Genomic DNA, 115,343 nt, shown 5'->3' with positions numbered 1-115,343 from the left:
TGTTGAAGATATTCTCGAAGAAATTGTCGGGGAAATTCAAGATGAGTTTGACGAAGAACGGCCTTTAATTGAAGAGCTTCCGGAGCAAAGTTATTCGGTCGATGGACGTTTGCTGTTAGCAGAGGCGAGTGAAATGCTGCAAATTGTTTTTGAAACGGAAGAAGTTGACACAATCGGCGGTTGGCTTTATTCTCAGCTAAGAGATCGAATTGCTGTCGGCGCCCGATTTATTTATCAAGGCTATGAATTTGTCATTGAGGCAGGCGATCCTGTACGGATTTATCGCGTACAAATTTCACCTGTAAATGAATTGTAAATAGAAGCCGCATCACTGTAAGAAAGTGAGCAATAAGTAGCCACTGTGCAAAAAAATGCACAGTGGCTACTTGGCTTATTAGGAGAATCTCTCAAGCTATAAGGAGAAAAGAACCTGTAATTACAGTGATTTAATGAATTTTACAATAATTCGAATTTTTGGCAAGAATTTTGCATAATTAATAGGCAAGTTAAAAAATTCACGTAGGGAGGCATTGAAGGAGTTTGTGAAATTTTTCATTTAAGTCTAATTGTAAAGGAGCTATTTTATGATTACGAGAATTTCACGGTTTTTAACGCTGATTGTGCACAAATTTTTACCTGATCCGCTCGTCTTTGCCATTATCTTGACTTTAATTGTTTTTGTTCTGGGAATTTCCATGACGCCCCATAATCCGATCCAAATGGTTCAACTCTGGGGCAAGGGTTTTTGGAATCTGCTAGCTTTCTCGATGCAGATGGCCATGGTTCTTGTTACAGGCCATGCTTTAGCAAGTTCACCTTTGCTGCGTAAAGGAATGAGTAATTTAGCTTCTATTGCTAAAACTCCGGTACAAGGCGTTATGCTTGTTGCCTTTATGTCGGCGTTTTGTAGTGCGATTAACTGGGGTTTTGGCCTTGTTGTTGGCGCTTTATTTGCGAAAGAAGTAGCTCGACGTATCGCAGGCTCCGACTATCGCCTACTCATTGCCAGTGCTTATATTGGCTTTTTAACTTGGCATGGCGGTTTGTCCGGTTCGGTACCACTCGTTGCCGCGACGAAGGGAAATCCCATGGAAGCGACAATCGGCCTAGTGCCAATTACGCAGACGCTCTTTACTCCTTATAATATTTTCATTACCGTTGCTTTGATCGTTTCAGTACCTTTCCTGTGCCGTTTAATGCAACCTAAACCTCATGAAATTGTAGCGGTTGATCCTGCTCTATTAGCAGAAGATCCGCCTACATCGCGGCAGCTAGGACCGAATGCAACTTGGGCGGAAAAAGCCGAAGAAAGCACACTACTAGCCATGTTAATTGGTGCTTTTGGCGTGGTTTACCTCGGTATGTATTTTATGAAAAACGGCTTCAATATCAATGTAGATACTGTAAATTTGATATTCTTTACGGCTGGTATTGTTCTTCATAAGACGCCAATGTCATATATGCGGGCTGTGCAAAATGCTGCACGGGGAACGGCAGGCATTATGGTACAGTTTCCTCTCTATGCCGGGATCCAGGTAATGATGGAACAATCTGGTCTTGGCGGGATTATTACGAACTGGTTTATCCATATTTCCACGAAAGACACTTTCCCGATTTTGGCTTTCTTTAGTTCTGGTGTCATCAATTTCGCTGTTCCGTCCGGTGGCGGTCACTGGGTTGTACAGGGACCCTTTATTATGCCAGCAGCGAAGGCTTTAGGGGCTGATATGGGCAAGGCCGCTATGGCTATTGCCTACGGCGAAGCTTGGATGAATATGGCTCAGCCATTCTGGGCTTTGCCAGCCTTGGCAATTGCCGGTCTTGGCGTACGGGACATCATGGGATATTGTGTAACAGCTTTGATTTGGAGTCTACCGATCTTTTTGATTGGCCTTGCCTTCTTCTAAGCTTTCGCGGTAGCGCCGCTTGTTTTAACCGAGTCAGCATAGGGAGGCAAATATGCATCTCCTTAAGCTGACTCTTTCTTTATTCAAGCAAATAGGGCAGGACTTAGATTCGTTTTTGCCGAAAAAGAAAGATATTATGAGTTTCGGTGAGGACTTAGGAGGCGCTTTATGTTGCCGCAGAGCTTAAGGGGAAAATTGCTGCTGTTGATGACGATTGTTGCAGTGGTTCCTCTCGTGTGTGCCGGCTATCTAATTACAGTCAGTGCGGAAAAGGCCCTAGTTACGGAAAAACAGCATAAGCTGTATGGAGCCGCTCGCATTCTTGATGAACAATTTACCGGTACGTATGAGGATATATTAAGAAGTAGAGGCGCTCTCGGTGCTGATAAGCAAACACAGCTTACTGTCTTAAATGAGGCGCTGCGCAGTAGAACTGACAAAGTAGCGGCTGCTTATCCGGGGATCGGCGTGGGGTATTATTCGAAAGAGCTTGATGCCATCGTGACCTATGGGCCTAGTAACATATATGAAGACCGCGTGGGAATGCCCATCAGCGAAAGTCACGAGGGGCGTCTCGTTATGGCTACAGGGGTTCCGCGTATCCAAGAAGGTCTTTTAGTTCGTGGTTCTATAATGAATGCTATGGAGCCCATTCGCCGTGATGGACAGATTATTGGCTATATTTGGGCCAACGAGTTAACTGCGGATATTATGAATCAGATTGCTGATATGAAACGGCAGATTTATTTATTAATTTTAATTAGTTTATTATTGGCGCTAACAGCGATCTTTTTTTTGGTTCACCGTTTTAGTAAAGATATTGAAACGGTGGTGGCTGGCGTCGGTGATTTGTCGCATGATCTATCACAGCCTCTGCCGACATTACCGGGGGAAGTGGGAGTCATTGCTGCTGCTGTAAATAGCATGGCCGGAGAGTTGGCTGAGAAAAAACAGCGTGAAGTTCAGGTACAGGCAGCGGAAAGAATGGCTGCTGTCGGCGAAGTCGCTGCGGGGCTGGCTCATGAAATTCGCAATCCTCTTATGGCGATTAAAGGTTTTGCTCAACTGATTCATGAAGGCATTACCGAGACCGAGCAAGAAGAATATGCTGCGATTATTGTTAGAGAAACAGATAGACTAAATCGTTTAGTGGAAGAATTACTTTGTCTCTCCCGTCCATCGGCAGCGTCGGTTGAACCAGTTCTAGTTCGGGAGGCTTTGGAAGACACACTGAGTTTGATTGCGGCGAAAGCCAGCAAGCGGCAAATTGTAATCTCTGATCAGATTCCAACAGATCTACCGCTTGTGCTTGTGGAACCAGAACGACTAAAACAAGTCTTTTTAAATTTACTCCTTAATGCGGTACAGGCAATTGGACAGCAGGGGACTATCGAAATTACGGCAGGTCTTGGCCAAAACAGCAGCGAAGTGGCTGTTTGCATAAAAGATACCGGACGGGGGATTGCCTCAGAGGATTTTACCAAAATCTTTGATCCTTTTTTTACGACAAAGCCGAATGGTACGGGACTAGGGCTTTCTGTAGCTAGGCGCCTTGTCGAAAACTGGGGCGGACAAGTTGACGTTGAATCAATCGATGGTGAGGGGAGCAGCTTTACTTTGACTTTACCTGTAGCGGGAGACGAGCGGAATGAATAAAAAGAGTCGCGTATTAATTGTCGATGATGAACAGAGCGTACGTAAACTGCTTTATGAAATTGTAAAACGGTTAGACTGTGAAATTCAGCTAGCTGAAAATGGCCAAGAGGCTTTAGAAAAGTATCGCGCGTTTCAGCCGCAGGTAGTGCTTATGGACATCAAAATGCCTATCTTAGATGGTTTAAGCGCTTTTCGACAGATGCAGCAAGAAGAAACGCAGGCTTCGGTGATTTTAATGACGGCTTTTGGAACCGTCGATACAGCTGTTGAGGCCATGCGGCAGGGCGCTTTCGATTATTTAGTAAAGCCTTCTAACTTGACGGAAGTACGGTCTGTACTGATGCGAGCTTTAGCAGTTCATCAAGTAGCAGCGGAACAACCGCTGTTAGGACCGGCTGAACCTTGTTTGACTGGCGTAATCGGCAATAGTTCAATTATGCAGCAAGTTTACAAAATCGTAGGACGTGTGGCTCCTACGAATGCCACTGTACTTATTTCTGGCGAAAGCGGCAGCGGGAAAGAGTTGATTGCAAAAACTATTCATTATAATAGTAAACGGCGGTTAGGCCCTTTCATTAAAGTCAATTGCGGCGCCTTGCCGGACGGTCTCATGGAAAGTGAGATGTTTGGCTATGAAAAAGGTGCTTTTACCGGAGCTGTGGCTAGAAAATTGGGTCGCTTTGAACTGGCTCATCAAGGGACGTTGTTTCTTGATGAAGTGGGGGAATTACCACAGGCGCTTCAAGTAAAATTGCTTAGGGTTTTGCAGGAACGAGAGTTTGAGCGCGTTGGCGGCACGGAAACGATTCAAGTTGATATTCGTCTAATTGCCGCTACAAACTGTGATCTGACTTCTATGGTGAAAAAAGGCTCATTTCGTGAGGATTTATTTTATCGACTGAATGTAGTGCCCATAGAAGTACCAGCTCTACGTTATCGTTCTGAGGATATTCCTCTTTTAGTAGACGCATTTGTACGACGTTTCACCGAAGAGGCTGGTAAATCATTGCCTTATGTTACGCCTGGGGCGATGGCCGCGCTCTTAGCCTATTCTTGGCCTGGCAATGTGCGTGAATTGGCTAATTTAATGGAACGAGCTGTAATTATGACTAATGGCGTGATTGATGTAGAAGATTTCCCACTGCCACTAGCGGAACAAGAACAGGAACGAATCACTTCTTATAGTAAAAGCGCTTTAGGAAAAGGAACTTTAAAGGAAGTAATGCAGCAGGTAGAAAAAGAAGTGATTGCCAGGGCCTTGGTTGAGCATGGCGGGAATCGTGTTCGTACTGCTCAGGCTTTGCAAATCAGTCGCCGTACATTACTTTATAAGATAGAAGAATATCAGCTATAAATGAAGCTTTATGCGACTAGAAAAATAAAAGCTTTTTAAGGCTTGCGGGACAAAATTGTCTCTATAGCCTTTTTTTCTGCTTTTTTTCCTTGAATCGCCAAAAAAACAAATTGGCGAAATAGTCGGAAAAGTGATAGTATTTAATTAAAAGATAAGCATAGGGGAGGCGGCAAAATGAAAAACACGCTTGGATTTTTGTTCGTACTGACTATCTTATACTGTTTAGCGTCACTACCGGCTTTTTTGCTTTATGTTTTTGTCGGAGAATATTTCTTTCCAATTATTGGTGGTCCCGAACATAACACTTTTCTTATTTTTAGAATCATTTTTACGGTGATTGCTTGTGTCATTGCTTTTTGGGGCTATAAAAAAGATTTGTCACATTGGCTTTCTTGGCCTAGCAGTTTCTTTAAACATCATGGACCAGTTATGAAATAAGAAGGAGATGGGGATCCTGTTGTCAGATAATTCTTGGTAAGTCCAGTCATCCATTCGGGAGAGACTGGGCTTTTTTATTTGTGTGAGAAGATATTTGCATACTGGCGAGGATCCATGTATGATAATTAAGGTATAGAATAAATCGTAAAATTAGAGTGGCGTTTTAATGAGTTAGAATTTGCAAGCGATTGGAGAGATGATCAGGTTGAAACTATTACAGTTACTGCCGCTCAGAGGGGGATCTTACGGCTTTCGCCTCAGTTCATCGCAAATCTTAGTTGGCGGCTTTGCGGCCTTTATTTTTTTCGGTGCAGTATTACTGTCTCTGCCGATGGCGTCGCAGTCTGGTGCGGGCGTTCCGTTTATTGATGCTCTGTTTACGGCAACTTCAGCTGTGTGTGTTACAGGTCTTGCTGTCGTCGATACAGGCACCACCTATTCTTTGTTTGGACAAATTGTACTTATTTTATTGATTCAAATCGGTGGTCTCGGGATTATGACGGTAGCCACGCTGTTTGCCATTCTCAGTGGGAAGCGAATTCGTCTGCGTGAACGAATGTTAATTCAGGAAGCAACAAATCAGCTTGATTTGGCTGGAGTTGTTCGTTTAGCTGTATATATTATAAAAACGACGCTATTGGTCGAGTGTATCGGCGGTACGATTTTAGCAATTCGTTTTTATCAGGATTTTGGCTTGCAAGGAATTTATTTTGGCTATTGGCATGCTGTTTCATCGTTTTGTAATGCAGGCTTTGATTTGATGGGGAATTTTACAAGTTTAACGAACTATGTTGATGACTGGACGATTAATCTGACTGTGGCTATGCTCATTATCATTGGTGGTATTGGTTTTCCTGTTATCGCCGATCTCTGGCGCTATCGTCAACAACGGCGGTTGACACTTCATACAAAAGTAGTTCTTCTGACGACGTTGATTCTAATTTTCCTAGGATCCTTTTTGATTTTTGTATCTGAGTTCTCTAATGGCGAAACGTTGGGGCCTTTAACTTTATCAGGCAAGATACAGGCGAGCTTTTTTCAATCTGTATCGACGCGAACAGCAGGCTATAATACAATTGATATTGGTTCGATGCGGGAAGGCACTTTGCTAATCATGATCTTGCTCATGTTTATTGGCGCATCTCCTTCTTCTATGGGAGGCGGCATTAAAACAACTACTTTTGCTGTACTTGTTGCGTCTTTATTTGGTGAGATTACAGGCCGCGGCGAAGCGCAGCTTTTTCAGCGGGTTGTGCCGAAAAATATGGTATATAAGGCTTTTATGGCCGTTATGCTAGCGTTACTTTTAGTGTTAACAGTGACAATTGCGATGAGTTTTACCGAGGAATTCCCCATTTTTAAACTTTTATTTGATGTTGTGTCAGGCTTTGGTACAGTTGGACTGACTATGGGAATTACTCCTTTGTTGACGCCTGTCGGTAAAGGCTGGCTTATTTTAACTATGTTTGCAGGTCGTGTTGGTACATTGACGTTACTGATGGCTTTGGCTGTAAGACATAAAAAGTGTTCCCTAAAATATCCCGAAGGGCGTTTGTTGATCGGATAAGGAGGAAAATCATGAAGAAGAAACATTATGCTGTCATCGGTCTCGGTCGTTTTGGTATCGGCGTTGCGACAACTTTAGCTGCAGCTGGTTACGAAGTACTTGTTATTGACAGCGAAGAAGAACGGATTCAGAAAATATCAGAGCTATTTACTCATGCCGTAGTTGCTGATACGACCGATGAGGCTGCATTAAAATCACTTGGTATTCGCAACTTTGATATTGTGATTGTAGCCATTGGCCATAATATTGAGGCAAGTGTTATGACGGTGCTATTACTAAAGGAATTAGGCGCGCCCTATATTGTAGCGAAGGCCGACAGCGCTATTCATGGAAAAATGCTAGAGAAAGTCGGGGCCGATCGTGTGGTTTTTCCTGAACGGGATATGGGGCAGCGTATTGCTCATAACCTTGTGTCAACGAATGTAATCGATTATTTCGAGGTTGCGCCTGATTTAGGAATTATTGAAGTCGCTGTACCGGAAAATCTAATCAACAGTAACTTAATAGAAGCGGATCTGCGTTCACGTTATAAAATTACGATTATTGCGATTCGTCGCGGCGCTGAGATGCTATTGTCACCGGATCCCAACGAGGCTTTTTTACAGGGAGATGGACTGATTCTTGTTGGCGATAGTAGTGGTATTCAACGCTTTGAATCAGAGTATTTTTGATACTTTTGAAACGAGCGTAAGCTTTACTTATGATTTATTTTAAAATGATTATCGCTTACAATCGTTTCCTTTTTATTAAAATTTTATAAGAATTTACAAGAATTTTGGAAAATTGGCAGGTTTCTTGATCCAATTTGTATAATTATATCTATTGATCGTAAATTCCCAAAGAAAGTAGGTCCTGCTTGTGCAGATAAGAAGTGTTCGCGCTAAATTTCTTCTTACTTTAGTACCTTTATTTATGATATCCTTTGCAATTTTAGCTGGCGCAAGCTATTATTTGGCAAATCAGCACTTAACAAAGAATGTCAAAGATACGGCAGTCGCAATTGGCGAAAAGTTTTCTACGCAGATTTCAGGTGATATGCATGAACGAATGGTCCGTCTTGACGATTTAGCATCAGATCCGGAAATGCAAGCTGGTACGCGTGAACAAAAGGTAGCCATTTTGGCTGCGGCGAAAGCGCGACTTGGTTCCAATTTTGATAGCATCTTTTTTATTAATCTTGACGGAAGCGCGGTAGCTTTTGATGGTAAGGATTATAATTATAGTGATCGCGAATATTTTACAAAGGTTAAGGCTACACAAATGCCTTATAGTTCCAAACCCCTCATTTCCAGATCCACAGGAAAATTGGCGCTTGCGCTGATAACACCAGTGAAACATAATGGACAGATGATTGGTATGATTGGCGGTACAATTTCATTAGAAAAATTGTCACTGCTATTAAAAGACCTACAGTTTAAAGATACTGGCTATGGCTATTTAGCAGATAGTTCTGGCGTGGTCATTGGCCATTATAAGGTACCGGAAACGATTAACAAGTTGAACTTACTAGAGAAGAAGATTCCCCAGGAACTCAATTTTCCTGTAAAAGAAATTGATGATCGTCTGACGCAGTTATTTAAAACAGCGGTTGACTCAGGAAAAACCGTAGAGGGATCTTACCTTAGTGTGTTTGGCGATTCCAGTGTAGCTGTGTTTACGCCAATTACTTTAGACGGCGGCAATAAATGGATTATGATTGTAACGGCGCCAGAAGCGGAAGTAACGCGAGAAGCTCGTTCGCTACTTTGGTCAACCGTGATTTTATCTTGTGTATTTTTACTTATCGCAGTGATTGCAATTTTGTTTATAGTAAAACGCTTTACTAAACCATTGCAGTTTATATTGCAAGAGGCGTTGCAATTAGCGGAAGGGGATCTTAGAGAACGGTCTGCCGTAGTGCAATCGCAAGATGAAATCGGCCGTTTGGCTCAAGGTTTCTGTGAAATGCGGACAAAATTACGTCAACTTATGCAGCATGTGAAGGGGCAATCTGAAAAGGTAGCTGGTGCTAGTGAGCAACTGACGGAAAGCGCCCATCAATCTGCTTCGGCGGCAAACCAGGTAGCAGAAGCTGTGACTACCATTGCAGCAGGTACGGATAAACAGGCTGATGCGGCTGCGACTATGGCTGAAACAACTCGCTCTATTGCCGAGAGTACCGGAAATATTGTTACTTCTACTCGCTCCTTTGCCCAAATGGCCCATGAAACATCGGTGCAAGCTGAGCAAGGACGAGAAAGCCTGAATGAGGCTGTGGCAAAAATGGAAGATATTCGACTTGGTTCTGAGGCGGTGCAGACAGCGATTGGTGAGTTGGCAAAAGGATCTAATGAAATCAATGAAATTGTCAATTTGATTTCAGCGATCTCTGGACAAACGAATCTACTCGCTTTAAATGCGGCGATTGAAGCGGCTCGCGCTGGGGAGCAAGGACGCGGTTTTGCCGTCGTCGCCGAGGAAGTACGCAAATTAGCGGAAGAATCTAATCAGGCGGCTGGTAAAATCAGCGAACTGATCCGCCAAAATGATATGAATATGAAGCAAGCTATCCTCAAAACTGAGGTCAGTGTAGAAAGTATTCAAGGTGGGATTGAATCAGTCAACGGTGCTGATTTGACCTTTAGAAAAATTGTTGAGGCCGTTGTATATCTCTCACAGGAAATTCAAAAGACAGCACATGCTTTAGAAGAAACGGCAACAAAAAATGATTTACTCGTAACGGCTTCTAAACGAATTGAAGACATCAGTAAGGAAAATTCCGGGGAAACTCAGACGATTTCAGCTGCTACAGAAGAGCAATCTGCTTCGATGGAAGAAGTAGCGGCGGCTAGCCGGAGTCTGTCTGATTTGGCGAAAGCCTTAGAACAGGAAATTCAACGGTTTAAATTGTAAAGCAAATTTTAATAAATGATTAGAGCAAAGAAGCTCTCGGAGAAATCCGGGAGCTTTTTGTTCTTTTTTAAACAGACTGAGTAAAGGAGGCGTCTAAACATGGGAACGCTAACAGATATTGAATCGTTTTTGCAGGATACAGTCATTATGGTCGCAGATATTCTTAGCCTTGAAGCTGTTGTCGTAGATTGCAACTTGAAAGTGATTGTTGGAACAGGAATTTATCGTGAGGAAAGAGGAATGTATGTAGGGGAGGGGACTTTATCAGCTTACTGCATGAAGCTGCGAGAGCCTCTCTTAGTAGTCAATCCTAGACTGCATGATTTGTGCCGTTCGTGTGCGCGGCGGGGACGTTGTCCCGATGCTGCTGAAATTTGTATTCCCATTCAAGTAGAAAACCGAGTTTATGGTACGCTTATTTTACTTGCTGTCAACCAGGAGCAGCGGAGTCTACTTTTAGGGCAAGAAGTTAAATTAATACGCTTTGGCCAGTGGCTTGCCGAGATATTTAGTCAGAAGCTGATTGCTTTACAATTTGGGTCTAATCGGGAACCGGATAGAGAAAAGGCAAAACCGATCGTGTCTTTTGCTGAACTAGAACATCAAGCGCTGTTAGCAGCTTTGGCGCGTTTTGGCGTTTCTACAGCGGGAAAACTTGCTATATGTCAAGCCCTAGGCATTAGCATTGCAACCTTCTATCGTAAAGTCAAAGAGTATGGGATTAATATTCGCGATAAACAATATGAGAGGAAATGAATTTTTTAGAATTATCTTGACATTTTTTTTCTTTCAGTACAGAATAGAATTCGACAGTTTTGTTTGTTTTTATAATGCCTTATGGCGTTAATTATTGTAAAATAGAAATATATAGCAAACTTGTCGAAAGACAAGGACGCAAAGCTATTGGGTCTAAGGAAAGTATATATTCTAAGACAGCCAGGTTGCTTGATTTTTGCGGGAATTCGCCGGGGCGCCGAAAAGCACTGCGTCGAATTTTTTGCTATGTTTGCAATACTTAACAAATGAGGTAGTTGATGAACGGTAAAGATAGCAGCGAAAAAGCTGCACGCCGCAGGAAGGGAGGTTAGTTGTTAGTTTTGATTTGAGGGTCTAGCGGGACTTATCAAGCACAAAGGCGGGACGATTATGCGTGTAACAATTGGTAAACAAATTATCTTGGTATGTGTTCTTATTGTGTTGGCTTTTACGGGTCTAAATATTTATACCTATTTCCAAATTCAAAAGGTGCAGGAAGATTATGAAGGCTTATTAAAACGCAGTGTTCCTTTAGTCGTTGATATTAAAGAATTAAGTCGCGAACTGAGTACTCAGTCGGCTGAAGTCAGAGGCTTTATTTTGTCAGCGGATCCACAGTATGTTGATCGTTATGAAGCATCAAAGAAGAAAACAGCAACTGTTTTGTCGGACTTAGAGGGAAAGTTGATTACGCCTGAAGGCAAACAGAAAGTGGCCGAATTGAAAGCCTCTTTAGCTGATTACGATAAAATTGCCGAGCAAGGACTTACCCTTCGAAAGACCCAAGGCCAGGCGGAAGCGGTGAAAGCGGTTGCGGCTTCTGGCGCCAAGATTATTGCCGCCGATAAGAATATGGAAGACACTGTTAAGTTTTTAGAAGATCGTATGGAGCTGAGAAGACAGGAAACTCAAGCCGATGTAACAAAGATTCAGTCTCTCTTATTTATTCTTGACGGAATTATTCTTGTGATCGGCGCCTTACTAGCCTGGTATTTGGCTAGACGAATCTCTCGGCCGCTCAATGATGTGTCGCAGGCGGCGCAGCGCATTGCCGATGGGGATTTGGGCGTACATAATATTTCTTATCAAGCCAATGATGAAATCGCTGATATGATCCGCTCTTTTTCGCATATGCGCGAAAATCTGCGGAAGTTAGTTGGAAGTGTAGCTAAGTCAGCGCAACAAGTGGCTGCTGCTAGTGAAGAGCTGACAGCGAGCTCGAATCAGTCAGCTCAGGCCGCGACACAAGTGGCCGAAACTGTTACCTGTGTGGCTGGTGGCGCTACCAATCAATCGACAGAAATTGATAAAGCAGCCAGTGTAGTGGAAGCTATGTCGCAGGAGATTCATCAGATTACATCACATGCCCAGGAAGTGACCAAAAAATCCGAAGAAACAGCACAAGCTGCTAGCGTGGGCGGCGAAGCCGTAACACAAGCTACGCAACAAATGAATTTGATTCAAGATTCTGTGGTATCATCAGCAAAAGTAGTACGCCGTCTTGGTGAACGTTCTCAGCAGATTGGTGAATTTGTTACGATGATCAGCGGGATTGCCAGTCAGACGAATTTACTGGCGCTCAATGCGGCTATTGAGGCGGCGCGGGCTGGTGAGCAAGGACGCGGCTTTGCCGTTGTAGCGGAAGAAGTTCGTAAGCTGGCTGAACAGTCCCATGAAGCAGCAGAGAAAATTACGGGAATTATTCATGATATTCAATCCGAAACAGCTGAAGCCGTTACCGTTATGGATCGGGAAACTGATGAAGTATCTAGAGGGGCTCAAGTTATTGCTACAACAGGTGAGCGTTTTCAGTTTATTGAACGCATGGTTCTTGACTTGACGGGACAAATTGGTTCGATTAATTCGGCTGCGCAAAATCTGATGACTGCCAGTGATGACGTTGTCAATTCTGTAGAAGCCATCAGAGGCGTTGCATCGTCGACGGCTTGTGATACTCAGTCAATTTCAGCAGCGACGCAAGAACAGTCGGCTTCGATGGAAGAGATTGCTTCAGCCAGCCAAACTTTGGCGCAAATGGCTATGGAATTGCAAGATGTTGTTGCTAAATTTCATCTTTAATATAATAGTTTAGAAAGATTATAAGAGAGACTTGTCGATTTGACAGGTCTCTTTTTGCATCCATTGAATATTTTGAGGGGCAAGTGTACAATAAATACAGAAATGGATTTGACCTTTAAAGGTGGACAGAATATGAGTGGATGTTCTCAGTGGGAAGATTGTTTCAGCGAGTTAGTACAAGCAGGCTTATTACGCAGCAAAGCGACAGGGAGACCTGTTTTAGTGAGCCATAGCGAAGAATCGCCTTGGAACCTTTTGGACTTTTTTGCAAAAACCGCGGCAATACGTTCCCAGGGATTTTACTGGATGAGCGCCAGTCGGGAAGAAATGTTTGCTGGTGTGGATGCGGCTTATACGATAGAAGTGAAGGCGGAGGAAAAAAATCCCCTGACAGCAGCAGAAGCAAGGTGGCAGTCCCTTCGTGGGGATCTACTGCTATCGCCAAAAATGCAAGAATTAGATCTCAGTCCTTTATGGATTGGCGGCAGTCGCTTTGACCCGTTACGGTCCAGAGAGTTGAAGTGGGGCAAGTTTCCCGCTGCTCGGTTTCAAGTCCCGAGTTGGCTGCTGCAGGAAAAAGGCGGCAGGCGGTATCTAACAACGACTCTGCTTGTTTCTCCCGAAGATCAGGTCGATCTGTTAGTTCAGCAGAATTTGACCGTGTTCGATCGGTTAAGAAAAGCGATGAATCAAGAATCTAGCGAAATAACGGCTGAACAGTGGGATGCTTTTCCGGGAGATTATGAAGACTATATCAAAAAAGTGACCTTTTTACGCGACCAAGTCCGACAGGGTACTTTAGAAAAAGTGGTGTTTGCCCGAGAGCTGATCTTGCAGGGCGATAAAGATTTTTCCATTGCCGCGGTGTTACGGCAATTAGAGCTGAAACAAAACAACAGTTATGTTTTTGCCTTTGATTGTGGGGGCGATGTTTTTCTGGGGGCTACGCCAGAGCGTCTCACGAAACGTCGGCAAGGCATTTATTACTCAACCTGCTTAGCGGGATCAGCGCCAAGAGGTAACGATGACGCTAGCGATGAAGTTTTAGGCAGTGAGCTTCTGCACGATGCGAAGAATCGGCAAGAGCACTTTTTGGTTGTGAAACGGATTCGGCAAATTCTTGATAAGCATTGTGAAGCTCTAGATATTCCGAATGAGCCTGTTTTGATGAAATTAGCTCAAATTCAGCATCTCTATACGCCTGTTCGTGGTAAAGCTAGATCGAAGTCGTCCCTATTATCGCTCTTGGCAGATCTTCATCCGACGCCTGCTTTAGGTGGTTTGCCTGTTGCAGCAGCTGTAACTGCGATTCGCGAAAGTGAAACTTTTGATCGTGGTTGGTACGGTGGTCCGATCGGCTGGATAAATTTTGACGGCGATGGGGAGTTTGCTGTAGCACTACGCTGCGCTTTGTTGCAAGGTCGAACCGCTTCATTATTTGCTGGTGGGGGCATTGTGGCTGATTCTGATCCAGCCAGCGAATATGAAGAGACAGAAGTGAAACTTCGACCAATGATAGTTGCTTTGGGGGGCGAGTAAATGAAGCAGGAACAAGTATTAGCGACTTATCTTGGGCCCATTGTGGGAGCTTTAGCAACTGCTGGCGTAAAACATGTTGTAGTCAGTCCGGGATCGCGCTCTACTCCTTTGGCGCTGCTTTTAGCGCATCATAAACAGATCAAAGTGTGGTTGCACGTCGACGAGCGTTCTGCTGCTTTTCTGGCTTTAGGAATGGCTAAGGCGAGCCAAGAACCAGTTGCTCTCTTATGCTCTTCTGGTACAGCCGTAGCCAACTATTTACCGGCTGTAGCTGAAGCGAAACATTCACGGACGCCGCTGATTATTCTTACAGCTGACAGACCTCATGAATTGCGCGATGTAGGAGCGCCGCAAACGATGGAACAAAATCATATTTTTAGCTCTTTTGTAAAATGGTTCTGTGAACTGGCGGAACCAGCGCCGCTTCAAGAGCTTACTGCCTATGGGATTGTTGCCGCTGCGCGAGCTGTTGCTACGGCTGTAAGTAGTCCTGCTGGCCCGGTTCATTTAAATTTTCCCTTAAGAGAACCGCTGTTGCCTGATCTGGCCTTAGCTGAGTCGCTATGGAATGAAAATAACCGCAATATCGGGGTAAAGAGCGGTAAGCAATGCATTGCTGCGGCTGAGGCGGCGAAGCTTATGGAAGAACTTATGAAGCAGCCGCAAGGGATTATTGTTTGCGGACCAAGCGAGACAGAGGATGCGACCTTTGCTAAGGCGGTTACAACATTGGCGGAAACGCTCGGCTATCCGCTGCTAGTAGATCCGTTGTCGCAGCTTCGCAGTGGTTCGCACAATAAAATGATGCTTATTGAGACCTATGACGCCTTTTTGCGTGACATAGCAGTGGCTGAGACGCTGCGTCCAGAGGTCATTCTCCGTTTTGGTGCGTTGCCTGTATCAAAAAGTTTATTTCAGTTTTTGAAAAAACATAGCAGCGTCCGCCAAATTCTTGTTGATGCAACAGAGACTTGGCGTGATCCGGCGCTTACGGCAACAGAAATATTTTATAGTGATTCGAGTGAGTTTTGCCGCAGTCTTCTTAGTCATCAGGTAGAGTTGCAGTCAAAGCAAGTTACATTGCAGGCTTCGCTAGATAGAGCTAGTGCAGCTAGGACTAGGAGTGCTACTTTGTGGCAAAAAAAATGGCTTTCGATGAACAAGGCTGTACGAGCGGTTATAACAGAGGCCACAGAGCCAGGCGCGATGGCAGAAGCAATCATGACAAAAGGCGATCCAGTCGGATCTTCCTATCGTGCGCTGCTGAGCGCTCTGCCTGATGCCGCGACGATTGTAGTTGGAAATAGCATGCCGATTCGCGATTTAGATACATTTTTTCTAACTCAAGAGCCTAAGCTCTGTGTGATCGGCAATCGCGGCGTTAATGGAATTGATGGTCTTACTTCGACGGCACTAGGAGCGGCTGTTTTTTCTCAGCCTTGCGTGCTTGTTGTGGGCGACTTATCCTTTTTTCATGACTTAAACGGTCTGTTAGCGGCCAAGCTTCATGAAATTTCCTTAACGGTTATTCTTATTAATAATGATGGCGGCGGAATCTTTTCTTTTTTGCCTCAGGCTAATTTGCCAGAGCATTTTGAAGAATTATTCGGCACGCCCCTTGGACTTGATTTTTCTGCAGTTGTAGCGATGTATGGCGGGTCGTTTATTCGTTTAAAAGAGGAAAAATCTTTGCAAGATTGTTTGGCAAGAGTTTTGCCTTTGCCAGGACTTAAGGTGATTGAAGTCGAAAGTGATCGAAGTGACAATGTAGTTTGGCACAAGCAACTGTGGCAAAAAACAGCAGCTGCAGCGCGGCTTGTTTTAGAAGAGGTGTAGCGGATGCGCCAAGTTTCTGTTCGCAATGTACCTTTTGCTGTTGCTGAGGCCGGGACGGGAGAAGCAGTGGTTTTGCTGCACGGCTTTACAGGGACAAGTTTTGACTGGCAGTTGCTTATGCAGAAACTGTCAGCTCACTATCACGTGATTGCACCTGACTTAATTGGCCATGGCGCCTCTGCTGTACCTGATGATTGGTGGCGCTACTCACAGGAAGAGGCTCTTTTGGATCTAAAAGCTCTGCTGAGTCAGCTCGGTGTTCGCAAGTTTCATCTCCTCGGCTATTCGATGGGCGGACGTTTGGCATTGCGCTTTGCCGTGGAACACCCTGAACTGCTTTATTCGCTGATTTTAGAGAGTGCTTCGCCGGGATTAAAACTTCAGAAAGAACGGGAGGAACGGCAAAATAGCGATAAGGCCTTGGCTGACTGGCTGGAGCGAGAAGGCATAGAAGCCTTTGTGACGCGTTGGACGAATCTTCCACTCTTTGCTAGTCAGGCGAAATTGCCGCTCGTAACGCAACAAGCGCTCAGAGAGCGGCGGCTGAAGAATGCGCCGCAGGGGTTGGCTAATAGTTTGCGCGGCATGGGAACAGGCACACAGCCCTCGTTGTGGCCTACCCTAAAAGCTTTGCGAATTCCTACCTTACTAGTGGCTGGCGAGCTTGATCAAAAGTTTACTTGTTTGGCGAAAGCGATGGCGCAAGAATTGCCGCAAAGCTCACTGAGCCTTGTGGCGCAAGCAGGTCATACGATTCACTTGGAGCAGCCAGATATTTTTGGTGAGATCGTAACAGACTTTTTAACGAAACATCAATTTAACAAAACTGCAATTTCATAAGGAGGATTTGTAAATGAGTGAATTTGCTTGGCAATCCCAGGGAAACTATGAAGATATTTTATACGAAACCTTTGAAAACATAGCAAAGATTACGATCAATCGCCCTGAGGTCCGCAATGCTTTTCGGCCGAAAACGGTATTTGAATTGATTGACGCTTTTGCCAGAGCGCGTGATGACAGCAGTGTTGGTGTAATTATTTTGACTGGCGCCGGCGATATGGCTTTTTGTTCTGGCGGTGACCAGAAAGTACGCGGTCATGGCGGCTATGTAGGAGACGATCAGATTCCCCGCTTAAATGTACTTGATTTACAGCATTTAATTCGCATTATTCCTAAGCCTGTTATTGCAATGGTAGCTGGTTATGCTATTGGCGGCGGTCATGTACTTCACATTGTCTGCGACCTGACCATTGCCGCGGATAATGCAATTTTTGGCCAGACGGGACCGAAAGTAGGCAGCTTTGACGGTGGCTATGGCGCTGGTTATCTAGCGAGATTAGTGGGTCATAAAAAAGCGCGGGAAATTTGGTATCTATGCCGTCAGTACACGGCGCAAGAAGCATTGGATATGGGACTTGTCAATACGGTAGTACCGTTGGCCGAGCTCGAACGAGAAACGGTCCAGTGGGCCAAAGAAATTTTAGCCAATAGCCCGATGGCGCTGCGGTTCTTAAAAGCGGCTTTTAATGCAGATACAGATGGATTAGCTGGATTACAGCAGTTTGCTGGTGATGCTACGCTGCTGTATTATACAACTGACGAGGCGAAAGAAGGCCGTGACGCCTTCAAAGAAAAGCGGAAACCCGATTTTGATAAATTTACTCGGTTTCCTTAAGCGTTAGTTTTTAAAAATTTTGGAAAAAGCAACCGCTTGGTGATCGATGCCAAGCGGTTGCTTTCTCAGGAGTCGAATAAAATGACACAGGAAATCATGCAAAACTGGCTGGCAAAACGCGCCCAACTGTCGCCAGAACGGTTGGCGATTGTCGATGGTGAACTACGCTGGACTTTTCAGGAACTCTATGAAATAGTGCATAAAACGGCAAAGCGGTTACATACAGCGGGAATCCAGCAAGGTGATTTTGTCGCGCTATTGTTAACAAATTCTTTTCGCGCGCCGCAACTGATTCATAGTGTGGCTCAGGCTGGCGCGGTAACAGTTTTGCTGAATAGCCGTTTGACAGCACAAGAAATTGCCTGGCAGTTAGCTGACAGTCCGACCAAGTTGCTAATTTACGATGAGGAATTTGCGGCAGTGGCGCAGCAAGCCGTAGTTTTGACCCGGAAGATACTTAATGAAACGAACGAAGCTGAGCGAGCGTCGCAGTTTTCTTTGCTGTCATATCAGGAGCTATCAGATTTACCGGAGACAGACGTTTCTTTTGCGGCACATGTTGCCCTGTCTGATGTGCATACCCTGCTATATACTTCCGGCACGACAGGAACGCCAAAGGGCGTTTTACTCACCTATGGCAATCATTGGTGGAGCGCTGTCGGTTCGGCGTTGAATCTTGGTCTTAGTGCTTCGGATCGCTGGCTTGTTTGCGTTCCCCTCTTTCATATGAGCGGGTTATCAATTTTACTGCGGAGTGTGATATATGGAATTCCTGCTATTATCCATCGTAAGTTTTTACCATCAGCAGTGAATCAAGCGATTTTATCAGAAGGGATTACGTTAGTTTCTGTTGTAAGCGCTATGCTACTGCGACTTGTTGACGGCTTAGGCGAGAGAAGCTATCCCGCCTCGTTTCGCTGTATGCTTGTGGGCGGCGGGCCAGTGCCGCCAGAACTGTTAACACGGTGCCGCAACCAGGAAATCCCTGTATTTCAAACCTATGGCTTGACAGAAACGGCTTCACAGTTGGCTACGCTAGCACCGGAATATATGGATCAAAAGCTAGGATCGGCTGGTAAGGCTCTTTTTCCGGCTGAAATTAAAATTGTTACCGAAAGCGGCGAAGCAATGGCAGGCGAGGCGGGGGAAATTCTTGTGCGCGGACCAAGTGTTACGTCAGGCTATTTAAAAGACCGCGGCAGTGACAGCTTCTTACCTGGTAGTTGGCTCAAAACCGGTGATCTTGGCTATTTCGATGCGGCAGGCTTTCTCTATGTACTTGACCGACGGAGTGATCTAATTATTTCCGGTGGAGAAAATGTCTATCCCGCCGAAATAGAAGCAGTTCTTGTGAGACATGCCGCTGTATTAGAAGCAGGCGTAACGGCAATGGCTGATCTTATATGGGGCCAAGTTCCCGCAGCGTTTGTCGTTCTGCGCCAGGGGGCGGCGGTAACAGAATTAGAACTGCAAAGTTTTTGCCGTAGTCATTTAGCAGGCTATAAATGTCCTAAGCGAATTTATGTTATCTCGCAGCTGCCGCGCAATGGTGCCAATAAACTAGTTCGGCGTCGCTTACAGGAGCTTGTGCCAGTGATTGAAACAGGCCAACGCGGGTAAGGAGGAAAGATCATGCCAAGAGGTGTAAATATTCCACTAAAAATTCAATCCGTGACGCTGTATCATGTTCAGATGCGCTTAAAGGACTCTGTTACGACGAGTTTTGGCGCTATAAAGAAGAAAGATGCTATCCTTGTGGCTGTGTGTGATCATGATGGAATAGTTGGTTGGGGTGAAACGCCAGTTTTTGCGATTCCCTGGTATCAAGAAGAAACGATTGACACAGCCTGGCACGTACTTCGTGATTTTTTGATTCCCCGTGTTTTACAGCAACCCTTTGTTACAGTCCCAGGAATTGTCGCACTGTTTGCACCAGTGCAGCGTAATTATATGGCTAAAGCTGGTTTAGAAGGCGCCTTATGGGATTTAGCTGCTAAACGGCAGGGCTGTTCCTTAGCTGCTTTACTTGGCGGCAAGCGGCGGCAGGTTCCGGTTGGTGTCGTAGTCGGATTAAAGACGACTGAGACCGAGTTATTACATAAGATAGCGGCGTACCAACAAGCCGGTTATCAAAAAATCAAGCTGAAGATTAAGCCAGGCCAGGATCACAGCGTGATTGCCGCTGTGCGCAAAGTATTCCCGCTACTTTCTTTAGCAGTTGATGCCAATGGCGCTTATAAAGCTACCGACGCTTTTTTTGATGAAGTGGATCAATGGCAGCTAACGATGATTGAACAGCCCCTTGTCCCAGGCGATCTATTAGGTCACAGCAACCTTCAAGCTAGGCTAAAAACCCCGCTTTGCCTTGATGAAAGTATTGCTTCTTTTCATGATATCGAACTAGCCCTTGCTTTAAAAAGCTGTCAAATTATCAATATTAAATTGAGTCGCCTTGGCGGACTCAGTGCGGCAAAAGCGGCTCATGATTTATGTGCGAGTCAGAGAATTCCTGTATGGTGCGGCGGGATGTTTGAAACAGGTGTTGGTCGGGCTCATAATATTGCACTCGCTTCTTTGGACGGTTTTACGCTTCCTGGCGATTTATCGGCTTCAGAGCGGTACTGGAACTTTGATATTATCGAACCGGAAGTGACTGTTCATCAAGGTGAGGTAGTTGTACCAACAGAACCTGGCATTGGTTTTGGTGTGTCAGAAGAAAAACTCAAAAAGGTTACTTTAGCTAAAGCTGTATACTCTTAGCCACGAATGGTTTGTTTGACGCTTTTTTGTATTTTTTAGCGGAAAAAATCAAAGGAAAAAAGTAGTTTGGCGCTTTTTTTTGTATTATAATTAGAGAACGGTATCAACAAATTTTAGTCCCGAGAAAAGCGAATAAACGACGACTGCCAACAATATATGACGTCGGTTGCTAGCGGTAAGATGAAAGAAAGACGGGGTGTCTATTTTGCTTCCTAGCCAAACATGCAGCATTAGACAAGCGCAACCGGGAATGAAGTTAGCCAAAGCGGTTCTGACGGAAACTGGAGTCGTTTTATTGAATGCCAGGGCAATTTTGACAGATTCATTGATTCAAACATTAAGCAAACGCGGTATTTCTGAAGTTGTTGTCGAACAAGAGAAGCCAAGTACGGTCGAGGATGCTTTGACCGCAGAGCGGCAACGGTTTATCGATGTGCGAAATCAGATGATTACAGCTGTTGCTGAAGTTTTTCAGGATATAAGTCGGTTGCAGCCGCTTCCTGTGACCAAACTAGAAAATTTGGCAGATTCATTGCTACTGCCTCTGTTGGAGCGATCTAATATTATTTTCCCTTATTTACATATCATGGATAATAGGGGGGAGTATTTATTTCGCCATAGTGTCAATGTGGCGGTACTATCAGGGATTTTGGGCGCATGGCTTAAGTGGCCGCAGGAAGATTTGCGTGATCTGGTGTTAGCAGGTCTGTTACATGATGTGGGAAAGGTGTCGATTCCTAGTCCGATTTTGGATAAGCCCGGAAAATTACTTTCCTATGAGATGGAAATTATGAAATTTCATGCTCAACTAGGTTTTGATTTAGTCAAAGATTGCAATCAGCTTTCTCCGGCTGTTAAAGAAGGCGTTTGGCAGCATCATGAGCGGATTGACGGTACTGGTTATCCGCAAAAACTGGTGGCGGAGGCGATTAGTCCGATTGGTAAAGTCATAGCTGTGGCCGATGTTTATGATGCGATGGTTTCCCGCCGTGTTTATCGGGAGCCCTTGTCTCCCCTTGTAGTTATGAAGGAAATCTATCAAGCCATGTTTAGTTCGCTTGATGCAAAAATTTGCTTAACTTTTCTGGAACAAGCGGCCAAAAGCCTGATTGGGTCTTGCGTAAGATTGAGTAATGGTTTGCTCGGCAAATTGGTTTATATGAATTATGGCAGCTTAAATCCACTGATCGTACAACTGGATTCCGGGGAATGTCTTTGTTTGGAACAATGTAATTTAAAAATTGCTGAGATAGTAGTCTAGCGCTTGTCGTAGTGCCAGGCCAGAACAAACTGTTCTGGCTTTTTCTTTTTGACTGCCCTTGTCGCTATTTAGTGCTATACTGAAAGCGTTAAGTCTGTTGTTGAAGGGGTTTAAACTATGTTGTCTAAATATCATTTGTTGTTGCTTTTGACCAGCTTTTTATGGTCAGGCAGTTTTATTGTTGGAAAAGTTTTAGTAAATCATGCGTCACCTATCACGTTAACGATTTTGCGTTGGGGGCTTTCCCTGTTGTTTCTGCTTCCTCCGTTGTTATATGGTCAAAAGAAAATGGTTCCGCCACGAGGGGCTTTGTGGCCGCTCTTTGGTATGGGAGTTACGGGAGTTCTGTTGTTTAATGTACTTCAATTTTGGGCTTTGGCTAAGACCACAGCTATGAATGTTGGACTTATTTCGACGTTAAACCCCTTATCAATTGCTTTATTCGCCTCCTTGTTTCGCTATGATAAGCTACGACCATCGCAAATTGCGGCCATGCTGCTTTCTTTGGCCGGTGTAATTCTTGTTATTTCTAAAGGAAATTTACAGCAACTTTGTCACCTGCAATTTAATGAAGGTGATTTATGGATGGTTGCTGCTGTGAGCGTATGGGGGCTTTATTCCATATTTACCAAAGCAGCAATGCAGTATGTAACACCGCTTGCTGCTACGTTTTATTCCGGTCTGTTCGGTTTTTTGCTGCTTCTGCCTTTAGCCGGACCTGATTTTGCGATTGATCAAGCTGATGGCGCTTTTTGGGGCGCCATGCTTTATATGAGCTTTCTTTCTACTGTTTTATGTATGTTTTTCTGGAATTTGGGAGTCCAGAAAGTGGGCGCCACAACGGCGGGGGTTTTTTTGAATTTTAATCCGATTTTTACGGCAATTATTGCTTTTTTATTATTGGGAGAATCTTTAACACTGTTACAATCTGCCGGGACGGTTATTGTAGTAGGCGGCTGCTATCTTTTTTCACGGTTTAGCGGGAAAAAATAAGACGATCTTTTGTAGAGAGTTACTAGAATTTATTTGATTTTTTGGTGAATCGGCACATAGAGATTCCCGATTATCTTTGTTATAATAAAATTAAGTTGATGAGCAATGACGCTACAGCGCAAAGGGCGCTTAGCGTCTTTTTATTAACTGACCGAAAAAGGGAGGCTTTAGACTATGGTTGTCAAGCTGGCTGATTTATTGCGGCTTCCGGCCCTAAAAGAATGTAAGCTTGTAGCTGGCAACAGCGGTCTTGAGCGAGTGCTTCATTGGGCTCATGTTTTGGATTTGCCTGATGTCATGGAATGGGTACAAGGCGGCGAGCTATTATTTACGACCGGGATTGGCATGCGGGGTAATCTTGCTGATTTACCTGATATTGTTCGTGCCTGCTACGATAAAGAAGTAGCGGGCCTGGTGATCAATGTAGGTCCTTATATTCAAACAACACCGCCAGAGGCGTTAGCAGCAGCCGATGAGTTGGGATTTCCGATTTTTGAGCTGCCCTGGGAAGTGAAACTCGCTGAAGTGACGCGGTCGATTTATAATTTTATCGCTGCCAAACAAATTGAAGAAAAGTCGGTTCAAGACATTTTGGAAAATATTCTTTATGGCAGCGGGGAAAATCATGAACATCTCGTGGCGCGGGCGGCTTCTTGTGATTACGATTTGACCCAGACGTATCAGATTATGATTGTAAAATTCGAGCACTTTTCAGCCTATTTATCAGAAATTAGGGCCCTTACGGAGCATCATATTTTAGTTATTAAACTGCAAATGCAAAAGCTCATTCAAACCGTATTCGAAAAGAGAGGGAAAAAGGCGTTATGCCTGATTCGCCTTGATACAGCCCTCATTATGCTACCGACGACGCGTAGTTTTGAGGAGCAGGAGATTACTCGAAGTTTAGCGGAGGAGATCTCTCAGGAATTTCAGCTTCAATTTGCCGGGCTGAAATTACGACTTGGCTGGGGGCATCCCTTTGAGGACATCCGTCAAGCGAGAAAAGGTTTGGCTCAAGCGGAACAGGCTATGCGGGTTGCACAAACGATTTCAGGGACGCATAAATCAATGGGCTTTGATGAAATCGGCTTTTATAAAGTCTTATTTAATGTACAGGATCGTAGTGAACTAGAGGGATTTCGCAGCGAAGTTCTTGCTTTGCTGCTAGCTTATGATGAAAAGCATGGCGCTGAGCTTGTCAATACGCTCACGGTATTTCTTGAGGAAAATGGAAACTTTGTTCGTGTTTCAGAGCGACTCTTTATTCACCGCAATACACTCAAATATCGTCTGCAAAAGATTGTGGAGATTACCGGACGAAATTTAAGCGATCCTAAGGATCGCATGCTGTTATATTTTGCAACAATCGTGCATCAATTTTTATATTTGTAAGGCCTAGTAGGGAAGTTCAAATCATTTTTATAGATCAAAGGAGTGGCTGGATATGAGTAAAGTGTATAGCAAAGACGAAATGCAGGAGCTTGTAGAATTGCACAAAGAACATTTATGGCTTCATATTACGAACCATAGCGCTTTTGAAAATCAGGATCCGCCGATTATGGTCGCCGGCAAGGGGGCGATGATTCAGGATATCCAAGGTCGAGAATATCTTGACGGTTTGTCTGGTGGGGTTTGGTGTGTAAATGTCGGCTATGGCCAGGAAGCAATTATCACTGCTATTACGGAACAGCTGAGAGAGTTGCCTTATTATGCTGGTTCTATGGGCAATCCTCCTTATATTCGTTTGGCTAAAAAATTAGCGGAGTTGTCACCTGCTACGCCACGAGCCTATATTGCCAACAGCGGCTCTGAAGCCAATGAAAAAACCTTTAAAATTGCCAGACAGTATTTTAAATTGAAGTATCCAGAAAAAAATAAACATAAAATCATTTACCGTCATCGCGACTATCATGGCAGTTCCATTGCCGTCCTAGCTGCTACTGGTCAAGAAGAACGCAAGAGCGGCTACGGTCCTTTCCCAGCAGGTTTTGCTGAAATGCCTCACGCTCTTTGTTATCGCTGCCAATTTGGCAAGACTTATCCTAGCTGTAATGTGGAATGTGCTCACGCTCTCGAGAAGGTCATTCAGAGCGAAGGACCTGATGAAGTGGCAGCTGTCATTTTAGAACCGATTACGGCCGGGGGCGGTATTATTGTTCCTGTACCAGAATATTATCCGATTATCCGTGAAATCTGTGATAAGTATGAAGTTTTGTTAGTTATGGATGAAGTCGTAAATGGCTTTGGTCGTACCGGCAAGATGTTTGGTTATCAGAATTATGATTTTGAGCCTGACATGATTACCATGGCCAAAGGCTTAGCAAGCTCCTATATGCCGATTTCGGCAGCTCTTACGAAACAGTTTATCTTTGAACAATTTAAAGTAGATGCAGCCGATACGCTTGGCTATTTCCGGGATATCAGTACCTTTGGCGGCTGCGCTGCCGGCTGTGCTGCGGCGCTTGCCAATATTAAAATTATGGAAGAAGAGAAGCTTGTGGCCAATAGTGCGGCGATGGGAGACTATCTACTAGAAAGCCTGAAGGAGTTAGAAGCATTACCGCATGTAGGCGAAGTTCGCGGCAAGGGACTTTTCCTGGGGATTGAATTAGTGGAAGATAAGAAAACTAAGGCGCCTTTGCCGGAAAAATATTTAGCTCAGATGGTTGCTGAAGCTAAGGCTGACGGAGTTATGATTGGTCGTATGTCCCGCAGCGTACCGCAGTCTAATAATGTTTTGACCGCTGCGCCGCCGCTTATTATCACGAAGGAAGAAACAAAACGACTCGCCGATACTTTCCGTAAGGTTGTTACGAATTTTCATAAATAAACGAAGATAGTATAAGGAAATAGCGATAAAAAAGAGGTATCCGTCATGGCGACTAGGATTGATTCACCATGATTTGGATACCTCTTTTTGCAAGTTGCTTTAAGCACATTCAGAAGCTGTAATTGGCGCTGGATCAAGGAGATAAGTCAGTAAGAAAACACCGACGCAGGTAACCCATTCGAGATAGATTACATGAGGGAAGATTCTCACAGCTGGTACGAACTGCCAGAGAACTAACACGATAACTCCTGCCAAAATGGTATTGAAGGCAGAGTTTTTTCGGCAGAATCCAGGGGCGAATAGTGTAAAGAGGACAATGACGCTAAAGGCTGCTGTCAAGCTAAGACCAACCATTAAGGTACTGATAATGCCGCTGATTGTCATAGCGAGCAGTAAGGTGAGAATTCCTAGACTTAGTACGGAAAGTTTCGTGATGGCTAAGAAGTTCTTTTCGCTCACGTCAGGATTAATGAATTTTTTATAAATATCTTGTGAGAAGAGGGTGGCTGAGCTTAATAACAAGTTGCAGGCTGTCGATACATCAGCCGCCCAAAGTGCGGCAAGGGTCAAACCCGCCAAAACGGGATTCAGCGACATAATCGTCATCGGCAGGGCTAAAGCGGGGCTGGCGTCAGGAAACATAGTTTTCGCAATGACGCCGAGCATAGCGCTGACAAAACCAATCGGCAGCATCATGAGACCGCCAATAATAAAACCGCGCTGAGCTGTTTGCACGTTTTTGGCCCCGAGGGAAATCTGGATGATACTTTGGAGCGAAAGATTGACTGTAACGAGCACGAGAATCCAGCTTAAAATACCGATGGGACCGACACCGTCAAAAAAGCTCATGTAAGGAATATTAGACGGCAGTTTTAGCTGAATCATATCAAAGCCGCCGGAATAGTTGATACTGACAATTGTCGCTAAGATAATGCCGATATATTTGAGACTTACGTTTAAAACATTAGATAAGCTGGCTGACCACATGCCGCCGATGGAGGTAATGCCGATAAATACGACGGCGCTTGTGAGCATGCCGGTGGTGAGAGTGAACATTTCAGGCATGAGAGCGCAGAGAATGCTGCCGCCAGCAATATATTGGAGCGACATGACTACAAGCTGAATGAGAATTTGACAGGCAATACCTGCAATCATGCCTTTAGTATCATAATAACGGCCAAGCAGTTCAGGAATCGTGGTAATGTTTAACTGGCGATATTTCTTGGCAACGACAAGACCCATCACAATCGCGCCGATGCCCCATGCTGTGGTATACCAGCCTGCTGACAAACCGACTTTATACGCTTGTTCGGCTACCCCGATAGTAGATGCGCCGCCGACGGCAAGACCGACGATGGATACGGTAATTAACGGTGTCGTAAGCTGGCGACCTGCCAGCACGTAGTTTGTAGCACTACCAGCGGAGCGCCGCTGAGCAAAATAACTGATGAGGAATAATACGCCTATATAGATACACACAATGAGGAAGGGAATACTCATGGGAAAAGCCTCCTTTGAATTTGTTTTTTCTTTTATGCCGGCCATAAAAGAAAATCGCCCCTCTGCCGAGGGACGATAAATTACCGTGGTACCACCCAAATGAAATCTTATAGATAAAATAAAAAGCGGTACCGAATAAGGGGCGAAATGCCGCGGTACCACCCTGAATTTATCATAAAGATCACTCTAAAGTCTTATAACGCAGACAAAACGGCCAGACCTACTTTCATTTCAGTCCGCAGTTCAAAAAGGAACTTCACCGCCAAGCTTCAACTGGTTTGCACCAACCACCAGTTCTCTGAATGAAACAATGGGAGCTACTTTCTTTTATCATTACTGATCTCATATGAGTTTGTGATTTAGATTATAACCATGGAGAGAACGAATGTCAATAGGTGAAGAACATATTTTTCTATTTTGTTACGAAGAAAGTTGTTTTTTGAGTTTCAATCGAAAAATTGTGCCAGAGCTGCCTGTTTCTACTTCAATTTTTGCTTCATGGCGCTCGGCAATGCGGTAGCAAATCGGAATGCCGAGACCGGTTCCGTTGTTTTTTGTCGTCATAAAGGGAGTACCAAATTTGGTGAGGACTTCCGGGGGAATTCCCGTGCCATTATCTTTAATTTCCAGGATTACCTGGTCTAGATCAAGGTAGGTTTTGATGATGATGTTTCCTTTATAGGAAATTGCGTCAAGACCGTTGCGAACAATATTTAAGATGTATTGTCTGATTTCATTTTCATCAAGCTGAATTTCAGGAATATCATTTAGCTCTAAGGTAATTGTTTTTCCGGCGCCAAGAGCATCCGCCTGAAGCAAGGGATAAATCTTGGAGATGATCGTATTTAAATCATGACGAGCCAGATCAATCTTTTTATTTTTGGCGAGGGATAGAAATTCAGTGATAATCGAATTGGCTCGGTCTAATTCTTCAATCATTAGATCAAAATATTCGCGCTGCGAGGTGAATTCTCGTTTGGCTTGGAACATTTGCAAAAAACCACGCACTGTCGTAAGGGGATTACGAACTTCATGCCCCAGACTAGCCGCCATTTCACCAATTAAATTCAGATGATCTAGGCGGGTAACTTCTTTTTCTAATCGGATATGCTCCGTAATGTCATTGATTACGCAAAGTAAGCAAGGTTCTTCATTGATTTCTAAAAGTTCTACAGAGAAAAGGCCGATTTTTTCCGCACCACTCTTAGTCAGAAAAGGAAGTTGTAGATTGTAGACTGCCTTTTTTTCTTCCATTACGCGAAACAGACAGGCCTCTAGTTTTAGGCTTAAGTGAAGTTCAAGCAGGGTTTGGCCGAGAATTTCATTCGATTCATATTCAAAAGTATTTAAAAAGCTTGTGTTTACATCAAGAAACAAGTGGTTTTTCCAAGAAAAAATGCACATCGGTACAGGGCTTTCTTTGAAAGATTTCATGAATCGTTCTTCGGAAAGACGCAGCGTTTGTTCAATTTGCCGACGTTCTTCAATTTCCTGTTGCAATTTTTCATTGATGGCCTGGATATTTTTTTGTAATTTCATTTCCATTTTCTGCTCGACCAATTGGGTGGCAAAGGAGCGAGAACGATCATATTCCTTGATATAGTACGTAATCAGCACGGCAATAAAGGCGATATTAGCCCAAAGTATCAGGGCTAGACTGATCGCAATATCGCCAAAACGGCTAAAAGCATCGGCATAGGGAACGATGACTTCTGGATAGTTATATTCAAGTACAATCATGGTTAGCGTCATTCCCACCAGTGCTAAAAAGGCGAAACAACGTTGTTTGCCCCGTAATAGGGCTGTTATAATGGAAGAAAAAAATAAGATAAAATAAGCTGCTACACCGGAGCTGCCACCGTTATAAATCCATAAGATGGGTGTAAATAAAAAAATACAAATGATAGTGAGAATAAGCATAGCCGCAGAATATTTCCGTTTGATAAAAGAAAGGTAATAAATAAAAAGGCTTAAGAGACCGCATCCAAAGCTGATACTGATCAGCACAGGGCCTAGCGCAAGGACAATATTGCCGATTCCACTTAAAACAGAAAGAATTACCGAGAAAATCAGCACCACATTCAGTAGACGGTGCTGGATCGAAAAAGATTCGTCTTCACCAACTAGTTTATTAAAGAAATGATTCATAGATTTACACCATCACTATTATTAAAATAATAAAAATAATCATATTTAAATGTAAACAATTCATGACAAGAGTCTGCTTTTCCTGCACGAAATCGACGAAAAATAAAAGAATATAACAAAATAGTAGGAGGGAAAAATGCAGCAAAAAGAGCTGTTGAAATCGATTCAGCCTGTTATTTTAGCTGGCGGTAAGAGCAGTCGCATGGGGGAGAATAAAGCGTTGCTTCGTTTGAATGGCCGGAGCCTGATTGAAATTATTAGCGGAAAATTACAGCAAATTTTTACCGAAAAGCCGCTGATTGTTACAAATACACCCAGTGAATATGCCTTTCTTGCTTTACCTATGGTTAGCGATACTTATCAGGAGCGCGGTCCGCTTGGCGGTTTAGAGGCGGCGCTCTGCTGGTCTAAACAATCGACTTTATTTGTTGCAGCTTGCGATATGCCATGTGTAGATGTCACCTTAGTTAGGCAAATGGCAACGTTTTGCAGCGCCTACGACGCGGTGGTTCCTTGCAGTGGCCACGGGATGCTGGAACCGCTGCAGGCTTTTTATACAAAAGCCTGCTTGCCGGCAGTAACTCGCTTGCTCCAGATGGAGCAGGGGCGGATGGTGCTGTTATTGCAACAGGTAAATACGTATTACTTTCCAACTCAAGCGGGACAGAATCGGGAGCCGGCGTTTAATTTTGTGAATGTCAATACGAAAGACGATTGGCTGCAACTGAAGCAAAAGTGGTGAAAATAGCGAAAACGGTCAAATTTGTTTAAATTTGCCGAAATGGGGAAAAAAGAACAGGAATCTGCTTATATTTATGGAACTAATTAAGAAAGTTATCGCTTGCTTTTTCGGTCATAGCTAGAATGGAAAGCAGGGAGAGAAAAAGATGATCAAAGCAGCCATGAGAAATATTTGGGGATTGATGCCGCCGCTGCTACGCAGTATTAGCGGCGGAATTGCGCTACTAGGCCTCTTTCTGATCACTCTGTTGTGGCTTATTGTTTTTGGAAAGCTTGGCCAGGAAAAAGAACATGCTATTCAATCTGGCAAGGAAAATGCCGCGAATTTTGCTCAGATATATGAAGAAAATGCCTTGCGGACGATCAAATCGGCCGATCAATTTGCTTTGTTTTTAAAGTATCAATATGAGCGTGATGGCCGTCAGGTAGATATGTCGCCGTATTACAGCAATGGTCCTTTTCAAGTAGAACCTTATATTTTGCTGAGTCTGGCTGATGAACGCGGCAATTTGATTGCAAGCAATCAGCGTCCCTTTGTGTTTTCGAATATTGACGATAGAGAGCATTTTCTGATTCATAAAAATCCTGATGCGCCACAACCGTTTGTAAGTCAGCCTGTGCTAGGCCGTTCTTCCGGTAAATGGTCCATTCAGGTGACACGGCGATTAAATAAATCAAGTGGCGACTTTGCCGGCGCTGTAATCGTTTCTTTAGACCCCTTTTATTTTACGAATTATTATAATCGCGTTCATCTCGGCGAGGGGGCATCTGTTGCTTTAATTGGCATGGACGGAATTATTCGCGCTTGGCAGAGCAACCATCAGGCGTTGATTGGCATGAATGTAAAAAACTCCAAAGTTATGGAGTTGGCTGCCCGTTCGCCTGAGGGGCAATATATTGCCACTAGCACTGTTGACGGTGTAAAACGAATTTATGCTTATCGGACGTTGCCTGACTATAGCTTATTGTTGATTGTGGGTTTGTCAGAGCAAGAAGTGTTGGCCGAATTTTATGAACAGCAGCGAACTTATTTTCTTATGGCTTCCCTGTTAAGTTTTTTGATTTTTCTTTTTTGCAGCCTGCTTATTGCTATGCAGTCTGTACGGCAGCGGGGCGATAAAGTGCGGCTCGCCTTATATAAGATTTCTGATTTAGGCAATCGTTCGGAAAATTTGATTGATTTTTATGCTGAGTTAGATCAGATTATGGTAGATCTTATGGGAACTAAATATTTTTATATTGCCTTGTATAACGAAAAAAGTCAAGTGATTACCCATTTAGGCAAGGTTGGCGCTGCAATTGATAAAACCTTGAAGGGGCGCGATCAAGGGTTGGTGCGTTTTGTCTTAGAACAAGGGGAATCTTTATCTTTAGGCGCTGAACAGTGTCGTCAGTTCTTACAAGCCCGGTCAGGTCGAGAGGCCGTTCCAACGCAGTGGTTTGGTTCTCCCTTAAAGGCCGGAGATCAATCGGTATTTGGTATTATGGCTGTTTATTCGTTTAAGAAGACTTTTACTTTTTGGCAGGAACGGCGCAACGAAGCGATCTTTGATTTATTAGCCAATCAAGTGGCTATTACCATTGAAAAGCAGCGCGCGGCAGCCGCTTTGCGCAAATTATCGAGTGTTGTGGAGCAAAGCCCGGTCGCTGTTGTCATTACCGATACGAAAGGCGCGATTGAATACGTAAATCCTGATTTTTCTTTGCTTACAGGTTATGAAGCAGATGAAGTTCTGGGGGAAAATCCGCGGTTGTTAAAATCAGCCGTAAGTGATAAAGAAATGTTTATGGCTCTATGGGAATCTTTACAGCAAGGCCGCATTTGGCAGGGGGAAATTTGTAATAAGAAGAAAGATGGTTCCCTTTATTGGGCGAGAATGGTCATTTCACCTGTACGGAATGCGGCAGGAACGATTACGCATTTTGTTGGTATTCAAGATGATATTACGCGGCAAAAAGAGCTTGAAACTGTGTTGTTGCAGGCGAAAGAGGCAGCAGAAGCGGCAAGTAAAGCAAAGAGTACCTTTCTTGCCAGCATGTCCCATGAAATTCGTACGCCCATGAATGCAATTCTTGGCTTCGTACAGCTACTGGAACATGATGAAACGTTGTCAAACCAACAACGGCAGTATTTAGCAACGATCAGTCGTTCTGGTCGGCATTTATTGGCAATTATTAATGATGTATTGGAAATGTCTAAGATCGAATCAGGCCGGATTATGCTTAAACCGGAAATTTTCAATTTAGCTGAGCTGATTCGCGCTGCCGAAGAGGTACTGCGCCTAAAAGCAGAAAGTAAGGGGCTTTCTTTTGTAGTTACTTATCCTGAAACAGCGGAAACCGCTTTTGTTGCTGCCGATGTGGGCAAGTTGCGGCAGGTTTTGATTAATTTACTGGATAATGCTATCAAATTTACGAAAGTTGGCGAAGTGAAACTTTCCGTCAAACTAGAAACGGCAGCCCAAGATTTTTTAAGGGTATTCTTTGCCGTAGCTGACAGCGGTCCAGGCATTACACCGCTAGAGCAAGAACAGCTCTTTCAATCTTTTGAGCAGACGCAAGCTGGGCGTGAAGCTGGCGGTACGGGGCTTGGATTAGCTATTAGCCGTGAATATGTCCGAAAAATGGGCGGCGATATTACCATTGACAGTGAAGTTGGTCGCGGTAGTACTTTTTCTTTTAATCTACTCCTGAAATTGGAGGCTGCTGATATAAAGGTGCAGTCGGAAAATAAGGGGATTGTTATCGCTTTAGCACCCGGTCAGCCTAAGTATCGTATTTTAATTGTTGATGATGTAGATTCGAATCGGTTGCTATTAAAGCAGATGCTAGAAGGCGTTGGCTTTGTTACAAAAGCCGCTGGCGATGGCGAGGAAGCTGTACTGTTATTTAGCCAGTGGACGCCTGATTTGATTTTGATGGATATCGTCATGCCTCGCATGGACGGTTATGAGGCAATCAGGCAGATTCGCAGTCAAAAGGACGGTAAAACAATACCGATTCTTGCTGTTACCGCCAGTGTATTTGAAGAAGAACGACAAAAAATGATAGCTGCCGATGCGAGTGATTGTTTACGCAAACCAATTCATCGCGGTGAACTTTTTGATAAAATTGCGAAGCTTTTGCCAGTACACTATCTGTATCAAGACGAAAGTATTGCGGCAGAAAAACACGAAGAATCATTAGCAGAGGCAGCGATTTACGAATCGCTGGCCGGACTCGATTCTTCCCTGCGGCAAAAACTAGAAAGAGCTACGATTGAGGGCGACTATTATTTGCTATTAGAACTCATCGACGAAATACAAACAAGTGAGGCTGCTTTGTCTAAAAGCCTAAAAAGTCTGGTACAGCAGTTTGAGTTTCAACGGCTTCTCGATATTTTGACAGGGAAAGGAGCTTGATTATGGAGGAAACGCAGAAAATGACACAAGGAACCATTCTAATTGTCGATGATATGCCAGCTAATTTAGAACTTTTAGCAAGTATGTTAAAAGACAGAGGCTATCAAGTCAGGGTTGCGCCTAGCGGCGCTTTGGCGCTAAGGGCCATGGCCAGTCATCAGCCTGATTTGCTGCTGATTGATATTAATATGCCGGAAATGAATGGCTACGAATTGTGTCGGCAGATTAAAGCGAAAGAAAAATGGCGTTCAATACCCGTTATTTTTATTAGTGCTTTAAACGAAACGCTCGATAAAATCGAGGCTTTTCAGGTTGGCGGCGTCGATTATGTGACAAAACCCTTTCAGTTTGCAGAAGTAGAAGCACGGGTAGCCACGCAACTTCAACTGCATCGCTATCAACAGGGGCTGGAGCGGCTCGTCGCAGAAAAAGTACAAGAAGTTGTGGAAGCGCAGATGGCTACGATTTTTGCTTTAGTAAAACTGGCTGAATCACGCGACGACGATACTGGCTGTCATCTTGAACGGGTGCGCCATTTATGCAAACTCTTAGCCGAGACTCTTTATGAAAATGGCGCCTATCAACCAGAATTGAGTCAGAACTTTATTAACAATATTTATCAAGCCAGTGTACTTCACGATATTGGCAAGGTAGGGATTTTAGATTATATCCTGCTGAAACCAGCGCCGCTTTCGGCAGAGGAGTTTGAAGTAATGAAAACCCATACTACCCTTGGCGCTACTACGCTGCGGGCGGTTCATGACCAATATCCGCAAAACGAATTTATTAAAATGGGCATTCTCGTTGCGGCAGGTCATCATGAGAAATGGGATGGCAGCGGTTACCCCTGCGGTTTGGCTGGCGAAGCAATTCCGCTTGCTTCTCGAATTATGGCGCTTGTCGATGTTTATGACGCCTTGCGGTCGAAACGCTGTTATAAAGAAGCTTTTTCGGCGGAAAAAAGTCGCAATATTATTTTAGCAGGAAAGGGAACTCATTTTGATCCAAAGCTTGTTGACACTTTTTTGGCGATTGAAGACCAGATTCTGCTACATTATCAAGAGTAGGTGAAGGAATGACTTATAGCTATAGAAAAGGCTGCCAAGTTAGTTGGGCGGCGCTTATTTTATTATGTTTTCTAGTTGCAATGACTAGTTTAGCTCATGCCAGTGCTGCGAATCAGCCGCGCCATATTGTTTTATCATGGTCAGAGCACCCGGAAACGACGCAGACGATTACTTGGCAGACGCAAGCGGAGTCGTTTGATACAACGGTGCAGTTTCGGGAGGCCGCTAAAGCCGGAGATGGTTGGCAAGAGGAGGCAAGGGAAAGTGTTTCCACGGTTTTCTTTGCCAATAATGTCGATAACCGCTACGTACATCGCACGGTGTTACAGAACTTAAAGCCTGACTGTACTTATCTATACCGTGTTGGAAGTTCCGATCAGTGGAGTGAAACCTCATCTTTTACAACAGCGCCAGCCATAAAAAAACCTTTTTCTTTTTTGCTCTTTGGCGATTCCCAAAGCTTTGATTACAGTATTTGGCGTAAAACGCTGTTAACAGCATGGGCGCACCAGCCACAAGCTGCTTTTTTTATCAATGTAGGTGATCTTGTCGATACCGGTCAGGATATTCGCGAATGGGACGCTTGGTTTGACGGTGCGAAAGGCGTTATTGATCGTATCCCGGCTATGCCAGTAACAGGCAATCACGAAATGTATACTGTGGAGCGCCGATTTTCCCGGCCTATTTATTTTACGACTCAGTTGTCGTTGCCACAAAACGGTCCGGAGGAAATGAAGGGGCAAGTCTATTCTTTTGATTACAGTAATGTACATTTTATCATGCTTGACAGCCAATTTGGCGAAGAAAGATCCTTGATTCCGGCTATGTCTGAATTGGAAAAGCAGTGGCTGGAACAAGATTTGGCCGCTAGTAAGCAGCCGTGGAAAGTTGTGGTACTCCATAAGCCGCCTTATAACAATAAAAGCAGCGAGAGCACGGAGGCTTTGCGCCGCGCTTTTGTTCCGCTCTTTGAAAAATATCAAGTGGATGTAGTGTTTAGCGGTCATGATCATGTTTATGCTCGGACCTATCCCCTAGTTGGCGGTGAATTTGTTTCTGAAACACAGCAGGGAACGATTTTTGTAGCTTCCGGCCGTAGTGGCACAAAAACGTACCATACGACAGTTGCTAAGGAATGGAATACCTTTTTTCATAATCCTGTAGACGAACCGAATTATCTTACGATTCACGTAGATGGATCGCATTTGACGATACAAGCGATGGCAGTAAGCGGAGTGCTTCTTGACAGCTTTTCAATTACTAAGGCGGTCCCTTAGCGAATAGGCCGTTTTTCTTCGTAAAGTTTTGTTTAAAAATTGGCGAAGAATGCGAAAAGAAGCGCATTTCACCTTGTTATTTTCTGTAAATGATGATAAGATGACCAAATGAAAATACCGTAAAAGGAGGTAAGACTATGGCGTTTTTTTCTGTAAACGTACCGAAAAGTCGGTTTCGTTTGACTGATGCAGCTGTCTTAGTAGTTACCTTTATGATTTTTTATTTTACAATTCGTCTCGGTGCGGGAATGAACGCCCCCTTTATACCGGAAACAGCGGGAACGATTTCGCTTGATCCAGCCATGCTGCCTTACTATGCCGGGCGATCTTTGTTGCGGATGTTTATTGCTTTTGGCGCATCCCTTATTTTTGCTCTCGTTTATGGTTATGTTGCTGCCAAAAATAGTTTGGCTGAAAAGATATTGATTCCCCTCTTAGATATTTTGCAATCGATTCCTGTTTTGGGCTTTTTATCAGCGACAATTACCGCGTTTATTGCGCTATTTCCTGGTAGTCTTCTCGGTGTAGAGTTAGCTTCGATTTTGGCTATCTTTACGGGACAGGCCTGGAATATGACTTTTAGCTTTTATAATTCGCTTGTAACGATTCCGAAGGATTTACAAGAGGCATCGCGCATTTTTCACTTAAATTGGTGGCAACGTTTTGTCAAGTTAGAAGTGCCTTTTGCTATGATCGGCTTAGTTTGGAACAGTATGATGTCCTTTGGCGGCGGCTGGTTTTTCTTAGCGGCCAGTGAAGCGATTAGCGTGCTAGGGCAGAATATTCGTTTACCTGGCGTTGGGTCTTATTTGGCTACAGCCATCGAAACAGGCGATGTAACTGCTATTTTTTATTCCATTATTACGATGGTACTCATGATTTTATTAGTAGATCAGCTTTTCTGGCGACCATTGATTGTTTGGAGTCAGCGTTTTAAAATAGAAATGACGCAATCAAGTGATGCGCCTACTTCTTTTGTTTATGATGTTTTATACCGTTCTTTTGTTGTAGCGTTTTTGGTAAAATATCTCTTGCGACCTATCGGGCATTTCTTTCATCGAACCATGAATAAAGTGGCCGATTTGTCGGAAGATTCATCACGGTATATGGGGGGCTGGGGTCAAGGGAGCGCTTTTAGCAAAGTCATAAAGAGCGTTTTGGCTCTCTTGTTTTTGTTCTGGCTTTACGGTCCGATTCAAGAAGTTGTTACAATTGCCGCTGCCTTTGACCAAGGTGAACTTTTGGAAATTGTAAAACTGGGACTATTTACGCTGGGTCGTGTCCTTATTGCGGTACTGCTGGGAGTTTTGTGGACTGTTCCTGTCGGGGTATGGATTGGCTTAAACCCTAAGGTGGCTAAAGTTTTCCAACCGATCGTACAAATTGCCTCATCTTTTCCAGCGAACATGTTGTTTCCCTTCATTACTGTTTTCTTTTTGCGCTATCACATTGATTTTGAATGGGGTTCCATTGCTCTCATGATGTTAGGAACACAGTGGTATATTTTATTTAATGTAATAGCTGGCGCGATGGCGATACCGAATGATTTGCTGGAAGCAGGCTCCGTGTTCAAGCTGAATGGCTGGCGAAAATGGCGGACTTTGATTATTCCTTGCATTTTTCCCTATTTAATTACGGGAATTATTAATGCGTCAGGTGGCGCTTGGAATGCTAGTATTGTTTCAGAAATCGTCAATTGGCATGACACGACTTTGGCAGCTACTGGGCTTGGCGCTTATATCAGCGAAGTTACCGATAAAGGCGATTGGGGCGGAATCCTTTGGGGCATCGCTGTTATGTGTCTCTTGGTGACTATCGTTAACCGTCTGGTATGGCGGCGACTCTATAATATGGCGGAAACCAAATATCGTCTCGACTAGGAGCGTGCAATCATGAAAGCTCTCATTGAAGTAAAAAATATTTATAAAAAGTTTGAATCAAAGCAACAGGAAGCAACGACGATTCTTGAAGATATTAACTTAGAAGTTCATGAAGAGGAATTTTTAGCCATTTTGGGTCCGTCCGGCTCGGGTAAGTCTACACTTCTGCGAATTATTGCTGGGCTTGTTCCGGCATCGCAGGGGAAAATTACGTATCTTGGCAATCGGATTAAAGGGGTCAATCCTGGTATAGCTATGGTTTTTCAGTCTTTTGCTCTCTTTCCCTGGTTGACTGTTTTGGAGAATACCATGCTAGGGCTGGAAGGTAAGGCGCTATCAGAAGACGAGAAAAAAGAAAAGGCCTTGAAAGTCATTGATATTATCGGGCTTGATGGTTTTGAAACGGCCTATCCCAAGGAGCTTTCCGGCGGTATGCGCCAACGTGTAGGCATTGGCCGGGCTTTAGTGAGTGATCCTGATGTATTGCTAATGGACGAACCTTTTTCGGCCCTTGATGTTTTGACGGCAGAGAATCTGCGCCGCGACCTTTTGGAATTGTGGCTTGATCGTAAGATTCCGACAAAATCCATTATTCTTGTGACGCATGGTATTGAAGAAGCTGTGTATATGGCGGATCGAGCCATCATTTTGTGTAGTGGGCCAGCTAAAATTGTGGAAGATATAAAAATTGATATTCCGCGTTGGCGCGATAAGAAGGCGCCAAACTTTATTGCTCTAGTTGACCGTATTTATTCGCTCATGACGCGGCGTGAAGTGAAGGCAGTTGAAGTACCGGAAGAACCAGCAGCCATTGTAAGTCGTAAAATAAGTCTTTTGCCCCATGCGTCAGCAGGCGCTTTAACTGGCTTTCTTGAACTCTTAGAAGACTTGAATGAACGGACTGATCTTTATAAGTTGGCGGACCGGTTTGTCATGGATATTGAAGACTTTTTTCCAATCATTGAATTGGCTTCGCTGCTGGGTTTTGCCAAGGTTGTGGAAGGCGATATTGAACTAACCCATGAGGGCATTCAGTTTGCTAAGGCTTCTGTATTGGCAAGAAAAGAGCTCTTTCGTGATAGCCTGCTAAAATACGTACCGTTTTTCAATCAAATGATTAATATTTTGCAGTCTAAGTCCAATCAGCATATGGACATAGAATTTTTCGAAGATCTATTGACTCGCTCATTTGGTGAGGAAGAAGCCAAAGCGCAAATGAAGCTTTATATTAGCCTAGGGCGTTATGCTGAGCTCATTGAATATGATAAAACGATTAATCAGGTCTATTTAGAAAAACCGTCAAATTTATAGCAGGAGCGGATAAGCTATGAAATTTACGCGGCGACAGTTTTTGCAGAAAAGCCTAGTATATGGTACTATGTTGGCCTTGAATTTTGATTATCGCCCTGTCTATAGCGCCTTTGCCCAGAATGAGCCTTATCATATTTTGCTCTTAGGCGATCCGCATTTATCGGTACGGGAGCGAGAAGTGCCTGACGAACAGAAGCAACAACGAATTATTGCGGCAAAAATCTCTTTAGCGGCGACGGTAAGCAGTTGGAGCAAGGTTGATGAAATTACCGTTCTGGGCGATGTGGCGGCTCAATTTGGCAATGATATAGAGCGGGAATGGGCGAAAGAATTTTTTATGCAATTTCCCCAACCGATCTATTTTATTACTGGCAATCATGACTACTTTTATCAGGATGCTTTTTCTATTAAGAAAAAATTTGTGCAGAGCGATATGGCATCACGGCAGGCTAAACTGCAGAAATTTCAGCAGGCTTTTTCTTTGCCTAACCTGTACTATAGTCGAAATATCGGTTGCTACCACTTAGTTTATTTATCGCCTGATTCTTTAATGACGCATCATTTGGCAGAAATCAGTCAAGAGCAGCTTACATGGCTAAGAAATGATTTGGCGTTGCACAAGGAAAAACCGACGATTGTGTTCTTTCATGCGCCGCTGGCCGGAACGCTGCTCTCTTATAATAAACAAGTAAATTCAGCTGATTTTATTGCTCAGCCCAAGCAAGAGATTGCTGCTTTACTTCAGGAAAATAAGCAGATCGTATTATGGGTATCTGGTCATACTCATACGCCAGCAACGAATCCGAGCTATGCTCATCCGGTCAATTATTATGAAGGTCGTCTATTGAATCTTCATAATGCCGATCTTGATCGTGAGGAAATTTGGACGAATTCGTTGTTTTTGGCAAAAGATCGAATTACTATTCGTACTTTCAACCATAAAAAAGACTCCTGGGAAGAGAAGTTTAACAGGAAAGTATTGTGGTAAAAAACATAGATATAGCAAAAGAGGACAAATCTTTGTATAACAGAGATTTGTCCTCTTTTTTTCTAAAAAAGACAGGAGAAAAACGCCAAAAAGTGGAATTTTGTATTTGTAAGTTAATACTTTACTATCATAAAACAAGGGGATTTTTGAGGGGGAACCATTGTGGCAAAGTTGTCTAAGCTCGCCCAGCGAGTAGAATTTTCTAAAGTGAGAAAGATGTTTGATGAAGCGGCGAAGTTAGACGATGTAGTCAGCTTTGCCTTAGGTGAGCCGGATTTTACGACACCGGACAATATTATAGCAGCAGCGAATCAAGCGTTAGCTGTGGGCGAGACACATTATACGGCTAATTCTGGTATTGTGGCGCTAAGAGAAGCCATTGCGAAACGGCTGCGCCGCGATGATCGTGTCGACTACAATCCGGCTAGCGAGATCATTGTGACGACTGGCGGCGTGGAAGCGCTTATTTTAGCAATGATGGTCATACTAGATCCTGGTGATGAGGTAATTGTTACGGATCCTTGCTGGCCGAATCATCCCGGACAAGTAAAGATGTGCGGTGCTATACCTGTTTTTGTGCCAGTCTTAGAAGAAGACGGTTTTGTCTATAATTTAACGCAGTTACGGGCGGCGATTACGCCAAAGACAAAGGCTATCCTGTTAAATTCACCAGCGAATCCGACGGGAAGTGTGGCAACATACGACGATTTGGCCGGGATTGCTAAACTGGCTGTAGAACACGATCTATTTGTCATTTCTGATGAGGTATACCGCTATTTTACTTATGATGGCGCCGCATTTTTCAGTATTAGTTCTTTTCCGGGAATGAAGGAGCGAACGCTCATTGTGGACAGCTTTTCCAAAAGTTATGCCATGACAGGCTGGCGAGTCGGTTATGTGGCGGCGCCGGCTGAGTTTGTTGCTTATATGAGCAATTTACAGGAGCATATTTGTTCTTGCGTAAATACACCAGCCCAATACGGCGCGATCGAGGCTTTGGAAGGGCCGCAGGATTCACTAGAAAAGATGATTCAAAAATATGCCGAGCGGCGTGAGTTGATTGTCACAGGGATTAATGCGATTGAAGGGCTTTCCTGCCGTATGCCGAAAGGCGCTTTCTATGCTTTTATTAATCTTACAGCAAGTGGACTCAGTTCTGATGAGTTCACGCGCCGTTTAATGCTAGAGGAAGGCGTGGTGATTGTGCCTGGCACGGGTTTTGGCGAAGCGGGCGAGGGCTTTGCTCGTATTTCTTATGCTACATCAGAAGAAAATATTCGCGAGGGGCTGCGGCGTATAGAGCGCTTCATGGCGAAGTTGCGTCAGGAGCAGGGACGGTGAAGGTGTATTCTAGAGCGGTTTTCTAACAACATCAAGCAAAGTGCCATCACGATATTCGATGACTGCTACAATGTCCTTATCTGCTTGACTGAGGCGAATTTCTTGTGGTTTTCCAACTAACCTATGGGCGAGGGATTGCAGTTCTTCTATTGTCATAACAGGTAAACCGCTTTTTTGCAACTTATCAATCAAATCGAGACGGCGCGGATTGATTGCAATACCGCGATCTGTGACGACTACATCAATCGACTCGCCTGGAGTTACAATATTTTGTACTCTATCGCGAACCATTGGTAATCTGCCGCGAATTAATGGCATGACAATAATTGCAAGTTTTGAGGCAGCAGCAATATCAGAATGTCCACCAGAAGCTCCCATTAACAGTCCGTTAGAATTCGTAATGACATTTACGTTAAAATCAAGATCTACTTCTGTAGCGCCTAAGATGACCGCGTCCAATTCATTGATAATTGGGCCGGGATTCCAGGGGTTTGCATAAAAAGAAGAGGATATTTCAACGTGGCGGGGGTTTTCTTTTAAGGATTCAATGCCGCTTGTATCAAAAGTCTGCGTATCATAACAAATTTGAAATAATCCTTCTTCTAACATTTTAGCGAAGACGCCAGTGACTCCGCCTACGCCAAAGCCGCCTTTGGTTTGTTTTTTTAGCATCTTTTCGCGAATAAATCGCCCTACAGCTAAGGAGGCGCCACCGCCGCCAAGTTGCAGTGAAAATCCATCTTTAAGGTAACCCGAGTGTTCAATGACCTTGGCAGCCGTCTCTGCTATCATAAGCTGAATCGGATTATTTGTAATTTTTAGGATTCCTGATGAGATTCCAGCTGGGTCGCCGATGGCTTCAACGGGAACGATATAATTTACATCAGTCCTTGGAATGCTATAAGGGAAGACATAGTCGTCTATGAGATTATCTGTGACTAAGACAACTTGTTCGGCAAATCTAGCATCTAGCATGGCATAACCTAAGGCGCCACAAGCGGATTTGCCAATTTGGCCGGTAGCATTGCCAAAACGATCACAAGTTGGCACGCCCATAAATGCAACATCAATTTTAAGTTCGCCAGCTTCAACGGCTCTGGCTCGTCCGCCATGGGAACGGATGATTACAGGCCGTTTTAATTTACCGGGGTTTTTGGTTAAATAGGCGCCTAGTTTGCCACGCAATCCACTTGTTTCGATCGCCGTAACGGCTCCAGCTTCGATATAATCGATTAAGAAATCATGACAATCATTGAGCGAACTTGCTGCAATGGTAAGATCTTTGATTCCTTTGTTTGCGATCGCGTTCATAACAAGTTTCATTACATAATCGCCATTGCGAAAATGATGGTGAAAAGAAATTGTCATACCATCACTGAGTCTTGTAGCAACTACAGCTTCTTCCAGTGAATTTAGTACTTTATTGGTATTCGGTCTACCGACACATAAGGTTTTTCCAGCCATACGGATTGGTGTTGGCGGATCAATAAATAAGCCCTCATAGGGACGGTATTTTTTTAATCCTGTAATCGAATCGGGCAATTCGCGACCTACTTTATTTATCATGATTGAATTCCTCCTCCGTAAGAATTCCCGCTGCTGTTGCTTGTGCGACAATCCGTTCAGCCCGTACTACAATTGGCCCATCAATCATCTTTCCATCAACAGTTAAAACGCCTCGGTTATTTTTGACAGCGTCTTTGTAACAGGCTAATACTTTTAATGAATGTTCAATCTGTTTTTCTGTGGGGGTATAGATTTCATGGACAATACCGATTTGTAAAGGGTGAACGACTGATTTTCCATCAAAGCCCATATCTTTGCTATCGGTTACTTCTTTACGAAATCCATCTAGGTTATAAACATCGGCAAATACTGTATCTATAGCCTGGATATCAGCATCTCGCGCCGCCATGAGAATTTGAGAGCGAGCGTGATATAGTTCAATGCCGTGAGCGGTTCGCTGCGTTCTTAAGTTTGCGATGAAATCTTCACCACCAAGAGCAATGGCTACAACGCGTGGTTCTTGAGCGATCATTCGGGCTTCGTAAAGGCCTCGAACGCTTTCGATGGCGCAAATAATATGAATAGAACCCTTGGGGAATCCCTCGCGTTGTTCTACTTCTTCGATTAATTGAGTAACTAAGCGTACTTCCTCAACAGATTCTGTTTTGGGTAGGCGAATTAAATCAGGCTTAGAAGGTAGAATTGCTTTTAAGTCATCAATACCAAAAGGGGTTTGGGTTACATGATTTACGCGAACGGCCGTTTCGCAGTGGAAAGGTAACGCTTTGAGGGCGTATTTGACCATGAGGCGAGCCGTATCTTTTTGTGAAATCGCAATAGAATCTTCTACATCAAACATAATTGTATCTGCGCCATAAAGGTCGGCAGTGTTAATCATTTTGGGACTATTTCCTGGTACGAACATCATTGTGCGGCGTAACCTTGATTTTGCATCAGTCGTAGGATTCATTCTTCAGCCCCCCTGTTCAGTGCCGCTACAATTCGTGCTTGCAAGGCGTAATCCCAAGCACCTTTATCCAACACTTTTACATGTATGTCGGTATAACCAGCTTCTTTTACTGTATTTACAATCAAAGCTTCTAAGTGCTCACCATATTGACGTAGTACTGGCGACGTTAGCGCTACTGTAATGCCTTGTCCCGGTTGGTTAGGACTAACAGTAACGAGTGCGTCATTTTTTTCTTCAAATCCAACCGTTATAGTACTTCTAATGGTTTTCAAATGCGTTTTCCTCCCTTGCAAAATGTTCAGTTAATTCAGTTTATTTATCTGATTAGGCCAATTATACTATAGGTGATACTATAAATCTAATATTATAATTAGTATAATAACTATACCTATTTACGTATAATACAAGAAGGAGAGCTTAGTATGGACTTGCGTCAACTAAAATATATGCTTATGGTCGCAGAGGAAAAAAATTTTTCCAGAGCGGCGGAGAAGCTTTATATTGCTCAGCCGCATTTGAGTCAATATATTCAAAAAATTGAAAAGCAACTAGGTGTTAAATTATTTGATCGTAGTTGTTCACCGCTTAAACTTACTTATGCTGGTGAAGAGTTTGCGAAAAGAGCTCGTCAGATCATACAAATGGATAGTAATTTATTACAATACATGAGAGATTTTAAGGAAGAAAAAAGCGGGCGTCTTACTTTAGGAATTTCGCCAGTACGTGGGGCTTACATCTTGCCGATTATCTTACCAGCCTTCAGAACATTGTTTTCACAGGTAAAAATAGTTCTAAAAGAAGGAACTTCAGACGACTTAGAAAATTGGCTGAATCAAGGGGTAACTGATCTTACGATTCTCTCGTTGCCAATTAAAAGCGATGAATTTTCATACGAAGTCATATTACAAGAAAAATTTCTAGTGGTGGTTCCGCCTAATCATTGCTTGGTTAAAAGACCTGGTTATGATGAAAATCCGCCGCCCTTGCAATTAGCAGAATTAGAAAAGGAGCCGTTCATTTTATTGCAAAAAGGGCAAGCCTTACGTCGGATCGCTGATCACTTGTTTTTGCAGGCCGGATATAGGCCGAATATCATATTAGAGACACGAAGTTATGAAACGGCTCATAATCTCGCTTCGATTGGAATGGGGTTTACCTTTTCAACTATGACTGTTTATCAAACCTATAATAATATCAATCATCCTGTACGACTTTTTACGGCGGAACCGTCTTTTACGCGAACTTTAGCAATTGTTTACCGTAAAGGTAAGTACTTAACGAAATTTGAACAAGCCTTTATTAACCTAACTAAGGAGATCGTTCAGCTAAAAGCAAGTAACGGAATCAGGCAAGAATAGTACATAAATAAATCCCCTATAAAGTAGATTTTTTCATTGTCTACTTTATAGGGGATCCTTTGTTATTGGTTTATAAAAACTTAAGGTTCAACGTTTTGTTTAAAGGTTTGTTTACCGTCTTTGAATTCAACGATAACGGCATGTTTTACAGCGTCATGTTTATCATTGAGGCTGATTTTTCCTGTTACGCCTTCAAAGTCTTTGGTAGCAGCCAGAGCGTCTTTGATTTTAGTTGGTTCAAGGCTATTGGCCCGTTTGATGGCATCAACCATTGCGTAAACCGCATCATAAGCGAGAACGGCGTTGGCTTCAGGCATCGTATTGTATTCTTTTTTGTACGCTTCAACGAAAGCTTTGGATTTTGCACTGGAATCTTCAGCGGAATAATGAGTGGTGAAGAAGGTGTTGTTTAGATTTGGCGCACCAGCAATTTCAACTAGTTTAGCCGAATCCCAGCCGTCACCACCAAGGAAAGGAGCGGTAATGCCAAGTTCTCTTGCTTGTTTAATGATCTTGCCGACTTCGTCATAGTAGCCAGGAACATAAATCAAATCAGGATTTTCTGCTTTGATTTTGGTCAAGATAGTTTTGAAATCCTGGTCTTTTTGCAAATAAGCCTGTTCATCAATGACTTCGCCGCCGCCTTTAGTGAAGGCTTCTTTGAAGAACTGAGCAAGACCTTTACTGTAGTCGCTGCTATTATCAATCAGCGTAGCAACTTTTTTAGCTTTTAAAGTATTAAGTGCGAAGTTTGCACCAACTGTGCCTTGGAAAGGATCAATAAAGGAAACGCGGAAGGTGTAGTCTTTTACTTTACCGCTCTTTTCATCAACGGTAACTTTCGGGTTTGTGCAATTGGCTGTCATGAACGGAATTTTGTTTGCTTCGGCTACGGCAGAAGCGGCAATTCCGTTGGAACTTGTAGTAAAACCAGTTACGGCAATTACTTTATCCTGCGTGATGACTTTCGTCATAGCATTAGCTGATTCGGAAGGTTCGCCTTTGTTATCAGCAACAACGGCTTCAATTTGTTTTCCTAGTACGCCGCCATTAGCATTAATTTCTTTTACGGCTAATTTTGCGCCATTTAGTGCAGCAGCACCATAGGCGGCTGTATTGCCAGTTAATTCATATACAATACCTAATTTTACTGTTTTAGAATCGGCAGCGCCGCCGCCACCGCAACCAGCGACGAGACCTGCTGTCATGACGGCTGTCATTAAGGTACAGCCCCATTTTACATACTTATTCACTTCGTAAAACCTCCCCATTCAAATGAAAATCAAGCTGCGAATAAAAGCTACTAGAAGACCTCGTGGACTCGGTCTCTCCCGCAAGTTGCAAAAAAACGCTTTTAGAAATAAAAAAAATATTTCTAAAAGCGTCGTCGTTGAGCGCTCACGTTATGCAATTGGGAAGTACAATACAAATCTCTTTGTATGTTCTTGATAATAACTGTAGTACATTTTTGGTATAAAGGCAAGTACTTTTTTTATAAGGTGTAAGAAAAAAATCTCAAAGTGATAAAAAAGCTACTTTTGCATTTTGCGCCAAAGGGTAGAACGGCTAATTCCCAATCGTTTGGCAGCCCGGGTATAGTTGAAATTTTCTTCGAGGAGAATCTGTTCGATGATTTCACGCTCAGCTCTGTCAAGTTCTCCACCGCTGGAGTCAATTGATTTTGGCTGAAATGGTGAGATTTCCAGATCTGTATCAAGGGTCTGACGAATTTCTTTTGCCGTAATCTCATCAGAATCGGCGAGGAGAACAGCTCTTTCGAGGATATTGGCAAGTTCGCGAATATTGCCTGGCCAAGGGTGAGATTGCAATAAAGTAAGTGCTTCTTTACTAAGACTTTTAGGGCGAGAAATAGAGAAACAGAGCTTGCTAAGGAAATGATCTACGAGCAGCGGAATATCTTCCTGACGACAACGCAGCGGCGGTAAATAGAGCTTTAAGATATTGAGGCGATAGTAAAGATCGGCGCGAAATTTTTTTTCACCGACTAGTTCACGCAGGTTTTGGTTTGTTGCGGCAATGACGCGGATGTCGACAGGGATTACGGCATGACCGCCAAGGCGCATGACTTCTTTTTCCTGTAAGACTCTAAGGAGTCTTGCTTGTAAGGAGAGCGGCAATTCGCCGATTTCATCGAGAAAGAGCGTTCCACCATGGGCCAGCTCAAACAGACCTGTTTTGCCGCCTTTTTTGGCGCCAGTAAATGCGCCTTCCTCGTAGCCCATAAGTTCGCTTTCTAGGAGTGTTTCCGGCAGAGCGGCGCAGTTAATGGCTACAAATGGTTTTTTATCGCGAGAGCTAAGCTTGTGGAGGCTCTGGGCGAACATTTCCTTGCCTGTGCCCGATTCGCCGGTAATGAGTACGGTTGAACTTGATGGCGCGTAGCGACGTACTTGTCGTTTCACTTCAGCTATCGTACTAGATTGGCCAATGATTTGCGACAAGTCAACTTTTGCTACGAGCCCTTTCGCGTGCAGCTTTTGCCGAATCGATTGTTCAAAATGCTGCAACTTCGTTACATCTTGAAAAGTGGCGATAGCGCCAACAATCTTATGGTGAACTTTGATGGGAATGCGTTTCGTTGCTAAAATTTTTTGCCCGATATGTTGAATTTCACCTGTTTCGGCGGCGCCGCTAGCGAGAATAAGCGGCAGTCTGGTATTCGGGATTACGGCGTCGACAATTTGACCGATGGCTTTGGCCTGCGTCGTATGAAAAATGGTGCAGGCAGCCGGATTGAAAAAAGTTATGCGGCCTGTACGATCTACAGCGACAATACCATCAGTAGAAGAGTTCACAATCGTTCGAAGCAGTTCGGTTTGTTCTTGTTCTTGCCGGCGCACCTCAGCGACGCGTTCGGCCTCTTTGATTGCTTTATAGATGGCGTCTTTGCCTGATTCGATGACGCTGCCGCCAAGACCAAGTTCTTTAGCTAAGAGGACAGAGTTCGTATCACCAACGATACCGAGAATACCTTGCGTGGCCGCTAAAGCGATTTTTGCCGCGGTTTCTTCCCGATTATCCAGGGGGATTGTCGGTACGGAAAAATCAAGAATATCAGCAAGCATTTCGCATTCATAAATAATGTTGCGAAAGCCGGTGACGCCGAGTTTGTCAGGGCTGATGCCTGATTGTTTAATGGCGCGGAGAATATCGAAAGCCGTAACGGGGATTTGAACAAGGGGGATTGTAGGGATTTGTTCTGAGATCGCTAAAGCGGTTCCGCCTCGACTGATAAAGACTTCTGCGCCCTGTTCTAAGGCTAAGCGAGCTTGACTGACACCGGCCAGAGAGTCGCCGAGGCTGATTTGGATCGTACTGTTCCATTCTTGTTTATGTTCTCGGATGACTTCTTCGGCGAGCTGGGCCATGGCGGCAAAAGGGGCAATGATACAAAGTTTATAATCCATAGCAAATCTCCTGTAATCTTCTTGCTCTTATTTTATCAAAAAAGCGTTCAAGAAAAAACCTCCAAGCGTAGCCGTAAGCCGCGCCTGGAGGTTCTGATCATATTAGTAAACAGTTATGGTAAACTTATTAATCGCTTAAGGCGACTACTTTCAAGTAATTTCCAGGATGAGCGGAAATATCATCAACAAGCGTTGGGAGTTCTTCGAAAGTAATTGTTTTGGTAATCAGGGCTTTTACATCGACCTTGCCTTCGGCAATGAGACGGATGCTTTCCGGGAATTCTTGATAGCTGTTTCTGGAACCAACGAGATCGAGTTCTTTTTTTGTAAAGAGTGCTGTTGGCAGGGAAATTTCTTTTTTCGGCCAACCTACAAAAGCGATGCGGCCAGAGTATGCCACATAATCTAAGGTGCTGCGGATGGCCATATCGTTGCCTGAGGCTTCAATAACTGCTTCAGCCATGCGATCATGGGTGATCTCTTTAATTTTGGCTACCGCATCCGTTGTGACCGGGTTAATTACATGGACTACGCCAAGACCTTTGGCGAATTCAAGGCGTTCTTCTACCGGATCAATTACGATAGGAATCGCGCCAAGACTTAAAGCGTATTGTGCGGCTAACAGGCCAATCGGGCCGCTGCCGATAATTGCTACATGTTCGCCTTTGACAACGCGAGAGCGGTGTACGGCATGCATGGAAATTGTCAGAGGTTCCACCATGGCAAGGAGATCCCAGGAGATGTTTTGTGGGACTTTATGAACCAGGTGACGTGGGTGAGAGAAATATTCCGACATAGCGCCATCAATGTGAACGCCAAGAACCGTTAAATTTTCGCAGCAGTTCGTCCGTTTGTTTTGACAAGGATAGCATTTGCCGCAGTATACATAAGGTTCTAAGACGACGTGATCGCCAATGGCAAAATCTTTTTCTTCCGGGCCAACTTCCACGACTTCACCAGCTACTTCATGGCCGATGATGCGGGGATAAGAAACGAGCGGATTTACGCCGAGGTAGGCGCCGATATCAGAGCCGCAGATGCCGAAGCTTTTTACTTTTATGAGAATCTGGCCTTCTTTGCGTTCTGGTTTTTCCACTGTAGCGATTTTAATGTTTTTTGGTTCTGCTAAATAGACTGCTTTCATGTGATTGCTCCTTTAAATTTGAATTTTGTTTATGCAAAGTATTAGCTGATTTTTATCTAATGCTTTCACTAACGATTATAAGGTTACGCCGTTTTTGAAGATGGCAATCTCGCGAAAGCCCATCGTTTCGTTTTTGGTCTGCTTGCCGGAAGCGACGGCTAATATTTCGTCAAATAGCTCTTCTGTTACTTCTGGCAGCGTGTGACCTTCGAGCAGTTTGCCGGCATTGAAGTCCATCCAGTTGGCTTTATAGGTGAACAGGGGACTATTTGTGGCGATTTTCATTGTCGGTACTGTTGTGCCAAGGGGGGTGCCGCGTCCTGTTGTGAACAGGATAATATGGCAGCCGGCAGCGGCGAGAACTGTGGAAGCGACAGCGTCATTACCAGGACCGTTTAAGAGGCTTAGTCCTTTTTCTTTCACTTGGTCGCCATATTTCAGGACATCAACGACAGTGGCCCGACCGCCTTTTTGTGTACAGCCAAGCGATTTTTCTTCTAGGGTAGAGATGCCGCCCTTTTTGTTTCCTGGTGACGGATTTTCATAAATCGGTTGATTGTAGGCCTGAAAATATTCTTTAAAGTCATTGATTAAATGTACGGTTTTTTCGAAAATTTCTTTGGTTTTAGCGCGATTCATCAAAATCGTTTCGGCGCCGAACATTTCAGGAACTTCCGTCAAGACCGTACTGCCGCCTGCGGCAATTAAGGAGTCTGATAAAGAGCCGACAAGCGGGTTTGCCGTAATGCCAGAGAAGCCGTCAGAACCGCCGCATTTTAAGCCGACTACGAGTTCCGAAGCATCACAGGTTACCCGCTCGTTTTTGGCGGCATATTCTAGTAGTTCGTCAATAAGCGCTTCGCCGGAAGCCAGTTCATCTTCGACTTCCTGAGCGATGATGAATTTTACTCTGTCAGGATCATAATCACCGATTACTTTTTGAAATTCAGGAATATTATTGTTTTCACAGCCCAAGCCAAGCACGAGAACGCCGCCAGCATTAGGGTGGTTTACGAAATCAGCCAGAATCCGCTGCGTCGTTTCATGATCGCTGCCAAGCTGAGAACAGCCATGAGGATGAGTGAACTCATGAACGCCGTCAATATTTTTAAAGTTTTGGCATTTTTCTTGACCGTAGCGAGCGAGAAGTTGAGCGGCGCGATTGACACAGCTCACTGTGGGGATAATCCAGATTTCATTGCGGATGCCCACGCGACCGTCGGCGCGACGATAGCCTTGAAAGGTTTTTTTGCTTACGCTAGGCAGGGGAGCCGCTGGTTTGGGTTCATAGGAATACTCCAGCAGTTCGCCTAGGTTTGTCTTTACATTATGCGTGTGAAGCCATTCGCCAGCGGCCACCGGTTTGGTGGCGTGGCCAATAGGAAAGCCGTATTTGATCACATGATCGCCCGTTTGTAGCGATGTTAAGGCGATCTTGTGGCCTCTGGCGATATCTTCCTGCGCTGTGAGGGTTTCATTGCCGACAGATAAGGTCGATCCTTTAGTAATATCAGCTAAAGCAACGGCGACATTGTCGTGATCATGAATCTTCAAAACAGGCATTATTTTCCTCCTACTAAGGCGGCAACGGTTTTTTGCATGCCTTCATTTGTGATTTGGTACAGGTAGCCAGCTAATTTATCAGTGAGCTGCGGTACTGTATTCAGATCCTGTCCCCATAAGGATTGATTCGCGAGAACGGCGGCAGCGACCTTCTTGGCGCCTGCTTCGCTGTTGTCATAATCTTTCCAGGTGGTGGCAAAGAATTCTAGCGCGGGCAGGTCATCTTTCATTTCGAATTCGCCTTTAGCGCGAGCTGCTTTCATGGAAGATCCTTCGATGTGACCATCTTTATATACGGCGATCAGAGCGGCAAAGGAGAAGGTCAGCATATCTGGCAGTTTGTGATTCAGTTTGTTATATTCTAAGATGGATGGAAGTACGCGGGATTTGAATTTCGAGGAAGAATTTAATAAGATGCTGAGCAGATAATGTTTAATAAAGGGATTTTGGAAGCGTTCCATAACTGAATCGGCGAACTCCGTAAGCATTCCTTTATCAAGATCGATCGAGGGGATGATTTCGTCAGAGACGATAGATCTTACATATTTGCCGAGTACCTCATGATCCATCATTTCGCCGACTGTATCTAAACCATAGAGGAAAGCGGCAGGGATTGAGGCGGTGTGAGCGCCGTTTAAAATGCGTACTTTTCTTGTCCGGTAAGGCGTCATATCATCGGTCCAGACTACATTTAAGCCTACTTCCGTAAAGGGTAGGCGTTTCGCCAGTTCTTGGGAACCTTCAATAACCCACAGATGAAATAGTTCGCCTGTATCAATTAAGTTATCTTTGTAGCCGAATTTTTCTTCCAAAGCAGTGGCTTCATCGCGAGGATAGCCTGTTACAACACGGTCAACTAAGGAATTGTGGAAGGAGTTGTGCTCGTGAATCCAGTTTTTAAATTCTTTCGGCAACTGCCAGAGATCGGCGAATTGCAAAATCGTTTCTTTCAATTTATCGCCGTTTCGTTCAATCAGTTCACAAGGAATAATAACCATGCCTTTGGCGGCGTCGCCATTAAAATGCTGATAGCGGTGATACAAGAAAGCCGTCAGCTTGCCGGGGTAAGAGTTGGGGGGCGTCATATCGGCTTTGTCGTTTCCGTCAAAAGCGATACCGGCTTCTGTTGTATTAGAAATGATATATTCCATATCGGGATTTTCGGCGCATTTTAAATATTCAGCCCAGTTCGTATAAGGATTAATGCCGCGGCTAATTGCCTGCATAATTTCTTTCTTTTCCGTTACTTTTCCGTTTTCTAAGCCACGTAGCAAGAGAGTATACAGCCCGTCCTGTTCGTTCAGACGGTCAACAAGACCTTCGGCGATTGGCTGTACTACAACGATGCGGCCAGCGAATTTTCCTTCTTTGATAATCTGGTGGAACATCCAGTCAACAAAAGCCCGCAGAAAGTTTCCTTCGCCAAACTGCAGTACTTTTTCCGGTAGTTTTTCTGGGAATGCCTGATAGGAAATATCTTTTGGGAAGGAAAAAGAACTCGAAAGAAGCTGTTGATTTAATGTTTGCACAAAAATCCCTCACTTTACTTTTACTAAATTTTTATATTTTTTACGTTTCAGTCAGTATACTTAAAATGCAAGAATAATGCCAATTTGGAAGTGGTGAGATTTAGCGGACTTGTCTGAAAACTGGCAAAACAAACTGTTCTATAATAGAACAGTTAATACTCATTTTGAAACAATAATATTGATTTTAATAATTTTTCTTTTTCCATATTTTTTATCTTGACGAAGTTCTTTTCCTCTCATATAATGAGCTTGTTAACAGAATTTAGAAAGATGCAGGACTGGCGGAAGTGGAGATTACCACAGGAACTGTGTTTTTGACTATGCCGACCGCCTGGGCAAGATCGTCTTGTTCGGGCGGTCTTTTTATCGTTACGATAGGCAACTATAAAAAGGGGGTACTAGTAATATGGTGAAAAATGCTAAGGGATTTCAAAGCGGTAAGTGGGAACAGGAAATTGATGTAAGAAACTTTATTCAGTTAAACTATAGCCCTTACGAGGGAGACAGCGTTTTCTTGACGGGACCAACGGCAAGAACCGAGAAACTTTGGCAGATTTGTCTGCAGCGTTTGCAAGAAGAAAGACAGAGAGAGGGAGTTTGGTCTGTCGATACCACAAAAGTTTCGACAATTACTTCTCATGAACCTGGCTATATTGAAAAAGATCTTGAGATCATCGTAGGCCTCCAGACGGAAAAACCGCTAGAACGAAGCATTATCGTAAATGGCGGTATTCGCATGGCTGAACAGGCTTGTGAAGCTTACGGCTATCACCTGGATGACAAAATTTCGGAAATTTATCATCACCATCGGAAAACCCATAATACGGCTGTTTTTGACGCCTATACTGATGAAATGCGTCAGGTACGCCGCCTTGGTATTATTACAGGACTGCCTGATGCCTACGGACGTGGTCGAATTATTGGCGACTATCGCCGCGTAGCGCTTTATGGTACGGATCGTCTGATCGCTGAAAAGAAAAAAGATTTAGTAGAACTAGCGGAAAAGGCAATGACCGAAGATGTCATTCGTCTCCGCGAGGAAGTTGCCGAACAAATTGCTGCTCTTGGCGAAATCGCTCAAATGGCGAAAAGCTATGGTGTTGATATAAGCCGTCCCGCTGAAACGGCAAAAGAAGCTGTACAGGCGCTTTATTTGGGATACCTTGCTGCCATTAAGGAGCAAAATGGCGCAGCTATGTCGTTAGGTCGTGTTTCAACCTTTCTTGATATTTATCTTGCGCGAGATCTCGCTAGTGGTATTATTACGGAAGCCGAGGCGCAGGAACTTATTGATCAGCTTGTAATCAAACTACGTTTAGCTCGTCATCTCAGAACGCCTGATTACAACGAGCTTTTTGCTGGTGATCCTCTCTGGGTAACAGAAGCGATCGGTGGGATGGGACTTGACGGACGGACGCTTGTAACTAAGACGTCCTTTAGAATTCTTCACACTCTCTATAATCTAGGACCCGCGCCAGAGCCGAACTTAACTGTACTTTGGTCGGAGGGATTGCCGCAAGGCTTTAAGGATTTTTGCGCGCAAGTCTCCATTGATACAAGTGCCATTCAATATGAAAATGATGATGTGATGCGTGTGGAATATGGCGATGATTATGCCATTGCCTGCTGCGTATCGGCCATGAAAGTGGGCAAACAGATGCAGTTCTTTGGTGCTAGAGCAAACTTAGCTAAGGCGCTGCTGTTAGCGATTAATGGCGGGCGCGATGAAAAAACGGGTGAGCAAGTCGGACCTGTTGTGCCGGAAATGACTGGCGAAGTACTTGATTTTGAACAGGTGCGGCAAAATTATTCCGTTGTTTTGAAATGGCTTGCTGGTCTTTATGTGAACACGATGAATGTGATTCATTACATGCATGATAAATATGCCTATGAACGGTCGCAATTGGCGTTGCATGACACCAAAGTAGATCGTCTGATGGCGTTTGGTGTTGCCGGACTGTCTGTAGCAGCCGACTCTTTAAGCGCTATAAAATATGGCAAGGTGAAAGTGCTGCGCAATGAGCAAGGAATTGCTACCGAGTTTGCGAGCATAGAAGAGTTTCCTTGCTATGGCAATGATGATGAGCGAGTTGATATTTTTGCCAAGGAGCTTACCGCTGAGTTTTCCCGCAATTTAAAGCGTCATGCCGCTTACCGCGATGCGAAGCATACACTTTCCGTACTGACGATTACCTCCAATGTTATGTATGGGAAGAAAACAGGGGCGACGCCAGATGGCCGCAAATCGGGAGAAGCTTTTGCTCCCGGCGCCAATCCGATGCACGGACGCGATCAGCGCGGCGCTTTAGCCGCAATGAATTCGGTAGCCCATATTTCTTATGACGATTGCCAAGATGGCATTTCCTATACTTTCTCAGCTATACCGGGATCGTTGGGGAAAGGCCGCGAAAATCAAATTCGCAACCTTGCAGCGCTGCTTGACGGCTACAGCCGCCAGCAAGGACACCATATCAATGTAAACGTACTGGAGCGGAGTCTGTTAGAAAAAGCTATGGCTCAACCGGAATTGTATCCGCAGCTCACGATCCGCGTCTCAGGTTATGCGGTTCACTTTGTCAACTTAAGTCCCGCCCATCAGCGGGAAGTCATTAGCCGTACTTTCTATGAAGCCATGTAAGGCTTATTGAAGGAGGATGGGTAATGGAGGGATACTACCATTCTATTGAAACTTTTGGTACTGTAGATGGCCCGGGGATTCGCTACGTTCTTTTCTTGAGCGGCTGTCCCCTGGGCTGCCGTTTTTGTCACAATCCTGATACATGGTGCCAGGGGACGAAGCGAATTTCTGTAGATGAGGTCATTGCTGATGTGCAACGCTATAGCGCTTTTTACGGCGGTCAGGGAGCGATTACAGTCAGCGGCGGCGAACCGCTGTTGCAGTCTGCTTTTGTTGCGAAGCTTTTTCGCTCTTGCCGTAGCGCTAACATTCATACGCTATTAGATACATCAGGCTATGGTGAGACTGCTCAATTTGCCGAAGTACTCTCTGTAACCGATTATTTGCAGCTAAGCTTGAAGGGGGCTACGGCAAGGCGCTATGCTGAGCTGACGAATCAGGATATTGGTTTGGTAGCAGCGAATTTACGCTATGCTTTGTCGGCGGCAATTCCTGTTGTTGTCCGCTATGTTGTGATTCCCGGCGTCACTGACACACAAGAAGATGCTGCTGCGCTTGCTGCGCTGCTTACCGCTATGCCGCGTCTACCTGCTATTGAACTTCTTGCCTATCATCAGCTGGGGCGACAGAAATGGGAGAAGCTTGGCTGGGAGTATTCTTTGACGGCGCCAGCGGCAACAAGCGAGGATGTACGGCGCTTTGGCGCGGCTTTAGAAAAACTGGATCTTAAGCTGCTGACGTGAACAGTTGGTGGCGGATCTGAGCTTAAGAATAAAACAAAAAGCTGACTCGACGGAAAAATCCGCTGAGTCAGCTTTTTGTCATTAAAAAAGACGAGTTTTACCCAACTCGCCTTTTTGTTATAATAAAAATTATTTACCAAAATGTCTTTCAAGTAAGCCTTTGAAAGCAGCGCCATGGCGCGCTTCATCTTTGCACATTTCATGAACTGTATCATGAATTGCATCAAGACCAAGAGCTTTTGCTTTTTTGGCAATACCCAGTTTGCCTTCGCAAGCGCCGTATTCAGCAGCTACGCGTAATTCCAAGTTTTTCTTGGTAGAAGTTGTAACGACTTCGCCAAGCAGTTCGGCAAATTTAGCAGCATGTTCTGCTTCTTCAAAAGCAATCCGTTTGTAAGCTTCAGCGATTTCAGGGAAACCTTCGCGGTCAGCTTGACGGCTCATAGCAAGATACATACCTACTTCGGTACATTCTCCGGTAAAGTTCATTTTGAGACCTTCCAGAATTTCAGCATCTACGCCTGCTGCAACGCCAATACGATGTTCGTCGGCCCAGTTCATAGCACCTTCGGACTTTTCGATGAATTTGCTAGCAGGCGCCTTACACTGTGGACAAGATTCTGGAGCTGAATCGCCTTCATGAACATAACCGCAAATTGCACATACAAATTTTTTCATTAAAAAAATCCTCCTCGTAGTAGAACATTATTTTGATAACAGTAATCAATTAATAATTTATATTGATTAACTCATGTAAATATCATACCATAAATGAAAATTTTTGCAAGAGGGTTTCTGAAAAAATGTTACAATTACGGTGTAGATTTAAAAATAGGTAGTGATAAGGGAGTTGTTTCTCATGACGGTAGAAAAAACGAATTATAAAAACTCGATGCTAGAGGTGCTGGGAATCGAATTTGTAGAGTTATCGCCAGAACGGGTAGTCGCTACTATGCCTGTAAATCAAAACAGCCGTCAGCCCTATGGACTGCTTCATGGCGGCGCCTCGGTCGCTTTGGCGGAAACGGTTGCTAGTGAAGGTACTTGCCAGGCTATTGATCGCAGCAAGTATTATGCTGTAGGTATGGAGATTAATGCGAATCATCTGCGCGGCAAGCGTGATGGCATTGTAACAGCTGTAGCGACACCGATTCATAAAGGCCGTTCCACCATGGTTTGGAACATTCAGATTCACGATGAGCAGGAAAAGCTCATTTGTATGTCGCGCTGCACAATGGCAATAGTTTCCATTGAAAAATAAGACAAGAATCCTATCTTTTAGGATAGGATTCTTGGAATCAATGGCGAAAAATAAAGAAAAGTAGGAAAAATTTCGCTTGCATGTATACATTTACAAATACTTAACTATATGACATACTATGACAAAGAGATCTTATGGTAAAATACACCGATAATGATCGAGAAGGAGCCGATGAGATGGAGAATTTGGTGAAATTAAATTGGTTTTATAGTCCGGGGAGTGACACCTTGACTGAAGAACAATTAAATTTAATTCGTCTATTAGCTCATGGCGTGTCAGATGAACAGATTGCACGCTATCTTGATGTTCCTGTTGTCGGTGTAGAGATGCATTTGCAACGCATTTTTAAGAAGCTAGACGTGACGAATCGTACTCAGGTGCTAGCGAAAGCCGCAAAATGCGGTATTATTTAAAGACGGCGCTTGGCAATGGAAAGACGCAATTTATTCATGTTTTCCAGAAATTCGTCAGGGTTTTTTAATAGCATGCCCACATAGAGCAAATCGGCAATCGCCAAATGTACGAGGCGAGAAGCCATTGCTTCCGAACGGTATTTTACTTCCTGGCCCATGCCATGTAATACAATATCAGCTTTTTTACTTAAGGGAGAATGAAGATAACTGGTGATCGCAATGACGGTCGCCTTATTTTTTTTGGCAATTTCCACAGATTCTAAGATATCAATATTAGAGCCCGTATGAGATACGGCAATTACCGCATCGGTAGGTTTTAGTAAAGAAGCCGAAGTAATTTGCATGTGTATATCAGAATAGGCTTTTATGGGTTTGCCAAAACGGATGAAGCGACTTTCAATATCATAGGCGATAATGGCAGAGATGGCGAAACCGTATACATCAATTTTTCTAGCTTGGCTCAAGACATCTACTGCTTGCTGCAGTGCTGTAAAATCAAGTAATTTTAGGGTATCTTGCAAGCTGTCAGAGATTGTTGTAAAGAGTTTGGCTGCAATTAAATCGAAAGAGTCGCCTTGTTTCACTTCTTGCACCACAGAGTCCATGGGACTAAAAATCTCACTGGCCAAAGCAATTTTGAGGCTCTGCAGACCGCTATAGCCTAACTTGCGGCAAAAACGCGAAACAGTGATTTCGGCGCTTTTGGTTGCATCCGCAATTTCTGAAATGGTTTGCTGTACGACTTGATGGGGCGATTGGATAATATAGTCGGCGATTTTCCGTTCTGATTTTGTAAAGTTTTGATAGCCGCTGCGCAGCAAAGGCAAGCAGGGAGTGGGAATGGTCGGTTCGGTCATAAGTACGCTCCTACAATCAATTTCCAAAATAAAAACAGTATTTTTTATCATACTAGTGAATTCGTACGGTAAAACAACAGTTCATCTAATTCGAACGCTAAGCTTCTTTTTCCTTTAAATTGTGAAAAAAATATCTTTGTGCAATAGATAAGAATTTTGCAAAAATAATTATTGCGTGAATAAATAAGTTCCGCTACAATATAGTTAAATGATATAGTGCAATCATTTTTATATTAAAAAAAGAAAAAAGTATATCATTTTTCTGATTGTCTGTTTCAGAGGAAAGGTGGGACGAAAGCGAAGAACAGACGTGATGATGTTTTATTGAATTGAGGAGGGGCTATTTTGAGTACACAAGTACAAGAACCAAGAACAAAAGCGCGTTATGGCGTAGCCGTTTTAATGCTGGCGGCAATTGCAATTAATTATCTGGACCGGACTTGTATGTCCGCCGCAGCGCCAACCATGATGAAAGATCTTCATATCGGTACAACAGAAATGGGTATTATAATGTCTGCTTTCTTTTGGAGCTACGCTGCTTTTCAGATTCCGGCTGGCTGGCTGGCTGACCGTATCGGTCAGAGAATTTGCCTTCCTATCGCAGTTATCTGGTGGTCTTTAGCAACAGCAGCTACGGCTGGAGCGAAATCTGTGAGTGCATTAATTGGCGCCCGCGTATTTATGGGCATGGGCGAAGCCGGTGTATATCCTTGTAATGCTGGGATTACGGCTAAATGGTTTCCTGATAAGGAAAGAGGTCGTGTAACAGCACTCTTTGATAGCGGCAGTAAATTCGGTACAGCTTTTACGATGCCTTTCGTTGCCTGGATGGTTGCAGTGTATGGCTGGCAGCTTCCCTTTATTGTTTGCGGCGCTGTAGGCTTACTGTGGGCCGTCGCTTGGATGGCTTATTATCAGGATCCAGAAAAATCCAAATATGTAAATCAAGCTGAATTAAAGTATATCCGTGAGGGACAAGCGAAAAAAGAAGGTATTGATAAAACGCAGCCCATGAAATGGTATGAACTTTTGAAATACCGTAATGTAGTGGCCATGTGTCTAGGTTTCTTCTTATTTAATTATGCGATTTATTTCTTTATTACTTGGTTCCCCACTTATTTGGTAAAAGACCGCGGTATGCAGCTTATGACGATGGGCTGGGCGGCCATGCTTCCTCCTCTCTGCGGCATTTTGGCACAGTGGTGCGGCGGTATTTTAACAGATTATATGTATGCGAAAACTGGTAATTTAACTCGTTCCAGAAAAATTAATCTTGTCTGTGGTATGTTACTAGCTACTTCGATTGCTTTTGCTGGTCTAGTAGAATCCAATGTAGTAGCGATTGGTCTTCTCTGCGTATCCTATGGCGGCTTGGCTTTTGCTGCTGCAGCTCTTTGGTCGTTGCCTGGCGACGTAGCGCCTCGCAATATGACTTCCGTGCTTGGCGGTATTCAAAACTGCGCTTCCAATATCGGCGGTATTTTGGGACCGATTGTTACAGGTTACATTATTGCTACGACAGGTAACTTCATGGTGGCTCTGGCCATTTCCGGCGGTTGCTGCTTGTTGGGCGCCTTGACCTATGCTTTCGTACTGCAAGAAATTAAACCGATTCAAGTTGAAGAAAAAGCAAGCTAAATCATAGGTGTGTAATCCGTTCTGACTGTCAGATAGTTTTCTTATCTGGCAGTCAGGATTTTTTCACCTAGTTTTGTTATGTGTGAAAGGATGAGAAAAATGAATTCAACAGTTTGGCTGGGAATTGATATTGGAACAACCGGCGTCAGAGCTGTCGCTTATGAGCCGAATGGAAATTGCTTAGGTTCGGCTGATAAGCAGTATCCTCTGTACACACCGTATCCCGAGTGGGCGGAACAAGATCCTGATGAAATTGTCGGTGCTACGGCCCATGTAATTCGGAGTGTGGCAGCTACTTTAGCTGCACAAGGTCGTCAAGCTGATGGGATTGCTTTTAGTTCTGTTTTTCATAGTTTTTTAGCTTACGATAAAACAGGTAGACCGATTACCAAGTTGATGACTTGGGCCGACAACCGCAGTTCTAAAATTGTGAGTGAATGGAAGAAAACGCGGTCTGAATTATTAGAAGTATATCGGCGTACAGGCTGTCCGACTCATCCTATGTACCCGGCAACTAAAATTGCTTGGCTACGTCAGGAAAAGCCGACCCTGTTTCAGGAGGCGGCTTTTTTTGGTTCGATCAAAGACTATATCTTTAAGATCTTTACAGGCGAGTGGGTTGTAGATCGATCCATTGCCAGTGGTTCTGGTCTGTATAATCTACAGGCGCTAGAGTGGGATAAAGAGGTTTTGGCCTACTTAAAAGTCTCTGAGGCGAATATGCCGCCTGTTGTATCTACGACGTATACTCAGAAGTTGAACAAAGAAACGGCTATACGGTTAGGATTGCCTAGTGGTATTCCTGTTGTAATTGGCGCTGGTGATGGCGTGCTCGTAAACGTAGGAATTGGCGCTGTTCGGCCGGGCCAAATTAGTGCGACAATCGGAACGAGCGGCGCTGTCCGGATGCTTCATGAAAAACCATTGACTGACCCAAAAGGTCGCACCTGGTGCTATAATTTGACAGATCAGGTATGGGTATTAGGCGGCGCTATTAATAATGGCGGGATTGCTTTACGTTGGGTACGGGACCAACTGGCCCAAAAGGATATTGAGCTTGCAGAAAAACTGGGTGTCGATGCTTATGATTTAATGACAGCGGAAGCAGCGAAAATTCCTGCCGGCGCTGAGGGACTCTTGTTACTGCCGTTTTTTGCGGGCGAACGAGCGCCAAACTGGAATAGCGATGTGAGAGCTACGCTGTTTGGACTTACGTTGAATCATACAAAAAGTCATATTGCTAGAGCGACGCTAGAAGGAATCTGCTTTCGGATGCATAGCATCTTAGAAGCTCTGTCGGAAGTGGTCGGTCCAGCTCAAGATATCCGCGTCAGCGGTAGCTTCATAAAGTCGCCATTATGGCTGCAAATTTTATCAGATATTTTCAATCAAAAAGTCAATGTTCCTAGCGTGAATGAAGGCGCCGCTTTCGGTGCTGCAGTACTTGGTTTTGTTGCAGCAGGGATTTTACCTGATATATCGGCAACAGCCGATTTTGTAACGGTTACGAAATCTTATGAGCCGCGTTTGGAAGCGGCTAACCAATATAAGAAACTCTATGACATTTATGAGCGCGTTTACTGGAATTTGCAAAAAGAGTTCACTGATATTGCGAATTTCCAGAAAAACGGCTAGGTGTTTGGATACAAGGGGGACCTTAACATGGCAAGAGTAGTAATTACAGCTCGATCTGTGGCAAACTGCCAAGAAGGACGCGATCTTTTAACAGCAGCAGGCCATGAAGTGATTGTAAGAACAGGTAGCGGCCCTTGGGGCGAAGACGATATGACAGAAATTATTCAAGGCGTTGATGCGGCTATTGTCGGTCTTGATGAAGTTTCTGAAAAGGTGCTTGCTGCTGGCGCACCAACCTTAAAAGTTGTTGCCAGAAACGGTGTAGGCTATAACAAGGTTGCGGTAGCTGCGGCCAAGGAACGGGGCATTGCTGTTACTTTAGCGCCGGGAACGAATACGATTTCTGTTTGTGAGCTTGTCTTTGCTCTGATGCTAGGCACAGCGCGCCATGTTTGTCTGCAAAATGAAGAAGTTCATGAAGGCGGCTGGCAGCGCGTAATGGGCTGTGAGCTTTATGGTAAAACCTTAGGAATTGTCGGAACAGGTAGTATTGGCAGCGAAGTGATTAAACGAGCTCATGCCTTTGGTATGAAGATACTTGCTTTTGATTTATGGCAAAAACAAGAGTTGATTGATCTTTATGGTGCCAAGTATGTATCTTTAGATGAGATCTATGAACAAGCTGATTTTATTTCTCTGCATGTACCAGCAACGCCAGAGACCAAGGGTATGATTCAAGCGGCTACCATTGCCGAAATGAAACCGACAGCGATTTTGATCAATACCGCTAGAGGCGATTTAATTGTGGAGCAAGATTTGTATGAAGCGTTAAAGGCAAATCAAATTGCCGGTTACGGGGCTGATGCTATGATTCAAGAGCCGCCGGGAGAAGATCATCCGCTGCTTTCGCTGCCTAATGTGATTATTACGCCTCATTGCGGCGCCTATACGAAAGAAGCTGTTATTCGTTGCAGTGTAACGGCGGCAGAAGAAGTTGTCCGTGTTTTAAACGGCGAAACGCCGCGGTATCCTGTTTCGCAGTAATAAAGCTTATCGGACAATGTCTCGAGTAACAAGCAAAAGGGAGGATTTATTATGTTAAAAAAACATTTAGTTGTAAAGAAAATTACTGATACAGGTGTGGTTGCTGTTGTGCGGGCAGCGAATGCCGATCAAGCGAAACGGATTACGGAAGCTTGTCTGGCTGGCGGCGTAAATGCCATTGAAATGACCTTTACGGTGCCTGGTGCGCACCGCGTTATGGAAGAATTAGCGGCAACATACAGTGAAGATGAAATTATTCTTGGCGCTGGTACGGTGCTAGATCCGGAAACAGCTCGTATTGCTATTTTGAGCGGAGCTCGTTATGTTGTTACGCCGGGCTTAAATTTAGAAGCTATTAAATTATGCAATCGCTATCAAATCCCCATTATGCCAGGCGCCGTTACGGTTCGTGACGCTGTTGAAGCTATGGAAGCCGGTGCTGACATTATTAAAGTATTTCCTGGCGAATTGTTTGGACCTAAAATTATTAAGGCACTCCGTGGTCCCTTGCCGCATATTAACCTTATGCCAACAGGCGGCGTAGATGCCAATAATGTCGGGGAATGGATCAAAGCAGGTGCTGTTGCCGTAGGCGCTGGCGGTGCATTGACTGGTCCTGCCGCAACTGGTGACTATGCTGGCATTACTGCTCGGGCGAAAGATCTGATTGAAAAAGTAAAACAGGCTAGAGCATAAAAATTCATAAAATTACTTTTAATGGCGTTACTATGAGGAGCAAAAGCAGGACTTTTGCTCCTTTATTTTTATTTTTGTCGTTTTATAGCCGGTTTAAGGCGATAACAGGCAGGAGCCTTTGTTTTCTATAGCGAAGTATACACGTCGTCTTGCCAAGTTGTCAGGGAGGGTAGGTATGGCTAAAAAACGTGCCGCGAAAGTGGATAGAAAACAAGTTTTAGTTCGTTTAAGGCAGTTGGCGCTTCATAAGCTGCTGGCAGCTTTAACGAGTCCCTCGCTGCTTATTTTTTTCGGGATTCTTTTTATTTATTATCAGCGAGATTTGCTGAGTGCGGGGATTTGGGAAGCGTGGCCGATTTTATCTTATGGTACTTTGTGTTTTGGCATGACGATTACGGCTGTTTTTAGCCGTAGTCGATCGTTCTTTCTGCTAGTTGTGTTAACAATTGCTGAATGGGCCATGAATATACAGGCGGCTTACCCTTTAGTGAGTTTTCTAGTGCCATTGAATTTTGCCTTTTTTTCAGTAGCTGCCGAACGCGGGGTATTATCAAGTCGCGGTAGAAAATATATTTTGCTATTGCTGTTAGAACTCTTTTTCGGTGCGGAAGTGCTTTTATCGAATGATCGGGAATTTGCTGCCGCTATTGGCGGGAAAACAATCGCTGCTTTTGCCGGAACACCCCTTTCAGATCTTGCACTCATTACTTTTTTTGTCGCTTTTCTCTTGCTCTTTTTTCAGCGGCGTCAAGCGAGTCTTTACTTTAATGCCGCCTTTTTTGGCGCGCTAGCTCTGGTGGTTTGCGGACAGCATTTCTTTCAGAACGCGCAAGCTGTGCCGCTTTTTTATACTGGCGCCGCCCTTAGCATTATTGTTGCCGTAATTCAAGATTACTATTATAAAGCCTATATGGATGAATTAACGGGGCTTCCTGCCAGGCGTTCGCTTAATGAAACTTTGCAAAAATTAGAAGGCGTCTATACGATTGCTATGGTAGATGTTGATTTTTTCAAGAAATTTAATGATACTTATGGGCACGATGCGGGTGACGATGTGTTGCGACTGATTGCTAGTGTTATGAGAAATTGCTCTAAGGCGCGGTTTTTTCGTTATGGCGGCGAGGAGTTTACGGTTCTGTTTCCTGGTAAAACGCTAGAAGAAGCCTTGCCGATACTAGAAGAGGTTCGCGAGGCTATTGCGAAACGGTCCTTTGTTGTTTCAACAGGAAAAAACAAGCGGAAAGGAACCGGGAAAAAACTCAATGTAACTGTAAGCATGGGGGTTGCGCAGGCCAAAAATCATAAAGAGAAAGTGGAGACAGTCCTAAAAGCGGCTGATACAGCTTTATATCGAGCAAAAGAAGCAGGGCGTAACTGTGTACGACAATAATTTACAGCAGGCTGACGAGTCAGCCTGTTTTTTTATCAGGAAAATTACAAATAAAATGTGATTATTTGTAATAAAACAGCAGGATAAGGTCGCTTTTTGACGAAAATAACAAGAAATAGATTTATACAAAACTAAAGCAGAGCCAAAAAAATAAGGAGGCGTTGATATTGGCAGGTCAGATTAAAAGTATGTGTGATAAGATTATTGCGCAGCGCGCCAGCGGCAATCCCACGATGGAAAAAATCACAAAAACAAAGCTTGTCCTAAAAGGGATCAATCCCGATCAGTATACCGTTAATTCGCCGGATGATCCGGCTGTTCTTGCTAAGCTGACGCAAGTAGCGAAAGAACTTGGCGTTACCCTATAAATTGTTTTCTATATTGAGAGGAGGAAAAAACATGACAGTAATGACCGCAATTTCTGATCAGAAAGTACCGAAAATGGCAGTGCAGGCTATTAAAGGCCAGCTAATAGAGAAGGCTCCTAAAGTGGTGATTTATTTTGCTTCCTCGAATTATGATCCGCAAGAAATTTCTGCGGCGATGCAGGATGCTTTTCATGATGCTACTGTTTTTGGCTGCACGACCTCTGGTGAAATTATTAGCGGTAAGATGACAAAAGGCGCTCTTGTAGCAATGGGATTTTCAGCAGACATATTAGAAGATATTCAAGTGGAAATTGTGCCGGAAATCAGTACGGAAGATCATGTAGCTGATGCTTTTGCGGCATTTAGTACACATTATGGTATGCCTGCCATTGAATTCGATCCTGAAAAATATGTAGGGCTTGTAATTTGCGATGGACTTAGCCGTGCGGAAGAGAAAATTATGGACTCTATCGGCAATATTACGAATGTTACGTTTATTGGCGGTTCGGCTGGCGACGACTTGAAATTTGCCAGTACCTATGTGTTTGCCAATGGGCGTGCCTATACAGATGCGGCATTGCTTGTACTGATGAAACCGAAAGCTTCTTTTGATTTCATAAAAACACAAAGTTTTTATGAGACTGGTACGAAACTGATTGCGACTAAAGTGGATGAAGAAAAACGAGTCGTTATGGAATTTGATCATAAACCAGCCATTCAAGCTTATGCAGAAGCTGTCGGACAGCCGCAAGTGATGGCGGATCAGTCCTTTATGCGTCGTCCCTTAGGTCTTATGGTTGGCGATGAACCTTATGTACGCAGCCCACAACAAGTTAACAATGGCTCTATCGTTTTTTATTGCAATGTAAAAGAAGGCATGGAAATGTCGGTGTTAGAATCGACTGATATTATTGCCGATACGACACGCGTTATTAAAGAAAAGCAGCAAGATAAAGGCGAAATTCTGGCTATACTGAACTTTAATTGCATTTTGCGGACCTTGCAATTGGAAAGTGAAGGGCGAATGGATAAATATGGTCAGATTTTTACGAATATACCAACAATCGGGTTTAGTACTTACGGTGAAGCCTATATCGGTCATATTAATCAAACGGCAACGATGCTGTTGTTTATGAAATAGCTTGCTAATGAGCTGCTCTTGGGGAGGTGAACGCGATGGATTTTATGACGATACTACTTCTAGGCGTTATCTGCCTGATTGTCGTTGCTGGAGCTGTATTTTGGGGGAAAAATCGCAAAGTAGTTTCTTCTATTTCATCGACAGAGATTACATGGAATGAACAAAATAACCGCTGTGTTCGAACAACAAAAGGCCATATGGATCAGATGCGTGCGACAGCAGAGATCATTCTTGACTCAAGTGAGCAGGTTATGATCAATGCCATAGAGGTGAATGAATCAACGAAACACCTTGCTGGTGAAGCGAAGAAAGGATCACAGCAGCTTCGTGAAGCCGAAAAAATCATGAATGAATTGACTCAGTTAGTTCATGCCGCCGAAACGCAGGCGCAAGAAGGCTCAGCCAATGCGGCGGCGACTTTGCAGGTGACGGAATCGGGTCTTACCACAATGAATAAGGCCATAGTGCGGATGCAAAATATACAGGGGAAAACCGCTCATGTCGAATCACTCCTAGACACATTAAATCAATATTCGAAGGAAATTGGTGCGATTAGTGACGCAATCACAGAAATTGCCGGGCAGACGAATTTATTGGCGCTAAATGCTGCCATTGAAGCGGCTCGGGCTGGTGAAGCGGGGCGTGGTTTTGCCGTTGTTGCCGATGAAGTAAGGAAATTGGCGGAGCAGTCCAATGATCGAGCGCAAAAGGTAACAGCGCTAGTGAAGCAAGTACTTGATCAGACTGCTTCTGTCATTGTAGCTTCGAATGAGAGCAGACAAGAAGCGGAAACCGGTATGAGCGAAGTGACAGCGTCTGGTCAGGAATTTGAAAAAATTCATGATAAAGTGCAACGCGTTGTGGCTAGTTCTGGTGAAATTGTTAAAGTCGCTTCCCGACAGTCTGACATTGCCGATCGTCTTACGGTTATTGTTGGCAATGTGACAAAAGTAGTCAGCGAAGCATCAGAGAGTGCGGGACAAGGAATTGCAGCGACCGAACAAACGTCAACTGAAGTGATGAAAATTACGGATAGCATCAGTAATATCATTACAGTTATGCAAGATCTTGACGAATATATTCAAAGTGAAGAGAATGGGACTGTATCGTAGCGATCGCTTAGTAGTAAATAAAAAAGTCGCGCCAATATGGCTGCGACTTTTTTTCGGTCAAATAGTTTATGGTAAGTGCTTTATATCTGAAATTTGCGAATTGCTGATTGTAATTCTTCCGCCATTTTGGCTAAATGCTGACTCGAAGCGGCAATTTCTTCAATTGAAGCGGATTGTTCTTCTGTAGCGGCAGAGATGAGCTGCGTTTGGTCAGCAGCGTGTTGGCTTTGTTTATCGATAGATTGTACCGAAGTAACTACGTCGCTACTGCCTTGATGAAGATGTTCGATTATTGTAGAAATCTCATGAATTTCCTGGGAAATATTGTGAACCATTTGGAGGATTTGTTGAAAATTTTGTCCCGCTGTCGCTACAATTGTAGTTCCAGCTGCTACTTCTTTTTGGCCTTCATTCATAAAGAGAACGGCATTGTTGGTTTTTTCCCGTACATCATGAATTAAACTAGTGATTTGTTTGGCCGCTTCCTGCGATTGCTCCGCCAATTTGCGCACCTCTTCCGCTACGACAGCAAAGCCTTTGCCTGCTTCACCTGCTCTAGCGGCCTCGATGGCTGCGTTTAAAGCTAGAAGATTGGTTTGACCGGAAATATTGGCGATGACTTCAACAATTTGGCCAATTTCTTTCGAGTGGGATTCGAGTTCGCCGATTACCATGGCCGTATCTTTCGTTTTTTGTTCGATCAGTGCCATTTGACTGACTGCTTTTGTAACAGCCTGTTCGCCAGCATTGGCCGTTTCCTGTGTTTTGACTGCTGTGCCGGAAACCGTATGCGCATTGGCAGCTACTTGCGTAATTTGTTGGGACATGGCGTTGACAGAACTTGTGGCCTTGTGGGCTAAATCAAGCTGTGTGGCAGCTGCGTGGGCTACTTCGGCCACGGTGCCTGCCGCATCAGTTGCTGTTTGGGCGGATTGTTCTGCATTGGCTGTTAGTTGTTCGGAAGAAGCGGCAAGTTGTTCTGCTGTTTGCGAGAGTTGTTTAATTAAGGCTCGTACATTTTTGCTCAGAACATCAATGGAGTGAGATACTGTACCAAATTCGCTCTGATCGCGCAAGCTGGCTTCAGAGACACTGAGAGCAAAATTCCCTTTGGCTAATTCCCCTAAAAATACGACAAAATCATTTAAACGTTTGGCAATGCGTTTCGTAATGATCCAGCCGAGGAGACAGACAATCAGCAGTGAGCCAGCAATGATTCCGACAAATAGTATCATAGCAGCGGTAAAATTTGCTTCGGTTTGTTTATTAATGGCATCGGCTGCTTTCTCGTTGAATTCGCCAAGTTCAATTAGATTCTGCATAAAGGCTTCAGCGGCGGGACGAACATCACGATTATAGAGAGCAAGCGCTACTTCATCTTGGTTTTGGGCAGCTAAGGCGATGACCTGTTCCCTAGCGCTGCGGTATTTATCAAGATTCGTGTGGAGTTCTTGCAGTTTTCCTGTTTCAAAGGAGGTGAGTTTTAGTTGTTCATATTTTTTTAGATTTTGGTTAAATGCTTCTGCCCGCGTTTTAATATCGGCCATTAATTTTTGTGTTTCCGCTGGATCTTTTATCAACATCATCATAAAAATATCGGCGGAAATCGCTCGTGCATGGGTACGGCTATCGCTGAGCCATTCGTTTGGCAGCATTCGTTCATTGTACATGATAGTCATGTCCTGCTTGGCCTTTGCCAAATAGTAAAATCCTGTATAGCCGACGGCAGCTAGGGCAAATACGGCAACGATAATAAGTAAAAACAATTTTTTTGCTACTTTTAAATTATTAAGCCAATTCATAAGGAGCCTCCTCAAATTAGTGGGTCATTTCTGCTTGTTGTGTAGGAGTATCGTGAAGTATTTGAGAAATCTCCTCAAAGCGATGGGACCGAGATAAAAAAGCGGCTACAATATCTGGGTCGAAGTGCTTGCCGCTTTCGGCAACGATTTCTTGGACCGCTGTTTCATGGGAAACAGGTTCTTTATAAATCCGTTTACTTGTGAGCGCATCATAGACATCGGCTACAGCCATTAATCGGGCTGAAAGGGGAATTTTATCACCAGACAGTCCTTCGGGATAACCGGCGCCATTCCATTTTTCATGATGGAAGTAAGCAATTTCTTTGGCTTTGTCAAGTAAAGGATCTGACATGCCTAACACGGCTTCGGCTCGATCAATTGCTTGACGGCCGATTTGCGTATGCGTTTTTATGATCTCAAATTCTTCTGGCGCTAAAGCGCTCGGTTTTAATAGAATACGATCTGGTATGCCGATCTTACCGATATCATGGAGCGGGGCTGATTTGACGAGCAGCCGGATTGTTTCTGGCGTTAAGTTATGGCGAAAGCGTTTATGCGGTCTCAACTCAAGGGCGAGTTCGCGGATGTATTCGGAAACTCTTTGGATATGACCCGTTGTTTCATGATCGCGCGTTTCCGCCAGCGAGGCCATGGCAACAATCGTGATTTCTTGTAAGGCGGCCATTTCCTTGATACGCTGCGAAATTTCTGTTTCCAGATAATTGTTTTTATCTTTTAGGAAATCTTGGGTTTGTTTTAACGTAATGTGGGTGCGAATGCGAGTGAGAAATAAGGCCGGATCAAAGGGTTTCGCAATGTAGTCGACAGCGCCTAGGGCCAAGCCTTCAGCAATGTTGGTAAAATCGCTCTGATTTGTAAGGAAAATCAGTGGAATTCGTATTAAAGCTGGTAACGCTTTCATACGGCGGCATATATCAAAGCCTGAAAAGGCGGGATTTGTTAAGGAAATTAAAATGAGATCAGGCGGTGACGCTGTTGCAATCGTTAAAGCCGTTTCGGCAGTATCCGTGATTTTTACCTTATAATGATTTTTGAGTAAAAGTTGCGTAAGTTCTAAATTGGCCATAGGGCTATCAAGAATTAAAATGACTGGTTTGCCGTTTTCCATGGTGGCCTCCTTCCTCTTTAGGGCAGAGCGTTTTTGCATCTGCAGGGAATATGGGGCAATATAACGAATTAATTCACAAGCTTAATTCACAAGCTCAATTATAGCAAATCCGTTATCGGGAAACATTAGCTTCACTATATGAAAACATAGCTCGTTTATTATATTGCGATTATAAGAGCTTGCTTATGATGCTAGATTCGACGTGGATACGATAAAGATAAGAAGTCAGGTTTGTGGAGGTCGCTACGATGAAGAAAAGAGTAGGAATGAGTGAATCCTGCCCTAGCAGCCATCTCATTGAAGCGCAGCGATTTGGCCGCAGCGGCAGTTGGGAGTGGAACTTACAGACAAAAGAGCTACTGTGTACCGAAGGGTTGTTAGCGTTGTTTGAAATAAGTGCTGAAGGGTTTTCTCAGAGCGGCGTTGCTGATTTTTTTGCTAAAGTAGTTATTGGCGATAGAGCGAAGGTAAGGAAAACTTTCTGGCGTATTTTACATGACCATGCACCGATCTGCCAGGAATTTCGGATTCGTCGCAGTGATGGAACAATACAAGTTTTATTGTGGCGAGGAACAATTTTAATAGATCAGAAGAATCATCCATTGAAATTTATTGGTACCGTTTTTGACGTTACTAAACTCCAAGAGACCTCAGATATGTACCGGGAAGAAGCAGTGCGGCTACGTGAATTTATGCAGGCTATGCCAGATATGGGTTTTATCATTGACGAAATGGGGAAGATTGTTGAGTTTGTGGGCAATCATGTTTTTTTTGGCAATGATGAAACGCAGCATCTTTCGGGTAAAAATTTATCGGATTTTATGCCTTCTGTGGCAGCGAGAAAAATGCATGAGAATGTTCGCTATGTTCTAGACTATCAGACGCTGCAGTTTGGCGAGTTTGAACTTCATACGCAGCAAGGCAGGCGGATTTTTCGCTTTCGCTTTGCACCCATGACCTATTGTTGCGGTGAGAAGCGCACTGTTGCATGCATGGCCAGTGATATTACCGAACAGAGCCGCACGAAAAAGTTCTTACAACTTTCTTATGAAAAGCGGCGTCAACAGGAACTGCTTAATGGGCTAGTAGAAGGGAAACTGCAGCCCTCGCAAACTCTTTTAGATCAAGCGTGGCAGGTTAAGCTCAATTTAGCGCAGTCTTTTGTCTGTCAAGCTCTGCTGGTGGAACAATGGGAGGATAAGCCGATTACCTATTGGCAGGAACATCGAACTGATTTCCAATATTTATTAGATTCGTTAGTGGAAGTATTAGAACGCGACTTAGACGCCATTGTGTGGGAAGCAAAAGACGGGATCGGCTTGTTACTGCCAGTGAAGGCGAATTGTCAAAATAGTAAGCAGCAAAGTATCGATTTTGCTGAGTCAGTTTATCAGATCGTAAAGTCTCATTTTCCTACAGCCCAGGTCTCCATTGGTTTAGCGGAGTTTTTTGAGGATTCTTTTTCTAGTATAAGTGCCGCTTATAGTCAGGCTTGTGATGCCGCTTACCTGGGCGATTTAGTAGAACCGGAAACGGCGATTCATCACTATTTGAATTTAGGCGTTTTGCAAATTCTACCGTCTTTATCAGAAGAAGAACGGGTTAAAGCATTTATTTGGCGTAATATTGGCAAACTGCTTGAATATGATAAGAAAAAAGGCAGTCAATTTCTTGATACCTTAGAAAAAATACTGCAAAATGAAAACCTCAAAATTGTGGCGGAACAATCTTTTGTGCATCATCAAACGATCATTTTTCGTAAAAAACGGATTGAGGAAATTCTCGGTGTGTCGCTAGAGTCTTTTGAAACGCGGATTACCTTAGCGATGGCGTTGAAATTATTTCAAGTAGCAGTTCGGCGGAATTGCTGGACTCTTGATGAACCTTAATAGATCACTAAAAAGACAGAAAAAAAGGATGTCGTACTTGTGTTTCAGTACGGCATCCTTTTTTAGCAGGATCTAAATATATTGCAGTACTTTGCCTTAGAAGCTACGACAAAGCAGTCTTCTTTGATAGCTTCTGGCAGCGAGTGATAAGGAATAGTTTAAGATAAAGTAGGTGGCGGCAATTAAGCCGAAGATGGCAAAAACCTGGGCAGTAGAACCATATTGCCCCATAATAATCATGCCTTTACCGGTAAGTTCTTCAATACCAACAGCCCATACAAAGGAAGTATCTTTGATGACTGTTGTGCATTGCGATACAAGCGGCGGAATCATATTACGCAAGGCTTGCGGCAAGATGATATAGAGCATGGTTTGCCAATAAGTGAATCCTTGAGATTTGGCTGCCTCCCATTGACCGCGCGGCAAGGAGTTTAAACCGCCACGGACGATTTCAGCAATAATAGCTGATGTAAAGACAGTCATAGCGGCAATGCCCGCATAAATTGGCGGGAGATTTGTCATAAATCGCGCGGCTAAAATAAAGAGCAATAGCGGCGTATTGCGTACTGTTTCGATGTAGAGAGCGGCTAACCTTGTTAAAAGCGGCTGATCGCTAAATCGGGCTACGCCGAGGATAGTGCCGAAAATCATACTAAGGACAATCGAGCCTAGGGCGATATAGAGAGTCGTCAAGAGGCCTTGACCAAGGAATAGAAAAAACTGTGGTTGTAGAAGCTCTTGGATCATAAAGACACCTCCAGTTTTTTCTCCAGACGGCGAGCATAGCGAGCTAGCGGCAGGCAGAGAAGAAGATAGAGGATGGCTGTTATTACATAAGCCGGTCCATAGTATAAATTGTTACTAGCCCAGGAATCAGCTTGATACATGAGATCACCACCGGCTACCATGGCCAGAACGGATGTGTTTTTAATCAGGCTCACAGCTTGGTTGGTTAAGGGCGGCAGGGAAATCCGTTTAGCTTGCGGCAGAATAATATAGCGCATAGCGCTCCAATAAGAAAAGCCTTGTGAAAGCGCTGCTTCCAACTGACCGCGCGGAATAGCTTGAATGCCAGCCCGGACCACTTCGGCCACATAGGCGCCGTGATAGACGCCAACGCCGAAGACGCCTACCGAGAAAATTGGCAGCATAATGCCAAGGTGAGGCAGCGCGTGATAGAGGAAAAAGATTTGAATGACAAGCGGTGTATTTTGAATGGCTTCCACGTAGATTCGATTGATGACACGGACTGATTTGCCTTGCGCTGCGCCCAAGACGCCGAAGAAAATGCCAAGCGCTAGTGACAGAAGCAGAGCCAGCAGCGACAAAGCGATAGTCATAGCGAATCCTTCGGCGAAGATGGGCCAGTCGCGTAAGACGGCAGCCCATTTAAAGGCGGCAAAGGGACCCATTTTATTTAATGCCCCATTTTTGAATCAGTTTATCAAGCTCGCCGGATTTTTTCATATCCGCAATGGTATCATTGACAAGCTTGGCTAGAGCGTCATTGCCTTTCTTCGAAGCAACGCCGTATTCCTGAGGACTGAAACGATCAGGCAGAATCAACGTGGAATCATCAAGATAGCCAAAAAGAATGGAGCCGTCGACCGAGAAGGCGTCGACGCGGCCAGCATCAAGAGCCGATTTAATTTCAGGATAGGTACCAAATTCTAAGAAGGAGACTTTCGCACCTTGTTTTTCGGCTGCTTCTTGTACAGCTTGTTTGGAAGTCGCACTTTGAGCTACACCGATTTTTTTACCATTTAGATCTTTTAGCGTTTGAATACCAGAAGCTTTTTTAACCATAATGCCGACGCCGTCAGTGAAGTAGGGATCCGAGAAATTATAGCTCTTTTTGCGTTCTTCCGTAATCGTAAAGGTACAGATATCAAGATCTACTTCGCCGTTATCGAGGAGCGGGCCCCGTGTTTTTGCCGTTACGCCTTGGAATTCTACCTTGGATTCATCACCGAGAACTTTTTTGGCGATCGCTTTGGCTAGGTCAATTTCCATGCCTTCAATTTGATTCGTTTGCGGATTTTTAAAGCCGAATTTTGGTACGTCTACCTTGACGCCGACTTTTAATACGCCGCGATCTTTAATCGCCTTGATATCAGCAGGCGTTCCAGAAGAATCAGATTTTGCACTTGGCGTACTACCGCCGCAGCCGCCTAAAAATAATGCTCCCATAACCATAATAGATGCTAGTAGCGTCCAGCCTTTTTTCATTATGCTTTCCTCCTGTAAAATAGATTTTAATGTGAACGTAAGATTCGGCTCAAAAATAGTTGAGTTCGTTCGTGCTGTGGCTCTGTAAAGAAATGCTCAGGATTGCCTTCTTCTAAGATTTGCCCGCCATCCATAAAAATAACGCGGTCGGCTACTTGACGAGCAAAACCCATTTCGTGGGTTACTACAACCATCGTAATGCCTTCTTTGGCTAAATCAATCATTACATCAAGTACTTCCTGAATCATTTCAGGATCAAGAGCGGACGTGGGTTCGTCAAACAACATAATCTGGGGCCTCATGTTGAGGGCGCGGGCGATTGCTACACGCTGCTGCTGACCGCCGGAAAGCTGTGATGGATAAGCAGAAGCCTTTTCTTTCAAGCCAACGCGATCGAGAAAATCGAGACCTGTTTCTGTTGCCTCTTCCTTGCTGATTCCTTTGATCAAAGTTGGCGCTAGCGTCAGATTTTCTAAAACGGTTTTATGCGGATACAAATTGAATTGTTGAAATACCATGGCTACAGATTCTCGTACCTTGCGCACTGGCGCTTTCGGATCGGTGATTGTTACGCCGTCGATGGTAATGGAGCCGGAAGTAGGTGTTTCCAAGAGGTTCATCGAGCGAATTAAAGTGCTTTTACCTGAGCCACTTGGGCCGATTACGACTAGCTTCTCGCCATTTTTTACTTCTAAGTGAATGTTTTTTAATACATGGTTTGTGCCAAAATACTTTTCTACCCCATCTAATAGAATCATCATATCACCTCCCTGTAGCAACATAAAAAGACAAAACGACTCTTCTGCAAGCAGAAGAGTCGTCATTGACTCCAAGACAAGAAGACTCACTTACGGTTCTGTAAGTGAGTCTTCTTTGACTCGAAAATGTAATTTTGTATACCTATTATAGACGAAACGACTAAAAATTTCAATAGACTAGATGTAAGACTTTTATATCACTTATTATGCTTTTTTATGATAGATGCAAGACGTTCGATACCTTCCTTGATTTTTTCTGGCGGCATACCAGAATAATTCAGGCGGAAGTGATTGCGTTCATTTTGATCAGGGAAGAAGATGTGACCAGGAACAAAAGCTACTTTATTTTCTAGGCAATCTTGTAGTAAGTCCTTTGAATCCATCTGTTTGGGTAGCGTAACCCAAGTGAAGAGTCCTCCTTCGGGATGTGTAAAGGTCACATTTTCCGGGAACGTTTCTGCCATCGTTTTTAACATGATATCGCGACGACTGCCATAGAGGGCAATGATTTTTTCAATATGTTTTTCAATATCGTAAAGCTCCAGATATTTAGCAACTTGCAACTGACAGAATGACGAGGAGTGAAGATCAGCTGCTTGTTTGACTGTGGCAAACTTAGCAATAATGGCCGGATCGGCGGCAACCCAGGCAATTCGCATGCCAGGACAGAAGATTTTGGAGAAAGTGCCGACAAAAATAACCAGACCTGCCTTATCGAGAGACTTTAAGGATGGCGGCAGAGTTCCTTCAAAACGAAGTTCGCCGTAGGGGTTGTCTTCGACAATCGGAATATTGTATTTTGCGGATAAATCGACTAGGGCGTGGCGGCGTTCTACAGACCAAGTGCGCCCTGTTGGATTTTGAAAATCAGGGATAACATAGATGAATTTTACATTTTGAGTAGCTTTTAAAATTTTTTCTAATTCCTCGGGAATCATGCCTTGTTCATCAGTGGGAACACCGATAATCTTGGGCGCATAAGGCGAAAATGCGCTAAGAGCCGCCATGTAAGTCGGGCTTTCGCACAAAATCACATCGCCAGAGTTAATGAAAATACGAGCGGCAAAATCAAGAGCTTGCTGCGAGCCGCTCGTAATTAGGAGATTGTCAGCATTGAGTTTTGTGCAAAACTTTTCATTAAGCCGTGCGGCGATTTGTTCGCGCAATTTAGGAAAGCCTTGGGTGGACGAGTACTGAAGGGCTTGGACGCTCGATTCTTTCAGCATTACTTCAGTAGCATGGGCTACTTCTTCTACGGGAAATACTTCGGCGGCAGGGAGTCCGCCAGCAAAGGAAATAATGTCAGGACGTTGCGTGAGTTTTAAAATGTCATCAATTTCTTCCGTGTTCATGGAATTGACAGCATGTGAGAAAACAATTGACATAGTATACCTCCTAGAGTGACTGCAATTTACAGTGTTGTGATTTAATAATAGTAGGAAGGAATAGTAATGTAAATATCCAATTGTAATATTGTAAGATACCAATTTCAGCAAAAAGGCGGTTTTGGATTTATGGATATAACCAATTTACTAAGCAACTGGACGGTACAAGTCGATGGAGCTGTACCAATGTATATTCAATTAGCCAATGTTTTTACGGCTAAGATCCAAAATATGACTTTGCAGCCAGGCGATAAATTGCCGCCTGAGCGAGAACTGGCAAAGGCGCTCAACGTAAGCCGAACTACGGCAATTAATGCCTATAAATTGCTAGAAGAGCGAGGATTGGTCCTTACGAAAATCGGCAGTGGAACCTATGTGGCGGCTGTTACGAAGCAGATGGCAGAAACGACTCCTGTCCCCTGGGAGCAGCTATTTACGCCGCAGTATCGTACACCGACATCCTCCATTATTCGCAACCTTGTGGCAATGCCTGCTGGGGGGAATCATATTTCTTTTGCCACAGGAATGCCTGATCCGGCCTTTTATCCTTTGCATATTTTACGGGAAGGACTGGTAAGTTCTGTAGACTCTGTTGATAGAAGCGATTTTGGCTACATGCCGACAGAAGGCTATCCTTCCCTGCGTAAGGCTCTCGCGCTTTGGCAAAAATCCTATGGGATTGAGGCAGAGGATGAAGAAATTCTTATTATATCAGGATCACAGCAAGGGCTGTATCTCATTGTTAAAGCGCTTATTGAACCGCGCGATTTTGTCGTAGTGGAATCGCCTACCTATCTTGGCGCCATTCAAATTCTTGAGTCGGCAGGGGCCCGTATTTTATGTCTGCCGCCAGGGGATTCATTGCGGCTTGATGTGCTAGAAGATTATCTTATTCGCTATCGGCCTAAATTTTTCTATACGATTCCTACTTTTCAAAATCCGACAGGACGTGTTATGTCATTACAAGAACGGCGGGCGCTGCTTGCTTTGGCAGAAAAGCATCACTTAGTTCTGGTTGAAGATGATCCTTACGGCCATCTCTATTACGAGCAAAAGCCGCCATTATCTTTAAAAGCGTTAGATACTTATGGTGGCGTCATTTATTTAAGCACTTTTTCTAAATCGCTGTTTCCTGGTCTGCGCATAGGTTGGTTAACAGCGCCTGCTGCGGTGGTAAATCGGCTGGCCCAGGAAAAACAGTATGTAGATTTACAAAGCAATAATTTATCGCAGAAAGTTTTAACAAGCTATCTTGCTACAGGCGACTTTGAAGCGCACCTGCAAAAAATGCGCGCTATTTATAAGCTGCGTCGTGATGCAATGGCTCAGGCTTTGCAGCGTTATTGCGCGGGCTTTCTTGATTTTCCTATACCGGAAGGGGGATTTTACTTGTGGTGCACTTTAGCGCCGCGCATTTCCGGCAGAGAATTTTGGCAAAGGGCTGCAAGAGCTGGCGTTTCGTTTGTTCCTGGTGAAGCCTTTTATGCTGGCATTGGCGAAAGCCAGCAATTTCGCCTTTGTTTTGTCTCACATGAAGAGGAAATCTTACGAGAAGGGGTAAGGCGGCTCGGGCGAATTCTTGCATCAGGTGATGTTTGGACAGAACCAGCTACAAGCAGCGGCAGTCGTCCATTGATTTGAAAACGGTTTTCATAAGTGGAGAGAAATATGTTATGGAAATAAAAAAGTATTGACTTTTAGGCTTGCCTCTCTTATAATCAATATCAACAAGATATTGTTGTGCAGAGGGAGTAACCTTTACAGCATAGTCGTCAATACGGTGCAATCGCACTCGGCTATGTTGGCATGAATTTTTCGTGTCGGTAAGACTTTGCTTATGTGATTTAGTCATATAAGTGAGGTCTTTTTATTTATATATAGCTAAAATTAGCAAATAACAGGAGGATGACTTATGTCAGAACGACTTACCTTGCATGATGTCTTACGCGAATATGGCACACCGCTGGTCACGTTAGGGGTTCATGCATCAGAAGAAGAATGTCTAAAACTTCGAGAACGACTGCTCGCAATTCGTGATGTTAGCAATGCAAAAGAGCAGGGCTACTTAGAAGTAGCGTGCACTTTTTATATTGATGTGCATGATATTGATCGCTATTTATCGGGAGAATTACCTACACTTGGTGAAATTTACACTTTTCCCGAAGACGTAAAGTCTCATAAGGAGGAATAACATGAAAAAGTTACTACTAATCACATTTATGTTTATGTTTGCATTTCAGTCTATGAGTTTTGCTGCTGTCGGCGGTTCCAAAGGCGGTAGTTCTGCGCCGAAGTCTTCGCCGAGCATGTCTCAGCCAGCACCTAGCTCATCAGGTTCCCTTGCACCGAAAAGTTCAGAAAGTACAAGTTCTGGATACAAGCCATCGGCGCCAGCTAGCAGTTACAGTGACAAAGCACCGGCTGCAGCGGCAAAACCGCAGCAACAAGCGGCTCAACAGCAATCTACAGGCAGCAGTTTCTTGCGTAATGTAGGTCTCTTTGGCGGCGGTATGCTCCTTGGCAGTATGCTTGGTAATATGTTTGGTTTTGGTTCAGCAGGCATGATGTCTGATATTATTGGCATGCTCTTTAATGCTGTGTTTATTGGTTTGGTTTTCATGGCTATTCGTTACGCCTGGAACCGCTATCAAGAAAGCAAGGCAGAAAAAGAACGGAATAACAGACGCTGGCATTAAGCTAGACGTTTGATCATATAGAAAGGCAGGCCGTCGAAGCGCTTCGACGGCCTGCCTAGTTTCTGAGAAAAATAAATCAATCGTCTGTAATGAGTTTGTCTTCTTTAATGATGTGCTGAGCCAGCCAGTCACAGACGAAATCTAGCATTTCTAACAAGTACTCATTCTGGCCATTGTCGATTCGATCAAGGTCGATCGTATCAATTTTGTCTAAAAAATCCTTATGAGTTGCCATTTGGGAAAGGAGTTTTCGATAGCCAATCTTTTTCATGTATTCTTCTTCGGCATGAAAATGATAAATGGTGTACTCTTTGAGCTCTTCTAAAATCGCAATAATATCGTTGTACTTATCGAGAATCAAATCATTGCGTAAAAGCTCATACATGCGGTTGGCGATGTCAAAAAGATGTTTGTGCTGTTCGTCAATTTCAGGTACACCGATGGCGTATTCGTCAGACCATTGAATCATAAAAAAAACTCCTTTATTAGTAATAATTAAAATAGTGTCTTTGTTAATTCGCACTAAAAAATGAAAATCCTGCTAAAGAAATATTAAAATTTTGTTATGATGCTAGATTTTACATACAAATAGAGCATTGACAAAGACAAAAAAGCGTAGTATATTACAGACTATACAATTCATAAAATTTGATTTTGAGAAATGTAATGAAGAAGAAAAGTAAGCAGGCAAAAGCTGCAGAGAGCCAATGGTTGGTGGAAATTGGCGCTGATACCTGTTGAATCCGCTTCGGAACTGCTAGGGACAGAACCTAGTCCGGCATGACGCCGTTATCATCAGCAAAGGTCATAGTAATATGACAAATAAAGGTGGCACCACGTGAGAAACCGCTCTCGTCCTTGACAAACGTCAGGATTGAGAGCTTTTTTTGTTATCCAAAAAGCTGTGCAGCAGTCTTACTTGGCCAGTAAGAGAGTAGAAAAAGCGGAGGGGTAATCATGAAAATTTTAATTTCGGAAAAAATTGCCGATAAAGGCGTGGAAAAACTGGTACAAGAAGGAGCTACGGTTCACGTTCTGCCTAATTTAAGTCGTGAAGAGCTTTTAGCGAAGATTGGTGAATATGACGGATTGATTATTCGCAGTATTACCCAAGTAAATGATGAACTGTTGGAACATGCGCCCAACTTGAAAGTGGTAGGACGGGCTGGCAACGGTGTTGATAATATTGATGTAGAAGCGGCAACGCGTCGCGGCATTATCGTCGTGAATACGCCGGAATCGAATATTGTATCGGCGGCAGAACTAACTATTGGTCTTTTACTGGCTTCTTGCCGTAATATTCCTAGAGCGAATGATCGTGTGCGCGGTGGCAGCTATGATCGCGCCGGTCTTAAAGGGATCGAGCTTCTTGGCAAAACCTTGGCAATTGTCGGGTTTGGCAAAATTGGCTCCTTGGTCGCTACACGTCTTAAGGCTTTTGGTATGCACGTGATTGCCTATGATCCCTATATTAGCGACGCCCGCTTTAAAAAATTCGGCGTAGAGAAAAAGGAAACCCTGGAAGAATTGATGCGAGAAGCTGATATTTTAACAGTGCATACGCCGAAAACGGAAGAAACTCTCGGGATGATCGGCCACGAACAATTTAAAGCAGCGAAACGCGGCCTTCGTGTTGTAAACTGCGCGCGCGGCGGCATTATTGATGAAGCTGCTCTCTTAGAAGCGATGAAAGAAAAGATTGTGGCGAGCGCTGCCATCGATGTTTTGATGAGCGAACCTCATCCTAATACGCCGCTCTTTGATTTTGATAATGTGGTATTCACACCGCATTCTGGTGCTGATACGAAAGAAGCGCAAGATAATGTGGGCGTGACGATTGCGACAGAAGTCATCAGCGCGTTGCGTGGCGAAATTGTACCAAACGCTGTCAATCTTCCGACGATGCCTACTCAAGAATTTGAATCCTATATGGCTTATTTAAAACTAGGCGAAACGATGGGCAAACTCTATTATCAATGGGAAAAAGAAGCCGTTGAAAAAGTAGAAATTACTTATAGCGGCGAAATCGGCTCAGTCGATACGTCAGCCATTTCCTTAGCCGTACTCAAAGGAATTTTAGAGCCTGTCTTAAAAGAAAAAGTCAACTATGTAAATGCTTCACTCCTAGCAGAAAGTCGCGGCATCAGCGTGATCGAAAGCAGAAAATCTTCGTCTGAAAATTACTTGAATCTCCTACAGATTAAAGTGGTTTCCGCCAAGAAAACCTTTACGATTAGCGGCAGTGTTTTTGGCAAAGGAGAAATGCGCATTGTCCAGATTAATGGTTATACCTTCGATCTGATTCCGAAACCTTGCATGTTGATTGCTGAAAATATTGACCGTCCCGGTGTTGTCGGGAACTTCGGTACTTTGCTCGGGAAAAATAATGTTAATATTGCTACCATGCAGTTAGGGCTAAGCGAAGAAGAAGCGCATGCCATGATGATCATGACAGTGGATTCACCGGTAGCGACAGAAACAGTAGAACTTTTAGGTCAAGTAGACGGTATTTTGAAAGTACGGTTTGCGAAAATATAATTCATCTCATAAATCATAGAAATATAAGTTAGAAAAAACCTTCTTGCTACGGCGAGAAGGTTTTTTTATAATGGTGAATATAAACCGTTTTAACGTGAAAAATAGAAAAGCTTCCTTAATAACTAGATAAAAAGAGAATAGGCATTTTATCATGGATAAAAGGATGTGAAAATCTATGTCAAAAGACGCTAAAGCGTATGATTCTGTTTGGAACCTTGCAGCAACTTATCGGCAACTGCCTGCGCTGTTTTACCGAGAACTTTCACCGCAGCCAGTGAGAGGGCCGAAATTAGCTGTCTTCAATGACAAGTTAGCTTTGCTGTTAGGTTTGGATAAAGATGCGTTGCAAAGCCGTGGCGGTGTAGCCGTTCTTGCGGGTAATGAAATTCCTCCTGGCGCCAAGCCTTTGGCACAGGCTTATGCCGGCCATCAGTTTGGTCATTTTACGATGCTTGGCGATGGGCGCGCAGTGCTGCTAGGTGAGCAAGTTACGCCGTCAGGTGAGGTTTTTGATGTGCAGCTAAAAGGCTCGGGGCTAACTCCCTTTTCACGCGGCGGTGATGGTCGGGCCGCGCTTGGCCCGATGTTGCGCGAATATATCATTAGCGAAGCGATGCAGGGTCTAAAGATTCCTACGACGCGAAGCTTAGCTGTTGTGACTACCGGGGAACCTATCATGAGAGAAACGGCTTTGCCTGGCGCTGTTTTAACACGGATTGCTGCCAGCCATATTCGCGTCGGGACTTTTGAATATGCGGCAAACTGGGGAACAAAAGCGGATCTAAAAGCTCTAGCTGATTATACCCTTAAGCGTCATTTTCGTGAAGCCCTTGAATCAGAGGCGGGGCAAAAAGAGCCTTATCTTACTTTATTGCGCGAAATGGGAAAACGGCAGGCGTGGCTCATTGCGAGGTGGCAGCTTGTCGGCTTTATTCACGGCGTTATGAATACAGACAATATGGCTATAAGCGGCGAAACCATTGATTACGGCCCTTGCGCCTTTATGGATCGCTATGACGAAGCAACTGTATTTAGTTCAATTGACCGAAATGGACGGTACGCCTATGGTAATCAACCGAAAATTGGCGCTTGGAATCTTGCTCGTTTTGCTGAGTCGTTGTTGCCGCTGCTCCATGATGATGAAGCGCAGGCAGTAGAAGCAGCACATACCATATTAGCTGACTTCGCTGTTTGGATTGAGACAGCCTGGTTCCAAGGCGTGCGAGAAAAGCTTGGCCTATTTCCGGTACAGGATGGCGAGGGGGAAGAAGCCAACGATCTGATGCTGATCCAAGACCTCCTTGGCCTCATGAAATATCGTCAGGCTGATTATACCAATACTTTCCGTGGACTTACGCTCGGAAATCTCTCCGATCCATCGATCACTGCTTTAGCGAATGACAAAGACTTTGCCGACTGGCATAGTCGCTGGCAAACTCGTTTGTCGAAGCAGGGAGCAGGAGAGGAGGCAGTTCAGGCTTTGATGAAACAAGCTAATCCTGCTGTCATCCCTCGCAATCATCGTGTCGAGGCAGCACTGGCTGCCGCTGTGGAAGATGGCGACTATTCAGTGATGGACAAGCTTCTCACGGTGCTGCAAGATCCCTATGCCTATACGAAGGAGCAAGAAGAGTATGCAAGTCTTCCTGAATCGTCCAGTATTGTCTATAAAACGTATTGCGGTACGTAAGAGAGTCGATTAAGCGAGTAGATCAGGAAAATGTAATATAAATGCATAAAAGTAGCCCTTTTGTCCTAATGAATCGCAAGAAATTAGGATAAAAGGGCTATATTCTTTTACAAATATTGCCTTAGTTAGACAGGATATCTCTTTTTAAGGGGGAAAAGGAAAGATATAGGGGAGCTGGTGGGCTTTTTAATAATAAATAATGCTATATGTTACTGTAAAACTGACAAAAATGGAAAAGCGAGGTGAAGGGGTGGGAACGTATCAATTTATTGGACATAAAAATCAAGATACTAGCGAAGAACAAAGTTTAAAAGCGCATTTGACTGGAACAGGGCAGCGAGCAGCAATTTTTGGTAAAGCTTTTGGTGAAGAAGAGTTAGCGAGGACTTTAGGGGAATATCATGATATTGGCAAGTACTCTAGAGAGTTTCAATCTTATATCCAATCCGGCGGTGGGAGAAAAGTGGATCATTCTACTGCTGGTTTACAGGAATTCTTTAAGGCACAGCTTGTTGAGGCTGCTTTTTGTGTTGGCGGGCATCATGGTGGCTTGCCTAATAAAGGAACGACGATAGATCCGGTGAGTAGCGGTAGTTTTTTTGCCAAGGCAAAGCGCCAAGACCTTCCTGACTATCAAGATTATTTACAAGAAAATACGCCAATTCCTTCAATTAGAAGGACATCAATTTATCCAAAGGTTTGTCAGGATCTTTTTTCTTGGATGTTTTATACAAGAATGCTTTTTTCTTGTTTAGTGGACGCTGATTTTCTAGATACTGAAGAGTTCATGGGGGATAATGCCACGAAGCGGCAAGGGTTTGCGCCTATTTCTCAATTAAGGGAACGGCTGGATTGTTACATTGAAGAAAACTTTTCCCATCCTGTATCTGAAATTAATAAAAGGCGTTCCGAACTTTTACAGCAATGTCTACTTGCTGGAGATCAGGTAAATGAGAGAATGCAAAATCTCACAGTACCGACAGGCGGTGGAAAAACAATTGCCTCATTGGCCTTTGCCTTGCATGCTGCGGTCAGGCAAAAGAAAGAGCGAGTTATCTATGTTATCCCCTATACTAGTATTATAGAGCAGACAGCGGCTATCTTTCGTAGTATTTTAGGCGATGAAAATGTGGTAGAGCATCATATGAATGTGGATTATGATGCTTCAGAGGGCAGTAGTGGGTATGATTTCAATATGGTGAGAAAGCGGTTAGCAACAGAAAATTGGGATGCACCAGTTATTGTTACAACAAATGTGCAGTTTTTTGAATCATTATTTTCTAATAAAACTTCACGTTGTCGCAAACTCCATCATGTTGCTAATAGTGTCTTGGTTTTTGATGAAGCACAAATGCTGCCAACTGAATTTCTGCGTCCTTGTACTCGGGCGCTTGAAGAGCTAAGTCTTTATTATAATGTAATTACAGTTCTATGTACGGCGACTCAGCCGTCTTTGAATCAGTTTTTTACGCAGCACTCTTTGACGGAAATTTGCAAAGCGATTGATGATAATTATATTTTTTTTCGCCGCACCACGATTGTAAATAGACCAGGAAATATTGAACTTTCTGACTTGGCAGCAGAAATGGCAGGTAAGGCGCAAGCTCTTTGTATTGTTAATACGAAGAAACAGGCGCAAGAGTTGTTTGATTTACTGAAAGGGTATAAATCATCAGGCGTCTATCATTTGTCAACAAATCTTTATCCTGTACATCGAAGTAGGATATTGGAAGAAATAAAACAACGACTGAAAACTGGAGAGTCTTGTCTGGTAGTTGCTACTAGTTTAGTGGAAGCGGGCGTCGATGTGGACTTTCCTGAAGTTTATCGAGAATTAGCAGGGCTTGATAGTATTTTGCAAGCGGCTGGACGGTGTAATCGTGAAGGGAAGCGAGCAAGAGAAGAAAGTCTAGTTCATATATTTACTACGCCAAAGACGAAAAAGAGGCTGCTTCAGGAAATGACAGAAACAGTGCTACGGGAATTTCCAACGGAATTTGACAGTCCAGCAGCGATTACTCGTTACTTTGACTTATTGCATAATCTTAAAGGGAATGGTCTTGATAGGAAAGGCATTTTGCAAATGATTCAAGAAGGAAAATTACCATTTCATGATATTGCCAAGGCCTTTGTTTTAATAGAAACAAAGCAGCAGCCAATTTATATTCCGACAGAAGAAAATAGCGCGATTACCGAACGACTAAGAAATAAGGAACGTAGTCGGGCGTTGTTGCGGACGGCAGGGAAATATATGGTGAATGTTTATTGTGGTGATGCTTATCAGCCTTACGAAAAACTTTGTAATACACAAAAAATCGAGAAGCTGGATGAAGCGCTTAGTATATTGGTTGATTTATCTTTGTATGACGAAGAAAAGGGGTTGCTGTCCAATATTGAAGAGGGACAAGATGTTTTTATGTGAAAAGAAATAGGGCAGGGTGCGCGACCCTGCCCTAAATTTCAATTAGATACATAATAAATTACATGATTTCAACCCACATGATAAATTCATGACAACTTATTATAACAATAAAGTCTAGAGTTGTAAAAGTATGGTTGACAAATTTCTTTTGTAGTATTAATATTTAATTATTACATAATAAATAACATGGAAGTTTTTATTAATTATATTAAAACTGTTTCTTGTTACGGTAAAACTAAATTATTGTAAATGGCTGTAATGCGGACAGTGAATAAAAAGAGATCTCTTTGAACTTCCGTGTTATTTTGTGTAAATACAATTAGCGTATTGAGGTGATAAGATGAGTTTTGGATTTAAAATTGAAGTAGCTGGTGATTATGCGCTATTTTCTCGGCCGGAAATGAAAACGGAGCGTGTTTCCTATGATATGATCACACCTTCCGCTGCTCGAGGTCTGTTAGAAGCAATTTATTGGCATCCTGGGTTAAAGTGGCATATTGATAAGATTTTTGTTTGTAAAGAAATTCAATTTGTCAATATTCGTCGCAATGAAGTGAAAGCAAAGGCTTCAGCAAATAAAATGCGAAGTTTGTTACAGGGATCGTCAGAAGAAGTTTACTTGGTGACGGCCGAAGAAATTCAGCAACGGGCCTCTTTATTGTTGAAAGATGTGAAATATGTTATCGAGGCTCATTTTGAGCTTACTGAATTAGCAAATTCTACTGATAATGTGGGGAAGTTTTGTAATATTTTTAGGCGACGTTTGGAGAAAGGCCAGTTTTATCATCAGCCTTATTTTGGTTGTCGGGAGTTTCCGGTAAAATTCAAGCCAGTTATGGAAGACGAAGTTATTACTGTTTATTCTAATGAGGAAAAAGATTTGGGTTATATGCTTTATGACATGGATTATAGTGATTTAGATAATATCACACCGCAATTTTTTCGCGCAATATTACGAAATGGCGTGTTAGATTTGCGAGATTGTGAGGTGCGTCAATGATTTTACAAGCTTTAGTAAAAGAATATGAAAATTTGCGTACAGAAGGTAAAGTACCAGAACAAGGCTGGAGTTCGGCAAAAGTGAGTTTTGCATTGGAACTTAATTTGGCGGGAGAAATCATTGGTGTTAAGACTCTGAAATTAGAAGAAATTCGCGGTAAAAAAACAGTGGAAATACCTCAGATGTTGGTTGTGCCAGAACAAATCAAAAAGTCATCTGGAATTACTTCGCAATTTTTATGTGAAAACTCTAGCTATTTTTTAGGTATAGATAATAAAGGAAAAGCAGAACGAAGCCAAAAATGTTTTGATGCTGCAGCGGAATTGCATCAAAACATTTTATCAGAAGGGACTTCTGATGCAGCAATTGCTGTTCGCAATTTTTTTAAGACATGGCAGCCGGAACAAGTGGGCGGACATGTTGTTCTGGAACCTTATTTGGAGGAGATCAAAGCAGGTGCGAATCTTGTTTTTATAGTTAACGGTGAATATGTCCATGAAAACGAAGAGATTCGTACTTTGTGGCAGAATGCACCTGCAAATGATGCAGTAATTATGCAATGCCTAGTGACAGGGAAGATGTCGCCAATAGCCAGACTTCATCCATCCATCAAGGGTGTCAGGGGAGCGCAATCGGCAGGAGCATCTTTAGTCTCTTTTAATGCGCCAGCCTATGAATCTTATGGCAGAAACGAAGCTCAAGGACTCAATGCGCCGGTATCTGAATATGCTGCGTTTGCTTATGGAACGGTACTCAATCAGTTTTTAAACGATAAAAAGCATGCGCGCGTTATTGGCGACACGACCGTGATTTATTGGGCGGAAAAAAATAATGAAGTTTGTCAAAATTTAATTCAGGGAATGTTTTTTGGCGGCGATGATACGATTAGCGATGAGCTTTTGGAAGGTATTTTTACTAGGGTCAGCCAAAATCAAGATATTGATTTTTCAGGGATAAAGCTTACTTACGATAATCCTTTCTATGTGCTTGGATTAGCGCCGAATGCGGCAAGGCTTTCTATACGTTTTTTTCTGCGAAGCACTTTTGGTGATATTTTGAAAAATTTATCGGAGCATGCCGAGCGAATGAAGATTATCAAACCAGCATTTGAAAAGTTTTCTCATATTCCGATTGACCGGATTCTACAAGAAACCGTATCAAAGAATGCCAAAGATAAGAGTGCATCGCCGCTACTATCTGGCGCTTTGATACAAGCAATTTTACAGAATAAGCCTTATCCAGTTTCATTGCTGCAAAATATTATGCTTCGTATTCGTGCCGAAGAAGGGCAGGACAAAATTAATTATCGGCGGGCGGCAATTCTTAAAGCTTGTTATTTAAAGAAAAATAGTTGTTTAAACCTAGGGAGGGGTCTCGAAGTGCTAAATGAAGAATTTGGTGAAGTTGAGTATGTGTTAGGGCGATTATTTGCTGTATTGGAGCACATTCAGCAGGCTGCAAACCCTAATATCAATGCTACAATCAAAGACCGCTATTTTGATGCAGCATGCGCAACACCAGCAAAAGTGTTTCCTATTTTGCAGAAGTTAGCAAGTCATCACTTGAGAAAGCTTGAAGTTCCTAAAAAAATTTATTTTGAAAAACAACTTACTCATATCATGGGGAAAATCGAAATGGGACAGCAACCTGTACCAAGATTTTTAGAACTCGAAAAACAAAGCATATTTATATTAGGATATTACCATCAAGTGCAGAAACGGTACGAAAAAAAGGAGGAAAAATAAATGGCTGAAGTAATTAAAAATCGTTATGAATTTGTTATTTTATTTGATGTAGAAAACGGTAACCCCAATGGTGATCCTGATGCGGGGAATATGCCAAGAGTTGACCAAGAGACAGGACATGGTATTATTACGGATGTCTGCTTGAAACGTAAAATCAGAAATTATATTGATGCAGCTTTCGAAGGGGAGTCGGGATACCGTATTTATGTTAAAGATCATGTGCCCTTAGAGAGGAATGACAAAAAGGCATTTGAATATCTGGGTGTGGAAGAAGGAAAGCTTAAGGACGCCAAGAAAAACGATCCAAATCTTGATAAGAAGATCGCAAATTTTATGTGTGAAAACTTTTTTGATGTTCGGACTTTTGGTGCTGTTATGACAACCTTTGTAAAATATGCGCTGAATTGTGGACAAGTACGTGGTCCAGTTCAACTTGGTTTTGCTCGCAGCATTGACCCCATTATGCCGCAGGAAATAGGAATTTCCCGATTGACGGTAGCAACGGAAAAAGAGCTTCAAGAAGATAAGATCACAATGCTTGGTCGAAAGTATATTGTACCTTATGCGCTTTACAAGGTAGAAGGGTATATATCAGCAAATCTCGCTCGCAAAGTAACTGGTTTTAATGAGCAAGATTTAGAGTATCTCTGGAAAAGCATCATTAATATGTTTGAACTGGATCATTCGGCTTCACGCGGCAATATGTCAGTCCGGGAATTGATTGTATTTAAACATGATAGTGAACTTGGTAATGCCCCTGCTTATAAATTATTTGACACTATTTCAGCGAAACGCAAAGATGAAACTATGCCAGCTCGTTCCTATCAAGACTACGAAGTGAATGTTGATACTACGAATTTGCCAACAGGTGTAACTTGCCAGCGGATGATATGATATGTATAACGAAGAAGATTTTCTGATGATTTCCGGCATTCAGCATTTTGCTTTTTGTCGGAGGCAATGGGCCTTGATTCATTTGGAATGTCAATGGCAGGAAAATCTACGAACGATAGAAGGGATGATCATCCATGAAAAGTGCCACGATGAATCTTTTACAGAAAAACGGGCCGATCTTTTAATTAGTCGAGGAATGCGAGTTTTTTCTGCCAGTTTGGGAGCGGTTGGTCAATGTGATGTCGTTGAATTCCGCAAAGGAAAAGAAGGCGCACGACTGTTTGGTAGAGAAGGGTTATGGCAAACTACTCCTATTGAATATAAACGTGGTAAACCAAAGAGCGATGATATTGATGTCTTGCAACTGACGGCACAGGCATTATGTTTAGAGGCGATGCTTTGTTGTGAGGTTGAACAAGGATATCTATACTATGATGAAACTCATCGGCGGGATGAAGTTGTTTTTACGTCAGAACTTAGAGAAAGAGTAAAGGATATTTTTCAAGATATGCATGCTGCCTATCAGCGAGGTATGACACCAAAAGTTAAGCCAACGAAAAAATGTCAGTCATGCTCTCTAAAAGATCTGTGTTTGCCTAAGATTTGCCGAAATGTTTCGGTAAAAGACTATTATCAGCAGCACTTAGGAGATGAATAAATGCGCCATTTACTCAATACTCTATTCGTTTTGACGGAAGATTCCTATTTGGCTTTGGAAAATGAAAATGTTGTGGTTAAGAAAGAGGATGAAACAATAGGACGGTTACCGCTTCTTACCTTGGAAAATATCTTGTATTTTGGCTATAACGGAGCCAGTCCAGCTTTAATGGGAGAATGTGCTAAACGGAAAATAGGTCTTTGTTTTTTGACGCCTAATGGTAGATTCTTAGCACGAGTGACAGGCGCAAGTCAGGGGAATGTGCTGCTAAGAAAAAAACAATATAATATTTCCGATAATTTGACTGAGTCTTGTCTTATTGCAAGAAACTTTATCATTGGTAAAGTGTATAATAGTCGCGTAATTTTAGAACGAGCTAAACGAGATCATCCGCTCAATGTGGATATTTCTTTAATTGAAAGCGCTAGTCGGGAACTAACATTATCGATCAAGGAAAGCCGAAAGTGTACAGATTTGGAAGTTTTGCGCGGTATAGAAGGAAATGCTGCTAAAATTTATTTTTCGGTGTTTGATGAACTTATCTTGCAAAATAAAAAAGAGTTTTCTTTTGACGGACGTTATAAGCGGCCACCAGTTGGACGCGTGAATGCAATGTTATCTTTTGTTTATACACTTCTTTCTCATGACTGTGCGTCGGCGCTGGAAAGTGTAGGCCTTGATGCGTATGTAGGTTTTCTTCATCGTGATCGGCCGGGGCGAGAATCTCTAGCATTGGATTTGATGGAAGAACTACGCAGTATATATGCAGATAGATTTGTTTTGACTCTTATTAACAATCGAATTATAAAACCATCATATTTTCAAGAAAAGGAAAACGGTGTTGTTTGGCTTAATGAACAAGGTCGAAAAACATTGCTCAAAGAGTGGCAGGAAAGAAAGCGTGAGCAGATTACACATCCTTTTTTGCAGGAAAAAGTTTATTGGGGATTGATTCCTTATATTCAGGCTTTGTTACTAGCACGGTCGCTGCGTGGTGATTTAGAAGAATATCCAACATTTTTGTGGAAATGAGGAATGCTATGCTGATATTAGTTACTTATGATGTCAACACGGAAAATGATGATGGCAGACGTCGTTTGCGGAAAGTAGCCAAGTTTTGTGTTAAATATGGTCAACGAGTACAAAATTCTGTGTTTGAGTGCATTTTAGATGAAGCGCAATATCGATTAGTGCAGCATCAACTACAGGACATAATTGATCCAAGCAAAGATAGTCTGCGTTTTTATAATTTAGGAAATAAATATCAAAACAAAACAGAACATTTTGGTGCTAAAGCAAGTTATGAAGCAGAAGGAATGTTGATTTTATAGCTCGCGAAGTAGAATCAAACATAAGTATTTTTATGTGTTTCTATTGAATGAAACATCTCTTAAAAGATAGGTTCGCGAAAATAATGTTGCGAAGTATTGCTATTACTGAATTTTTTGATGGTACTGTCGAGCCTCGCATGAGGCTCGTGGATTGAAATTAATGGTGATGCTACCAATGAAACAGCTCCAGCGTCGAGCCTCGCATGAGGCTCGTGGATTGAAATTTATCGGAGAAGATGGCAATGTAAAGACTAGAAGTCGAGCCTCGCATGAGGCTCGTGGATTGAAATATAGATTACGTTTTTTAAATCACTATACGCCCGGCGTCGAGCCTCGCATGAGGCTCGTGGATTGAAATACCTAGCGAATATCCACCGATTAATCTTGCGACAGGTCGAGCCTCGCATGAGGCTCGTGGATTGAAATAATTACATTGCCATAATTACTTATTTTATATAATCGTCGAGCCTCGCATGAGGCTCGTGGATTGAAATTACAATAAAAACACGTAAAGAAAACACAGGATTAGTCGAGCCTCGCATGAGGCTCGTGGATTGAAATTTTACTTATGCAAACCGTATCCGATTCCTAGGCCGTCGAGCCTCGCATGAGGCTCGTGGATTGAAATCCATTTATAACAAACTCAGCACACGCAGCGCGAAGGGTCGAGCCTCGCATGAGGCTCGTGGATTGAAATAGCAATATTACTGTAGAAAGTGTTATTGAACAGGTGTCGAGCCTCGCATGAGGCTCGTGGATTGAAATCAGAGAATGGAAAAAACTCATCCCAAAATATACCGGTCGAGCCTCGCATGAGGCTCGTGGATTGAAATTGATGATCAAAATTATGTTGTAGTCGATTATACGACGTCGAGCCTCGCATGAGGCTCGTGGATTGAAATTCAAGTGCAAGGACTGTCGCCAGTGTCGGCAGAGGTCGAGCCTCGCATGAGGCTCGTGGATTGAAATATGAAAGAAGTCGAGAAGATGATGGGAACTGAGAGTCGAGCCTCGCATGAGGCTCGTGGATTGAAATCTTCTACAAGTGGAACAATTGTACCTGATTTAAAGTCGAGCCTCGCATGAGGCTCGTGGATTGAAATTTTCCTGCTGGAACATATCTAACGGATACTATGGCGTCGAGCCTCGCATGAGGCTCGTGGATTGAAATGTCAGAAACAACCCGCTCTCTACATCAATACCGAGTCGAGCCTCGCATGAGGCTCGTGGATTGAAATTGTAACGGATGGGAATACGCAAGTAGCAGCAGGAGGTCGAGCCTCGCATGAGGCTCGTGGATTGAAATATCCTATGGCTGTAAATAACAGCAAGTGGGGTATGTCGAGCCTCGCATGAGGCTCGTGGATTGAAATAACGATTAAAGGGTATCGAAACGGCACATTGGTTGTCGAGCCTCGCATGAGGCTCGTGGATTGAAATCTCGTTCGAAATTAGCGGAGGTTTTAGGAAGTTGGTCGAGCCTCGCATGAGGCTCGTGGATTGAAATTTTGAACTGGCTAAAAAGCAGGAAATTGCTACAGTCGAGCCTCGCATGAGGCTCGTGGATTGAAATCGGAAAATTGAAGCTGGTAAACTCAGCCAATAGGTCGAGCCTCGCATGAGGCTCGTGGATTGAAATTTCCTTCACCGTAGATATTAAATTGGGCGTAATGTCGAGCCTCGCATGAGGCTCGTGGATTGAAATATCGATTCTGGTGGTCATTATACGGATGAAGTTGTCGAGCCTCGCATGAGGCTCGTGGATTGAAATATCTCTATCATCACCAGGAATACAACAAACCGACGTCGAGCCTCGCATGAGGCTCGTGGATTGAAATAGCTTTAGCTGGATCATAAGCGCCGCCGCTGGCAGTCGAGCCTCGCATGAGGCTCGTGGATTGAAATTAAGCGTATCGGTTGCTTTATCCTGAGCTGAAATCGTCGAGCCTCGCATGAGGCTCGTGGATTGAAATATCTACTACCAGTGTACCTATAAACTTGTTTAGGTGTCGAGCCTCGCATGAGGCTCGTGGATTGAAATTCACATACTGGCAAAAGGTAGATAAGCCGACAAACGTCGAGCCTCGCATGAGGCTCGTGGATTGAAATCCCGTGTAAATCGTCCGTATGACCTCCGAATACGTCGAGCCTCGCATGAGGCTCGTGGATTGAAATGTCGTTTCCGGCAACACTATCACTCCCTATTTGTCGAGCCTCGCATGAGGCTCGTGGATTGAAATTTCAATAGTCGCAAAGAAATGACCATCGTCTAATGTCGGGCCTCGCATGAGGCTCGTGGATTGAAATACGGCCTATGACCGAGAAAATGCGGAGAGCTTAGTCGAGCCTCGCATGAGGCTCGTGGATTGAAATTTTGGTGGATTGGAGCGAATCAGATGACCGAATGGTCGAGCCTCGCATGAGGCTCGTGGATTGAAATGTATACTCAGGGGAGAAATAGAAGAAGCAACAAGTCGAGCCTCGCATGAGGCTCGTGGATTGAAATATAAGTTAAGCGATAGGTTACAAGTGGTTTACAAAGGTCGAGCCTCGCATGAGGCTCGTGGATTGAAATTACAGCGACCGATGGCATTTATGTATTTTCTTTTAGTCGAGCCTCGCATGAGGCTCGTGGATTGAAATACCAGTTCAAGGGAAATATCAGGAAAATACAGTTGTCGAGCCTCGCATGAGGCTCGTGGATTGAAATACCAATTGATTTACAATACTGAAGTTAAGCAAATGTCGAGCCTCGCATGAGGCTCGTGGATTGAAATTGCTTGGAGTCAAAACGGAAGGCGCCGATCAGGGTCGAGCCTCGCATGAGGCTCGTGGATTGAAATATTGCCGTTGCCGAACTTGCACAGCGCCCTACTTGTCGAGCCTCGCATGAGGCTCGTGGATTGAAATTTGAATTAGCTTTATTTTATAATAATCATTAGCTGTCGAGCCTCGCATGAGGCTCGTGGATTGAAATCCCGCTAAGTATAAATCGTTATTACTTCCTACAGTGTCGAGCCTCGCATGAGGCTCGTGGATTGAAATATAACTACGGATCGTCAAGCGTCCTTCAACAAGGGTCGAGCCTCGCATGAGGCTCGTGGATTGAAATACACGCTTTCTGATGCGATAGTCGGCGCTGATGGGTCGAGCCTCGCATGAGGCTCGTGGATTGAAATAGATTTGGCTAAAAGAACTATACGAATTTTTGTGGTCGAGCCTCGCATGAGGCTCGTGGATTGAAATTTTTATGATTTCTTGCTCTCTCGCACTCATGCCGGTCGAGCCTCGCATGAGGCTCGTGGATTGAAATTAAAGCTAACGGATAGTGTTTGCATACGGAATCAAGTCGAGCCTCGCATGAGGCTCGTGGATTGAAATCTCGAGATTGGCGGCTATGATAATTTTCCTTGTGGTCGAGCCTCGCATGAGGCTCGTGGATTGAAATACTATCGTCCTGCGCAGCGTGAAGCGGGATAACGTCGAGCCTCGCATGAGGCTCGTGGATTGAAATAACGATTAAAGGGTATCGAAACGGAGCGCTAGTTGTCGAGCCTCGCATGAGGCTCGTGGATTGAAATCCCACTGTTTCGAACTTTCTGCCAATAGCTTTTCGTCGAGCCTCGCATGAGGCTCGTGGATTGAAATGTAGACATGGAAACAGACCGAAAAAAGGCAGTAGAGTCGAGCCTCGCATGAGGCTCGTGGATTGAAATAGTCCACGGATGACGGCGTTTCTTATAAGCTTATGTCGAGCCTCGCATGAGGCTCGTGGATTGAAATCGTATGTGGAGTAAACATTACAAGCAAATGTATGGTCGAGCCTCGCATGAGGCTCGTGGATTGAAATCCAATTATCCACGCCATAGCCTACACTCACGCCGCGGTCGAGCCTCGCATGAGGCTCGTGGATTGAAATTCCATGTGTTAATAGTCCCAGGACTAACTTTGAGTCGAGCCTCGCATGAGGCTCGTGGATTGAAATCACAGTTTACGTCACACTCACGCCAGTCACTTGCGTCGAGCCTCGCATGAGGCTCGTGGATTGAAATACCAGTAAAAATAGAATTGGAAGTGATAATATTTGTCGAGCCTCGCATGAGGCTCGTGGATTGAAATTTCCGTAAGCCCACTAAAAGGAACAAAAGGCATTTGTCGAGCCTCGCATGAGGCTCGTGGATTGAAATTAAAAAAAGATGCGATGCAGGATGATATCGATGAGGTCGAGCCTCGCATGAGGCTCGTGGATTGAAATGATTCCAAGTATGCAACAGTGGACGCAGAGACAGGCGTCGAGCCTCGCATGAGGCTCGTGGATTGAAATTCGACTGCGCGCGTAACGAGTACGTGTCTAGCGGTGTCGAGCCTCGCATGAGGCTCGTGGATTGAAATCATTGTTAAAGTCACAGTATTGCTAAGATACTTCGTCGAGCCTCGCATGAGGCTCGTGGATTGAAATGTAACAATCGCAGTATTCGCAGTATCAACTACAGGTCGAGCCTCGCATGAGGCTCGTGGATTGAAATCTAAAGAACAAAGCAAAGCAATGCCTAACAGAACGTCGAGCCTCGCATGAGGCTCGTGGATTGAAATGTTTTGGACACGGAAAAAATCATTCTGGAAAATGGTCGAGCCTCGCATGAGGCTCGTGGATTTTATTTGACTTGTCTTTACTTCTAAAATACAATAGTGTATGAGGGCGATACAAAAACCATGAAAGAGGATTTTTGTATCGCTATTTTTATTAAAATGGTAAATCAATTTGAGGGGCGAAGCGGGATGAATGAAAGAATCGATCAAAAAATCGATCAAAAGACAGCGAAGAATTTAGTTGATTTTCTTTTTAATGAAACTGGTGTTGCTGCCGTAATTTGTAATGAAGAAGGTACGATTATAGCAGCCAAAGATGTCAGCCGAATTGGCAGTGCTCATGCGGGATCAAAGAAAGTTCTTGCAGAAAGAATTCCATATCGCATTGTAACCGCTGAGGATGAAAAACAGTCGGCAGGGGCAAGTAAAATGGGGGTTCATTTTCCAATCATCTATAAAAATGAATGGATTGGCAGTTTTGGTCTGGGCGGTGACCCTGTTTTTACAAAACCATTGGCTAAAATTGCAATTGGTGTTATTTGTCGCGAAATTGAGGCTGATTATAATAAAAAATTGTTATTGGAGCAAGCGCAGCAAGTCAATCAGTCCATTGCCAATATCGTAGCGATTGTTGAAGAATTGAATGCGTCGCAGGAAGATTTAACGGCTACGATGCAAGATGTAGCGCAACTCTCAGATAAAGCAGCGCTTCATGTAAACAATACGGATGATTTTCTTGCTACGATTCAACAAATTGCCGGGCAAACGAACTTGCTTGGTTTAAATGCTGCGATCGAAGCGGCTAGGGCTGGCGAGAATGGTCGCGGCTTTGCCGTAGTAGCGGAAGAAGTTCGTAAACTTTCCGGCCAAAGTCATGAATCGGCCAAAGAGATCAAACAGACGCTTGGCAACTTGAAAGATTCGGTCAAACAAGTTTTTGACTATACGCAGCAGACCGCAAAAATCACGAAAGAACAGGCGAATGCGACCCAATTAATTACGGAAAAAATAATTGACCTCCAAGTAGTGGGAGATAAATTATTGAATATGGCTAAAGCGGAATAAGCTTTAGCCACTGAATTTTTCGAAAGTATACAAAATACAAAATAAAAATCTATTTACAAGATTATGAATAGAATATAATATTAAATACATGAGAAAGAACATTCACAATCACATAAAGGATTCATATCGTACTCTGCCAGGCATGATTACCCATATTTTACGAGAGCAGATTCTTTCTGGTGAACTCAATGGTGGCGTTCAGTTAAAGCAGGAAGAGTTAGCTGTAAAATTTGGTGTCAGTATGAGTGCATTGCGGGAAGCCTTGAAAACTTTAGAGGCGGAAGATCTTGTAAGTTTTTATCCCAATCGCGGTGTTATCGTAAAAGCTTTAACGGCAGAAGAAGCTCAAGAAATTTTTGATATTCGTCTGTTCTTGGAGCTTGGCGCCTTAGAGTTAGCAATTCCGGAACTGACAGAGGAAGATTTTGCTGAAGCTGCGGCGATTCTTAAACAAGCGCAGACGGAAAGTCACACGCAGCAACTGAGTGAGCTAAACTGGCAATTTCACGAAATCTTATATCAGTCGGCAAAACGTCCAACCTTATTAAAACTAATTCGCAACATGCATAATAATGTGGAACGATATATGAGGCTCTATTTATCAATCCTTCAGTATCAATCCAGGTCGCAAGAGGAGCATCAAGCGATGCTGTTAGCCTGCCAGGAAAGAAATATACAGGCGGCGCAGGATATTTTGCGTAAACACATGAAGAATGCTAGTGAGAATTTGATGAAGTATTTAAGCTAAATGTTAGTTTATTTTTTTAATATTCGATTTTCGAAAATCGAATATAAGATACTGAATATTAAAGAATTTATGACTAAAAGAGTACATAGAGGTGCTTTTTACGAGAAGGCAAAATTACATCGTAAAAGCACTTTTTTCGGGAAGTAAATAGACTGAAAAAACGAAATGTTCAGTGAAAAATATACTTTTCAAATACTTATTATTAGTAACTCTTAAATATTTTAAGAGTTTTAATAAAAAAACTTTTAGGAGGCATAGCATGAACCAACAGAAAAACGCAGCATTTCAGTTCATTGACGCTCATAAGGAAGAGATGGTCGCTTTATGGCAAGAGGTTGTTTCGATTGAAAGCGGCCCGCATGAAAAACCCGGTATCAATAAGGTGGCAGATCGTTTTTCCCAGATATTAAAGGAAGAAGGCGCCGAAGTTCGTCTGGTTGAGTTTGAGAAAGCTGGCAGCTTGCTTGTCGGTGAACTTGGTCGCAATGAAGACAAGTCGGGTGTTGTATTTTTAGGTCATATGGACACTGCTTGTCCGGCGGGCGCTTTAGCGGAAAGACCTTTTACGATCAAAGACGGTACGGTTTATGGACCGGGAGTCCTTGATATGAAAGGCGGTATCGTAGCGGCTCTTTATGCCATTAAGGCTCTTAAAAATGCCGGATATGATTCACGGGCGATTAAAGTTTTATTAGCAGGCGACGAAGAAGTACTTCATGCTCAGTCAAATGCACCTGAACTTATGATTGAAGAAGCAAAAGGCTATGCCGCTGCTTTTAATGTAGAAACTGGTTTTGTTGATAATGGGGTTGTTGTGGGCCGCAAAGGCGTTGCGCGTATTATGCTGGAAGTAAAAGGCGTTGCTGCTCATGCCGGAAATGATCCTGAAAATGGACGAAATGCTATTTTAGAAATGTCCTATAAAGTCATTGGTGTACAAGCTTTAACAAATTGGGATAAGGGAATTAGCTTTAATGTTGGCGTAATCCAGGGTGGCACAACTTCTACGACAGTTCCTGAATATGCCAAGGTTTATATTGATGTTCGCTATAAGGACCCTGATGATTTAGAAGAAATTATGCGTCAGGTTCAGGCAGTTGCTGATGATGTTCATGTACATGGAACGACAAGCACTGTTACTTATATGGAAGGCATTAAGCCGATGAAAACAACAGACGGCGTGAAAAATTTATTTGAAATCGTAAAAGCGGCTTATGAAGAAAATGGTTTTGGCACTCCTTATGCTAAATTTGTTGGCGGTGCTTCTGATTCAGCCTATTCGGTCTTAGCTGGCGTTCCGACTGTATGCGCTATGGGCGTTAAAGGCGGCAGAAATCATAGTCCCGAAGAATTTGCCTTGCTTGATAGTTTATTTGAAAGAGCCAAGCTTCTTGTTGCTTGTGTCTTGAAATTAGATGAATTAAAAAAATAGTAGTATGATGTTTCCTTAGTTTCCTATTTGATTTTATTTGAATACTTTTGATGGGGGATCAATGATGAGTAACGTAGTTGAAGAAAAAATCACCTGGAAAGGCTGGATCTCTCTTATTGCCGTTATACTGTGCTTTTCCGGACTTTTATCGCATGCCGGACCTCTTAGCGCTTTTGACTTTCAGGTCTTAGTTGGCGGCTTTGGTAAAATTTCGGGAGCAGCCACTTTTGTTGGTAAAGGCGGTTCCGGCGCCAGCGATGGCTTTTTACAGGCCCTTGCTTTAGGACCTATCGTTATGTTGGCACTGGGAATTGTGGAAGTGGCGGAAGCAAATGGCGCGATTCGTGCAGCTGGCGTATTTTTCCGGCCTATTTTAAGACCTCTACTTGGTATCCCTGGTGTAAGTGGTCTGGCTTTTATGAGCAGTTTTACCAGCACAGATGTGTCGTCCGTATTAACTAGAAACCTCTATGAAGAGGGCTTGATTACCGATGATGAAAGAACCTTGTTAGCTTCGTATTTATTTCCTGGCTCTGCTGTTGTATCAAATACGTTAGCATCTGGTGCGCCGTTATTGCCGATCTCAGTCTTGTCAGCTGGCGCTATCATGGGGCTGATTGTTGTTGCGAAATTTGTTGGTACGAATTTAATTCGACTACTTATCGCATACAACAGAAAAAGAGCACAGGAAGGAAGTGTTGCTAATGGCTGAGGTTGCAAAAAGACAGCCTAATATGATCGAAGTTTTCATGGCTGGTTCGAAAAAAGGTTTCTATTTGATGGTCGAAGTCATTTTACCAGCATTGATTCTAGGCTTTGTATTGGTAAAAATTCTTAATACACTGGGCGTTATGGCGCTGGCAGGTCAGTATCTGAGTCCAGTTATGGCTATTTTCGGTTTGCCAGGAGAATCCATTGTTGTATTAATTGCCGCTTTTTTTGCTAAAGCAGCTGGCGCAGCTACGGCAGCTAATTTATATAACGAAGGCGTGATTACTGCGGCTCAGGCCACGATTCTTTTCCCAGCTACGATGATGATGGGAACGCTGGTTGGCAATTTTGTTCGCGTAATCATGGTTTCGCAGACAAATGTAAAATGGTTCCCAATCATGGTGGCTGCAGCTCTAATTGATTCAGCAATTGTTATGTTAATGACTCGTTTTGTATTATCTTTATAATTTAATACGGCCATGGCTTTTATGAGCCATGGCCGTTAGGGGGATTTTTTATTATGGCAAGAAAAATGAAAACAATGGACGGCAATACAGCCGCCGCCCATATCTCTTATGCATTTACTGATGTTGCGGCAATCTTTCCGATTACGCCGTCATCGAATATGGCTGAAAGCGTTGATGAATGGGTTGCACAAGGCCGTAAGAATATTTTCGGACAGACTGTAGAAGTTGTAGAAATGCAGTCAGAAGGCGGCGCTGCTGGTGCTGTACACGGTTCCTTGCAGTCTGGTGCGTTAACAACGACCTATACGGCTTCGCAAGGTCTCTTGCTCATGATTCCGAACATGTACAAAATTGCTGGTGAACTTTTACCTGGTGTCTTTCATGTAAGCGCCCGCGTCATTGGCGCTAATGCGATCAGCATTTTCGGCGATCACTCTGATGTCATGGCGACAAGACAGACTGGCTTTGCCTTGCTTGCTGAAAGCAGTGTACAGCAAGTTATGGATTTGGCGGCAGTCGCTCATTTAGCAGCCATTAAAGGCCGCGTTCCCTTCCTCAATTTCTTTGACGGGTTCAGAACGTCGCATGAAATTCAAAAGATTGAAGTGCTCGAATATGATGAACTGGAAAAACTCGTCGATATGGATGCCGTTCAAGCGTTCCGTCGCCGTGGTTTAAACCCGGATCATCCCGTTCTGCGCGGTACCGTACAAAACTCCGACATTCACTTCCAGCAGCGCGAAGTCACGAACCGTTACTATGACGCTTTGCCGGAAATCGTGGAAGAATACATGCAAGAAATTACGAAGCTTACCGGCCGTGAATATCACCTCTTTAACTATCATGGCGCGCCGGATGCCGAGCGTCTGATCATTGCCATGGGTTCCATGTGCGAAGCCATTGAAGAAGTGGTGGATCATTTAAATGAGCAAGGCGAAAAAGTGGGTCTGTTGACGGTTCATTTATATCGTCCTTTCTCCATCTCGCATTTCTTCAAATACATTCCGAAAACCGTCAAGAAAATCGCTGTTCTTGACCGGACGAAAGAAATGGGCTCCTTGGCCGAACCGCTCTATCTTGATGTAAAATCAGCCTTCTATACGAGCGACTGGCACCCCGTCATTGTGGGCGGACGTTGTGGCGTAGGCGGCAAAGACGTCATTCCTAGCCACATTGAAGCCGTTTTTGCGAACCTCAAAGCGGACGCCCCGAAAGACGGCTTTACGGTGGGGATCATTGATGATGTGAATCACACGTCGCTGCCTTTTGGCCAAGATATTGATACGACGCCAGTGGGTACGAAAGCTTGTAAGTTCTGGGGTCTTGGTTCTGACGGCACCGTCGGCGCTAATAAGAGCGCTATTAAAATCATTGGCGATCATACGGACTTGTATGCCCAGGCGTATTTTGCCTATGACTCGAAAAAATCCGGTGGCGTAACGATCTCTCATTTGCGCTTTGGTAAACAGCCAATCAAAGCGCCATACCTCATCAACAAAGCAGACTTTATCGCTTGCCATAACCAATCCTATGTCGATAAATACAATGTCTTAGAAGGCTTGAAATCCGGCGGCAACTTCCTCCTCAACTGTAGTTGGAATGCCGAAGAACTGGACACGTACTTACCCGCAGCGATGAAACGTTATATCGCGGAAAAACAGATTCAATTCTATACGATTGACGCTGTGAAAATTGCCCAGGAAATTGGTCTTGGCGGACGCATCAACATGATCATGCAGGCAGCCTTCTTTAAAATTGCTGATGTCATTCCTGTGGAAGCGGCAGCGAATTACTTAAAAGAAGCCGTTGTAAAATCCTACGGCAAAAAAGGCGAAAAAGTTGTGTCGATGAATCAGGCGGCGATTGATCGTGGTGTCACTTCTTGCGTGAAAGTAGACGTTCCAGCCGCTTGGGCCCAGGCCGAAAGCACGGAAGCGGTAACAGCCCAAGTTCCTGACTTTATTAAAAACATCCTTGTTCCAGTGAATCGTCAAGATGGCGACAAAGTACCGGTCAGCGCGTTCTTGCCGGTAGAAGACGGCACCTATCCTGTGGGCACAGCGGCTTATGAAAAACGCGGCATTGCCATTAACGTACCAGAGTGGCAGGCTGACAAATGTATTCAATGTAACCAGTGCGCCTATGTATGTCCTCATGCGGCGATTCGTCCAATCCTTGTGAGTGAAAGCGAAGCGGCGGCAGCTCCAGCAGGATTTGTCGTAAAACCAGCTGTTGGCGCGAAAGACTTGTCCTTTAGAATGGCTGTTTCCACCCTCGACTGTACGGGCTGCGGCAACTGCGCGCAGGTTTGTCCGGCCAAAGAAAAAGCGCTCATTATGCAGCCGCTGGCTACGCAGACAGAGCAGGAAACTTTGTGGGATTATGCCATGAAGGTATCGCCGAAAGCGAACCCCATGAAGAAAGAAACGATCAAAGGCAGTCAGTTTGAACAACCGCTGCTCGAATTCTCTGGCGCTTGCGCCGGTTGCGGCGAAAGCCCTTACGCCAAACTCGTCACGCAGCTTTATGGCGATCGGATGATGGTAGCCAATGCAACAGGCTGTTCGTCCGTATGGGCCGGCAGTACGCCATCGGTGCCTTATACGACGAACCATCGCGGTCATGGCCCGGCTTGGGGCAACTCTCTCTTTGAAGACAATGCCGAATTTGGTTTGGGCATGCTGCTTGGCGTGAAACAGTTACGCAAGAAAGTAGCTGCTGATGTAGAGAAAGCGCTCGCCGGAAACCTCAGCAACGAACTGCGTAGCGCATTGACAGAATGGTTGAACGGAAAAGATACGAGTGAAGGCACGCGCGAACGGGCGGATCAGGTCATTGCGGCACTCGAAAATGAAACCGAAAAAGATGCGCTGCTGCAAGCGATTGAACAAAACAAAGACTTTTTAGTAAAACGGTCACAGTGGCTCTTTGGCGGCGACGGCTGGGCTTATGATATTGGCTTTGGCGGTCTTGACCATGTACTAGCCTCTGGCGAAGATGTGAATGTACTTGTCTTTGATACAGAAGTGTATTCCAATACAGGTGGACAGTCTTCGAAAGCAACGCCGACAGCAGCGATTGCGAAATTTGCGGCAGGCGGGAAACGGACGAAGAAGAAAGACCTTGGCATGATTGCCATGAGCTATGGCTATATTTATGTAGCGCAGATTGCTATGGGCGCTGATAAGAATCAGACGTTAAAAGCCATTGCTGAAGCGGAAGCCTATCCGGGACCGTCACTCATTATTGCGTATGCGCCATGTATTAATCATGGTCTGAAAGCCGGTATGGGTTGCAGTCAGGAAGAAGCGAAACAGGCTGTGGCAAGCGGCTACTGGTCCTTGTACCGTTTTGATCCGCAAAAGAAAGAAACGGGCGCGAATCCTTTTGTGCTTGATTCGAAAGAACCGACCGCCGACTTTAGAGAATTCCTGTTGGGCGAAGTCCGGTACTCGGCGCTCAAAAAACAGTTCCCTGAAATGGCGGAAGCTTTATTTGAGAAGACCGAAAAAGATGCTAAAGATCGCTTAGCTAGCTATAAACGACTGGCTGAAACGAAGTAAAATAAAAAAACAAAGCAAAGCAAAAGACCCTGAAGAAGTCCTAGGACTTTTTCAGGGTCTTTTCATGATTGCGCCACTAGGGACGTGATCTACTGTAATGAGGTGTTTTACTGCGACTAACGCGTTTTATCGCTGCTGCTGCTTAAATTTTTCCTGGACTTGAGCTGTTAGTGCTTCAATACCTTCGTTAGCGACTAGAACGCATAACCGCTGGCCTTTTTCTCCCTTTTCGTTGTAGACGGCGAGGAGTGCATCAAGATACTGGGCAATTTTGTCGGCGGGAACAAAGGATTCAAGTAATTTCCCGTCATAACTATAGCGACCGCCTTTACCGCCAATATACACATGGAAGCCGGTTCTGCCTGTATGAATTGTCTTTTTAGGGCAAATACTTATACAAACGCCGCAAGCCAAACACTTGTCGGTGTCGATGACGACTTCGCCCGTATCCAGTGACATAGCTTTTGCGGGGCAGCGCCGTACGCAAGCGCCGCAGTGGATACAGTTACTTGGATCCACGATCGGTTCATGGGCTCCCTTACAGCCCACGTCATGGGCTTCTGGTTTCGTACAGGCATTGGCACAGCCGCTAATAGCAAATTTCGTTTTTGCCGGAAGTTCTCTGCCGACAAAATGTTGATCAAGGAATTTAGCCAATTCCTTTGTATCTTCTAAGCCGTAAGGGCAGGTTGCCGTTCCGGGGCAAGAGACGACGGGACGAACGCGCGGGCCGCAGACCGCAGGCAGTAGTCCCGCTTCTAAAATAGCATTGTAGGCTTCTTCAAATAATTCTTCTTTTACGCCAGGAATTTCCATTCCCTGGCGAACGGTTACGTGAAATTCGCCGTTGCCGTATTTTTCGGCTAGATCGGCAAGTTTGCGCATTTGCGTAGCGGTCATATCGCCCGCTGCATTGCGGATACGCATTAATAATAGTCCTTTTTGTCTTTGTGGAATAAAGCCGAATTTCTTATAATCTGTTTTTCCTGCCATGGTGCCACTCCCTTTTATCATACCGCCTTCAGACGATTCCTATATACTCTGTTACTATACCATTTTACTATTTATAATGAAAATATTATTATCTTATGATTATGATAGAGAATCTTTATTGATTCAATCCTAAGGGAGTTTTAACAGTCGGTTCATGGTATAAAGGAAGTAGCCATAGAACACTAGAACGGCAAAGTAGAAAAATGAATGAATGTCGCTATGGAAAAAAGTTCCCATCGTCATGACTTTCCACCTCTGTTATAAATGTTTTGCATATTAAATCAAGAGTAACTCAATAGCTTAGCCTGAGTATAGGGGATTACTTTTAGATTTTATTTTGAACAGACGATTTACCAATTGCCACAAAAGAAGCGGTAAGGAAGTGACGGTTGTGCGACGGGAAATCCTGTTGATTCGCTTAAGCTCACTAGGAGATATTATGCACTGTACGCCTGTAGCTAGATCGATCAAACAGGCGTGGCCGTCTTGCTCAATTCATTGGCTTGTCGGCAGAGCCGGTTTTGATTTGCTTCGTTATAATCCCGATATCGATGAAATCATACTTTGGCCGCGAGAGGATTTTGATAGTGCGCTACGACGCCGAAAGTGGCAGGAAGCCTGGGGTTTATGGCAGCAACTGCGACACCTATTTCTTGAACGCTTTTTTTATGCCGCTATTGACTTGCAGGGATTGTTTTTAACGGGAATGATTATGACGCAAGTTCGGGCCAAGCACAAGATCGGCTTAAGTCATACGAAGGAAGGAAATTCCTGGTTTATGGGTGAAATTGCGGCGGCGGCGGGACCTGCCATCGTTGATCACTATCTAAGCGTACTGAAGCCGCTGGGGATTGCTGATCGCGATAGAAGACCTGTTCTACTGTTGGCAGCCGAAAATTATGAAGCAGCTAGGCTTCTCTTGGTAAGCAAAGGAATTCCTTCTGGCGAGCCCTTTGTTGTGTTCGTGCTTGGCACAACTTGGCCAAGTAAAAATTGGCCTGCTGCATATTGGGCAGAACTGGCCAAGGCAATGCAGTGCAGCGGGGAAAAGGTGGTTCTTTGCGGGGGAAGACTGGAGGTGGAAACGGCGTGTTATTTACAGCAGATGCTGGGACAGCAAGTGATTTCCTTAGTGAATGAAACGACCCTCTTGACTTTAGGTGCAGTTCTGGCACGCGCGCGGTTAGTAATTGGTGGCGATACAGGGCCTATGTATATGGCGGCAGCCTTACAAGTTCCCACTTTATTTCTGTTTGGCCCGACAGACCCGCTTGTTTATGGTTCTTTTGGCGAAAAATCTTTTGTAGCTGTTCAGCCGCAAGCTTGTTCTTTTTGCCATAAACGACGCTGTCCCGAAAAACATGGCAATTGTATGAAGGAGTTAACGCCTGAAATCGTTTTTGCAGCGATCCAAAAGATTCTTTTCGCAAAAAAATAAGTCTGGCCATTAAGGCACAGGCTTATTTTTTTGCGAAGAGTTATTATGACAATGTTTTTTATCATTTATTAAAAGGGGTTTTGCCATTTATCACGAAATTAGAAGTGATTTATCAAAAGGGGGATTACCATGTCTTTATTGCAGCAAATTCAGGTAACTGCCCAGCAAATTGCGGAAGCGATTGCCGGTGTTCTTGATATAGAAGTAACTATCGCTGATGATTCTCTCGTTCGGATTGCCGGAACGGGGTACCATTATGATACGATTGGTAAACAAATTGATGGGAAGTCAATGTATCATAAAGTATTAGCAAGTAAGCGCGAGTATGTCATCAGTGATGTAAGTACTGACAGTGAATGCGGCGATTGTGAGCGGCGCGGTGTCTGTAAGGAACTGGCTGAGCTATGCTGTCCCATTCTTGTTGGATCGCGTGTGATTGGCGTGATTGGTCTTATTGCTTTTTCACCGGAGCGACAAGCGGAATTACGCAATAAGAATGAGCGTCTCCTTACTTTTATCAGACATATGGCAGAGCTTTTAGCGGCAAAAGCGGTGGAAGTTGACAGTTTTAAGCGGGCTGTACTGTTAAAAAATCAGTTGGAGACAGTGATTAATTTTATATCAGAAGGTATTTTGGCCATTGATCATACGGCGAAAATTATCAGCATGAATTATTCCGCGGAAAAAATGCTGGAAGCTAAAGCTCGTGATTTTATTGGCTTTCATATTAATGAAGTATTTCCGGGGACGCCAATTCCTGAGGTTTTACGTGATGGCGTGGGTTTTACGAATCGGGAGGTCAGTATCTGGCAGAAAGGGAAACATCATCACTATCTGATTCATGCGAAGCCTATGGTGGTCGATGGTGTGGTACAAGGGGTTGTAGCGAGCTTTTGGGCCGCTAATGAGATCAAGGGATCATCATTGCGGGATCATCATCAGGCGCCAATTATGTTTTCTAGTATTGTCGGCAGCAGCAAGGCCTTAACGGAAGTAAAAACAGAAGCAGCTAAAGCCGCTTCGACTTCGTCCACTGTACTCATTATCGGCGAAAGCGGTACAGGCAAAGAATTATTTGCACAGGCAATTCATAATGAAAGCAGCCGGGCTTTTGGACCGTTTGTGGCGATTAACTGTGCGGCTATTCCGGAAAACCTTTTAGAAAGCGAGCTTTTTGGCTATGCCGAAGGGTCTTTTACCGGAGCGCGCAAGGGCGGCAAGCCGGGAAAATTTCAATTGGCGCAGGGCGGCACCTTGTTTCTCGATGAGATAGGCGATATGCCGCTATTGCTGCAATCCAAGATTTTACGAGTTTTGCAGGAAAAGTCTGTCGAGCCAGTGGGGGGCGTCAAATCAGTACCGATTGATGTACGAATTATTGCCGCTACGAATCAACCCCTAGAGGAGCTGGTGAAATCCGGCAAGTTTCGGGAAGATCTTTATTATCGATTGAATGTCTTTTTATTGACTTTACCGCCGCTGCGCGAACGAATTAGTGATATTCGCGAGTTAGCTCACTATTTTTTACATAAGCATATTTTGCAGCATGAAGAGCGGCACAAGATCTTATCAGAAGAAGCAAAGCAGGTATTAGAAGCCTATGAGTGGCCGGGCAATATTCGTGAACTAGAAAATGCTATAGAATGCGCTACAGTTCGATCGAGCAATGATTCCATTCAAATTGCCGATTTACCGCAGAAAATCGTTGTTTTAGCTGCGGCTCAGGCGACGAAATGTCAATGTGAATCGAAATTTCACGAGGAAAAAGAAGCGATCCTTGCTGCTTTACAAGAGTTTGGTTCGACGGTTCCTGGTAAGCAGCAGGTTGCAGCGAGTTTAGGAATGGGGATTGCCACACTTTACCGGAAAATGAAAAAGTATGGGATTTAGTGAAAAATAGTAACAGCCAATCAGGTGGATATAAGGTAAAATAAAATTATGCCTGGAAACTATGGAAAAGGAGAGATGTCTTGTGTTTCATGATCTCGTAAGAAAAAATCGTAGCTACCGGCGTTTTGTGGAGGCAGAAGCGATTGGCCGAGAAGAACTGCTTACTCTTGTGGACTATGCCCGCCTAACTCCTTCTGGCGCGAATAAGCAAGCTTTAAAGTATTATATTGCTAGTGAGAAAACACTTAATGAAAAGGTCTTTCATACCTTGGCCTGGGCCGCCTATCTTAAAGATTGGAATGGACCTGAGCCAGGCGAGCGCCCCAGTGCCTATATCGTGATCGTGCAGGAAGCCGATTATAAAATGAGTTCTGTCTATGACTGCGGTATTGTCGCGCAGACGATTTTGCTCGGAGCGGTAGAAATGGGTTTTGGCGGTTGTATGCTTGGCAATGTGAAACGCGAAGAGTTAAAACAAGTATTGTCGATACCTGATAATCAGGAGATTTTGCTAGTTCTCGCACTAGGAAAGCCCAAGGAAGAAGTAATCGTAGAAGAGCTTGAGTCTGGCGGCGATATTCGCTATTGGCGTGATGAAACGCAGCGCCATCATGTACCGAAGCGGTCCTTGGAAGACATTGTTTTAAATTAACAAAAATATAATACAACCTTAATAAAAAGTCAGTCTGACAGGATTACACTAAAGGTGTAAGAACGTGCGGGCTGATTTTTTTATGAGCGAGCATGTTATGAAAAAGAAAAAGCTGCCAAATATCTAAAGGGAGTGGATAAATTTGGAGGATAAAACGACATTGTTACAGTTTCTGAAAGGAAAGCAAGATCAGGTAACACGGCGAAATTTTCTAAAATCCTGCGGTTTGTCTGTCTTAGCGTTGGGGTTACCGCTTCATTTTACCAAGGAGGTTTTTGCGGCTGAGGAAACGCTCCAGTTAGAAGACCGCGTTTTGGCTGATCATATTACTTTGACTTGGGCCGAAGACCCGAAGACTACACAAACTATTTTATGGCGTTCCAAGGAAGCCGTAACGGGTGTGGTTCAGTATCTCAAGACAAGCCGTTACAAAAAACAAGGCTGGCAGGACGCGGCTACTATCCAGGCTATTTCTGATCGACTCAGTACGAATTTAGGTGATATGAATTTGCAATTTGTCACACTGCAAAAGCTTGTTCCTGGTACATCTTACACGTATCGTGTCGGCGATGGTACTAGTTGGGGCGATGCTTTTGCCTTTCAAACGGAGCCGGAAAAAGAACAAGCTTTTAAATTTCTCCTCTTTGGTGACTCGCAAAGCGGTCTTCCCAAAGAGCCTGAATATGGTCCATGGCAAAAGACGTTGCATAACGCCTATGAAGCGAATCAAGATGCTGCTTTTATGATGGTCGTTGGCGACTTGGTTGAAGTCGGCCAAAATCAGTATGCTCATTGGAATCATTGGTATGAAGCGGCGAAGGGCGTAATCGAAAAATTACCCCATATGGCTGTTTCCGGCAATCATGAGACCTATGATACGGTACTGGAAAATCATTCGACGAAAGCGCTTTATTTTACGAAACAGGAAAAACTGCCCGGAAATGGTCCCGAAGAACTGCTCGGTGAGGTCTATTCTTTTGACTATGGCAATGTTCATTTTGCGGTTATTAACAGCCAGGAAAATGAAGAAGGCCAGTATGTACCAGATATGCTAGCCAAGGAAGCCCTTTGGCTTGATGAAGATTTAAGTAAAAGTAATAAACCATGGAAGATCGTTTTATTCCATAAAACCCCTTACTATAACAAAGCCACGCGGGCTAATGAAAATGTAAAGGCCGCATTTTTACCGGTCTTTGATAAGCATCATGTTGATGTTGTATTTAATGGTCATGATCATGCGTATTCGCGTACTTACCCCATTTATCAAGATTCTTTTGTAGCAAGTCCGGCCAAGGGAACTGTCTATGTGGTGACAGGTCGCAGTGGCAATAAATACTATACCGATTTATCAAATAAAATGTGGAATGCTTTCTTTTTCGATCCCCAGGCGGAGCCCAATTACTTGGTCGTGAAAGTTGATGGCGCCGTGCTGACCATCGAGGCCTATGAACAGAGCGGAACCTTAATTGATCGCTATAGCATTAATAAAGAAACAGGTAAGGATTTACCTGTTACAGTTTTACCGCAACGGTCTAACGATACGCGGCTTGTTATCTGGGGGAACCTGGTGCAAACCCCGCTATTATCAGCGAAACCACAGCAAATTGCAGGAAATTGGTATATTCCGCTTCGTTCTTTTGTAGAATTTATTGGCGGCGCAATCCATGCTGCTGGTGGGAAAGTACAAGCTTCTTACGGAAAGAACTCTTTGGAATTTGAGGCCAACTCGACGGCAGCTACTTTAAACGGACAGAGCAAATCTTTAAAGTATCCACTCGTGAATCAGCAGGGAGTTTCTTTGTTAGCGGCAGACGATGTGCATAGTCTATTCGGTTTTTCTTATAAGTATGATGTCTCATTAAATATGATCTTTTTTGCAAAATAAGGAAGCTCCATTTCGAAGATTCGTTACACGCAACCTGCCTTTTGTCAGGAAAGCTTAGGCTTTTCCGGCAAAAAGCAGGTTTTTTTTGACGTTAAAGCGAATTTTCTTCAAAGCTTACTAAGGGGGTGGAGCATGATTTTAAGAACTGCTCTTTATGTTCTCTTAGGTTTTTTGAGTCTTTCTTTGGCCGGTTGCGGCGAAAGCCCCAGAGCCTATGTTGATTTTTCGCAGGGGATAGCACCGCAGGATTTGCAGCGTCAGGAAGATCATATAGAGAAACCGTTGGTCATTGCCTTGGCCTCGGTAGTGTCACCACAGGAAACCATCCAGCATTACCGGGTGATTGCGGCTGCTATTTCTCATAAAATGGGGCGGCAGGCTGTGCTGATTCAACGTAAAACCTATGCGGAAGTCAATCAATTGTTAGCCAATGGGGAAGCCGATGTTGCTTTTTTATCGACAGGAGCTTATAGCGCCTATCGTGGTATGAATGAAATTGAAGTATTAGTTATGGCTGAGTATGGCGGCACTTCCCTTTATCATGCTGATATTATTGTGCCTAAAGATAGTTCGGCTCGTTCACTCGCGGACTTGCAAGGCAAGGTTTTTGCGTTTACTGATCCGTTAAGCTATTCAGGGCACATGGTTATCGAAGAAGTGCTGCGTCCTTATCACACAACGCCAGAGACTTATTTTTCCCGCTATTTTTATACGTACAACCATGACAAATCGCTTTGGGCGGTAGCCAATAAATTGGCTGACGGAGCCAGCTTTGACAGTCAGATTTATGAATATATGCAGCAAAGAAGACCGGAATTAACCAATCAGGTGCGACTGATTGCCACAATTGGCTCAGCGCCTACGGGGCCGATTGTCGTGCAGAAGAAGCTAGAGCAGAGCCAAAAGGAAACATTGCGACAAGTGTTTTTAGAACTTGAAACAGAGCCAGAAGCAAGAAAAGCGTTACAGGGGCTCGTTACAGACCGCTTTGTAATGCCGCAGCCGGAACTGTATCAGCCGCTGCGAAAAATTTATGATCGGACGAGTGTCAGCTTATGAAGACCGTTTTTTCTTTAAGTCTTTACTATAAGATTAATGGCATTATGATTGCAATGGTGCTCCTTTTAGGACTCGTTATGGGCATCATTTTATTTCAGTCTACCAGTCGTCTTTTGGATCAGGAAATTGAGCAGCAGGGGGTGCAACTCGCTGAATCTGTTGCCGTTTTAGGTAATAATGATATTTTGCTCGATGATCGTTATGCTTTGCTAGATCTTTTAAACAAGACCAAAAGAAATAGTGCTGATGTCCGGTATATTTTTATTACCGATGCAGCGGGCCGGCTTTTGGCCCATACCTTTGGGCCAGTTTTTCCGCAAGGCTTGATTGATTCTACCCTAAAAATGCCGCAAGAAGCTTTAAATCCCGATAAAAATAATGTGACAGTTAGCCTCGATAGTGATGAAGGGCCGCTGCGCGAAATTATTTTGCCGATCGAAAAAGGAACAACAGGCTACGTCCATGTGGGAATGTCGGAAAAGCGTATGGCCCAGTTGTTGCAAAAAAGGATGTTCGAGCTTGTGGGAATTACCTTGATTGTTTGTCTGCTAGCAGCGGTAGCGGCAACCTATTTGGCTCGAATCATCATCCAGCCAGTAACGAGTTTGGCCGCTGCGGCGCGCGAAATCGGCCACGGAAATTTTTCGGTGCAGGCTGTGGGGCAAAAGAACGATGAAGTGGGTCGGCTGGCCCGTGTTTTTAATGAAATGGCCGCGAGTCTTAAGGCGCAGGAAGCAGAAAATAATCGTCTACTAGCAGAGCTTCGTAACAAAGATGCTATGCGAACAGAATTAATGAATAAATTGATTTGTGTGCAAGAGGAAGAGCGGAAACGAATATCCCGTGAAATTCACGATGAAACAGGGCAGTCGCTTACCTCGCTGTTAGCTTATATGAAGGTTTTATCGTCAAAATTGACGGATGAAAAGCAGCAAGAACTGCTTTTTGGCGCTAGAGAAGTAGCGCTCCATGTGTTGGAAGGATTGCGCAAACTAGCGCTTGAACTCAGACCGCCTATCTTAGATGATCTAGGCCTGTTTGCGGCTATGGAAAAATATCTTGTAACATTCCGCCGACATTATAAAATGGCTGTTTCCTTTACAGCGCCTGATGAAAAAGTCATCCTTTCTCATGATGTATCGCTAGCTCTCTACCGGATTTTGCAAGAAAGTCTTACCAATGTAGCCCGTCATGCGAAGGCAAAAACAGTAGCCGTTGTATTGCAATTGCAGCAAAGCGATATTGTCCTTACGATTACGGATGATGGGATTGGTATTGCCCCGGCAGTTTTGCAGGCGGCGAAACGCGATGAGCGATTGGGACTTTATGGCATGAAGGAAAGAGCGGAGCTTGTTGGCGGTGTTTTTACTTTTGAATCAGTACCAGGACAAGGCACGACGATTCGAGTGATTGTACCGCTACATATAGGAAGTGCAGGAAGTGAAAAGAATGGGTAAAATAAAAATTATTATAGCTGATGATCATTCCGTCTTGCGAGCGGGACTGAGGCTACTGCTTAATAATGAACCAGACTTTACGGTGGTTGGTGAGGCTGCTGACGGCGAAGAAGTTTTAACGTTATTGGAAACGATTACGGCTGATGTACTTGTGCTCGATTTATCCATGCCTGGCATGGGCGGGCTCGAATGTATGAAAGAAATTGCCAGTCGTGGATTTTCTATTAAGCTGCTTGTGTTAACAATGTATGATGAAGAGCAATATATTAAAGAAGCGATGAAAGCAGGCGCCCTTGGGTATGTGGCTAAGAATGCCGTTGATACGGAACTTTTTGTAGCGCTTCGAACGGTTGCTAAGGGGCAGCGTTATTTAAGTAAAGAAAATGCCGAGCTTTTGCTTACGAGTCTGTTAACAGATCGGTCACGGCAGGAAGAGAACGATCCCTATGTAATCTTAAGTGTGCGTGAACGGGAAGTGCTTAAATTACTTGTGCGCGGTTTTTCCCTCAGCCAGATTGCGGAACAGCTCTATTTGAGTGTAAAAACAGTGGACACTTATAAAACACGGCTTATGGAAAAACTGCATTGCAGTGAAAAAAGTCAGCTTGTTGAATATGCCCTGCATTATGGCTTGTTACCAGTGGGTAAGAAGATGTAAGAAAAAATCCTACAAAAAAATCAGCCGTTTACTGATTTAGATTTCCCACTAAAAGTAAGATAATTCAGTTAAGTCTCTTGGCTGCCGCCGTCTTCTAAGAGGCTAATTTACTTTGTGGGGGGAAAGTGTTTATGGCTACTATGCCAGTCACACCAACAGCGTCAACAATTAAAATGACAAATATACGTTGGCGCATCATGTTTCTTGTCTTCATTATTCTTACACTCAACTATTTGGATCGGGTTAATATTTCAATTGCAGCGCCGTTGATCCAAAAGGAATTTAATTTTTCACCAGTAGAATTAGGCATTATTTTCAGTTCTTTTACCTGGGGGAATGTGCTAGGACAGCTGCCTGGCGGGGCTCTTTCTTCGGTGTTTGGCGCAAAGCGCATGTATATTATTGCGATTATTTTTTGGTCGGCCTTTTTGGCGATGACCACTCTGGCTACGACGGTAACAGCTTTTGTAATTTATCGCGTAGTTTTTGGTTTCTTTGAAGGAATGTGTTGGCCTGTAGCGTCGACGGTAGGCGCCACGTGGTTTCCTAAATCCGAGCGGTCGCGGGCTATGTCCTTGCAGTCTAATGGCATGGTTGTCGGTCTTGCCGTAGCACCGCCCTTTGTAACATACTTTATGATGCAGCATGGCTGGCGAGGCGCCTTTTTTATTTCCGCGCTCTTGTCGTTAGTTTGGCTTGCTTTCTGGTGGTTTACGATGAATGACCGCCCTGACAAACATCCGAAAGTCAATGCGGAAGAATTGGCCCATATTACGGAAGATGATGGGGCGGCTGAGGCTTTGGCCGAAGAACCGCTTTCCTTTATGGCTGCTTTGAAAATTGTAATGAAAAAGCCATCGCTCTATGCGGCCTGTCTCTCCAATGGGGCGCTTGTCTGGACTCTCTACACTTATACGAGTTGGCTGCCCATGTATTTGCAACATGAACGAGGTTTTACGATTGCTAAAACTGGTTTTGTTGCGATGCTTCCTTTCTTA

At 43.9% G+C, this 115,343-nt stretch carries 89 protein-coding genes, 1 CRISPR repeat array, 2 riboswitches and 2 other annotated features (2 of these 94 only partly in view); of the genes, 68 read left to right on the top strand and 21 right to left on the bottom strand.

Features of this window, described 5'->3' with window-relative positions:
* From AC0MXB_RS10080 to AC0MXB_RS09985, 20 genes are all read left to right on the top strand, one after another.
* Positions 1–316, top strand: the 3' end of a protein-coding gene (locus AC0MXB_RS10080) for a hemolysin family protein (protein ID WP_474039540.1). 989 nt of this gene lie to the left of the window's left edge; 316 of the gene's 1,305 nt are visible here — the last part of the coding sequence; the start codon falls outside the window, past its left edge; its stop codon occupies positions 314–316.
* Between the two features lie 268 nt (positions 317–584).
* Entirely contained in the window at positions 585–1,907 is a 1,323-nt protein-coding gene (locus AC0MXB_RS10075; protein WP_474039539.1) for a TIGR00366 family protein, read from the top strand.
* 168 nt (positions 1,908–2,075) lie between these two features.
* Positions 2,076–3,563 (top strand): ATP-binding protein, encoded by a 1,488-nt coding sequence (locus AC0MXB_RS10070; protein ID WP_474039538.1) that lies wholly within the window; start codon positions 2,076–2,078, stop codon positions 3,561–3,563.
* A complete protein-coding gene (locus AC0MXB_RS10065; RefSeq protein ID WP_474039537.1) occupies positions 3,556–4,917 on the top strand; it encodes a sigma-54-dependent transcriptional regulator in 1,362 nt (453 codons plus the stop codon). Before AC0MXB_RS10070 ends, AC0MXB_RS10065 begins: the two co-directional genes overlap by 8 nt.
* Positions 4,918–5,091: 174 nt before the next feature.
* Positions 5,092–5,355 (top strand): hypothetical protein, encoded by a 264-nt coding sequence (locus tag AC0MXB_RS10060; protein ID WP_474039536.1) that lies wholly within the window; start codon positions 5,092–5,094, stop codon positions 5,353–5,355.
* Between the two features lie 205 nt (positions 5,356–5,560).
* Positions 5,561–6,922 carry a TrkH family potassium uptake protein gene (locus AC0MXB_RS10055; RefSeq protein ID WP_474039535.1) on the top strand — a complete coding sequence of 454 codons (1,362 nt, stop codon included), beginning with the start codon at positions 5,561–5,563 and terminating at the stop codon, positions 6,920–6,922.
* A gap of 11 nt (positions 6,923–6,933) precedes the next feature.
* Positions 6,934–7,593, top strand: coding sequence for a potassium channel family protein (locus AC0MXB_RS10050; RefSeq protein WP_474039534.1), 660 nt, complete (start codon positions 6,934–6,936; stop codon positions 7,591–7,593).
* Positions 7,594–7,780: 187 nt separating this feature from the next.
* Positions 7,781–9,814 carry a methyl-accepting chemotaxis protein gene (locus AC0MXB_RS10045; RefSeq protein WP_474039533.1) on the top strand — a complete coding sequence of 678 codons (2,034 nt, stop codon included), beginning with the start codon at positions 7,781–7,783 and terminating at the stop codon, positions 9,812–9,814.
* Between the two features lie 99 nt (positions 9,815–9,913).
* Entirely contained in the window at positions 9,914–10,570 is a 657-nt protein-coding gene (locus tag AC0MXB_RS10040; protein WP_474039532.1) for a hypothetical protein, read from the top strand.
* A 103-nt stretch (positions 10,571–10,673) separates the two neighbouring features.
* Positions 10,674–10,763, top strand: a riboswitch (cyclic di-GMP riboswitch).
* A gap of 197 nt (positions 10,764–10,960) precedes the next feature.
* Entirely contained in the window at positions 10,961–12,649 is a 1,689-nt protein-coding gene (locus tag AC0MXB_RS10035) for a methyl-accepting chemotaxis protein (RefSeq protein ID WP_474039531.1), read from the top strand.
* Between the two features lie 132 nt (positions 12,650–12,781).
* Entirely contained in the window at positions 12,782–14,188 is a 1,407-nt protein-coding gene (locus AC0MXB_RS10030) for an isochorismate synthase (protein WP_474039530.1), read from the top strand.
* Positions 14,189–16,024: a 2-succinyl-5-enolpyruvyl-6-hydroxy-3-cyclohexene-1-carboxylic-acid synthase gene (gene menD, locus AC0MXB_RS10025; protein ID WP_474039529.1), complete on the top strand. Its 1,836-nt coding sequence runs from the start codon at positions 14,189–14,191 to the stop codon at positions 16,022–16,024.
* A gap of 3 nt (positions 16,025–16,027) precedes the next feature.
* Positions 16,028–16,864, top strand: a complete 837-nt coding sequence (gene menH / locus AC0MXB_RS10020; RefSeq protein ID WP_474039528.1) for a 2-succinyl-6-hydroxy-2,4-cyclohexadiene-1-carboxylate synthase — start codon at positions 16,028–16,030, stop codon at positions 16,862–16,864.
* A 13-nt stretch (positions 16,865–16,877) separates the two neighbouring features.
* On the top strand, positions 16,878–17,699 hold the full coding sequence (menB, locus tag AC0MXB_RS10015; RefSeq protein WP_474039527.1) for a 1,4-dihydroxy-2-naphthoyl-CoA synthase: 822 nt from the start codon (positions 16,878–16,880) through the stop codon (positions 17,697–17,699).
* Positions 17,700–17,780: 81 nt separating this feature from the next.
* Positions 17,781–19,319, top strand: a complete 1,539-nt coding sequence (locus tag AC0MXB_RS10010; RefSeq protein ID WP_474039526.1) for an o-succinylbenzoate--CoA ligase — start codon at positions 17,781–17,783, stop codon at positions 19,317–19,319.
* 12 nt (positions 19,320–19,331) lie between these two features.
* Positions 19,332–20,459 carry an o-succinylbenzoate synthase gene (gene menC, locus AC0MXB_RS10005; protein WP_474039525.1) on the top strand — a complete coding sequence of 376 codons (1,128 nt, stop codon included), beginning with the start codon at positions 19,332–19,334 and terminating at the stop codon, positions 20,457–20,459.
* Between the two features lie 250 nt (positions 20,460–20,709).
* Entirely contained in the window at positions 20,710–21,720 is a 1,011-nt protein-coding gene (locus tag AC0MXB_RS10000) for an HD-GYP domain-containing protein (protein WP_474039524.1), read from the top strand.
* A 117-nt stretch (positions 21,721–21,837) separates the two neighbouring features.
* Positions 21,838–22,713, top strand: coding sequence for a DMT family transporter (locus AC0MXB_RS09995; protein ID WP_474039523.1), 876 nt, complete (start codon positions 21,838–21,840; stop codon positions 22,711–22,713).
* 174 nt (positions 22,714–22,887) lie between these two features.
* Positions 22,888–24,105 (top strand): PucR family transcriptional regulator, encoded by a 1,218-nt coding sequence (locus AC0MXB_RS09990; RefSeq protein WP_474039522.1) that lies wholly within the window; start codon positions 22,888–22,890, stop codon positions 24,103–24,105.
* A 52-nt stretch (positions 24,106–24,157) separates the two neighbouring features.
* Positions 24,158–25,543, top strand: a complete 1,386-nt coding sequence (locus tag AC0MXB_RS09985) for an aminotransferase (RefSeq protein ID WP_474039521.1) — start codon at positions 24,158–24,160, stop codon at positions 25,541–25,543.
* 99 nt (positions 25,544–25,642) lie between these two features.
* Here the strand turns inward: AC0MXB_RS09985 and AC0MXB_RS09980 are convergent, their stop codons facing one another.
* Both AC0MXB_RS09980 and AC0MXB_RS09975 read right to left on the bottom strand, forming a co-directional pair.
* Positions 25,643–27,043, bottom strand: a complete 1,401-nt coding sequence (locus AC0MXB_RS09980) for a sodium:solute symporter family protein (RefSeq protein WP_474039520.1) — start codon at positions 27,041–27,043, stop codon at positions 25,643–25,645.
* 135 nt (positions 27,044–27,178) lie between these two features.
* Positions 27,179–27,386 (bottom strand) — a binding site (T-box leader).
* A 77-nt stretch (positions 27,387–27,463) separates the two neighbouring features.
* Positions 27,464–29,191: a two-component system sensor histidine kinase NtrB gene (locus AC0MXB_RS09975; RefSeq protein ID WP_474039519.1), complete on the bottom strand. Its 1,728-nt coding sequence runs from the start codon at positions 29,189–29,191 to the stop codon at positions 27,464–27,466.
* Between the two features lie 136 nt (positions 29,192–29,327).
* On the opposite strand from AC0MXB_RS09975, the gene mobA reads away from it, so the two are divergent.
* The 8 genes from mobA (at position 29,328) to AC0MXB_RS09935 (ending at position 41,197) form a co-directional block, all read left to right on the top strand.
* A complete protein-coding gene (gene mobA, locus AC0MXB_RS09970; RefSeq protein ID WP_474039518.1) occupies positions 29,328–29,933 on the top strand; it encodes a molybdenum cofactor guanylyltransferase in 606 nt (201 codons plus the stop codon).
* Positions 29,934–30,078: 145 nt separating this feature from the next.
* Positions 30,079–33,333, top strand: coding sequence for an ATP-binding protein (locus tag AC0MXB_RS09965; RefSeq protein WP_474039517.1), 3,255 nt, complete (start codon positions 30,079–30,081; stop codon positions 33,331–33,333).
* A gap of 2 nt (positions 33,334–33,335) precedes the next feature.
* Positions 33,336–34,400: a response regulator gene (locus AC0MXB_RS09960; protein ID WP_474039516.1), complete on the top strand. Its 1,065-nt coding sequence runs from the start codon at positions 33,336–33,338 to the stop codon at positions 34,398–34,400.
* Between the two features lie 8 nt (positions 34,401–34,408).
* Entirely contained in the window at positions 34,409–35,677 is a 1,269-nt protein-coding gene (locus AC0MXB_RS09955; RefSeq protein WP_474039515.1) for a purple acid phosphatase family protein, read from the top strand.
* 137 nt (positions 35,678–35,814) lie between these two features.
* Complete coding sequence (locus AC0MXB_RS09950) at positions 35,815–37,557, top strand: ABC transporter permease (protein WP_474039514.1); 1,743 nt, start codon at positions 35,815–35,817, stop codon at positions 37,555–37,557.
* 12 nt (positions 37,558–37,569) lie between these two features.
* Positions 37,570–38,868 carry an ABC transporter ATP-binding protein gene (locus AC0MXB_RS09945; protein ID WP_474039513.1) on the top strand — a complete coding sequence of 433 codons (1,299 nt, stop codon included), beginning with the start codon at positions 37,570–37,572 and terminating at the stop codon, positions 38,866–38,868.
* A 16-nt stretch (positions 38,869–38,884) separates the two neighbouring features.
* Positions 38,885–39,856 (top strand): metallophosphoesterase family protein, encoded by a 972-nt coding sequence (locus AC0MXB_RS09940; RefSeq protein ID WP_474039512.1) that lies wholly within the window; start codon positions 38,885–38,887, stop codon positions 39,854–39,856.
* Between the two features lie 162 nt (positions 39,857–40,018).
* Positions 40,019–41,197: a pyridoxal phosphate-dependent aminotransferase gene (locus AC0MXB_RS09935; RefSeq protein ID WP_474039511.1), complete on the top strand. Its 1,179-nt coding sequence runs from the start codon at positions 40,019–40,021 to the stop codon at positions 41,195–41,197.
* A gap of 9 nt (positions 41,198–41,206) precedes the next feature.
* On the opposite strand, the gene citF is transcribed toward AC0MXB_RS09935, so the two are convergent.
* The 3 genes from citF to AC0MXB_RS09920 are packed head-to-tail and all read right to left on the bottom strand — an operon-like array spanning position 41,207 to position 43,945.
* The gene (gene citF / locus AC0MXB_RS09930) at positions 41,207–42,763 is read right to left on the bottom strand and encodes a citrate lyase subunit alpha (RefSeq protein WP_474039510.1); all 1,557 of its coding nucleotides are present in this window, start codon (positions 42,761–42,763) and stop codon (positions 41,207–41,209) included.
* On the bottom strand, positions 42,753–43,673 hold the full coding sequence (locus AC0MXB_RS09925; RefSeq protein ID WP_474039509.1) for an aldolase/citrate lyase family protein: 921 nt from the start codon (positions 43,671–43,673) through the stop codon (positions 42,753–42,755). The genes citF and AC0MXB_RS09925 overlap by 11 nt, the downstream gene beginning before the upstream one ends.
* On the bottom strand, positions 43,670–43,945 hold the full coding sequence (locus AC0MXB_RS09920; RefSeq protein WP_474039508.1) for a citrate lyase ACP: 276 nt from the start codon (positions 43,943–43,945) through the stop codon (positions 43,670–43,672). Before AC0MXB_RS09920 ends, AC0MXB_RS09925 begins: the two co-directional genes overlap by 4 nt.
* Before the next feature lie 150 nt (positions 43,946–44,095).
* On the opposite strand from AC0MXB_RS09920, the gene AC0MXB_RS09915 reads away from it, so the two are divergent.
* Complete coding sequence (locus AC0MXB_RS09915) at positions 44,096–45,031, top strand: LysR family transcriptional regulator (RefSeq protein WP_474039507.1); 936 nt, start codon at positions 44,096–44,098, stop codon at positions 45,029–45,031.
* A gap of 80 nt (positions 45,032–45,111) precedes the next feature.
* On the opposite strand, the gene AC0MXB_RS09910 is transcribed toward AC0MXB_RS09915, so the two are convergent.
* The 5 genes from AC0MXB_RS09910 to AC0MXB_RS09890 all read right to left on the bottom strand — a co-directional run bounded on the left by AC0MXB_RS09910 (position 45,112) and on the right by AC0MXB_RS09890 (position 52,695).
* Positions 45,112–46,251 (bottom strand): ABC transporter substrate-binding protein, encoded by a 1,140-nt coding sequence (locus AC0MXB_RS09910; protein ID WP_474039743.1) that lies wholly within the window; start codon positions 46,249–46,251, stop codon positions 45,112–45,114.
* Positions 46,252–46,563: 312 nt separating this feature from the next.
* The gene (locus tag AC0MXB_RS09905) at positions 46,564–48,459 is read right to left on the bottom strand and encodes a sigma 54-interacting transcriptional regulator (protein WP_474039506.1); all 1,896 of its coding nucleotides are present in this window, start codon (positions 48,457–48,459) and stop codon (positions 46,564–46,566) included.
* 127 nt (positions 48,460–48,586) lie between these two features.
* Positions 48,587–49,603 (bottom strand): zinc-binding alcohol dehydrogenase family protein, encoded by a 1,017-nt coding sequence (locus tag AC0MXB_RS09900; protein WP_474039505.1) that lies wholly within the window; start codon positions 49,601–49,603, stop codon positions 48,587–48,589.
* A gap of 75 nt (positions 49,604–49,678) precedes the next feature.
* The gene (locus tag AC0MXB_RS09895) at positions 49,679–51,166 is read right to left on the bottom strand and encodes a UxaA family hydrolase (RefSeq protein ID WP_474039504.1); all 1,488 of its coding nucleotides are present in this window, start codon (positions 51,164–51,166) and stop codon (positions 49,679–49,681) included.
* The gene (locus AC0MXB_RS09890; RefSeq protein ID WP_474039503.1) at positions 51,166–52,695 is read right to left on the bottom strand and encodes a tagaturonate reductase; all 1,530 of its coding nucleotides are present in this window, start codon (positions 52,693–52,695) and stop codon (positions 51,166–51,168) included. The genes AC0MXB_RS09895 and AC0MXB_RS09890 overlap by 1 nt, the downstream gene beginning before the upstream one ends.
* Positions 52,696–52,959: 264 nt before the next feature.
* A riboswitch (ZMP/ZTP riboswitch) is annotated at positions 52,960–53,039 on the top strand.
* A 62-nt stretch (positions 53,040–53,101) separates the two neighbouring features.
* On the opposite strand from AC0MXB_RS09890, the gene pflB reads away from it, so the two are divergent.
* Complete coding sequence (pflB, locus tag AC0MXB_RS09885; protein ID WP_474039502.1) at positions 53,102–55,333, top strand: formate C-acetyltransferase; 2,232 nt, start codon at positions 53,102–53,104, stop codon at positions 55,331–55,333.
* A 23-nt stretch (positions 55,334–55,356) separates the two neighbouring features.
* On the top strand, positions 55,357–56,076 hold the full coding sequence (gene pflA, locus AC0MXB_RS09880; protein ID WP_474039501.1) for a pyruvate formate-lyase-activating protein: 720 nt from the start codon (positions 55,357–55,359) through the stop codon (positions 56,074–56,076).
* Positions 56,077–56,205: 129 nt separating this feature from the next.
* Here the strand turns inward: pflA and AC0MXB_RS09875 are convergent, their stop codons facing one another.
* The gene (locus AC0MXB_RS09875; RefSeq protein ID WP_474039500.1) at positions 56,206–56,754 is read right to left on the bottom strand and encodes an NADH peroxidase; all 549 of its coding nucleotides are present in this window, start codon (positions 56,752–56,754) and stop codon (positions 56,206–56,208) included.
* Between the two features lie 181 nt (positions 56,755–56,935).
* Between AC0MXB_RS09875 and AC0MXB_RS09870 the strand changes: the two genes are divergently transcribed.
* Both AC0MXB_RS09870 and AC0MXB_RS09865 read left to right on the top strand, forming a co-directional pair.
* Positions 56,936–57,337 carry a PaaI family thioesterase gene (locus AC0MXB_RS09870; RefSeq protein ID WP_474039499.1) on the top strand — a complete coding sequence of 134 codons (402 nt, stop codon included), beginning with the start codon at positions 56,936–56,938 and terminating at the stop codon, positions 57,335–57,337.
* Positions 57,338–57,513: 176 nt separating this feature from the next.
* Positions 57,514–57,750 carry a helix-turn-helix transcriptional regulator gene (locus AC0MXB_RS09865; RefSeq protein WP_474039498.1) on the top strand — a complete coding sequence of 79 codons (237 nt, stop codon included), beginning with the start codon at positions 57,514–57,516 and terminating at the stop codon, positions 57,748–57,750.
* On the opposite strand, the gene AC0MXB_RS09860 is transcribed toward AC0MXB_RS09865, so the two are convergent.
* Positions 57,747–58,607 carry a MurR/RpiR family transcriptional regulator gene (locus AC0MXB_RS09860; RefSeq protein ID WP_474039497.1) on the bottom strand — a complete coding sequence of 287 codons (861 nt, stop codon included), beginning with the start codon at positions 58,605–58,607 and terminating at the stop codon, positions 57,747–57,749. The two genes, AC0MXB_RS09865 and AC0MXB_RS09860, sit on opposite strands and share 4 nt — an antisense overlap.
* A gap of 402 nt (positions 58,608–59,009) precedes the next feature.
* Here AC0MXB_RS09860 and AC0MXB_RS09855 point away from each other — a divergent pair, with 402 nt between their 5' ends.
* The 8 genes from AC0MXB_RS09855 (at position 59,010) to AC0MXB_RS09820 (ending at position 67,571) form a co-directional block, all read left to right on the top strand.
* Entirely contained in the window at positions 59,010–60,245 is a 1,236-nt protein-coding gene (locus tag AC0MXB_RS09855) for an MFS transporter (RefSeq protein WP_474039742.1), read from the top strand.
* A 99-nt stretch (positions 60,246–60,344) separates the two neighbouring features.
* Positions 60,345–61,880, top strand: a complete 1,536-nt coding sequence (locus tag AC0MXB_RS09850; protein WP_474039496.1) for a gluconokinase — start codon at positions 60,345–60,347, stop codon at positions 61,878–61,880.
* Between the two features lie 27 nt (positions 61,881–61,907).
* Positions 61,908–62,864, top strand: coding sequence for a phosphoglycerate dehydrogenase (locus AC0MXB_RS09845; RefSeq protein ID WP_474039495.1), 957 nt, complete (start codon positions 61,908–61,910; stop codon positions 62,862–62,864).
* A 51-nt stretch (positions 62,865–62,915) separates the two neighbouring features.
* Positions 62,916–63,560: a bifunctional 2-keto-4-hydroxyglutarate aldolase/2-keto-3-deoxy-6-phosphogluconate aldolase gene (locus AC0MXB_RS09840; protein WP_474039494.1), complete on the top strand. Its 645-nt coding sequence runs from the start codon at positions 62,916–62,918 to the stop codon at positions 63,558–63,560.
* 175 nt (positions 63,561–63,735) lie between these two features.
* Positions 63,736–64,950 carry a GGDEF domain-containing protein gene (locus AC0MXB_RS09835; protein WP_474039493.1) on the top strand — a complete coding sequence of 405 codons (1,215 nt, stop codon included), beginning with the start codon at positions 63,736–63,738 and terminating at the stop codon, positions 64,948–64,950.
* 167 nt (positions 64,951–65,117) lie between these two features.
* Positions 65,118–65,318, top strand: coding sequence for a hypothetical protein (locus tag AC0MXB_RS09830; RefSeq protein WP_474039492.1), 201 nt, complete (start codon positions 65,118–65,120; stop codon positions 65,316–65,318).
* 31 nt (positions 65,319–65,349) lie between these two features.
* Positions 65,350–66,459, top strand: a complete 1,110-nt coding sequence (locus AC0MXB_RS09825; protein ID WP_474039491.1) for an FIST signal transduction protein — start codon at positions 65,350–65,352, stop codon at positions 66,457–66,459.
* A gap of 35 nt (positions 66,460–66,494) precedes the next feature.
* Positions 66,495–67,571 carry a methyl-accepting chemotaxis protein gene (locus AC0MXB_RS09820; protein ID WP_474039490.1) on the top strand — a complete coding sequence of 359 codons (1,077 nt, stop codon included), beginning with the start codon at positions 66,495–66,497 and terminating at the stop codon, positions 67,569–67,571.
* An 80-nt stretch (positions 67,572–67,651) separates the two neighbouring features.
* Here AC0MXB_RS09820 and AC0MXB_RS09815 read toward each other — a convergent pair whose 3' ends face one another.
* Together AC0MXB_RS09815 and AC0MXB_RS09810 are read right to left on the bottom strand one after the other, a co-directional pair.
* The gene (locus tag AC0MXB_RS09815) at positions 67,652–69,373 is read right to left on the bottom strand and encodes a methyl-accepting chemotaxis protein (RefSeq protein WP_474039489.1); all 1,722 of its coding nucleotides are present in this window, start codon (positions 69,371–69,373) and stop codon (positions 67,652–67,654) included.
* A 16-nt stretch (positions 69,374–69,389) separates the two neighbouring features.
* Positions 69,390–70,502, bottom strand: a complete 1,113-nt coding sequence (locus tag AC0MXB_RS09810) for an HD domain-containing phosphohydrolase (RefSeq protein ID WP_474039488.1) — start codon at positions 70,500–70,502, stop codon at positions 69,390–69,392.
* Between the two features lie 248 nt (positions 70,503–70,750).
* Between AC0MXB_RS09810 and AC0MXB_RS09805 the strand changes: the two genes are divergently transcribed.
* Complete coding sequence (locus tag AC0MXB_RS09805; RefSeq protein WP_474039487.1) at positions 70,751–72,391, top strand: PAS domain S-box protein; 1,641 nt, start codon at positions 70,751–70,753, stop codon at positions 72,389–72,391.
* Positions 72,392–72,487: 96 nt separating this feature from the next.
* On the opposite strand, the gene AC0MXB_RS09800 is transcribed toward AC0MXB_RS09805, so the two are convergent.
* The 5 genes from AC0MXB_RS09800 to AC0MXB_RS09780 all read right to left on the bottom strand — a co-directional run bounded on the left by AC0MXB_RS09800 (position 72,488) and on the right by AC0MXB_RS09780 (position 76,763).
* Positions 72,488–73,138: an amino acid ABC transporter permease gene (locus AC0MXB_RS09800; RefSeq protein WP_474039486.1), complete on the bottom strand. Its 651-nt coding sequence runs from the start codon at positions 73,136–73,138 to the stop codon at positions 72,488–72,490.
* A complete protein-coding gene (locus AC0MXB_RS09795) occupies positions 73,135–73,803 on the bottom strand; it encodes an amino acid ABC transporter permease (RefSeq protein WP_474039485.1) in 669 nt (222 codons plus the stop codon). The genes AC0MXB_RS09800 and AC0MXB_RS09795 overlap by 4 nt, the downstream gene beginning before the upstream one ends.
* 1 nt (position 73,804) lies before the next feature.
* Entirely contained in the window at positions 73,805–74,620 is an 816-nt protein-coding gene (locus AC0MXB_RS09790; RefSeq protein ID WP_474039484.1) for a transporter substrate-binding domain-containing protein, read from the bottom strand.
* 26 nt (positions 74,621–74,646) lie between these two features.
* Positions 74,647–75,378, bottom strand: coding sequence for an amino acid ABC transporter ATP-binding protein (locus AC0MXB_RS09785; RefSeq protein WP_474039741.1), 732 nt, complete (start codon positions 75,376–75,378; stop codon positions 74,647–74,649).
* Positions 75,379–75,575: 197 nt separating this feature from the next.
* Complete coding sequence (locus AC0MXB_RS09780) at positions 75,576–76,763, bottom strand: aminotransferase-like domain-containing protein (RefSeq protein WP_474039483.1); 1,188 nt, start codon at positions 76,761–76,763, stop codon at positions 75,576–75,578.
* A gap of 129 nt (positions 76,764–76,892) precedes the next feature.
* Here AC0MXB_RS09780 and pdxR point away from each other — a divergent pair, with 129 nt between their 5' ends.
* The 3 genes from pdxR to AC0MXB_RS09765 all read left to right on the top strand — a co-directional run bounded on the left by pdxR (position 76,893) and on the right by AC0MXB_RS09765 (position 79,459).
* On the top strand, positions 76,893–78,404 hold the full coding sequence (gene pdxR / locus AC0MXB_RS09775) for a MocR-like pyridoxine biosynthesis transcription factor PdxR (RefSeq protein ID WP_474039482.1): 1,512 nt from the start codon (positions 76,893–76,895) through the stop codon (positions 78,402–78,404).
* A gap of 271 nt (positions 78,405–78,675) precedes the next feature.
* On the top strand, positions 78,676–78,954 hold the full coding sequence (locus AC0MXB_RS09770) for a hypothetical protein (RefSeq protein ID WP_474039481.1): 279 nt from the start codon (positions 78,676–78,678) through the stop codon (positions 78,952–78,954).
* Position 78,955: 1 nt separating this feature from the next.
* The gene (locus tag AC0MXB_RS09765) at positions 78,956–79,459 is read left to right on the top strand and encodes a hypothetical protein (RefSeq protein ID WP_474039480.1); all 504 of its coding nucleotides are present in this window, start codon (positions 78,956–78,958) and stop codon (positions 79,457–79,459) included.
* A gap of 76 nt (positions 79,460–79,535) precedes the next feature.
* Here the strand turns inward: AC0MXB_RS09765 and AC0MXB_RS09760 are convergent, their stop codons facing one another.
* On the bottom strand, positions 79,536–79,928 hold the full coding sequence (locus tag AC0MXB_RS09760) for a bacteriohemerythrin (RefSeq protein WP_474039479.1): 393 nt from the start codon (positions 79,926–79,928) through the stop codon (positions 79,536–79,538).
* Positions 79,929–80,116: 188 nt separating this feature from the next.
* Positions 80,117–80,322 (top strand) — a binding site (T-box leader).
* 94 nt (positions 80,323–80,416) lie between these two features.
* On the opposite strand from AC0MXB_RS09760, the gene serA reads away from it, so the two are divergent.
* The 15 genes from serA (at position 80,417) to nifJ (ending at position 104,313) form a co-directional block, all read left to right on the top strand.
* The gene (gene serA, locus AC0MXB_RS09755) at positions 80,417–81,997 is read left to right on the top strand and encodes a phosphoglycerate dehydrogenase (RefSeq protein WP_474039478.1); all 1,581 of its coding nucleotides are present in this window, start codon (positions 80,417–80,419) and stop codon (positions 81,995–81,997) included.
* Positions 81,998–82,172: 175 nt separating this feature from the next.
* Positions 82,173–83,687 carry a protein adenylyltransferase SelO gene (locus tag AC0MXB_RS09750; protein ID WP_474039477.1) on the top strand — a complete coding sequence of 505 codons (1,515 nt, stop codon included), beginning with the start codon at positions 82,173–82,175 and terminating at the stop codon, positions 83,685–83,687.
* Positions 83,688–83,937: 250 nt separating this feature from the next.
* Entirely contained in the window at positions 83,938–86,109 is a 2,172-nt protein-coding gene (gene cas3 / locus AC0MXB_RS09745; protein WP_474039476.1) for a CRISPR-associated helicase Cas3', read from the top strand.
* Positions 86,110–86,449: 340 nt separating this feature from the next.
* Positions 86,450–87,109, top strand: coding sequence for a type I-C CRISPR-associated protein Cas5c (gene cas5c / locus AC0MXB_RS09740; RefSeq protein WP_474039475.1), 660 nt, complete (start codon positions 86,450–86,452; stop codon positions 87,107–87,109).
* Complete coding sequence (cas8c, locus tag AC0MXB_RS09735) at positions 87,106–88,854, top strand: type I-C CRISPR-associated protein Cas8c/Csd1 (protein ID WP_474039474.1); 1,749 nt, start codon at positions 87,106–87,108, stop codon at positions 88,852–88,854. The genes cas5c and cas8c overlap by 4 nt, the downstream gene beginning before the upstream one ends.
* Positions 88,855–89,748, top strand: coding sequence for a type I-C CRISPR-associated protein Cas7/Csd2 (cas7c, locus tag AC0MXB_RS09730; protein WP_474039473.1), 894 nt, complete (start codon positions 88,855–88,857; stop codon positions 89,746–89,748). It begins immediately after the preceding gene.
* A 1-nt stretch (position 89,749) separates the two neighbouring features.
* Entirely contained in the window at positions 89,750–90,406 is a 657-nt protein-coding gene (cas4, locus tag AC0MXB_RS09725; protein ID WP_474039472.1) for a CRISPR-associated protein Cas4, read from the top strand.
* Positions 90,407–91,438, top strand: a complete 1,032-nt coding sequence (gene cas1c, locus AC0MXB_RS09720) for a type I-C CRISPR-associated endonuclease Cas1c (RefSeq protein ID WP_474039471.1) — start codon at positions 90,407–90,409, stop codon at positions 91,436–91,438.
* An 8-nt stretch (positions 91,439–91,446) separates the two neighbouring features.
* Positions 91,447–91,737 carry a CRISPR-associated endonuclease Cas2 gene (gene cas2 / locus AC0MXB_RS09715; protein ID WP_474039470.1) on the top strand — a complete coding sequence of 97 codons (291 nt, stop codon included), beginning with the start codon at positions 91,447–91,449 and terminating at the stop codon, positions 91,735–91,737.
* Between the two features lie 125 nt (positions 91,738–91,862).
* Positions 91,863–96,397: a CRISPR direct-repeat array (repeat unit 33 nt; unit sequence GTCGAGCCTCGCATGAGGCTCGTGGATTGAAAT).
* Between the two features lie 119 nt (positions 96,398–96,516).
* Complete coding sequence (locus AC0MXB_RS09710) at positions 96,517–97,392, top strand: methyl-accepting chemotaxis protein (RefSeq protein WP_474039469.1); 876 nt, start codon at positions 96,517–96,519, stop codon at positions 97,390–97,392.
* A gap of 88 nt (positions 97,393–97,480) precedes the next feature.
* Entirely contained in the window at positions 97,481–98,140 is a 660-nt protein-coding gene (locus AC0MXB_RS09705; protein WP_474039468.1) for a GntR family transcriptional regulator, read from the top strand.
* Between the two features lie 259 nt (positions 98,141–98,399).
* Entirely contained in the window at positions 98,400–99,572 is a 1,173-nt protein-coding gene (locus AC0MXB_RS09700; protein WP_474039467.1) for a M20 family metallopeptidase, read from the top strand.
* A gap of 61 nt (positions 99,573–99,633) precedes the next feature.
* Entirely contained in the window at positions 99,634–100,284 is a 651-nt protein-coding gene (locus tag AC0MXB_RS09695; protein WP_474039466.1) for a nucleoside recognition domain-containing protein, read from the top strand.
* On the top strand, positions 100,277–100,750 hold the full coding sequence (locus AC0MXB_RS09690; protein WP_474039465.1) for a nucleoside recognition domain-containing protein: 474 nt from the start codon (positions 100,277–100,279) through the stop codon (positions 100,748–100,750). The genes AC0MXB_RS09695 and AC0MXB_RS09690 overlap by 8 nt, the downstream gene beginning before the upstream one ends.
* 53 nt (positions 100,751–100,803) lie before the next feature.
* Positions 100,804–104,313 carry a pyruvate:ferredoxin (flavodoxin) oxidoreductase gene (nifJ, locus tag AC0MXB_RS09685; RefSeq protein WP_474039464.1) on the top strand — a complete coding sequence of 1,170 codons (3,510 nt, stop codon included), beginning with the start codon at positions 100,804–100,806 and terminating at the stop codon, positions 104,311–104,313.
* 126 nt (positions 104,314–104,439) lie between these two features.
* Here nifJ and AC0MXB_RS09680 read toward each other — a convergent pair whose 3' ends face one another.
* Positions 104,440–105,306 carry a 4Fe-4S dicluster domain-containing protein gene (locus AC0MXB_RS09680; RefSeq protein ID WP_474039463.1) on the bottom strand — a complete coding sequence of 289 codons (867 nt, stop codon included), beginning with the start codon at positions 105,304–105,306 and terminating at the stop codon, positions 104,440–104,442.
* Positions 105,307–105,697: 391 nt separating this feature from the next.
* Here AC0MXB_RS09680 and AC0MXB_RS09675 point away from each other — a divergent pair, with 391 nt between their 5' ends.
* The 8 genes from AC0MXB_RS09675 to AC0MXB_RS09640 form a co-directional block, all read left to right on the top strand.
* Positions 105,698–106,744 carry a glycosyltransferase family 9 protein gene (locus AC0MXB_RS09675; RefSeq protein WP_474039462.1) on the top strand — a complete coding sequence of 349 codons (1,047 nt, stop codon included), beginning with the start codon at positions 105,698–105,700 and terminating at the stop codon, positions 106,742–106,744.
* A 129-nt stretch (positions 106,745–106,873) separates the two neighbouring features.
* Positions 106,874–108,634, top strand: a complete 1,761-nt coding sequence (locus AC0MXB_RS09670) for a sigma-54 interaction domain-containing protein (protein ID WP_474039461.1) — start codon at positions 106,874–106,876, stop codon at positions 108,632–108,634.
* Between the two features lie 82 nt (positions 108,635–108,716).
* Positions 108,717–109,286 carry a nitroreductase family protein gene (locus AC0MXB_RS09665; protein ID WP_474039460.1) on the top strand — a complete coding sequence of 190 codons (570 nt, stop codon included), beginning with the start codon at positions 108,717–108,719 and terminating at the stop codon, positions 109,284–109,286.
* A gap of 142 nt (positions 109,287–109,428) precedes the next feature.
* Positions 109,429–111,171, top strand: a complete 1,743-nt coding sequence (locus AC0MXB_RS09660) for a metallophosphoesterase (RefSeq protein ID WP_474039459.1) — start codon at positions 109,429–109,431, stop codon at positions 111,169–111,171.
* Positions 111,172–111,303: 132 nt separating this feature from the next.
* Complete coding sequence (locus AC0MXB_RS09655; RefSeq protein ID WP_474039458.1) at positions 111,304–112,230, top strand: substrate-binding domain-containing protein; 927 nt, start codon at positions 111,304–111,306, stop codon at positions 112,228–112,230.
* Entirely contained in the window at positions 112,227–113,687 is a 1,461-nt protein-coding gene (locus AC0MXB_RS09650) for an ATP-binding protein (protein ID WP_474039457.1), read from the top strand. Before AC0MXB_RS09655 ends, AC0MXB_RS09650 begins: the two co-directional genes overlap by 4 nt.
* Complete coding sequence (locus tag AC0MXB_RS09645; protein ID WP_474039456.1) at positions 113,680–114,345, top strand: response regulator; 666 nt, start codon at positions 113,680–113,682, stop codon at positions 114,343–114,345. Before AC0MXB_RS09650 ends, AC0MXB_RS09645 begins: the two co-directional genes overlap by 8 nt.
* 131 nt (positions 114,346–114,476) lie before the next feature.
* Positions 114,477–115,343: the 5' portion of an MFS transporter gene (locus AC0MXB_RS09640; protein WP_474039455.1), read on the top strand. 450 nt of this gene lie beyond the right edge of the window; 867 of the gene's 1,317 nt are visible here — the first part of the coding sequence; its start codon is at positions 114,477–114,479; its stop codon lies off the right edge, out of view.

It is taken from the genome of Pelorhabdus sp. sgz311001 (genome assembly GCF_055901755.1).
The sequence above is the reverse complement of the archived record's forward strand: the minus strand, read 5'-3'. Positions and strand labels throughout refer to the sequence as shown.

Excerpts from the sequence above, each read along its gene's own strand:
- AC0MXB_RS10075 (WP_474039539.1), top strand. The coding sequence starts at position 585 with ATGATTACGAGAATTTCACGGTTTTTAACGCTGATTGTGCACAAATTT.
- AC0MXB_RS10070 (WP_474039538.1), top strand. The coding sequence starts at position 2,076 with ATGTTGCCGCAGAGCTTAAGGGGAAAATTGCTGCTGTTGATGACGATT.
- AC0MXB_RS10065 (WP_474039537.1), top strand. The coding sequence starts at position 3,556 with ATGAATAAAAAGAGTCGCGTATTAATTGTCGATGATGAACAGAGCGTA.
- AC0MXB_RS10060 (WP_474039536.1), top strand. The coding sequence starts at position 5,092 with ATGAAAAACACGCTTGGATTTTTGTTCGTACTGACTATCTTATACTGT.
- AC0MXB_RS10050 (WP_474039534.1), top strand. The coding sequence starts at position 6,934 with ATGAAGAAGAAACATTATGCTGTCATCGGTCTCGGTCGTTTTGGTATC.
- AC0MXB_RS10040 (WP_474039532.1), top strand. The coding sequence starts at position 9,914 with ATGGGAACGCTAACAGATATTGAATCGTTTTTGCAGGATACAGTCATT.
- AC0MXB_RS10035 (WP_474039531.1), top strand. The coding sequence starts at position 10,961 with ATGCGTGTAACAATTGGTAAACAAATTATCTTGGTATGTGTTCTTATT.
- AC0MXB_RS10030 (WP_474039530.1), top strand. The coding sequence starts at position 12,782 with ATGAGTGGATGTTCTCAGTGGGAAGATTGTTTCAGCGAGTTAGTACAA.
- menD (WP_474039529.1), top strand. The coding sequence starts at position 14,189 with ATGAAGCAGGAACAAGTATTAGCGACTTATCTTGGGCCCATTGTGGGA.
- menH (WP_474039528.1), top strand. The coding sequence starts at position 16,028 with ATGCGCCAAGTTTCTGTTCGCAATGTACCTTTTGCTGTTGCTGAGGCC.
- menB (WP_474039527.1), top strand. The coding sequence starts at position 16,878 with ATGAGTGAATTTGCTTGGCAATCCCAGGGAAACTATGAAGATATTTTA.
- AC0MXB_RS10010 (WP_474039526.1), top strand. The coding sequence starts at position 17,781 with ATGACACAGGAAATCATGCAAAACTGGCTGGCAAAACGCGCCCAACTG.
- menC (WP_474039525.1), top strand. The coding sequence starts at position 19,332 with ATGCCAAGAGGTGTAAATATTCCACTAAAAATTCAATCCGTGACGCTG.
- AC0MXB_RS10000 (WP_474039524.1), top strand. The coding sequence starts at position 20,710 with ATGAAGTTAGCCAAAGCGGTTCTGACGGAAACTGGAGTCGTTTTATTG.
- AC0MXB_RS09995 (WP_474039523.1), top strand. The coding sequence starts at position 21,838 with ATGTTGTCTAAATATCATTTGTTGTTGCTTTTGACCAGCTTTTTATGG.
- AC0MXB_RS09990 (WP_474039522.1), top strand. The coding sequence starts at position 22,888 with ATGGTTGTCAAGCTGGCTGATTTATTGCGGCTTCCGGCCCTAAAAGAA.
- AC0MXB_RS09985 (WP_474039521.1), top strand. The coding sequence starts at position 24,158 with ATGAGTAAAGTGTATAGCAAAGACGAAATGCAGGAGCTTGTAGAATTG.
- AC0MXB_RS09980 (WP_474039520.1), bottom strand. The coding sequence starts at position 27,043 with ATGAGTATTCCCTTCCTCATTGTGTGTATCTATATAGGCGTATTATTC.
- AC0MXB_RS09975 (WP_474039519.1), bottom strand. The coding sequence starts at position 29,191 with ATGAATCATTTCTTTAATAAACTAGTTGGTGAAGACGAATCTTTTTCG.
- mobA (WP_474039518.1), top strand. The coding sequence starts at position 29,328 with ATGCAGCAAAAAGAGCTGTTGAAATCGATTCAGCCTGTTATTTTAGCT.
- AC0MXB_RS09965 (WP_474039517.1), top strand. The coding sequence starts at position 30,079 with ATGATCAAAGCAGCCATGAGAAATATTTGGGGATTGATGCCGCCGCTG.
- AC0MXB_RS09960 (WP_474039516.1), top strand. The coding sequence starts at position 33,336 with ATGGAGGAAACGCAGAAAATGACACAAGGAACCATTCTAATTGTCGAT.
- AC0MXB_RS09955 (WP_474039515.1), top strand. The coding sequence starts at position 34,409 with ATGACTTATAGCTATAGAAAAGGCTGCCAAGTTAGTTGGGCGGCGCTT.
- AC0MXB_RS09950 (WP_474039514.1), top strand. The coding sequence starts at position 35,815 with ATGGCGTTTTTTTCTGTAAACGTACCGAAAAGTCGGTTTCGTTTGACT.
- AC0MXB_RS09945 (WP_474039513.1), top strand. The coding sequence starts at position 37,570 with ATGAAAGCTCTCATTGAAGTAAAAAATATTTATAAAAAGTTTGAATCA.
- AC0MXB_RS09940 (WP_474039512.1), top strand. The coding sequence starts at position 38,885 with ATGAAATTTACGCGGCGACAGTTTTTGCAGAAAAGCCTAGTATATGGT.
- citF (WP_474039510.1), bottom strand. The coding sequence starts at position 42,763 with ATGATAAATAAAGTAGGTCGCGAATTGCCCGATTCGATTACAGGATTA.
- AC0MXB_RS09925 (WP_474039509.1), bottom strand. The coding sequence starts at position 43,673 with ATGAATCCTACGACTGATGCAAAATCAAGGTTACGCCGCACAATGATG.
- AC0MXB_RS09915 (WP_474039507.1), top strand. The coding sequence starts at position 44,096 with ATGGACTTGCGTCAACTAAAATATATGCTTATGGTCGCAGAGGAAAAA.
- AC0MXB_RS09910 (WP_474039743.1), bottom strand. The coding sequence starts at position 46,251 with ATGACAGCCGTCATGACAGCAGGTCTCGTCGCTGGTTGCGGTGGCGGC.
- AC0MXB_RS09905 (WP_474039506.1), bottom strand. The coding sequence starts at position 48,459 with ATGGATTATAAACTTTGTATCATTGCCCCTTTTGCCGCCATGGCCCAG.
- AC0MXB_RS09900 (WP_474039505.1), bottom strand. The coding sequence starts at position 49,603 with ATGAAAGCAGTCTATTTAGCAGAACCAAAAAACATTAAAATCGCTACA.
- AC0MXB_RS09895 (WP_474039504.1), bottom strand. The coding sequence starts at position 51,166 with ATGCCTGTTTTGAAGATTCATGATCACGACAATGTCGCCGTTGCTTTA.
- pflB (WP_474039502.1), top strand. The coding sequence starts at position 53,102 with ATGGTGAAAAATGCTAAGGGATTTCAAAGCGGTAAGTGGGAACAGGAA.
- pflA (WP_474039501.1), top strand. The coding sequence starts at position 55,357 with ATGGAGGGATACTACCATTCTATTGAAACTTTTGGTACTGTAGATGGC.
- AC0MXB_RS09875 (WP_474039500.1), bottom strand. The coding sequence starts at position 56,754 with ATGAAAAAATTTGTATGTGCAATTTGCGGTTATGTTCATGAAGGCGAT.
- AC0MXB_RS09870 (WP_474039499.1), top strand. The coding sequence starts at position 56,936 with ATGACGGTAGAAAAAACGAATTATAAAAACTCGATGCTAGAGGTGCTG.
- AC0MXB_RS09865 (WP_474039498.1), top strand. The coding sequence starts at position 57,514 with ATGGAGAATTTGGTGAAATTAAATTGGTTTTATAGTCCGGGGAGTGAC.
- AC0MXB_RS09860 (WP_474039497.1), bottom strand. The coding sequence starts at position 58,607 with ATGACCGAACCGACCATTCCCACTCCCTGCTTGCCTTTGCTGCGCAGC.
- AC0MXB_RS09855 (WP_474039742.1), top strand. The coding sequence starts at position 59,010 with ATGCTGGCGGCAATTGCAATTAATTATCTGGACCGGACTTGTATGTCC.
- AC0MXB_RS09850 (WP_474039496.1), top strand. The coding sequence starts at position 60,345 with ATGAATTCAACAGTTTGGCTGGGAATTGATATTGGAACAACCGGCGTC.
- AC0MXB_RS09845 (WP_474039495.1), top strand. The coding sequence starts at position 61,908 with ATGGCAAGAGTAGTAATTACAGCTCGATCTGTGGCAAACTGCCAAGAA.
- AC0MXB_RS09840 (WP_474039494.1), top strand. The coding sequence starts at position 62,916 with ATGTTAAAAAAACATTTAGTTGTAAAGAAAATTACTGATACAGGTGTG.
- AC0MXB_RS09835 (WP_474039493.1), top strand. The coding sequence starts at position 63,736 with ATGGCTAAAAAACGTGCCGCGAAAGTGGATAGAAAACAAGTTTTAGTT.
- AC0MXB_RS09825 (WP_474039491.1), top strand. The coding sequence starts at position 65,350 with ATGACAGTAATGACCGCAATTTCTGATCAGAAAGTACCGAAAATGGCA.
- AC0MXB_RS09820 (WP_474039490.1), top strand. The coding sequence starts at position 66,495 with ATGGATTTTATGACGATACTACTTCTAGGCGTTATCTGCCTGATTGTC.
- AC0MXB_RS09815 (WP_474039489.1), bottom strand. The coding sequence starts at position 69,373 with ATGAATTGGCTTAATAATTTAAAAGTAGCAAAAAAATTGTTTTTACTT.
- AC0MXB_RS09810 (WP_474039488.1), bottom strand. The coding sequence starts at position 70,502 with ATGGAAAACGGCAAACCAGTCATTTTAATTCTTGATAGCCCTATGGCC.
- AC0MXB_RS09805 (WP_474039487.1), top strand. The coding sequence starts at position 70,751 with ATGAAGAAAAGAGTAGGAATGAGTGAATCCTGCCCTAGCAGCCATCTC.
- AC0MXB_RS09800 (WP_474039486.1), bottom strand. The coding sequence starts at position 73,138 with ATGATCCAAGAGCTTCTACAACCACAGTTTTTTCTATTCCTTGGTCAA.
- AC0MXB_RS09795 (WP_474039485.1), bottom strand. The coding sequence starts at position 73,803 with ATGGGTCCCTTTGCCGCCTTTAAATGGGCTGCCGTCTTACGCGACTGG.
- AC0MXB_RS09790 (WP_474039484.1), bottom strand. The coding sequence starts at position 74,620 with ATGAAAAAAGGCTGGACGCTACTAGCATCTATTATGGTTATGGGAGCA.
- AC0MXB_RS09785 (WP_474039741.1), bottom strand. The coding sequence starts at position 75,378 with ATGATTCTATTAGATGGGGTAGAAAAGTATTTTGGCACAAACCATGTA.
- AC0MXB_RS09780 (WP_474039483.1), bottom strand. The coding sequence starts at position 76,763 with ATGTCAATTGTTTTCTCACATGCTGTCAATTCCATGAACACGGAAGAA.
- pdxR (WP_474039482.1), top strand. The coding sequence starts at position 76,893 with ATGGATATAACCAATTTACTAAGCAACTGGACGGTACAAGTCGATGGA.
- AC0MXB_RS09770 (WP_474039481.1), top strand. The coding sequence starts at position 78,676 with ATGTCAGAACGACTTACCTTGCATGATGTCTTACGCGAATATGGCACA.
- AC0MXB_RS09765 (WP_474039480.1), top strand. The coding sequence starts at position 78,956 with ATGAAAAAGTTACTACTAATCACATTTATGTTTATGTTTGCATTTCAG.
- AC0MXB_RS09760 (WP_474039479.1), bottom strand. The coding sequence starts at position 79,928 with ATGATTCAATGGTCTGACGAATACGCCATCGGTGTACCTGAAATTGAC.
- serA (WP_474039478.1), top strand. The coding sequence starts at position 80,417 with ATGAAAATTTTAATTTCGGAAAAAATTGCCGATAAAGGCGTGGAAAAA.
- AC0MXB_RS09750 (WP_474039477.1), top strand. The coding sequence starts at position 82,173 with ATGTCAAAAGACGCTAAAGCGTATGATTCTGTTTGGAACCTTGCAGCA.
- cas5c (WP_474039475.1), top strand. The coding sequence starts at position 86,450 with ATGAGTTTTGGATTTAAAATTGAAGTAGCTGGTGATTATGCGCTATTT.
- cas8c (WP_474039474.1), top strand. The coding sequence starts at position 87,106 with ATGATTTTACAAGCTTTAGTAAAAGAATATGAAAATTTGCGTACAGAA.
- cas7c (WP_474039473.1), top strand. The coding sequence starts at position 88,855 with ATGGCTGAAGTAATTAAAAATCGTTATGAATTTGTTATTTTATTTGAT.
- cas4 (WP_474039472.1), top strand. The coding sequence starts at position 89,750 with ATGTATAACGAAGAAGATTTTCTGATGATTTCCGGCATTCAGCATTTT.
- cas1c (WP_474039471.1), top strand. The coding sequence starts at position 90,407 with ATGCGCCATTTACTCAATACTCTATTCGTTTTGACGGAAGATTCCTAT.
- cas2 (WP_474039470.1), top strand. The coding sequence starts at position 91,447 with ATGCTGATATTAGTTACTTATGATGTCAACACGGAAAATGATGATGGC.
- AC0MXB_RS09710 (WP_474039469.1), top strand. The coding sequence starts at position 96,517 with ATGAATGAAAGAATCGATCAAAAAATCGATCAAAAGACAGCGAAGAAT.
- AC0MXB_RS09705 (WP_474039468.1), top strand. The coding sequence starts at position 97,481 with ATGAGAAAGAACATTCACAATCACATAAAGGATTCATATCGTACTCTG.
- AC0MXB_RS09700 (WP_474039467.1), top strand. The coding sequence starts at position 98,400 with ATGAACCAACAGAAAAACGCAGCATTTCAGTTCATTGACGCTCATAAG.
- AC0MXB_RS09695 (WP_474039466.1), top strand. The coding sequence starts at position 99,634 with ATGATGAGTAACGTAGTTGAAGAAAAAATCACCTGGAAAGGCTGGATC.
- AC0MXB_RS09690 (WP_474039465.1), top strand. The coding sequence starts at position 100,277 with ATGGCTGAGGTTGCAAAAAGACAGCCTAATATGATCGAAGTTTTCATG.
- nifJ (WP_474039464.1), top strand. The coding sequence starts at position 100,804 with ATGGCAAGAAAAATGAAAACAATGGACGGCAATACAGCCGCCGCCCAT.
- AC0MXB_RS09680 (WP_474039463.1), bottom strand. The coding sequence starts at position 105,306 with ATGGCAGGAAAAACAGATTATAAGAAATTCGGCTTTATTCCACAAAGA.
- AC0MXB_RS09670 (WP_474039461.1), top strand. The coding sequence starts at position 106,874 with ATGTCTTTATTGCAGCAAATTCAGGTAACTGCCCAGCAAATTGCGGAA.
- AC0MXB_RS09655 (WP_474039458.1), top strand. The coding sequence starts at position 111,304 with ATGATTTTAAGAACTGCTCTTTATGTTCTCTTAGGTTTTTTGAGTCTT.
- AC0MXB_RS09650 (WP_474039457.1), top strand. The coding sequence starts at position 112,227 with ATGAAGACCGTTTTTTCTTTAAGTCTTTACTATAAGATTAATGGCATT.
- AC0MXB_RS09645 (WP_474039456.1), top strand. The coding sequence starts at position 113,680 with ATGGGTAAAATAAAAATTATTATAGCTGATGATCATTCCGTCTTGCGA.